Origin of the sequence: uncultured Solobacterium sp. (assembly GCF_963550625.1) — a bacterium.
GTDB lineage: Bacteria > Bacillota_I > Bacilli_A > Erysipelotrichales > Erysipelotrichaceae > Bulleidia.
Window position 1 is genome coordinate 1 of the sequence record NZ_CAUVCV010000002.1, and the last position, 115,343, is coordinate 115,343.

Annotated in this window: 105 protein-coding genes, 1 tRNA gene, 1 riboswitch and 3 other annotated features (1 of these 110 running past the window's edge); of the genes, 33 read left to right on the top strand and 73 right to left on the bottom strand. The window is 35.7% G+C overall.

The genetic code is table 11. From position 1 onward, the window contains the following. The first annotated feature begins 186 nt into the window (after nt 1-186). Nucleotides 187-383: a binding site (T-box leader), on the top strand. Nucleotides 384-419: 36 nt separating this feature from the next. The 25 genes from alaS to RYK16_RS01695 all read left to right on the top strand — a co-directional run bounded on the left by alaS (nt 420) and on the right by RYK16_RS01695 (nt 25,120). Beyond that, complete coding sequence (alaS, locus tag RYK16_RS01575; protein WP_314850320.1) at nt 420-3,059, top strand: alanine--tRNA ligase; 2,640 nt, start codon at nt 420-422, stop codon at nt 3,057-3,059. Between the two features lie 140 nt (nt 3,060-3,199). Next, entirely contained in the window at nt 3,200-3,463 is a 264-nt protein-coding gene (locus RYK16_RS01580) for an IreB family regulatory phosphoprotein (protein ID WP_028077304.1), read from the top strand. Then, nucleotides 3,464-3,883 carry a Holliday junction resolvase RuvX gene (gene ruvX, locus RYK16_RS01585; protein ID WP_298665912.1) on the top strand — a complete coding sequence of 140 codons (420 nt, stop codon included), beginning with the start codon at nt 3,464-3,466 and terminating at the stop codon, nt 3,881-3,883. 36 nt (nt 3,884-3,919) lie between these two features. Further along, nucleotides 3,920-4,174, top strand: coding sequence for a DUF1292 domain-containing protein (locus RYK16_RS01590; protein ID WP_314850323.1), 255 nt, complete (start codon nt 3,920-3,922; stop codon nt 4,172-4,174). A gap of 2 nt (nt 4,175-4,176) precedes the next feature. Further along, the gene (gene mltG / locus RYK16_RS01595; RefSeq protein WP_314850325.1) at nt 4,177-5,253 is read left to right on the top strand and encodes an endolytic transglycosylase MltG; all 1,077 of its coding nucleotides are present in this window, start codon (nt 4,177-4,179) and stop codon (nt 5,251-5,253) included. Beyond that, nucleotides 5,246-5,719 carry an 8-oxo-dGTP diphosphatase gene (locus RYK16_RS01600; RefSeq protein ID WP_314850326.1) on the top strand — a complete coding sequence of 158 codons (474 nt, stop codon included), beginning with the start codon at nt 5,246-5,248 and terminating at the stop codon, nt 5,717-5,719. The genes mltG and RYK16_RS01600 overlap by 8 nt, the downstream gene beginning before the upstream one ends. After that, the gene (gene udk / locus RYK16_RS01605) at nt 5,712-6,344 is read left to right on the top strand and encodes a uridine kinase (protein ID WP_314850327.1); all 633 of its coding nucleotides are present in this window, start codon (nt 5,712-5,714) and stop codon (nt 6,342-6,344) included. The genes RYK16_RS01600 and udk overlap by 8 nt, the downstream gene beginning before the upstream one ends. Nucleotides 6,345-6,368: 24 nt before the next feature. Next, nucleotides 6,369-6,845 (top strand): transcription elongation factor GreA, encoded by a 477-nt coding sequence (greA, locus tag RYK16_RS01610; RefSeq protein ID WP_314850329.1) that lies wholly within the window; start codon nt 6,369-6,371, stop codon nt 6,843-6,845. Nucleotides 6,846-7,229: 384 nt separating this feature from the next. Then, entirely contained in the window at nt 7,230-7,883 is a 654-nt protein-coding gene (locus RYK16_RS01615; RefSeq protein ID WP_314850331.1) for a hypothetical protein, read from the top strand. Nucleotides 7,884-7,886: 3 nt separating this feature from the next. After that, nucleotides 7,887-9,461: an AAA family ATPase gene (locus RYK16_RS01620; protein ID WP_314850332.1), complete on the top strand. Its 1,575-nt coding sequence runs from the start codon at nt 7,887-7,889 to the stop codon at nt 9,459-9,461. A gap of 2 nt (nt 9,462-9,463) precedes the next feature. Next, nucleotides 9,464-10,408, top strand: a complete 945-nt coding sequence (locus RYK16_RS01625) for a hypothetical protein (protein WP_314850333.1) — start codon at nt 9,464-9,466, stop codon at nt 10,406-10,408. A gap of 136 nt (nt 10,409-10,544) precedes the next feature. Continuing rightward, nucleotides 10,545-10,691 (top strand): GreA/GreB family elongation factor, encoded by a 147-nt coding sequence (locus RYK16_RS01630; RefSeq protein ID WP_314850607.1) that lies wholly within the window; start codon nt 10,545-10,547, stop codon nt 10,689-10,691. Between the two features lie 42 nt (nt 10,692-10,733). Then, nucleotides 10,734-11,210, top strand: coding sequence for a ComEA family DNA-binding protein (locus RYK16_RS01635; RefSeq protein WP_314850335.1), 477 nt, complete (start codon nt 10,734-10,736; stop codon nt 11,208-11,210). A gap of 182 nt (nt 11,211-11,392) precedes the next feature. Further along, nucleotides 11,393-13,042, top strand: coding sequence for a hypothetical protein (locus RYK16_RS01640; RefSeq protein ID WP_314850336.1), 1,650 nt, complete (start codon nt 11,393-11,395; stop codon nt 13,040-13,042). Nucleotides 13,043-13,045: 3 nt separating this feature from the next. Next, the gene (gene holA / locus RYK16_RS01645) at nt 13,046-14,050 is read left to right on the top strand and encodes a DNA polymerase III subunit delta (protein ID WP_314850337.1); all 1,005 of its coding nucleotides are present in this window, start codon (nt 13,046-13,048) and stop codon (nt 14,048-14,050) included. 1 nt (nt 14,051) lies between these two features. Continuing rightward, on the top strand, nt 14,052-15,263 hold the full coding sequence (locus RYK16_RS01650) for an L-serine ammonia-lyase, iron-sulfur-dependent, subunit alpha (protein ID WP_314850339.1): 1,212 nt from the start codon (nt 14,052-14,054) through the stop codon (nt 15,261-15,263). Then, the gene (locus RYK16_RS01655) at nt 15,247-15,735 is read left to right on the top strand and encodes a DNA-deoxyinosine glycosylase (protein WP_314850609.1); all 489 of its coding nucleotides are present in this window, start codon (nt 15,247-15,249) and stop codon (nt 15,733-15,735) included. Before RYK16_RS01650 ends, RYK16_RS01655 begins: the two co-directional genes overlap by 17 nt. After that, entirely contained in the window at nt 15,732-17,879 is a 2,148-nt protein-coding gene (locus RYK16_RS01660) for a U32 family peptidase (protein ID WP_314850340.1), read from the top strand. Before RYK16_RS01655 ends, RYK16_RS01660 begins: the two co-directional genes overlap by 4 nt. Before the next feature lies 1 nt (nt 17,880). Then, nucleotides 17,881-18,258: a large conductance mechanosensitive channel protein MscL gene (gene mscL, locus RYK16_RS01665; RefSeq protein ID WP_314850341.1), complete on the top strand. Its 378-nt coding sequence runs from the start codon at nt 17,881-17,883 to the stop codon at nt 18,256-18,258. A gap of 122 nt (nt 18,259-18,380) precedes the next feature. Continuing rightward, a complete protein-coding gene (locus RYK16_RS01670; RefSeq protein ID WP_314850342.1) occupies nt 18,381-21,326 on the top strand; it encodes an AAA family ATPase in 2,946 nt (981 codons plus the stop codon). Further along, nucleotides 21,323-22,294 carry a signal recognition particle-docking protein FtsY gene (ftsY, locus tag RYK16_RS01675; protein ID WP_314850344.1) on the top strand — a complete coding sequence of 324 codons (972 nt, stop codon included), beginning with the start codon at nt 21,323-21,325 and terminating at the stop codon, nt 22,292-22,294. The genes RYK16_RS01670 and ftsY overlap by 4 nt, the downstream gene beginning before the upstream one ends. Beyond that, on the top strand, nt 22,284-22,601 hold the full coding sequence (gene ylxM, locus RYK16_RS01680; protein WP_314850346.1) for a YlxM family DNA-binding protein: 318 nt from the start codon (nt 22,284-22,286) through the stop codon (nt 22,599-22,601). The genes ftsY and ylxM overlap by 11 nt, the downstream gene beginning before the upstream one ends. A 10-nt stretch (nt 22,602-22,611) precedes the next feature. Continuing rightward, entirely contained in the window at nt 22,612-23,808 is a 1,197-nt protein-coding gene (locus tag RYK16_RS01685) for an acetate kinase (protein ID WP_314850348.1), read from the top strand. Beyond that, the gene (locus RYK16_RS01690) at nt 23,808-24,755 is read left to right on the top strand and encodes a bifunctional oligoribonuclease/PAP phosphatase NrnA (RefSeq protein ID WP_314850350.1); all 948 of its coding nucleotides are present in this window, start codon (nt 23,808-23,810) and stop codon (nt 24,753-24,755) included. The genes RYK16_RS01685 and RYK16_RS01690 overlap by 1 nt, the downstream gene beginning before the upstream one ends. Before the next feature lie 80 nt (nt 24,756-24,835). Next, nucleotides 24,836-25,120 carry an HU family DNA-binding protein gene (locus RYK16_RS01695; protein WP_314850351.1) on the top strand — a complete coding sequence of 95 codons (285 nt, stop codon included), beginning with the start codon at nt 24,836-24,838 and terminating at the stop codon, nt 25,118-25,120. A 110-nt stretch (nt 25,121-25,230) separates the two neighbouring features. On the opposite strand, the gene RYK16_RS01700 is transcribed toward RYK16_RS01695, so the two are convergent. The 8 genes from RYK16_RS01700 to RYK16_RS01735 are packed head-to-tail and all read right to left on the bottom strand — an operon-like array spanning nt 25,231 to nt 33,664. Then, complete coding sequence (locus RYK16_RS01700; protein ID WP_314850353.1) at nt 25,231-26,151, bottom strand: tyrosine-type recombinase/integrase; 921 nt, start codon at nt 26,149-26,151, stop codon at nt 25,231-25,233. Next, nucleotides 26,138-27,328: a DNA polymerase IV gene (locus RYK16_RS01705; protein ID WP_314850354.1), complete on the bottom strand. Its 1,191-nt coding sequence runs from the start codon at nt 27,326-27,328 to the stop codon at nt 26,138-26,140. Before RYK16_RS01705 ends, RYK16_RS01700 begins: the two co-directional genes overlap by 14 nt. Beyond that, nucleotides 27,328-28,971: a DNA repair protein RecN gene (gene recN, locus RYK16_RS01710; protein ID WP_314850355.1), complete on the bottom strand. Its 1,644-nt coding sequence runs from the start codon at nt 28,969-28,971 to the stop codon at nt 27,328-27,330. The genes RYK16_RS01705 and recN overlap by 1 nt, the downstream gene beginning before the upstream one ends. A gap of 9 nt (nt 28,972-28,980) precedes the next feature. Beyond that, nucleotides 28,981-30,840 (bottom strand): 1-deoxy-D-xylulose-5-phosphate synthase, encoded by a 1,860-nt coding sequence (gene dxs / locus RYK16_RS01715; RefSeq protein WP_314850356.1) that lies wholly within the window; start codon nt 30,838-30,840, stop codon nt 28,981-28,983. 12 nt (nt 30,841-30,852) lie between these two features. Further along, the gene (locus tag RYK16_RS01720; protein ID WP_314850357.1) at nt 30,853-31,689 is read right to left on the bottom strand and encodes a farnesyl diphosphate synthase; all 837 of its coding nucleotides are present in this window, start codon (nt 31,687-31,689) and stop codon (nt 30,853-30,855) included. Next, nucleotides 31,679-31,894: an exodeoxyribonuclease VII small subunit gene (gene xseB, locus RYK16_RS01725; protein WP_294207471.1), complete on the bottom strand. Its 216-nt coding sequence runs from the start codon at nt 31,892-31,894 to the stop codon at nt 31,679-31,681. The genes RYK16_RS01720 and xseB overlap by 11 nt, the downstream gene beginning before the upstream one ends. Next, on the bottom strand, nt 31,878-33,287 hold the full coding sequence (xseA, locus tag RYK16_RS01730) for an exodeoxyribonuclease VII large subunit (protein ID WP_314850359.1): 1,410 nt from the start codon (nt 33,285-33,287) through the stop codon (nt 31,878-31,880). The genes xseB and xseA overlap by 17 nt, the downstream gene beginning before the upstream one ends. Continuing rightward, nucleotides 33,284-33,664, bottom strand: a complete 381-nt coding sequence (locus RYK16_RS01735; protein WP_314850361.1) for a transcription antitermination protein NusB — start codon at nt 33,662-33,664, stop codon at nt 33,284-33,286. Before RYK16_RS01735 ends, xseA begins: the two co-directional genes overlap by 4 nt. A 93-nt stretch (nt 33,665-33,757) precedes the next feature. On the opposite strand from RYK16_RS01735, the gene RYK16_RS01740 reads away from it, so the two are divergent. Beyond that, complete coding sequence (locus tag RYK16_RS01740; RefSeq protein ID WP_314850362.1) at nt 33,758-34,333, top strand: DUF5662 family protein; 576 nt, start codon at nt 33,758-33,760, stop codon at nt 34,331-34,333. 58 nt (nt 34,334-34,391) lie between these two features. Here the strand turns inward: RYK16_RS01740 and RYK16_RS01745 are convergent, their stop codons facing one another. Then, nucleotides 34,392-35,900 carry an IMP dehydrogenase gene (locus tag RYK16_RS01745; protein ID WP_314850363.1) on the bottom strand — a complete coding sequence of 503 codons (1,509 nt, stop codon included), beginning with the start codon at nt 35,898-35,900 and terminating at the stop codon, nt 34,392-34,394. 264 nt (nt 35,901-36,164) lie between these two features. On the opposite strand from RYK16_RS01745, the gene RYK16_RS01750 reads away from it, so the two are divergent. Further along, nucleotides 36,165-37,850 carry a proline--tRNA ligase gene (locus RYK16_RS01750; RefSeq protein ID WP_314850364.1) on the top strand — a complete coding sequence of 562 codons (1,686 nt, stop codon included), beginning with the start codon at nt 36,165-36,167 and terminating at the stop codon, nt 37,848-37,850. A gap of 41 nt (nt 37,851-37,891) precedes the next feature. Here RYK16_RS01750 and RYK16_RS01755 read toward each other — a convergent pair whose 3' ends face one another. The 22 genes from RYK16_RS01755 to RYK16_RS01860 all read right to left on the bottom strand — a co-directional run bounded on the left by RYK16_RS01755 (nt 37,892) and on the right by RYK16_RS01860 (nt 66,080). After that, nucleotides 37,892-38,392: a glucose PTS transporter subunit IIA gene (locus tag RYK16_RS01755; protein WP_314850365.1), complete on the bottom strand. Its 501-nt coding sequence runs from the start codon at nt 38,390-38,392 to the stop codon at nt 37,892-37,894. A 71-nt stretch (nt 38,393-38,463) separates the two neighbouring features. Beyond that, nucleotides 38,464-39,318: a hypothetical protein gene (locus RYK16_RS01760; protein ID WP_314850366.1), complete on the bottom strand. Its 855-nt coding sequence runs from the start codon at nt 39,316-39,318 to the stop codon at nt 38,464-38,466. Next, a complete protein-coding gene (locus tag RYK16_RS01765; protein ID WP_314850368.1) occupies nt 39,318-40,805 on the bottom strand; it encodes a PTS transporter subunit EIIC in 1,488 nt (495 codons plus the stop codon). Before RYK16_RS01765 ends, RYK16_RS01760 begins: the two co-directional genes overlap by 1 nt. 184 nt (nt 40,806-40,989) lie before the next feature. Continuing rightward, a complete protein-coding gene (gene thrS, locus RYK16_RS01770; RefSeq protein ID WP_314850369.1) occupies nt 40,990-42,765 on the bottom strand; it encodes a threonine--tRNA ligase in 1,776 nt (591 codons plus the stop codon). Between the two features lie 42 nt (nt 42,766-42,807). Continuing rightward, nucleotides 42,808-43,006, bottom strand: a binding site (T-box leader). 38 nt (nt 43,007-43,044) lie between these two features. Further along, nucleotides 43,045-47,394 (bottom strand): PolC-type DNA polymerase III, encoded by a 4,350-nt coding sequence (locus RYK16_RS01775; RefSeq protein ID WP_314850370.1) that lies wholly within the window; start codon nt 47,392-47,394, stop codon nt 43,045-43,047. Between the two features lie 118 nt (nt 47,395-47,512). Beyond that, nucleotides 47,513-48,997 carry a helicase HerA-like domain-containing protein gene (locus RYK16_RS01780; protein ID WP_314850371.1) on the bottom strand — a complete coding sequence of 495 codons (1,485 nt, stop codon included), beginning with the start codon at nt 48,995-48,997 and terminating at the stop codon, nt 47,513-47,515. Between the two features lie 10 nt (nt 48,998-49,007). Then, nucleotides 49,008-50,282: a galactokinase family protein gene (locus tag RYK16_RS01785; RefSeq protein WP_314850372.1), complete on the bottom strand. Its 1,275-nt coding sequence runs from the start codon at nt 50,280-50,282 to the stop codon at nt 49,008-49,010. 13 nt (nt 50,283-50,295) lie between these two features. Then, nucleotides 50,296-50,973: a ribonuclease III gene (rnc, locus tag RYK16_RS01790; protein ID WP_314850611.1), complete on the bottom strand. Its 678-nt coding sequence runs from the start codon at nt 50,971-50,973 to the stop codon at nt 50,296-50,298. An 8-nt stretch (nt 50,974-50,981) separates the two neighbouring features. Continuing rightward, on the bottom strand, nt 50,982-52,994 hold the full coding sequence (recG, locus tag RYK16_RS01795) for an ATP-dependent DNA helicase RecG (RefSeq protein WP_314850373.1): 2,013 nt from the start codon (nt 52,992-52,994) through the stop codon (nt 50,982-50,984). Between the two features lie 38 nt (nt 52,995-53,032). After that, nucleotides 53,033-53,743, bottom strand: coding sequence for an MBL fold metallo-hydrolase (locus tag RYK16_RS01800; protein WP_314850374.1), 711 nt, complete (start codon nt 53,741-53,743; stop codon nt 53,033-53,035). 2 nt (nt 53,744-53,745) lie between these two features. Next, nucleotides 53,746-54,930 (bottom strand): MFS transporter, encoded by a 1,185-nt coding sequence (locus RYK16_RS01805; RefSeq protein WP_314850376.1) that lies wholly within the window; start codon nt 54,928-54,930, stop codon nt 53,746-53,748. A gap of 81 nt (nt 54,931-55,011) precedes the next feature. Beyond that, a complete protein-coding gene (locus RYK16_RS01810; RefSeq protein WP_314850378.1) occupies nt 55,012-56,619 on the bottom strand; it encodes a DAK2 domain-containing protein in 1,608 nt (535 codons plus the stop codon). An 18-nt stretch (nt 56,620-56,637) separates the two neighbouring features. Next, a complete protein-coding gene (locus RYK16_RS01815) occupies nt 56,638-56,997 on the bottom strand; it encodes an Asp23/Gls24 family envelope stress response protein (RefSeq protein ID WP_298666447.1) in 360 nt (119 codons plus the stop codon). A gap of 96 nt (nt 56,998-57,093) precedes the next feature. Next, nucleotides 57,094-58,164, bottom strand: a complete 1,071-nt coding sequence (locus tag RYK16_RS01820; protein ID WP_314850379.1) for an FtsQ-type POTRA domain-containing protein — start codon at nt 58,162-58,164, stop codon at nt 57,094-57,096. After that, the gene (gene murB / locus RYK16_RS01825) at nt 58,155-59,054 is read right to left on the bottom strand and encodes a UDP-N-acetylmuramate dehydrogenase (RefSeq protein ID WP_314850381.1); all 900 of its coding nucleotides are present in this window, start codon (nt 59,052-59,054) and stop codon (nt 58,155-58,157) included. The genes RYK16_RS01820 and murB overlap by 10 nt, the downstream gene beginning before the upstream one ends. Then, nucleotides 59,047-60,120, bottom strand: coding sequence for an undecaprenyldiphospho-muramoylpentapeptide beta-N-acetylglucosaminyltransferase (gene murG / locus RYK16_RS01830; RefSeq protein ID WP_314850382.1), 1,074 nt, complete (start codon nt 60,118-60,120; stop codon nt 59,047-59,049). Before murG ends, murB begins: the two co-directional genes overlap by 8 nt. Nucleotides 60,121-60,210: 90 nt before the next feature. Then, nucleotides 60,211-60,795, bottom strand: coding sequence for a ribosome biogenesis GTP-binding protein YihA/YsxC (yihA, locus tag RYK16_RS01835; RefSeq protein ID WP_314850384.1), 585 nt, complete (start codon nt 60,793-60,795; stop codon nt 60,211-60,213). Further along, nucleotides 60,795-63,113, bottom strand: a complete 2,319-nt coding sequence (gene lon / locus RYK16_RS01840) for an endopeptidase La (RefSeq protein WP_399554516.1) — start codon at nt 63,111-63,113, stop codon at nt 60,795-60,797. Before lon ends, yihA begins: the two co-directional genes overlap by 1 nt. 74 nt (nt 63,114-63,187) lie before the next feature. Next, on the bottom strand, nt 63,188-64,588 hold the full coding sequence (gene tig / locus RYK16_RS01845) for a trigger factor (protein WP_314850387.1): 1,401 nt from the start codon (nt 64,586-64,588) through the stop codon (nt 63,188-63,190). Nucleotides 64,589-64,731: 143 nt separating this feature from the next. Then, nucleotides 64,732-65,430, bottom strand: a complete 699-nt coding sequence (locus RYK16_RS01850) for a DUF3196 family protein (protein WP_314850388.1) — start codon at nt 65,428-65,430, stop codon at nt 64,732-64,734. 56 nt (nt 65,431-65,486) lie between these two features. Next, nucleotides 65,487-65,563 (bottom strand) — tRNA-Arg (locus RYK16_RS01855). A 46-nt stretch (nt 65,564-65,609) separates the two neighbouring features. Continuing rightward, the gene (locus tag RYK16_RS01860; protein WP_314850389.1) at nt 65,610-66,080 is read right to left on the bottom strand and encodes a metallophosphoesterase; all 471 of its coding nucleotides are present in this window, start codon (nt 66,078-66,080) and stop codon (nt 65,610-65,612) included. 88 nt (nt 66,081-66,168) lie between these two features. On the opposite strand from RYK16_RS01860, the gene RYK16_RS01865 reads away from it, so the two are divergent. After that, complete coding sequence (locus RYK16_RS01865) at nt 66,169-66,543, top strand: hypothetical protein (protein ID WP_314850391.1); 375 nt, start codon at nt 66,169-66,171, stop codon at nt 66,541-66,543. A 15-nt stretch (nt 66,544-66,558) separates the two neighbouring features. Here the strand turns inward: RYK16_RS01865 and uvrC are convergent, their stop codons facing one another. Genes uvrC through RYK16_RS01880 form a run of 3 tightly spaced genes read right to left on the bottom strand, consistent with a single transcriptional unit; the run spans nt 66,559 to nt 71,333 of the window. Beyond that, complete coding sequence (uvrC, locus tag RYK16_RS01870) at nt 66,559-68,343, bottom strand: excinuclease ABC subunit UvrC (RefSeq protein ID WP_314850392.1); 1,785 nt, start codon at nt 68,341-68,343, stop codon at nt 66,559-66,561. Between the two features lie 9 nt (nt 68,344-68,352). Further along, a complete protein-coding gene (locus tag RYK16_RS01875; RefSeq protein ID WP_314850394.1) occupies nt 68,353-70,665 on the bottom strand; it encodes an endonuclease MutS2 in 2,313 nt (770 codons plus the stop codon). Nucleotides 70,666-70,673: 8 nt separating this feature from the next. Then, a complete protein-coding gene (locus tag RYK16_RS01880) occupies nt 70,674-71,333 on the bottom strand; it encodes a CvpA family protein (protein ID WP_314850396.1) in 660 nt (219 codons plus the stop codon). Nucleotides 71,334-71,406: 73 nt separating this feature from the next. Here RYK16_RS01880 and rnhC point away from each other — a divergent pair, with 73 nt between their 5' ends. Further along, a complete protein-coding gene (gene rnhC, locus RYK16_RS01885; protein ID WP_314850398.1) occupies nt 71,407-72,279 on the top strand; it encodes a ribonuclease HIII in 873 nt (290 codons plus the stop codon). 26 nt (nt 72,280-72,305) lie between these two features. Here the strand turns inward: rnhC and RYK16_RS01890 are convergent, their stop codons facing one another. The 16 genes from RYK16_RS01890 to RYK16_RS01965 form a co-directional block, all read right to left on the bottom strand. Further along, nucleotides 72,306-72,968, bottom strand: a complete 663-nt coding sequence (locus RYK16_RS01890) for an LURP-one-related family protein (protein ID WP_314850399.1) — start codon at nt 72,966-72,968, stop codon at nt 72,306-72,308. 72 nt (nt 72,969-73,040) lie between these two features. After that, nucleotides 73,041-73,493 (bottom strand): 8-oxo-dGTP diphosphatase, encoded by a 453-nt coding sequence (locus tag RYK16_RS01895; RefSeq protein ID WP_314850400.1) that lies wholly within the window; start codon nt 73,491-73,493, stop codon nt 73,041-73,043. Between the two features lie 39 nt (nt 73,494-73,532). Continuing rightward, the gene (gene pyrE / locus RYK16_RS01900) at nt 73,533-74,165 is read right to left on the bottom strand and encodes an orotate phosphoribosyltransferase (RefSeq protein WP_314850402.1); all 633 of its coding nucleotides are present in this window, start codon (nt 74,163-74,165) and stop codon (nt 73,533-73,535) included. A 1-nt stretch (nt 74,166) separates the two neighbouring features. After that, the gene (gene pyrF, locus RYK16_RS01905) at nt 74,167-74,871 is read right to left on the bottom strand and encodes an orotidine-5'-phosphate decarboxylase (protein ID WP_314850404.1); all 705 of its coding nucleotides are present in this window, start codon (nt 74,869-74,871) and stop codon (nt 74,167-74,169) included. 41 nt (nt 74,872-74,912) lie between these two features. Continuing rightward, nucleotides 74,913-75,344 (bottom strand): cation:dicarboxylate symporter family transporter, encoded by a 432-nt coding sequence (locus RYK16_RS08355; RefSeq protein ID WP_399554517.1) that lies wholly within the window; start codon nt 75,342-75,344, stop codon nt 74,913-74,915. Between the two features lie 287 nt (nt 75,345-75,631). After that, complete coding sequence (locus tag RYK16_RS01915; RefSeq protein ID WP_314850406.1) at nt 75,632-76,702, bottom strand: alpha/beta hydrolase-fold protein; 1,071 nt, start codon at nt 76,700-76,702, stop codon at nt 75,632-75,634. 42 nt (nt 76,703-76,744) lie between these two features. Beyond that, on the bottom strand, nt 76,745-77,239 hold the full coding sequence (locus RYK16_RS01920; protein ID WP_294207559.1) for a dCMP deaminase family protein: 495 nt from the start codon (nt 77,237-77,239) through the stop codon (nt 76,745-76,747). Between the two features lie 3 nt (nt 77,240-77,242). Next, the gene (locus RYK16_RS01925) at nt 77,243-78,043 is read right to left on the bottom strand and encodes a rhomboid family intramembrane serine protease (protein ID WP_314850409.1); all 801 of its coding nucleotides are present in this window, start codon (nt 78,041-78,043) and stop codon (nt 77,243-77,245) included. Next, entirely contained in the window at nt 78,043-78,957 is a 915-nt protein-coding gene (locus tag RYK16_RS01930; protein WP_314850411.1) for an RluA family pseudouridine synthase, read from the bottom strand. The genes RYK16_RS01925 and RYK16_RS01930 overlap by 1 nt, the downstream gene beginning before the upstream one ends. Continuing rightward, the gene (gene lspA / locus RYK16_RS01935) at nt 78,929-79,396 is read right to left on the bottom strand and encodes a signal peptidase II (RefSeq protein WP_314850413.1); all 468 of its coding nucleotides are present in this window, start codon (nt 79,394-79,396) and stop codon (nt 78,929-78,931) included. Before lspA ends, RYK16_RS01930 begins: the two co-directional genes overlap by 29 nt. 7 nt (nt 79,397-79,403) lie before the next feature. Further along, on the bottom strand, nt 79,404-79,949 hold the full coding sequence (locus RYK16_RS01940) for a hypothetical protein (RefSeq protein ID WP_314850414.1): 546 nt from the start codon (nt 79,947-79,949) through the stop codon (nt 79,404-79,406). 24 nt (nt 79,950-79,973) lie between these two features. Next, on the bottom strand, nt 79,974-80,291 hold the full coding sequence (locus tag RYK16_RS01945) for a DUF4298 domain-containing protein (RefSeq protein ID WP_314850415.1): 318 nt from the start codon (nt 80,289-80,291) through the stop codon (nt 79,974-79,976). Nucleotides 80,292-80,347: 56 nt separating this feature from the next. Beyond that, nucleotides 80,348-82,042, bottom strand: coding sequence for a phospho-sugar mutase (locus RYK16_RS01950; protein ID WP_314850416.1), 1,695 nt, complete (start codon nt 82,040-82,042; stop codon nt 80,348-80,350). Nucleotides 82,043-82,180: 138 nt separating this feature from the next. Beyond that, nucleotides 82,181-83,650 (bottom strand): HAMP domain-containing sensor histidine kinase, encoded by a 1,470-nt coding sequence (locus RYK16_RS01955; RefSeq protein WP_314850417.1) that lies wholly within the window; start codon nt 83,648-83,650, stop codon nt 82,181-82,183. Further along, nucleotides 83,631-84,314: a response regulator transcription factor gene (locus tag RYK16_RS01960; protein ID WP_314850418.1), complete on the bottom strand. Its 684-nt coding sequence runs from the start codon at nt 84,312-84,314 to the stop codon at nt 83,631-83,633. Before RYK16_RS01960 ends, RYK16_RS01955 begins: the two co-directional genes overlap by 20 nt. A 56-nt stretch (nt 84,315-84,370) precedes the next feature. After that, complete coding sequence (locus RYK16_RS01965) at nt 84,371-85,198, bottom strand: Mrp/NBP35 family ATP-binding protein (RefSeq protein WP_314850419.1); 828 nt, start codon at nt 85,196-85,198, stop codon at nt 84,371-84,373. A gap of 107 nt (nt 85,199-85,305) precedes the next feature. On the opposite strand from RYK16_RS01965, the gene RYK16_RS01970 reads away from it, so the two are divergent. Then, nucleotides 85,306-86,592 carry an adenylosuccinate synthase gene (locus RYK16_RS01970; RefSeq protein ID WP_314850420.1) on the top strand — a complete coding sequence of 429 codons (1,287 nt, stop codon included), beginning with the start codon at nt 85,306-85,308 and terminating at the stop codon, nt 86,590-86,592. A gap of 80 nt (nt 86,593-86,672) precedes the next feature. Here the strand turns inward: RYK16_RS01970 and RYK16_RS01975 are convergent, their stop codons facing one another. From RYK16_RS01975 to RYK16_RS02010, 8 genes are all read right to left on the bottom strand, one after another. Next, complete coding sequence (locus RYK16_RS01975; protein WP_314850421.1) at nt 86,673-88,229, bottom strand: hypothetical protein; 1,557 nt, start codon at nt 88,227-88,229, stop codon at nt 86,673-86,675. A gap of 198 nt (nt 88,230-88,427) precedes the next feature. Then, complete coding sequence (gene purB / locus RYK16_RS01980) at nt 88,428-89,723, bottom strand: adenylosuccinate lyase (RefSeq protein WP_314850422.1); 1,296 nt, start codon at nt 89,721-89,723, stop codon at nt 88,428-88,430. A 37-nt stretch (nt 89,724-89,760) separates the two neighbouring features. Continuing rightward, nucleotides 89,761-90,246: a DUF4358 domain-containing protein gene (locus tag RYK16_RS01985; RefSeq protein WP_314850423.1), complete on the bottom strand. Its 486-nt coding sequence runs from the start codon at nt 90,244-90,246 to the stop codon at nt 89,761-89,763. A gap of 20 nt (nt 90,247-90,266) precedes the next feature. Next, nucleotides 90,267-90,920: an SMC-Scp complex subunit ScpB gene (gene scpB / locus RYK16_RS01990; protein ID WP_314850424.1), complete on the bottom strand. Its 654-nt coding sequence runs from the start codon at nt 90,918-90,920 to the stop codon at nt 90,267-90,269. After that, a complete protein-coding gene (locus RYK16_RS01995) occupies nt 90,913-91,656 on the bottom strand; it encodes a segregation/condensation protein A (RefSeq protein WP_314850426.1) in 744 nt (247 codons plus the stop codon). Before RYK16_RS01995 ends, scpB begins: the two co-directional genes overlap by 8 nt. Before the next feature lie 102 nt (nt 91,657-91,758). After that, entirely contained in the window at nt 91,759-94,158 is a 2,400-nt protein-coding gene (leuS, locus tag RYK16_RS02000) for a leucine--tRNA ligase (protein ID WP_314850428.1), read from the bottom strand. Nucleotides 94,159-94,194: 36 nt separating this feature from the next. Next, nucleotides 94,195-94,386 (bottom strand) — a binding site (T-box leader). A gap of 35 nt (nt 94,387-94,421) precedes the next feature. After that, nucleotides 94,422-94,769: a NifB/NifX family molybdenum-iron cluster-binding protein gene (locus RYK16_RS02005; RefSeq protein ID WP_314850429.1), complete on the bottom strand. Its 348-nt coding sequence runs from the start codon at nt 94,767-94,769 to the stop codon at nt 94,422-94,424. 21 nt (nt 94,770-94,790) lie between these two features. Beyond that, complete coding sequence (locus RYK16_RS02010; protein ID WP_314850431.1) at nt 94,791-95,558, bottom strand: HAD hydrolase-like protein; 768 nt, start codon at nt 95,556-95,558, stop codon at nt 94,791-94,793. A gap of 65 nt (nt 95,559-95,623) precedes the next feature. Between RYK16_RS02010 and RYK16_RS02015 the strand changes: the two genes are divergently transcribed. After that, complete coding sequence (locus RYK16_RS02015) at nt 95,624-96,673, top strand: hypothetical protein (protein ID WP_314850433.1); 1,050 nt, start codon at nt 95,624-95,626, stop codon at nt 96,671-96,673. Between the two features lie 46 nt (nt 96,674-96,719). Here RYK16_RS02015 and RYK16_RS02020 read toward each other — a convergent pair whose 3' ends face one another. Genes RYK16_RS02020 through RYK16_RS02035 form a run of 4 tightly spaced genes read right to left on the bottom strand, consistent with a single transcriptional unit; the run spans nt 96,720 to nt 102,551 of the window. Next, the gene (locus tag RYK16_RS02020; RefSeq protein ID WP_314850434.1) at nt 96,720-97,394 is read right to left on the bottom strand and encodes a methyltransferase; all 675 of its coding nucleotides are present in this window, start codon (nt 97,392-97,394) and stop codon (nt 96,720-96,722) included. Continuing rightward, on the bottom strand, nt 97,384-98,826 hold the full coding sequence (locus tag RYK16_RS02025) for an ATP-binding protein (protein ID WP_314850435.1): 1,443 nt from the start codon (nt 98,824-98,826) through the stop codon (nt 97,384-97,386). Before RYK16_RS02025 ends, RYK16_RS02020 begins: the two co-directional genes overlap by 11 nt. Then, nucleotides 98,816-99,484, bottom strand: coding sequence for a response regulator transcription factor (locus tag RYK16_RS02030; RefSeq protein ID WP_294209189.1), 669 nt, complete (start codon nt 99,482-99,484; stop codon nt 98,816-98,818). The genes RYK16_RS02025 and RYK16_RS02030 overlap by 11 nt, the downstream gene beginning before the upstream one ends. A gap of 1 nt (nt 99,485) precedes the next feature. After that, nucleotides 99,486-102,551 (bottom strand): DNA polymerase III subunit alpha, encoded by a 3,066-nt coding sequence (locus RYK16_RS02035; RefSeq protein WP_314850437.1) that lies wholly within the window; start codon nt 102,549-102,551, stop codon nt 99,486-99,488. 132 nt (nt 102,552-102,683) lie between these two features. Here RYK16_RS02035 and RYK16_RS02040 point away from each other — a divergent pair, with 132 nt between their 5' ends. Next, nucleotides 102,684-103,532 (top strand): DegV family protein, encoded by an 849-nt coding sequence (locus RYK16_RS02040; protein ID WP_314850439.1) that lies wholly within the window; start codon nt 102,684-102,686, stop codon nt 103,530-103,532. Between the two features lie 14 nt (nt 103,533-103,546). Next, nucleotides 103,547-106,141: a transglycosylase domain-containing protein gene (locus tag RYK16_RS02045; RefSeq protein ID WP_314850440.1), complete on the top strand. Its 2,595-nt coding sequence runs from the start codon at nt 103,547-103,549 to the stop codon at nt 106,139-106,141. Nucleotides 106,142-106,227: 86 nt separating this feature from the next. Here RYK16_RS02045 and RYK16_RS02050 read toward each other — a convergent pair whose 3' ends face one another. The 11 genes from RYK16_RS02050 to RYK16_RS02100 form a co-directional block, all read right to left on the bottom strand. After that, on the bottom strand, nt 106,228-107,166 hold the full coding sequence (locus RYK16_RS02050) for a hypothetical protein (protein WP_294209182.1): 939 nt from the start codon (nt 107,164-107,166) through the stop codon (nt 106,228-106,230). Further along, nucleotides 107,163-107,966 (bottom strand): DUF6612 family protein, encoded by an 804-nt coding sequence (locus tag RYK16_RS02055; protein WP_314850442.1) that lies wholly within the window; start codon nt 107,964-107,966, stop codon nt 107,163-107,165. Before RYK16_RS02055 ends, RYK16_RS02050 begins: the two co-directional genes overlap by 4 nt. A gap of 197 nt (nt 107,967-108,163) precedes the next feature. After that, a complete protein-coding gene (locus RYK16_RS02060) occupies nt 108,164-109,153 on the bottom strand; it encodes an NAD(P)H-dependent glycerol-3-phosphate dehydrogenase (RefSeq protein ID WP_314850443.1) in 990 nt (329 codons plus the stop codon). Further along, nucleotides 109,150-110,463 (bottom strand): ribosome biogenesis GTPase Der, encoded by a 1,314-nt coding sequence (der, locus tag RYK16_RS02065; RefSeq protein ID WP_314850444.1) that lies wholly within the window; start codon nt 110,461-110,463, stop codon nt 109,150-109,152. The genes RYK16_RS02060 and der overlap by 4 nt, the downstream gene beginning before the upstream one ends. Further along, entirely contained in the window at nt 110,463-111,137 is a 675-nt protein-coding gene (gene cmk, locus RYK16_RS02070; protein WP_314850446.1) for a (d)CMP kinase, read from the bottom strand. Before cmk ends, der begins: the two co-directional genes overlap by 1 nt. A gap of 1 nt (nt 111,138) precedes the next feature. Then, nucleotides 111,139-112,302 carry a hypothetical protein gene (locus RYK16_RS02075; protein WP_314850447.1) on the bottom strand — a complete coding sequence of 388 codons (1,164 nt, stop codon included), beginning with the start codon at nt 112,300-112,302 and terminating at the stop codon, nt 111,139-111,141. Between the two features lie 128 nt (nt 112,303-112,430). Then, nucleotides 112,431-113,033 (bottom strand): ECF transporter S component, encoded by a 603-nt coding sequence (locus RYK16_RS02080; protein WP_294209168.1) that lies wholly within the window; start codon nt 113,031-113,033, stop codon nt 112,431-112,433. A gap of 74 nt (nt 113,034-113,107) precedes the next feature. Continuing rightward, a riboswitch (FMN riboswitch) is annotated at nt 113,108-113,221 on the bottom strand. A gap of 63 nt (nt 113,222-113,284) precedes the next feature. Further along, complete coding sequence (locus RYK16_RS02085; RefSeq protein ID WP_314850450.1) at nt 113,285-114,406, bottom strand: hypothetical protein; 1,122 nt, start codon at nt 114,404-114,406, stop codon at nt 113,285-113,287. 85 nt (nt 114,407-114,491) lie between these two features. Beyond that, the gene (locus tag RYK16_RS02090) at nt 114,492-114,842 is read right to left on the bottom strand and encodes a hypothetical protein (protein ID WP_314850452.1); all 351 of its coding nucleotides are present in this window, start codon (nt 114,840-114,842) and stop codon (nt 114,492-114,494) included. After that, complete coding sequence (locus RYK16_RS02095) at nt 114,796-115,188, bottom strand: hypothetical protein (RefSeq protein WP_314850454.1); 393 nt, start codon at nt 115,186-115,188, stop codon at nt 114,796-114,798. The genes RYK16_RS02090 and RYK16_RS02095 overlap by 47 nt, the downstream gene beginning before the upstream one ends. Continuing rightward, nucleotides 115,158-115,343 carry the 3' portion of a hypothetical protein gene (locus tag RYK16_RS02100; protein WP_314850455.1) on the bottom strand. The gene runs 39 nt beyond the window's last position, so the window shows 186 of its 225 coding nt (coding positions 40-225); the start codon falls outside the window, past its right edge; it ends in the stop codon at nt 115,158-115,160. Before RYK16_RS02100 ends, RYK16_RS02095 begins: the two co-directional genes overlap by 31 nt.

The window sequence follows — 115,343 nt, forward strand, 5'->3', positions numbered from 1 at the left end:
TTAAATCTCAAAATTTTTTTAATTTTACTTGATTTTCTTATAGTTAAATACCTCGTAATAAGAGTACCATATCATCTTTCTATCGTCATTGATTTGATTTTCATACAATTTCGTTTGTATTCGTCTATTTGTGATGATATCGATGAAAATCGCTTTATTTTAAAGTATTTTAATGTTAGAATTGCATAGAAATCAATGACAAAGGGTTAGTAGATATCGGCTGTGTTGTAGAGAGAAGATGTTTGGTGAAAATCTTCCATAAGTGATATTGAAGCTTCCTTTAGCAGAGTGCTTAATCAGCAACGTATCTCTACGTTACAGAGCAATTAAGGTGCGCACATTTTGTGCGAATCAGGATGGTACCGCGTGTTAACGTTCCTGGATGTAGGAACGTTTTTTATTTGTTCAGGAGGAAAACAATGGAAAAGCAATATCGACTCAGTGGAAATGAAGTCAGACAAAAATTCTTAGATTTCTTTGCGTCTAAGGGTTGTATGATCGAACCTGGCGCAAGTCTTATTCCACACAATGATCCAACACTTCTATGGATCAATGCTGGTGTATCAGCGTTAAAGAAGTACTTTGATGGTTCAGAAAAGCCAGCATCAAATCGTATCTGTAATGCCCAAAAATCAATTCGTACCAATGATATTGAAAATGTAGGTCGCACAGCTCGTCACCATACATTCTTTGAAATGCTAGGTAACTTTTCAATCGGTGATTATTTCAAGAAAGAAGCGATTACTTGGGCGTGGGAGTTCTTGACATCTCCAGAGTGGATTGGTTTTGATCCTCAACGTTTGTATGTCACTGTTTATCCAGACGATGACGATGCATATAACCAATGGGTTAAGGTAGGTATGATTCCGAGTCATATTCGTCGTACAGCAGATAACTTCTGGGAAATTGGACGTGGACCTGGTGGACCTGATACAGAGTTATATTATGACCGTGGGGAAAAGTATGATCCAGAGGGTATTGGTGAAAAGTTATTCTTTGAAGATTTAGAGAATGACCGTTACATCGAAGTATGGAATATTGTATTCTCTCAGTATGATTGTCGTCCTGGTGAAGTTGACCGTCATGAGTATAAGGAATTACCACAAAAGAATATTGATACAGGTATGGGTTTAGAACGTCTTGTATGTTTGATTCAAGATGGTGAAACGAACTTTGATACAGACTTATTCTTGCCAATTATTCATGCGACTGAACAGTACGCAAAGCATCCATACAGCGAAAAAGAATATAAGATGGCATATCGTGTTATCGCTGACCATATCCGTACGGTAACATTTGCGATAGCGGACGGTGCGATGTTCTCGAATGAAGGTCGTGGATATGTACTACGTCGTGTATTACGTCGTGCAGTACGTTATGGTATTAAGCTAGGTATTGATGGTGCATTTATGTACAAACTTGTAAAGGTAGTTGCAGACAACATGATCGCATACTATCCATATGTACAGGAAAAAGTTGCCTTAATTGAAAAACTAGTGAAGCAAGAAGAAGAATCCTTCCATAAGACACTTGCTAATGGTGAAGCACTTTTACAGGATGCATTATCCCAGCATGCGGATACTAAGGTCTTACCTGGCGAAGTAATGTTCAAGTTATATGATACTTATGGCTATCCAAAGGAACTTACAACAGAGATTGCTGAAGAAGAAGGCTATCGTGTAGACTCTGAAGGTTTTGATAAAGAAATGCAGGCGCAGAAGACACGCGCAAGAGAAGCACGTGGAAACATTCAGTCCATGCATGGTCAATCCGCTGATTTAATGGACTTCACACAAGAAAGTAAATTTACTGGTTACACAGACACACATTCTAAAGGTAAGGTAATTGGCTTATTTAAGGATGGCGTACGTGTAGAGACTTTAACAGATGAGGGTGATATTATCCTTGATGAAACTTGTTTCTATGCAGAAAGTGGTGGTCAGTGTGCAGATACTGGTGTTATTTGGAATGATCATTTTAAAGCTAATGTAACCAACGTTCAAAAAGCTCCACATAAACAACCATTGCACCACATCACAATTATTGAAGGAACACTATCTGAAGGCGATGTAGTAGAAGGTGAATACGACTATGAAAAGCGTCAACGCACACGTGCTAACCATAGTTCATTACACTTATTGCAAGCAGCACTAAAGAAGGTATTAGGCGATCATATTGCCCAGGCTGGTTCTTATAACTGTCCAGAATATGGAAGATTTGACTTTACGCACTTTGAAAAACCAACGGAAGAACAACTTAATGAAGTAGAGCGTCTTGTAAATGAACAAATCGCATTAGCACAACCTGTTGTGACTGAAGTGATGGATGTTGAGTCTGCGAAGAATTCTGGTGCGATTGCGCTCTTTGATGAAAAGTACGGTGATACAGTACGTGTTGTATCTATGGGGGATTTCTCAAAGGAATTCTGTGGTGGTACACATGCAAGTAACACAGCTGACTTATGCGTATTCAAGATTACTTCTGAAGAATCTATTGGTTCTGGTATTCGACGTATTACATCTGAGACAAAGTTTGATGCATACCAAAACTTCAAGAGTGAAGAACAGTATCTACTTGAATGTGCGAAATTAATGAAACTACAATCATGGCAAGGATTTAGAGAGAAGTTAATCGCATTACAAGAAGAAAATGCACTACTTCGCAAAGAAAATGATGCTCATAAGGAAGCAGCTCTATTATCCTCAGCAGATACAGCAGTACAGAAAGCTGAAACAATCAATGGCTTATCTTGTGTATTATTAAGCTTAGATGGCTTTGATACAAATAGTCTAAAGGCATTTGCAGAAAATGTACGTAATAAGCTTGTGGATGGATTTGTATTTGTATCCAATACAACAGATGGTAAGGTTACATTTGTATGCGCTAGCTCTAAGGCTGCGATTGCCAAAGGTAAGAAAGCTGGTGATATTGTAAAGGCTGCTGCACAGTTAACAGGTGGTAACGGTGGTGGTAGACCTGACATGGCACAAGCTGGTGGTAAGGATACTTCTAAAGTACAAGAAGCACATGCATTAGTAAGAGATATTCTTGCACAATAATCATGTTTTGAAATAGGTATCGTTTTGGTACCTATTTTTTTATAGTTTTCATGTTACAAACACAATGAAATGATGCGGTTGTATATACTTTTTGTAAAATATGACATAAAATAACTACATAGATGGAGGTAGTCAAAATGATGAAACAAAATAATTTGACTGAAACGATGAGCTTTAATTCTGAAGAGATTCGTCGTGAAACAATCCACGAAGTTTTAAAACAGGTAGAAGCTTCATTAAGTGAGAGGGGTTATAACGCTATCAATCAATTAGCAGGTTATTTAATCTCTGATGATCCTGCATATATTTCTTCACATAACAATTCTAGAAGTTTAATCCAATCCGTTGAACGTCATGAAATTATTGAAGAATTAGTTCGTTTCTATTTAGAGGCACATCACTAAATGACACGCTATCTAGGTTTAGATCTTGGTAGCGTAACTTGTGGTGTTAGTTTTAGTGATACCGGATTAATTGCAAGAACAATTGAAACGATTCGTTTTAAACCAGATGATTACAATATGGCTCTAGATAAAGTGCTAGATATTGTCGATCGCGAAAAGCCAGATATTATCGTGTTAGGGTTACCGTTATTATTGAATGATGATGTTGGTCCACGTGCACAGATATGTTTAGAGTTTGGTGAAGTTCTTGAACAAGAATCAGGTATACCGGTTAAGATGCAAGATGAACGATTTACGACAGCAGTTGCTGAAAGTATCTTGTTAGAAGCAGACGTATCAAGAAAGAAACGTAAAAAGAAGATTGATCAGTTAGCTGCAGTACAAATACTGCAAACTTGGCTAGATCGCAATGTAAAGTAAGGCGGCAAAACGCCTTTTTTAAGGAGAGATGATAGTATGATTGAAAACAACATAATGATGATTACTGATGATGCAGGCAATGAACGTGAAGTTGAAATTCTTTTAACGTTTGAAAACGACGATAAGACAAAGAAGTATGTATTATTCACTGACCCAACAGATGAAGAAGGCAATGTTTATGCATATAGTTACAATGAAGATGGCTCTATGGATGAAGTTGTTGATGAAGAAGAATGGGAAATGTGCCAAGAAGTGTTAGGTGCATTTATCAGTGAAGATGATGGTGAATAGGCATGGCTAAAAGAAGAAAGAAAAGAAGTTTAATTCCATTATTACTTATTTTGATCTTGGCGGTTGGTTGTGTAAGTTCTTATATTTATTATTCACAATCCATTAAGGCTGTATCAGAAACTTCTGAAGAAGTTGAATTTAAAGTAAATAGTGGTGATACATCGGCAGATATCTTACAACATTTAAAAAATGAAAATCTCATTAAGGATGTTAACGTTGCAAAGTTATATATTAGACTCTACGAGCTAAATAATTTCAAATCTGGGACATTCACATTAAATCGTAATATGGATTTACATGCGATTTTAGAGAAATTAAATAGTTCCACAGCAGCGGCAAGTGATACTGTTTCTGTAACCGTTACAGAAGGGGACTGGGCAAAGCATATCGCTGAAAAGATTGCGGCAGTAACCAATGTAAAAGAAGATGAATTACTAAAGTTATGGAATGATAAAGAGTGGATTTCTTCACTTAAATCTACATATCCATTTATAACAGATGAGATGTTTCAAGAGAATGTACGTATTTATCTCGAAGGATATATCGCTCCAAATACTTATGAGTTCTATAAAGAAACAACCGCAAAAGATGTGACACTAAAGATGTTAGACCAAACAAAGGTTGTCTATGAAGCAAATAAAGATGCGATTGCCAAGAGTAAGCTTTCTATTCATGAATTATATACTTTAGCTAGTATTGTTCAGTATGAAGGTGGTGGCGATGAGACAACACTGCGTACAATTGCAGGCGTATTCTACAATCGTTTAAACCAAGGCATGTTGTTGCAGTCAAGTGTAACAGTATGTTATGCGATTGACTTTGATCGTCAAACAGATAAATGGCAAGCTTGTGAAGTGAACGCTGAGTTTGATTCACCATATAACACATATCTTCATAAAGGATTACCACCAGGACCTATTGAAAACCCTGGCGAGAAAGTATTTAAAGCTGTCTTAAATCCAATTGAAACAGAATACCTATACTTTGTGGCTGATACAAAGACGGGTGAAGTATTCTTTGCGAAGACACTGAGTGAGCACAATCAAAATGTGAAAGACCACGTTAACTTAAATGATTAAAAGTACTGTTTGTTATCTAATTCGTGATGATAAATGGTTAATGTTGTTGCGAAATAAGAAACAACACGATCTAAATCACGGAAAATGGATTGGTGTAGGTGGTAAGCTCAAGGAAAAAGAGACACCATACGAATGCATGGTGCGTGAAGTATTCGAAGAAACAGGCTATCAAGTACATTCTGCACAATATTGTGGTGTTATCCATTTTCATTACAATCACCATGAAGATGAAGTAATCTATGTATATCAAACAAATGATTATACAGGTACACTTCAGGAATGTAATGAAGGTACGCTTGCATACATTCCGAAAAATGAAATTCTACAATTAGAACTTTGGGAAGGTGATCGAATCTTCCTAGATAAAATGTTTCGTAATGAAATCCCATTTTCAATTAGTTTATACTACGATGAAAATGAGATTTTAGTAAAAACAGAAGTGAAAGAGGCAAATACGAATGAGTAAACCGATTATTATTGGCATTGCTGGTGGTAGTGCATCTGGAAAGACATCAATCTCTGAAACGATTAAAAAGACGTTTGCGGATAAGAAGTCTGTATTAATTATTCGTCAAGATGACTATTATAAAGACCAAGCACATAAACCAATGGAAGAACGTATTAAGACAAATTATGATCATCCATTTGCGTTTGATAACGACTTATTGATTGAAAATATTCAAGATTTAATTTCGAATAAAGTTATTCGTAAGCCAATCTATGACTTTGTGAATCATACGCGTAGTAGTGAAACAGAAGATTGTTATCCTTGTGATGTATTGATTTTAGAAGGTTTATTTGTTTTAGAAGAAGAAAAGATTCGCAATTTACTTGATATTAAAATCTTTGTTGAGACAGATGCAGATATTCGTTTCATTCGTCGTTTAGTACGCGATGTAAAAGAACGTGGAAGAACTTTAGAGTCTGTAGTTAATCAATATGTAGGAACTGTAAAGCAAATGCATGAAGCGTTTGTGGAACCATCTAAGAAATATGCGGATGTAATCATCCCTGAAGGTGGAAAGAATACAGTTGCGATTGATTTACTCACAACAAAAATCAGTAGCGTCATTACGCACACAATGCTATAATAACCAAGCGTAAGGAGTAATAAAATGGCTGAAGAAAATAAAACATATCTTACTGAAGAAGGTCTAAAAAAGTTACAAGATGAATACTACAATCTTGTCCACGTTGTTCGTGAAGAAGTTAAGCAAGAATTAGCAGAAGCGCGTGCACAGGGTGACCTTTCAGAAAATGCGGACTACGATGCGGCTCGTGATGAGCAGGCGAAGGTAGAAGCACGTATTGCAACTTTAGAATACATGCTACGTAACTATGAACTTATTGATACGAAGAAAGCTGGTAAGAAGTCAGCTGTTCATATCGGTTCTAGCGTTACATTATTATTTAACGATACGAAGGAAGAAATTACTTATGATATCGTCGGTTCAACAGAATCTGATCCTTTAAATGGACGTCTATCTAATGAAACACCATTAGCACAAGCTATCTTAGACCATAAAGTTGGGGATGTTTGTGAAGTACGTGTTGCAAATCCTTATTCTGTTGAAATCTTAAAGATTAAGTAAGGAATTAGAAACAGTATTACAAATACAATAAGTGGAGGTCATATGAAATTATGATTTTCAATATTTTATAAGGGCTCTTAGTATATTTGAAGAGTTCTTTTAATATTGTTCTTTTATAATTTCTATATTTCAAGTATATTGAATTTTAGTAAGCTATGTAGTAGCCTATTAATAGCTATTAAAGCTAATACAAATAACTTTTTTTAATTTAAACCCTTATTCTTTATCTGTTGTTTTACCTTATGTATCAATTTATTATCTTAATGTTACTAGTAAATAATAAAATTATTATATATGTATATCGATTAATTACTAATAAAATTTGTATTAACGTAACTTTTTGTTTTGTCAATTTATTTGATGAAAATTGTTAAAGGAGAACTTATGAAGAAAAAAGTTTTAGTTATGGCTGGTGGCGATGGAATTGCTAATCCATACATAAATACAATTGAAAATAAAGTCTCGAAACATGTAATTATATCAGCATTAGAAGAAGAACATTCCGATAATAAAAAGATTATTGAAAGAATAAATAACAATCCCGATAACTTCTTCTCTGTATGGGGATATAGTGAAAAAGATTCACATTTAAAAAAACAACCTCCTAAAAAGGGTGATTATATTTTTATTACATACAAGAACGCTGCAATTTATATAGCAAGAATATTTGAAAACGTTGTATCAACTAAATTAGATTCTATTTGGGCTGGTAGAAATGGCTGGAAATATAAATTACTACTCCAAGATGTAATAAGAATATTCATTCCTGACCCCCAGAATGGATCTATAAATAGTTTAAATAAAAAATTCGATTATTTATGCCTAAATAATATTTTTGCACCTAATTTGGACTCTATAAAATCAATTGAGAAGTATTATGATTCCAATATAGGTTTCAGAAATATTATTGATAAAATAGATAAGTATGGAAATTTTCAGGCTGCAATGTACTTATCAATTGATAATAGTGAAATGCTTAAACGATTAGATCAATATATTAAACTTACACATTACGAGTGTATAATAAAGGTAATTTAAAATATGAAAGTAATAGAAATCATTGATAATAAAGATAAGCATAATTTTCTTCTAGTTAAAAACGAGTCGAACTTTAGTTTAAGATATTCTAGTAATATTACTTCATTAACTTGCATAGTTGGAAAAAACGGTTCTGGGAAGACAAGATTTCTTGATTCATTATTATGTAAAGATAAGGACCTTGAAATAAAAACCGATGACAAAAATGATGAGAATTTATCAATAATAAAATATTCAGGTGCTATTGAATTACACAAAAACATCAATATTCCAGATGGTTCATTTGATATATCTACATCTTACCTTCTGAGTACTAAAAGTTTGAATGAAGTAAATAGAAATGATTCAATATATCAGGTTAGCGTTATGATTGATCTTTTTGATTCATTAACTACTATGATTAAACAAGACTACAAGTCTGTCAAAATAAAGTTAACTGATGCAGGAGAAGCAATAAAGAAATATGGTGATCGATATTTGAGTAATATTCTAGATAATTCTGATTTTAAAAATATTAATAAACAACTTAATCTTAAACCTAAACATATAATGCCCATCTTATTAAAAAAGTTTATTTCTATCCTATTTGATATTTTAAAACTTAACGATTATAACAATGATAATTCTGCTAAAACAAAATCAATTTTAGATAGTATTAACTTCAATGATTTAAAACCTAAGCACCAATTTAATAAATTAGTTAAAGAATTTTTACAAGCTGTAAATAATACAAATGATACTAGTTGTGATATTGAATTAGAGCTTAGTAAATTAAAGCAATTCTTTACTGATATTAAATTTTTTTTCAATAGCTATAAAAATGAATGGGATTTATCAAATAAAAATGATAGAAATACACTAAAACAATATGTCAAAATGATGATAAACAATAACCCAGAATCATCTATTTCAAGTGAAGTTTTTTCTGTTATAGAATTTGAATGGAATGGTTTAAGCTCAGGTGAATTAGCTCTACTAAATCTTTTTGGAAGGTTACATGAGATTAAAGATAAGGTTAAGGACAATATTTTATTGTTAATTGATGAGGTTGATCTAGGTCTACATCCAGAATGGCAAAGAAGATGGGTGAAAGATGTATTACCAATTATTGGTAATATATTAACTGTAAGAAAAAAAATTCTGCAAATAATAATATCTACACACTCACCAATTATTCTTTCTGATATTTATACTGGAGATATCATTTTCCTTTCTGAGAAAACTGATAATCAAACTTTTGGCCAGAATATTTATGAATTATTTAATTCATCATTTTTCTTAGATCGTGTTCAAGGAGAATTTTCTACTAAATACATATCTGATATTTCAAAAATCTTAGAATCCAAAACCATTAATAAAGATACGAAAGAAAAGATTAAAGATTTTCTATCAGAATATTTTGAAATAACTACCGAAGAGGAATGCATTAAAGAATTCGAAAGTGCAATCAATATTATAGGAGAACCTATAATTAGGAATCATTTTTTATATAAATTAAGGGAATTAAAAAATGAAGATATAGAAGAATTAATTTATTACCACGAACAAGCAATATTAAGATTAAAAGGAAAAAAATAATTATGACAGTATATTTAAAAAAATATAGTGCTGATTTCGAAGAGAAATTTTATGATAGTATAGCTGCTAGGATAAATGAAGATTATAAAAAACAAATAATTAATGAATTGAATATGTTAACAAATGGTAATAATTTTACAGACTTTAAAGATTTAATTTTAGCAGACCATGAGTGTCTCCAACGATTTGTAAACGATGTAAATGCTTGTAATTCAAAAAAGTTTAATTCTTGGAAAAGATTACAAGCTAAAAAAAAGTCTTTTAATAATGAAGAAGAGAAACTTTTGCAACAAGAAGTACAAATTTTTTATACGATCTATAATTGGTATGATTCGAAAATCAAAAAAATGAAAAATGATATTAAATTGAACTTGGAGATTTTAGGAAAAGTACATGTTTGTCCCTATTGTAACAGAGATTATATTAATGAAAGAGACGAGAAGTATCCAGGAGGGCATTTAGATCATTTTTTTCCGAGAATCAAATACCCATTTTTATCTATATGTCTTTACAATTTGATACCATGTTGTTCAATTTGTAATACAAAAAAAGGGGAGAAAGATTTAAATATTTCACCTTTTATGAAAGCAGATGAAGATTCAAACCTTAAATTTGAATTTGATTTTATTAATGATACTTGGAGGCCTACGATTAATCCAGTAGATCCTAAATTTCAAAATGATTTGAATATTCTAGGTCTTCAAAAGGCATATATAATACATCAAGACGAATTAACAATGATTGCAAAAAATAGAGAGCGATATTCAAAATTTTATGAAGAATATCTATCAGGAATAATAGGTGTTGATAAAGACTATATTAAAACTCTGGTTGAAGATTTAATTTTTGGTGATATTCAAGCATATGATTATGAACGTTTTAAAAATACACCTCTTAGTTATTTAAAACATCAATTTTATATTTATTTAAATGATTTAAATAAATAATTAATATGTATCTAGATTATATGAATTTTTTTAAAGTATTTAAATAATTGTTAGTTATATAAGATAAAGTATTCATTTTAATTTTATTTTTAAATTATTCTTCAATACTACTATACTATAAAGTATTTTTAATTTAATTGGTTCAACAGAATCTGATCCTTTAAATGGACGTCTATCTAATGAAACACCATTAGCACAAGCTATCTTAGACCATAAAGTTGGGGATGTTTGTGAAGTACGTGTTGCAAATCCTTATTCTGTTGAAATCTTAAAGATTAAGTAAGGAATTAGAAACAGTATTACAAATACAGTAAGTGGAGGTCATATGAGACTAATACTTACTATTTTTTTATCTCTATTAATTCTATTTTCAGGTCAATTTCAAATTATCGATATTCAACAACATACAAAGTCTATGATTCATGTAACTGTACATGGAGAGGTATTACGAGAAGGAGTTATTTCATTAAAACCATACGCAACGCTTGAGGAACTTATCACTTTCGTAGGTTTAACGAATGACGCTGATATTTCAAGTTTGAATCTTGCGACTGTACTACATGATAAAGATGTTTTAACGATACCTGCAAAGACAAGTGAGAAACAAATCAATCTTATATCGATTAATACTGCTGACTTTAATGCTTTACTACAGATTCCCAAAATCGGTGAGAAAACTGCACAAGCAATTATCGATTATCGTAACCAATATGGACTATTTCATTCCTTGGAGGATTTAATGAAAGTGAAAGGTATTGGCCAAGCAAAGTTTGATTTCATAAAAGATAAAATCTGCTTATGAAGGGAATCATAAATAATCCATTACTTGTTTTACTGATGTATCTACTATGTCTATCTATGCAAGGACCATATAAACTTTATGTAATACTTCTATGTATTTTATATTGGTTTAGACATCATAATGTAAGAAGTTGTCTGTGGCTTAGTTTTATTTTATGTATTACATATCTTCCTAGGTTTGATTTGCTGAAATCAGATGTTTATCGAATTATTGATGTAAAAAGTAACTATGCAATTATCGAAAATAGAGAAAATAGAATAGTTGTATATACGACTTCAACATTACCATTTGACGCTGAAGTAGAAGTGGGTAAGCATATTCACTCATTTGAGTATGATTCTAAATTTTATGGATTTTCGTTATATCAGTGGGCAAAAGAAAACGAGTTTAGTGGCTATACTTATCAGTCAGAAATAAAGGTAATTCAACAACATTTTACTTTACAATCTTGGATTCAAAAACAAATAGACAAAGTTAGTGATAATTTACGGAAAGAAATGCTTTATCAGATTATCTTTCGCATTAAAAGTAAGGGAATTGATATCACGGATATTTATGAACAAAGTGGTTTTTCGTATGTTGCAGGTATATGGTCATTGTTATATGTCATCAAATTTTTTACTACACAGCAACAACGTAAAATCATTAAAGTTCTATGCTTAATTGTTTTAAATATCTTTTACCATTATCCGATTGTGTTAGTATATTCGTTATCGTATGCATTATTACAGTTTTTTGATATACCAACAAGAGTAAAAATACTTCTTTCGAGTATTGTTTTATTAGTCATCTATCCGAATGCCATTTATTCTTTATCATTCCAAATACCACTCATATATCGCTTACAAAATTTATTTACATCACAACGTAAGATATTGATAGCTATTATAGTTGCAGGGATATGTAGTATCAAGTTTAATTTCATTCAAATTTTATCGTTATTGTTTTATCCAGTCTTGCGTTATTTTATGGGTTTAACATGGGTAATGGGATTTGTTCAATTGTGGACTGGATTTGATATGGTTCATCTAGTAGCGATTGTATCTAAAATAGTTGTAAAAATTCAATCAATTAAGCTTTATGGAAATATCTTTGGTATTGGTATAGTATTTCCACTACTTATGTATAGAAGTTTAAAACATAAGACGTTTAGACTGTATTGTCTTAGTATTATGTTGGTATTGATGTTAGGGCTATCCGCAATACATCCACTATCAGAAGTTACAGTATTAAACAATCCTAAAAATACTAACATTATTTTAAAACCTTCACTATCAAATAAAGCTACAGTATTATCTCTTACAGATATAGTAATAGACAAAGATTTACAAAGTTATTTATATGCAAAAGGGATAACATATATACATTCATTTAATGATTCAGGAAATGAAATAGAAGGAATTAAAGTAATATCTAGTCCAGATAGTGCAGTTGTAAAACAATTAAACCAAATGAATACAGATCATTCCATCTGGTATTTCAATTATGATGGACTTATGTTTCTCGTGTTTACATATCTTGATCAAAATGATATTACTTATTTTTTAAATCATTATGATAACTTAAATATTGATGTGATGATTCTTGCAAATCATGGTTCGAGCAGTGCAAATCCTCCGGAATTATTTGATCATATACAACCAAAGCTGTGTATCTCCATAAATAAACCTTATCTAAATAGCCATTTACCTTCTCGTACAGTGATTAAAGATTTGAAGAAAAGGGGAATTGTGTTGTTAGATACTGGTAGTTATGGTGATATTTCGTTTTTTAGTATCTTTCATAAGCATTTCGCTCTAACATCAAGCGGGAAAATTGTTATAATTAACTAGCATATGACAGTATATTTATTGAGTGGAAAAGATATGTTTAGACAAGAGGAGCGTTTAGCTACTCTTTTAAAAGAGTTCTCTATTGATAAAGACTATGTCACAACCTTTGATGCATCAAATGCGAAGACATTCCGATTTGATGAGGCTTTAATGGCTTGCGATACTTTTTCGTTATTTGATGATACAGCTAAAAAAGCAGTTATTATCAAAGAACCACATTTCTTACGTGCTAGTACAAAAACTGGTAAGAAAGAAACTGATAAACAAGAACAAGAAAAAGAACAACGTTTAAAATCTTTAGAAACTTATTTAAAGAATCCAAATCCAAATACTTTACTCGTATTTTATTGTCATACATTCTCTGCCGATACGAGAAAAAAGGAGTATAAACTTCTTACTACTTATGATACTAGGGTTATTAAATTTGAACTGATGAAACCTTGGGAGTTTGAGAAGTATGTTGATGATAAGTTAAAAGAACATCAATATAAACTGACGCGTGAATCTCGTACAGAGTTATTAGAACGGGTGAGTAATGATACGTTAAAGTTCCATAACGCACTTGTTAAGATTGATCTTTATGGAAAAAAAGAACTTAATTTTGAAGACATTATGCATATTGTACCGATGAATGCGGATTTAAATATCTTTAGAATGAGTAATGCATTTGTAGCGCATGACTTATCGTCTACATTGCTTGCAGTAGATGAAATGTTACTAACACGTTATGACTATGTTGCAATGATTGCTATGCTTGCAAGTAAACTACGTAGTTTATACAATATCAAGAAACTCTATGAACGTGGTTTATCGGATAGTATGATTGCGACAAGATTACATGCGGATGATTGGGCAATCAAAAAAGGCTTAGAAAGTTGTTACCATCTGCAGTCAAAGACATTATTGCGATATTTAGAAGAACTTGCGACATTAGAGCAAGGTATCAAAGCTGGACGTATTGAACCTAAGAATGGTTTTGAGCAGTTCTTGTTAAAGAATGGGAGTTAACATGCAATCAATTAAAGAATTATATAAAATCGGACGTGGACCAAGTAGTTCACATACATTAGCACCAGAAAGAGCATGCAAGCTCTTCAACGAAACATTTGGTGCGTTTCCTTACTATGAAGCTGAGTTATTTGGCTCTTTATCCTTAACCGGAAAAGGACATCATACAGATGCGATTATCGAACAGACACTACTAGGTGAAGTTAAAGTAATCTTCTCTCTAGAATGGGAAGAAGAATTCCCGAATGGTTTCTATATTCGTGCATATAATGAAAAACATGAATTACAACAGCGTTGGACAGTATTCTCCATCGGTGGTGGAAGTATCCGTATCGTTGAAAAAGATCTTGATTGGAACGATGAAGTATATCAAGAAAATTCACTAAAAGATATTAAACAAGTATTACAGGATAGAAATGAGACATTGCTTTCATACATCTATTCTTATGAACCAAATTTACGTGAACATCTTTCAGAGATTGTAGATGCAGAAGTTAATTGTGTTCATTCTGGTATTACAGCTGAAGGTGGAACATTACCAGGTAAGTTAAAAATGCAACGTGTTGCACGTAAGTTATATACAGAAAGTTTAGAGAGTACGAGTTCGTACGCAAATGATTTAAAATTAATGAGTTATGCTTACGCTGCTGGTGAAGAAAATGCGGATACACATAAAGTAGTTACAGCACCTACATTAGGTGCGTGTGGTGTTATCGCAGCGTTAACATATCATTGTATTCATGATTTAAAGATTGAAAAAGATAAGATGATTGATGCGCTTGCAATTGGTGGTATCTTTGGTAACTTAATCAAACATAATGCAACAATTTCTGGTGCAGTAGGTGGTTGCCAGGCTGAAGTTGGATCTGCAGTGGCGATGGCTAGTGCTGCGTTTGCGTATATCTTAGGTGGAAATCTAAATGATATTGAATATGCGGCTGAGATTGGTATTGAACATCACTTGGGTTTGACATGTGATCCAGTCATGGGATACGTCATGATTCCGTGTATTGAACGTAATTCACAAGGTATCTTACGTGCTATTGATGCAGCAAACCTAGCAATTCATATGAATAAAGTTCGTGCTACACACAAGGTGAGTTTTGATACAATCGTCGAAACAATGAAGGAAACAGGAAATTGTATTCCGATGAGTTTAAAAGAAACATCCATTGGTGGATTGGCTAAATATTTTGATGAAAGCCAGTGTTAAAAATAAAAAAGTTGTTCATCCATTGGAGCCAATTTATGATGAACAATCTAAAGTACTAATATTAGGTTCTTTTCCATCTGTAATTAGTAGAAAAGATATGATGTACTATGCAAATAAAACAAATCGATTTTGGTCTGTGATGGAGGCTTTATTCAATGAAGAAATTACAGACCATGTATCATTTTGTCATAAACATCATCTAGCAATATGGGATGTAATTCATTCTTGTACGATAGAAGGTTCATCAGATTCTTCTATCAAGAATGTAATACCAAATGATATTGCTGGACTAGTTCGAAAAACACATATTGAATTGATTGTTACTACTGGTAAGAAAGCTGCTGCTTTGTATGAACAATATATTCATTTGGATTTACCACATATTAGTTTGCCAAGTACTTCTGCTGCAAATGCAAAGATGAGACTTGAGGAACTTGTATACGAGTATCAAAAGATTAAGGAGGTATTATGAAAAAAGCTGAATTACTTGCACCAGCAGGAAATATGGAAGCGTTGATTGCGGCTGTACAAGCTGGATGTGATGCAGTTTATTTAGGACTTAATTCTTTTTCAGCTCGTGCTTTTGCAGGTAACTTTTCAAGAGAAGAACTGGTTGAAGCAGTACGATATTGTCATATTCGTGGGGTGAAAGTATATGTCACGATGAATACCATCCTTTACGAACCTGAGATTGAAGCTGCAAAAGACCAAATTCAATTCTTATATGATCATGACGTAGATGCACTATTAATTCAAGATTTTGGTCTATTTCATTATGTTCGAACATGTTTTCCTGATTTTGAAGTACATTGTTCAACCCAAATGCATATCCATAATATGTCCGGTATTGAGTATATGAAAACTCAAGGTGTTAAGCGTGTTGTATTAGCGCGTGAGACACCGATCGAATTAGTTGAAAAGGCATGTAAGAGTGGTATGGATATCGAAGTTTTCGCATATGGAGCTATCTGTATTAGCTATAGTGGACAATGTCAGTTTAGCGTTGTCACTAAACAACGTAGTGCTAATCGTGGAATGTGTGCACAATGTTGCCGTATGAAATACTATAAGGAAGATGGTACCGAGTTTGAAGAAGGCGAATATATCCTTAGTCCAAAGGATTTAAATGTAATTGATCAATTGCCAAAGCTATTAGCAGCAGGAGTTAGTAGCCTAAAAATTGAAGGTCGTATGAAACGACCTGAATATGTTTGGCTAATTACGAAAACTTTCCGTGAAGCTATCGATGCATATTATAGAAATGAACCATATCGTGTTACTAAGAAACGTCAGGAAGAGTTAAAACTGATGTTTAATCGTGGTTTTTCTGAAGGACATTTATTCCATGATGATGTAACTAAACGCATGAGCCAGTATCGTCCAAATCACCAAGGTATTGTAATTGGTGAAGTTCTTGACTTCTATAAGGGTAAAGTAAAGGTAAAACTATCCAAACCACTTTATCAACATGATGGTTTGCGTATTCTCAGTGAACCGGAAGATATTGGCTTAACTGCAGTTAAAATCTATGACCAAAAAAATCTATTGGTAAATAGTTCTAATCCAGGGCAAATAGTGACTTTAGAATGTAAGGAAGGTAGACCTAAAAAAGGTCAAAAGTTACATAAGACAACTGATACTAGACTACTAGATGAAGTACAACATAACATTGAAGAATATAGAAGACTTGTTAATATTACTGTTTCCTACGAGGCTAAAATAGGACATCCATTAAAGCTAATTATTTCTGATGGGGAACATACTGTTGTACAAGAAAGTTCAATCAATCTAGAACAAGCTAAGAATGCACCATTATCAAAGGAGAAGATAGAAGCTGGTTTAGCCAAAACGGGTGCCTTTGCATATCGAATTACGAAATTTACGGGTGAAATCGAGAATATCTTCCTACCGGTAAGTGTTATCAATGAAACACGTAGACTTGCTTTAGAAAAATTAGATGATTTACGTGCTATACAACATGTACGAGAAGGTAAACAAGAATATCACTATCAGACAGAGAATATTTTTGATCGAAATTACAAATATATTATCCAAACTAAGAAACCTAGAGAATTTGATTGTGAGAACTACTTAAACGTAGTTGAAAACGATACCGTTACACCTGTGATTCATGAGTCACAAGAGGGTACAACTACTCTAGTTAATACTGTACTTTCACAAGCTGGAGACTTTAATAATAAACTAATTGATTGTATTGGTGGTATGACTCTCAATGTTGTAAATTCTTATGCAATTGCATATTTATTATCGATTCCGGGTATAAAGGGAGTGATTCTTTCTGAAGAAATGAACGACTTTCAGATAGAAAAAACACTTGATGCTTTTGAAGAGCGATATGGCTTTCAAGCCCCAGTTTATAAGCTTATTTACGGTAAACGTACCTTAATGCATATTAAAGATCGTTTCACTAAAGAACAAAATTTAAAATTTATGAGCGATTTACATGGCAATCGTTACGAAATATCGTATAATGCTAGCGAGGTTTCAATCTTAGAGTCATCAGCCTTTAAAACGGATAACCCATTCTGCATGGGAAGTTACTTGATTCTAGATGATGAGACCATCAGTATAAAATCTATATTGGAGGATAAATAACATGAAGAATTTTATTGAAGAGTTTAAGGCGTTTGCGTTACGTGGAAACGTAATGGACATGGCAATTGGTGTCATCATCGGTGGTGCATTCCAGGCTATTATCAAGTCATTCATCGATAACATCGTTAACCCATTAGTAGGTGTTGTATTCCAGGTTGACTTCTCAAGTGTTGTAATTAGTTTAGGTGCTGTTAACTTAATGATTGGTGCATTCATTTCATCCGTAATTAACTTCATCCTATTAGCACTTGTATTATTCATTATGGTTAAGGGTATCAACAAGCTCAAGAAGCCAGAAGTGAAGGAAGAAGCTGCTCCTGTAAAGAGCGACGAAACAGTTCTATTAGAAAAGATTTTAGAACAATTAAAGAACAAATAAGTTTTTTGAAACAGCCTTTAAATGTAGGCTGTTTTTTTCAATTAAAATTTGTTAAATTTCCCGTTTTAGTGGTTGGAAGAGGGCTATTTTGTTATAATATCTAAGAGATTTAAGGAGATTTTATGTTTCTAAAACGAATCGAGATGCAAGGATTTAAGTCCTTTGCGGATCGTACAATTATTCAGTTTGATCATCCGATTACTGGTATTGTAGGTCCTAATGGTTGTGGTAAATCAAATATCGCTGACTCAGTACGTTGGGTACTTGGTGAACAAAGTGCTAAGAGTATGCGTGGCGATAAAATGAATGATGTTATTTTTGCAGGTAGTGCTGATCGCCGTAGAGTCAATATGGCAGAAGTCACTTTAGTGTTTGACAATACAAATCATATTTTAAATGATAACAAAGACGAGATTGAAGTAACACGTCGTCTTTTTCGTGATTCTGGCGAAGCAGAGTATTTGATTAATCGTAAAAATGTACGTTTAAAGGATGTTGTTGATCTTTTCTTAGACACAGGTCTTGGTAAAGATAGTTTGAGTATTATCTCTCAGGGTAACGTCTTATCTTTTGCGGAAGCAAAGCCTTTAGAACGTCGTGGGATCTTTGAGGAAGCTGCAGGTGTAGCAAAGTATAAAAAGAGAAAGCTAGAGTCTTTATCAAAACTAGAAAGAACAAAGGCAAATTTAGATCGTTCTAACGATATTTTAATTGAACTTGAAAAGCAGGTTTCTCCATTAAAGAGACAAGCCAGAAAAGCAGAGATATATCGTGAAAAGAAGAAACGCCTAGAAGAAATTGAAATCTCCGTATTAGTACAAGATATTGAAAGTATCCACGCAGATATCGAGACTGCAAAGAAAGCACTCTTTGATATTGAAACAAAGACAACAATGTTTTCAACTGATATACAAATCAACGAAACAAAACTCTCTGAAAGTAGAAGACAGATTTCAACATTAGACCGTGAGATTAATGACTTACAAGATGAACTGATGAAGAAGTTCAATGAAATTGCAGGTTTAGAAGCACGTCGTACAGAACTTGATGAAAAGCGTAAGTATATCGTAGAAACTGGTACTAATGAACAGAAGGCTAAACAACTAGCTGGATTAATCGAAGAAGCTAGAGTTGAGTATGAAGACCGTCAAAAACGTTTAGATGATTTGAATACTGAAATTCGTTTATACTCACAACAATTAAGTGCTGCTGCTGCAAATATCGTTGATAAACGTAGTGAATATGACCAAGCAGCCAATCGTTTACGTTCACTTGAAAATAGAAAAAACGTTATCGATCAGTTAATGCGTAATCCATTCAATAACCAACAAGGTATTCGTTCTATTATGGAAAACCAGAATGCTTTATCCGGTATTTTGGGTGTTATCGGTCAGGTATTACAAGTTGAAAATGGTTATGAAGAAGCTGTGTCAACTGCTCTAGGAGCAGCGATGAATCATATTGTTACTGTTGATGAACAAGCTGCTCGTGATGCAATTCGTTTCTTAAATCGTAACCAATCTGGTCGTGCAACTTTCTTACCTTTAACAGTATGTACACCACGTTATGTATCTCAAGATAATCAAATTATCTGTCAAAATACAAAGGGATATTTAGGTGTTGCGGCTGATTTTGTAAAAAATAATAATCAGTTTGAACCAGTAATTACAAGCTTACTAAATAATGTTCTTGTTGTAGAGGACATGGAAGCTGGTAATGAATTATCTACATTAACTAAGCGCTTATACAAGATTGTAACTCTTAGTGGAGAAGTAATTCACCGTGGTGGTTCTATGACTGGTGGTAAGACACGTCACGATACAAATATCATGACTATGCGCAAGGAAGCAGAAGAAATTAATGCGTTAATTGATGCAGAATCTGCACGTTTAGAACTTGCGACAAAGGCATTAAATCAAGCAAATGAAGCACGTGATAAAGCAGCGCAAGCAATGAGTGAAAAGCGTTATGCCGTTGCGGCACTTGAACCTGTTGTCGATGCTAAGAAAGCTAAACTTGAAAAGTTAAAGAACGACTTAGCATTATTAGATCCTAAGGGATTAAGTCATGATAGTGATGAATCTCATACAGAAGAATTAATTGTACGCTTAAACCAAGCATATCTAGAGCGCGATACGATTACCAATGATATGAAGGCAAAGCGCGAACAAAGATATCAGATAAACCAAGAAGCAGAACGCAGAGAACAACAAACTCGTCAAATGCGTAAGGAGTTAAGCACTGCAGAAGCTAGTGCGAATGCCATTAAGGTCGATCAAGGAAAACTTGAAACACGTATGGAAGCTTGCTTGCAAAGACTTGCAAGTGAATACCAGTTAACATATGAATTTGCTAAGACGAAGGTAACTGATGAGCAGATTGAAAATGCTAAGGAAGAAGTTGCACAGTTACGTGCAGATATTGAACGCCTTGGCAATATTAATATGAATGCACCAGAGGAATATAACGAAGTTAACGAACGCTATGAAACATTAAAGAATCAGATTGCGGAATTAACAGAAAGTGTTGATAAGATTTTAGCTGCAATCGATGAGATGGATACTGTTATGAAGCGTCAGTTTATAGAAACTTTCGATCAAGTTAACGCAGAGTTTAATGACATCTTCCGTGCTCTTTATGGTGGTGGTAAAGCTGTTCTTACATTACAAGATCCTTCTGATATTTTGAATACAGGTATTGATATTGATGCACAGCCTCCAGGAAAAGCTGTTCAAAATAACATGTTATTCTCTGGTGGTGAAAAGAGTTTAATTGCGTTATGTGTACTGTTTGCGATATTAAAGATTAAACCCGTACCTATGGTAATCCTTGATGAGGTTGAGGCAGCGTTAGACCCAGGTAATGTTGAACGTTTTGCACAATACTTACATCACTATACACACCAGACACAGTTTATTGTTGTTACTCACCGTCCAGGTACAATGGAAAATACTGATGTACTTTATGGTGTAACAATGCAGAACCAAGGTGTATCACAGATGTTAAAGGTTGCCTTACATGATGCACTCAGTATGGCAGATTCTACAAATGAGGAGGTACGAGCATGAGTTTTTTAGATAAGCTAAAAGAAGCCTTCTCTAAAAAAGATGATAAAGCTACATATCTTTCTGGTTTTAAAAAATCAAAACAAACTTTTGGTGATCAATTAAACCAAATGCAATATAAATACAAAGGGGTAGATGATGACTTTCTTGAACAGTTAACGATTATCCTTTTAGAAAGTGATGTTGGAATTGAAACAGCTGATTATATCTGCGAGCAGATGAAGTTAAAGTGCTCTGAATATCCTTCGATTACATTCAAGTGGGCAATGAATTTTTTACTTGAAACCATGAAGGAAATTTATGAAGCAACGCCTGATAAGCCAATCTCATTTAATGAGAAGGGTACGACTGTATTCTTATTAGAAGGTGTCAATGGTTCTGGAAAAACAACAACATCTGCTAAACTTGCACGCATGTTTTTAGACCAAGGAAAGACAGTTGCATTTACAGCAGCGGATACTTTCCGTGCTGGTGCAATTGATCAACTTGCTAAGTGGGGTGAACGTTTAGGTGTTCCTTGTATTAAAGGAATTGAAAATGGAGATCCTAGTGCGGCAATTGTTGATGGATGTCGTTATGCAATAGAAAATAATATAGATATCTTATTATGCGATACTGCAGGGCGTCTACAGAATAAAGCGAATCTAATGAACGAGTTATCTAAGATGAATCGTGTTGCTTCGAAAGAAATTCCTGGTGCACCACATAATACATGGCTTGTATTAGATGCAACAACCGGACAAAACGGTTTATCTCAAGCACAAATTTTCGCAGAAGCGACTAATTTAAGCGGTATTATCTTAACAAAGATGGATGGTACAGCGAAGGGTGGTATTGTGATTGCGATTAAGCATAAACTACACATTCCTGTATATTATTTAGGGTTAGGTGAACAGCCTACTGACTTACGTCCATTCGACTTAGATGCATATTTATATAGCATTTCAGAAGGACTAGAAAATGCAAAGTAAGTTATATTACAACAGTTTATTAGACTTTTATGAAAAGTTATTAACACAAAAGCAGCAGGAGATATGTAACTTCTATTTCCGTGATGATCTATCATTGCAGGAAATCAGTGAACTAGTAAACACATCACGTGCAGCGATTCATGATACTATCAAGCGCTGTCGTATTGAACTAGATTCTTATGAAGAAAAGTTAAGTATGCATGCATCTTATATAAAACGATGCAAGCTATATGAAAAGATTCGAAAGGTTGGTTCAGCAGAGGTTGTTAAATTAATCGACCAATGCTTAGATACAGAAATTGATTAAGGAGGAAGATATGAGTAAGGTCATTTCAGTAAATTCAGGATCATCATCACTAAAGTTTCAATTATTTGATATGCCAAGTGAAACAGTTTTAACAAGTGGACAGGCAGAACGTATTGGTCAACAGATGGGTGCGTTCACTATCAAGTACAATGGTAAAAAGGAAACAGTAGAGCTTCCAATTCCAAACCATAAAGTAGCTGTTGATATACTTTTAAATAAATTAACAGAACTTGGTATTGTGGAAAATCTTGATGAAATCAAGGGTGCAGGTCACCGTATCGTACAAGGTGGTTCATCATTTGATCAGTCGGTAGTTGTAGATGAACAAGTTGAAAAAATTGTTGAAGAATATGGTGAACTAGCTCCATTACATAACCCAGCACACTTAGTATGTTATAGAGCATTCAAGGAATCTTTACCAAATATTGGTCACGTATTCGTATTTGATACAGCATTCCATCAGACAATGCCAGAAGAATCATATATGTTCCCAGTACCATATGAATGGTATACAGATTATAAGATTCGTCGTTATGGTGCCCATGGCACAAGCCATCAGTATGTAAACCGTCGTACTGCTGAATTAATGGGCAAGGATGTTAATACATTAAATATGATTACATGCCACTTAGGTAATGGTGCCTCAATCACTGCTATCAAGAATGGTAAAGTGTTAAATACATCAATGGGATTAACACCATTAGGTGGAATTATGATGGGTACTCGTTGTGGTGACATTGATCCTACTGTTGTATTCTACATGATGAAGAAATTAGGATGCACACCAGATGACATGGATACATATTTAAATAAGAAGTCTGGTATGTTAGGTATTTCAGGTATTAGTTCAGATGCGCGCGATGTACAAGCAGCTATTGATGCTGGTGATCCACGTGGTATCTTAACTGGAAAACTCTATACAAATCGTGTTATTAATGTTGTAGGTGGTTATTACTTCCAATTAGGACACGTAGATGCAATTGCATTTACAGCAGGTCTTGGCGAAAATGATGACGCATGCAGAGAGCGTATCTTAAAGGCTATGGAAGAAGCTTTAGGCTTAAATATCGACTACGAATTAAATGCTACAATTCATGGAAAAGAATGCCTCATTTCTAAGCCTGATTCAAAAGTACAAGTATGGATCGTTCCTACAAACGAAGAAGTTGTAATTGCACGCGATACAGTTAGATTGTTAGGACTATAATGAATCTCGATTTTAAAGCAATATTAAAGACAATTGAGGATGCAGATGTCATTACATTATTTAGACATACGCATCCCGATTGTGATGCATTAAGCTCTCAAAATGGATTATGCAGTTGGATTAAAACAAACTTTCCAGAGAAGAGGGTATATAGATTAGGGGTGGAGACAACCGATCAAACTGTTTATCCTCCATCTGATACTGTTGATGAAGATACAATCCGTACGAGTATTGCAATTGTTTTAGATACTGGAAATAAAGAACGTATTGATGATCAACGTTATGCATTTGCAAAACAAGTAATTAAAATTGATCATCATCCAAATCTTGATCCATATGGAACTCAGAATTATGTCTGTGAAGAAGCAGCTGCTACTTGTGAAATTCTCACAAGTTTCTTTGCAAGCTGTGATAATCAGATTATGAATCATGAGATTGCAACATACCTATATAAGGGGCTATTAACAGATACCTTATGCTTTAGAACAAGTAATACAACACAACACACACTAGAAATGGCAGCAAAATTAGCATCATATAATCTAGAAATTCCAGAACTTAATCGTGAACTATTTGATGTTAGTTACAAAACTTTCCATTTTAGTAATTGGATTCGTTCCAATACACAGTTGCTTGGTCAACATTTAGCGTATGTAATTATTCCAGAAACTATTCAGCATGAATACAATATTAGTGATTCATCAGCACGTAATCGTATTGATGAGATTGGTCATGTGAAAGAATTTTCAATTTGGGCTATCTTTACAGAGAAAACTGTAGATGGACATAAACTTTATGATGGCTCATTACGTTCTAAAACAGCAATCATAAATACAATTGCAAATCAATACCATGGTGGCGGTCATAAGAACGCTTCCGGTGTTAAAGATCTCACTGAAAATGATTTACAAAATTTACTACAAGATTTATATAAAGTTAGTAAGTAGCACATATAAACGAAAAATGTCAATATTGAATGTGCTATAAAAACTATAGTAAAATACAAACATATTAGGAGGAAATTAAAATGGCAGAAACATTAAATAAGAAGAGCATTGCTGAATTAGTAGCTGAAAAGCATAACCTAACTAAGAAAGAAGCAGCAGAGATTATCGATTTAGTATTTGATACAGTATCAGGTATTTTAAAAGATGGTGGTCGTGTAGATATTTCCGGTTTTGGTAAGTTTGAAGTTAAGACACGTGCAGCTCGCACAGGTATCAACCCACAAACAAAAGAAACAATCAAGATTCCAGCATCAAAGGTTCCTGGATTCAAAGCAGCTAAGAACTTAAAGGAATTAGTTAAGTAAGCTCAAAGGCACTCATATGAGTGTCTTTTCTTTTATTATAAGTAACTTCGCATAATGTATGTTATGCGATTTAAATAAATATAAAAAAAGATGAGTATCATCAGTAGCGTTTACTCATCCTTCTTCTTTGGAATATCTAAGTCTTGTGATGCTAATGGATTAAATTTAATATACGCATCAAACAATTGTTTATTTTGTACGTGCGTATAGATTTCCGTAGTCTGTATATTACTGTGGCCTAGAATCTCTTGAATACTTCGTAAATCAGCGCCGCCTTGTAACATATGTGTTGCGTAACTGTGTCTTAGTTTATGTGGTGTAATATGCTTCTTAAAACCAAGTTCGACACATTTACGTTGTAATAGTAATTCCACATATTTACTAGTAATCTTTCGTCCAAATCGATTGATAAAGAACATATTAGTCTTTTTTTGAACTAGATTAACACGTGTAATAGAAACGTATTGCTTTAGAAGTGGAATACTACCTTTTGGTATTGGAACAATGCGTTCCTTATCCCCCTTTCCAAGTACACGTATTTTTCCTGTATCGAGGTCTACACGATTAATTGTTAGATTACATACCTCTGATACTCGTAAACCACAACTATAGATAGTCTCTAGAAGTGTATGGTCCAGATTATCCTGGATATTTGTATCGTCAAATGACTGCATTAACAGTTTAATTTCATCAACAGTACAATATACCGGTAATGTTTTAGGACCTTTATGTACCTGCAAGTTTAAGCTTGGATCTACTTCATCATGCATCATCGTCACAAACTGGTGAAATGAGCGTATCGCAGCAGTCATTCTTGCTAATGATGTTGATGCTTTATATTCGCTTTGGTTTGCAATAAATTCTTCAATTAGCTCTGGTTGTATCTTCTTAGTATTTGTAATACCTTGTATATCTAAAAACTGACTATATTGTTTTAAATCATTTTCATAAGAAGATACTGTACGCTTGCTCTTGCCTTCGTTGATTTTTATATTTGTGAAATATTCAGCAAATGCATCATGAATCTTCATCAGTATTCTCCTTTAAAAGATTGCTAGCTCTAACAAAGGCTTTCTTAAGTCCAAGCATACCATTTAAATCATTGATAATATCTTTTGTTTCAGCTTTAAATGCTGCTTCCTCATCAAATAAATTGAGTTGTGAAGAAACATAGCCTTCATCGGCGAAATCACCAACTGTGATTCCAAGTAGGCGTACTGCTTCCCCCTCTTCCCAGTTATCCTCAAACAAGGCTATAGCTGCATTATAAATTTCATCAGCACGCCAGATTGGCGAAGATAACTTTGTAGCGCGTGTAATATTTCTAAAATCATAATAACAAATACGAATATGAATAGAACAGCCAACTTTACTTGCGTTTTTAAGGCGTTTAGAGAGCGTTCTAGCTAGTGTTCTAATTAAACCAGCTAATTCCTCATATTCATTAATATCTTCTAATAACGTCTCAGAAATGCCCATAGATTTAGCATCCCATTCTGTCTCTAACTCCCTATGATCAATACCATTTGCTCGTTCAATATAATCATCAGTATTTTTGCCTAATATTTCTCTAAGTTTTGCGATATCCTTATAGTTTGCTAGATCACCAATCGTTTTGATACCAAGTTCTTGCATATAAGGAACTGTTTTATTTCCTATGCCTCTCATATCTTTAATCGGTAAAGGCCACATCTTTTCTTGTACATCTCGAATCCGTAAGACAGTAATACCATTCGGCTTTTTCATATCACTAGCCATTTTGGCTAAAAACATATTTGGTGCTACACCAATAGAACATGTTAAACCAAGTTCAGTATAAATTTGTTTTTGCAAGGACCAAGCAAGATCTAAGGGTCTTTCAAATCTCTTGATAGCTTCAGTCATATCTGCGTAGCATTCATCTACAGACGCCTGTTCGACTAGGGTTGTATAGGAGCGTACAATCTCCATAAAACGCTCTGAAAGATTACGGTACCAAGTATAGTGTCCTTCAACGATAATTAAGTCTTTACAAAGTTTTTGTGCTTCACTGACAGGCATTGCACTATGAATACCATATGCGCGTGCTTCATAACTTGCAGTTGAAACAACACTACGTCTAGTAGCACCAGATATCACAATTGGCTTTCCTTTTAATTCTGGATTTAATAGCACTTCAGCGTTAGCAAAAAAGGCATTTAAATCAATATGAAAATATACGTGATACATTAGCTATGATTTCTCCGATAAAGTTCTTGTGCTGCTTTCTTAGAGATATCGGTAATACTACCACTGGAAATGAGGGCAAGCTGATCAATACGCCCCTTTTCATCTAATTCAGTCACATGTGTAATCGTTTTATTATCTTTATCTTCTTTTGAAACAAAATAATGTGTGTCTGCACAAGCTGCTACTTGTGCTAAATGTGTTACTGCAAAGACTTGACATGAATTTGATAGTGCCTTCATCTTTTGTCCAATCGCAGTCGCAACTGGACCACTGACACCTGTATCAATTTCATCAAAGATAACAGTTTGAATTCCTTGTAGTTTTGTAAAGATCACCTTTAAGCCAAGCATTAAGCGGCTTAATTCACCACCAGAGGCTGTTTTAACAAGTGATTTAGGCTCTTCCCCTTTATTCATGGATATCATAAACTCAACATTCTCATTTCCATGTTCACTATGATTACATTCTGTAAAAACCGTTTTAAAGCATGCGTTTGGTAACATAAGTTCGTTTAGATTGATGAGAATTGCATCATCAAGTTCTTTTGCCCGTGATTGTCGAATATTAGATAACTTAGAAGCATGCTTTTGATATGTACTATGTGCAGCTTCAATCTTTTTGTCCATTTGTTCAATAAACTCTTTACGATGTGTAAACATCTGGACTTGTTGTTTGAGTTGCTCTTGTTGAGAGAGAATTTGTTCTATAGAGTTTCCATATTTTCTCTTTAACTTTTGAATTGTATAGAGACGCTCTTCCATCTCATTGATTTCTTCTTCATCCATATCATATTCACCAACTAGTTTATGGAGTTCATCAATACTGTCTGAGATAGAATAATAAGCATCAGAAATAGATATTTGAATGGCCGTTGTTTTCTCATCATTTCCTAAACTTGAACATAGTTTTTGTAAATCATATAAAGAATCAGCCAATCCTTCTTCATATAGTGAAAAGACTTGATTATATTTATCAAGTGAGTTTTTTATTTGTTTGTACTGTCTTTCTTTATCGGCTAATTCTTCATCTTCACCAATCTTTAGAATGGCTTGTTCAATTTCTTGAATTTGATATTGGAAGTATTCTAAATCATTCTCATTAAATTCGTTTTGTAAAGCCTTCTCTTTTTCTTTAATAAGTCTTGCATATTCTTGGTAAGATTCTTTAACTTGTTTAAGTTCTTCATCAACTTGTAAGAAAGTATCGAGTAATCGAATATGATTTGCTGTATTTAACAAATATGCTGTATCTCTTTGACCATGGATATCGATCTCATCTCTAAGAATATCTTTCGCAAGTGATAACGTAACAATGCGATGATCAATACGAATTACTGATTTACCTGAAGATAATAGTTCTCTTGTAAACGTAACATCTTCAGATGTTTCTAAACCAGCCTCTGCTAATACCTCTAATGCATGTTTATTATGGGATAAATCAAAAGTTCCCTCAATGATTGCTTTCTCTTTTCCTTTTGAAATATACGAAGCACCTGCACGCTCTGCACATAAGATGGAAATAGCATCTAGCATAATTGATTTACCAGCACCAGTTTCACCAGTAAACGCACTAAACCCAGACTTAAAATCTAGGTTTAGTTCATCAATCAGTATGAAGTTTTTGATATACAGGTGTTTCAACATAACTTTCTCCTACAAATATTGTTGTACATCAGCCAAGAAGGTATTCATATCAATATGATATTCCTTACGTAACTGTGCACTTGTACCTTGTGGTATGAACTTGTCAGGCAATCCATAAATCTTGATTGAAAGACAGATCTCTGACTCATTTAAATACTGTAATATCAATGAGCCTAATCCATTTGTCTTATAGTCTTGTTCATATACAAATAGTTTTAATTTACGATTGACAAGAGACTGAATCATATCGTAGTCGAGTGGTTTGATATAACGCGCGTTTACAACTGTTACTGGTAAGTTATTAGAAATTATTTTATCGAATAACTTATTTACCATATCACCATAAGTGATAATGGCAACTTTATTATCAACAGAATCATTTAATAATTCCCAAGATCCTACTGGTATTAAATTTGCTTTGCATACATCAGCTGTCTTCACTTCTCCTTTAGGGAAACGCACAGCGAATGGGTGTTTTTGATTAAAAGCTGTATACAATAGGTCTTTAGCTTCTTGGGCATCTTTCGGATGAGAGATGATCATATTTGGAAGTCCAGATAGAATACCAATATCAAATGTACCTTGGTGTGTTTCACCATCTCCACCAACAAGACCTGCATGATCTACACCAATAACAACCGGTAAATCCATACGACAGATATCATGGTTAATTTCATCATATGCACGTTGCAAGAAGGAACTATAGATACACATGTATGGTTTCTTACCTGAAATCGCTAAACCAGCCGCAAAAGTCGCTGTATGTTCTTCCGCAATCCCTGTATCAAAACTACGATCTGGATACTTTGCAAATAAGACACCCATACCACTACCATTAATCATCGCTGGAGTTAATGAAATAATATCTTTATCCTTTTGTGCAAACTCAGCGACACATTGGCTCATAAATGGTCCCCATGCTGTATAACCGCATGGAACTTCATGTAATGGTTTTCCTGTTTCAATATTGAAAGGACCTACACCATGCCAATGTCCTTCACTATCTTCTTCACAAGGAGAATAGCCTTTCCCCTTTTTTGTCATAACATGAATAATCGTTGGGCCACCATGATGTTTTGCTGTTTCTAATACTTGAATTAAATCATGAATATTATGGCCATCAACTGGGCCCATGTAATCTAAACCGAACTCTTCAAAAATACCACCATCAATTACAGCTTCACGCATGGAATCTTTGACAACTTTTAAACCTTTATACAAGGCATCACCAATCGGATTACCCGATAAAGAACGCTTTAATGATGATTTAAAAGTGTTATATCCTTTTAAAGTACGTAGTTTTGAAAAGCCTGCATTCATCGCACCTACATTTTTAGAAATCGACATATTATTGTCATTAAAAATAATGATAATATTACGTTTCTCAACACCGATTTCGTTCAATGCTTCTAAAGATAAACCATTACTGATAGCACCATCGCCAATAACTGGGATAATACTATAATGTTCTTTGTTTAAATCCCGTGCAACAGCCATACCTAAGGCAGCAGATAGTGAAGTAGAACTATGTCCTGCTTCCCATACATCGTGTTCACTCTCGCTACGCTTCTGGAAACCTGATAGCCCCTTATATTGACGTAACGTTGAAAAGCGATCAGCACGACCGGTTAAAATTTTATGAACGTATGATTGATGACCTACATCAAATAATATCTTGTCTTTTGGTGAATCAAAGACATAATGTAAGGCAATTGTTAACTCAACAATCCCAAGATTACTAGCTAAATGACCACCTGTCTTTGATAATGAATAAATCAAAAAAGTACGGATTTGCTCAGCTAAGTCCTTTAGTTGATTGTTATTTAATGACTTAAGAAATGCGGGGTCACGAATTTCATTTAATTCCATAGAAAATATCTCCTACTTACGACGTCTTTGAATTTGATTAACATATTCCAATAATTCTGCAGAATCAAATCTTTTTAAAGATTTGATTTCATCAATTGCAGATTGGTATAACTTGTTCATCATTTCTTTAGCGCGTTCAATTCCTAAAATCGAAACACTAGTCCCCTTATGATTCTTCTGATCAGAATTTGACTTACCAAATTCCTTCGCAGTTAATTCAATATCTAAAATATCATCTTGAACTTGAAAAGCTAGACCAAGTGAAAATCCTATCTTCTTCCATGCAGGAATGTCTTCTTCATGGTTTGCAAGTGTAGAAGCCATTAATAAAGGTGCTGTTAATAAACATCCTGTCTTGTGTTCATGAATTCTTTGAAGCATATCCCAATCAATCTCTTGATTCTCAGCTTCTAAATCAAGCTGTTGTCCATACACCATACCACTTGCCCCAGCCATCTTAGATAGAATTGAAATACATTTCACAACAGTATCACTAGATTCTGTTGAACTTGCAGCAACCTCAAAAGCGTATGTTAATAAGCCATCCCCTGCTAGGATTGCAGTAGCTTCATTAAATTGCCTATGACAAGTTGGTAAGCCTCTACGTAAATCATCATTATCCATCGCTGGTAAATCATCATGAATAAGTGAATATGTATGAATCATCTCTAATGCACAAGCAAAAGGATTACCAATCGCCGGATCTATACCATATCCCTTTAATACGATATAAAGAAGTAATGGACGGATTCTCTTTCCTCCAGCAGTCAAAGAATAAAGCATAGCAGATTTCGTAGTACTATCCGGAAGCGTATTAATATAGTTTTCCAGAAGTAACTCAATTTGCATCTTCATTATCTCCATTTTTACGAATGACATCATTGATTTGTGATTCAAACTTCTTTAACTTTGTATCACATGCTTTTACTAATTGAAGCCCTTCTTCAAATAGCGTAATTGTTTCATCTAAAGGTTTTTCATTCTCTTCAAGATCGTTAATAATCTCTTCTAAACGATTCATAGATTCTTCAAATGATTTATCCTTTGTTGGCATGACTGTCCTCCTTTGTTTGAACGATAGCACCGACTGTACCATCTAGCAAACGTACATTGATTTCATCACCAATTTCTAAAACATCAGTAGAATTGATGACTTTGTTATTTTTATAAGTAACACTATAGCCACGATTTAATACTAATAGTGGTGAATATGCATTTAATAATGACATATTCTTTTCTAATCTTGTTCTTCTTTCATCCACAGTAACACTTAATGCATGTTCCATTTGTGATTGATATTGAACAAGTTGATTCTTATTTGCTTGTACAGATTGTTTTGCGTACATCAACAATCTCTGTTTACCTTCTTGAATCGTTTCATGTAATGTTGCTGAACGCTCACGTATTAATTGGGAGAAGCGATGAAACTTTTCGTTTAGTTCATATCGTTTATCAGCCGGTAATTCTTCAAATCGCATGAGCTTTTCAGCTAGATAATCTAGACGCGTAATATAATCTCGATATAAACGTTCTGGTTTAGTAAGTACTGGTTGGCTTGCATTATATACAAATCGCTTCTTTGCATGCATGAATGTGTTACGCATTGCATTCATTAAACGACTTCTACTATTCTGTAACGTTGCCAGTACCTCTTGCATATCAGGAACAGCAGCTTCAACCGCTCCTGTTGGTGTATTTGCACGATAATCCGAAACAAAGTCTACTAATGTAAAGTCTATCTCATGACCAATACCAGTCACGATTGGTGTCTTCATTTGAAAGATATATCTAGCAAGCATTTCATCATTAAAGCACCATAAATCTTCAATCGATCCTCCACCACGAACCAACATGATAACTTGATGATTTCCTGCATCAGCAGCTTGTAAAGCAGCAATAATTTTTGGTGCAGCATCCATCCCCTGTACAGGTGCAGGATATTCAGTAAGTTTCGCAATTGGCCAGCGCTTTTTTAATGTGATGAGCGCATCTTCTCTAGCTGCAGTATTATTACCGGTCACAAGAGCGATATCCATTGGATATGCAGGTAACGGTTTTTTATAACTTGCATCAAATAGACCTTCGTCACTTAATTTCTTCTTTAACAATTCAAATTGTTGATATAGTTGGCCAATACCACTACGTTCCATGTTGGTAGCAATCATCTGCACACTACCGTCAACTACATAGACACTAACATCGCCTTTCAGTACAACTTTATCTCCATTTTCAGGTTTAAATCCCAATTTTTGATTTGCAGAAGAAAACATGACACACTTTAAAGTCGCATGATCATCTTTTAATGAAAAATACCAGTGTCCACTGTATGGCATACGTATATTAGAAATCTCACCTTCAATCATTACACCATGTAATACTGGATTTTCATCCATCACTTTCTTCAAATAATTTACAAGTGTACTGACAGGTACAACACGTCTACTCATATTACATCTAATACGCTGTTTACTAACTTATATGTGTCAGAATCACAATAACGTTTTGCTAACTGAACAGATTGGTCAATAATAACAGCAGACTCCGTTTTCTTTAAATCAAATTCAGCACATCCGTTTAATAAGATTGCTTTCTCAATTAAACCCAAACGCTCATAAGACCAGCCTTTCTTTAAGACTGAGTCAATATACTTTGCATAACGTTCTTTGTTGGCAATAGATGTCTTAATTACATCAATAAAATATGGATCGATTTCACTTTCATCAACTTTAAAAACATCGTTAATCAATGCGTGAATATCTCGTTGAACAATGAGGTATTGATATACCGTAATCATTGCATTTTCTCTTTGGTCATGACGATTCATTTTTCTATAATCTCCTATCAAATATTTTACCATGTTAAACTCTATTTTGGGCATAATCTTGCCTGTTTTCATTGCATGGAATAAAATATTCACATGAGTAAAAATAACAATAATCCATCATTCCTTCAAAAAACATTTCAACATCTAAAAACAATCCATGAACATCGTAGTCTTGTACGTAAGTTTTGTTTTCAATGTGGTTTATACAAGCAAGGTTTAACACATGATTTATCAAAGTATTCCTTCGCGGAACTATTACCTAGCATTCATTATTACCAAGGATATCGTTCTCCTTATACAAAGGAAAAAGAATTACATGGCTATTCTCTAGGATGGTTACATCATAAAGGTTGTAACAAGCATCATTGGGAATATTGGTGGGATAAGATTGATGGTAAATGGCAAGCAATCAAAATGCCACAGAACTATGTTGTAGAAAGTGTTTGTGATCGTATCGCAGCTTGTAAAGTGTACCAAAAAGAACAGTATACACAATCCTCCGCTTTAAATTATTATTTGAATAGTCATGATGAACAAAATCTTCATCCCCAAACTGCTAATTTATTTGAACGTATTCTACGCTATATGGAGAAGTATGGAGAAGATTCTACATTTAAACGAATCAAAGATTTTCTACAACAAAAGAAAGATTTATATGAAGTATTCTAACCTATAGATTTCTATAGGTTTTTTATAAACAAAAAGGCTCATAAGAGCCTTTTGCATACTACTTGTTATATGTATTATCGTTATGCTTAACTTGAACGTCGTGTGCTCCACCTTCTACGATAGAAGTAGCAGATACAAGCGTTAGCTTAGCCTTATCTTGCAATTCAGGAATTGATAATGCACCACAGTTACACATTGTAGACTTAATCTTTAATACTGTTAATGCAACGTTATCCTTTAAGGAACCTGCATATGGTACATAAGAATCTACTCCTTCTTCAAAGGATAATTTCTTACCTTGACCTAAGTCATAGCGAGCCCAGTTACGAGCACGTGCAGAGCCTTCACCCCAGTATTCCTTCACAGTATTACCATTCACAACTAACTTTTCGCCTGGAGCTTCTTCAAATCTGGAGAAGTAACGTCCTAACATAACAAAGTCAGCACCCATTGCTAAAGCTAATGTAATGTGATAGTCATATACGATACCACCATCAGAACAGATAGGTACATATACACCTGTTTCTGCAAAGTATTCATCACGAGCGTTCGCTACATCAATTACTGCAGTAGCCTGACCACGACCAATACCCTTTGTTTCACGAGTGATACAGATAGAACCACCACCGATACCAATCTTAATGAAATCAGCACCAGCATCTGCTAAGTAACGGAAACCTTCCGCATCAACAACGTTACCAGCACCAACCTTAAGCTTATCGCCATAATTTTGACGAATCCACTTGATTGTTTCTGCTTGCCAGATAGAGTAACCTTCAGAGGAGTCAATAACGACACAGTCTACGCCAGCAGCTACTAATGCAGGAATACGTTCAGCGTAATCACGGGAGTTAATACCAGCACCTACTAATAAACGTTTTTCATTATCTAATAGTTCATATGGATGTTCCTTATGTGAATCATAATCCTTACGGAATACGAGATATTGTAAATGATCATTTTCATCCACAACAGGAAGTGTATTTAACTTGTTATCCCAAATAAGATCATTTGCAGATGATAATGTTGTATTAGGTCCACCAACAATTAAATGTTCACGTGGAGTCATATAATCCTTAACAAGCTCATTACCAGTCATGCGGGAAATACGATAGTCACGGGAAGTTAGAAGACCCATTAACTTACCATTTGGTGTTCCATCTTCTGTAACTGCAATTGTAGAATGTCCTGTCTCTTCAATTAAAGCGTATACTTCTGTAAACGTAGCATCTGGTTTAACATTTGAATCACTGACAACAAAACCAGCTTTATGATTCTTAACACGTGCAACCATCGCTGCTTGACTTTCGATTGGCTGTGAACCGAATATAAATGCCATTCCACCTTCCTTCGCAAGAGCGATACCTAAGCGATCTCCAGATACAGACTGCATGACAGCACTGATCATAGGAATATTTAAAGAAATCGCTGGTTCTTCACCCTTTTTATAGCGAACAAGTGGTGTTTTTAATGAAACATTGGCAGGAATATTTTCAGGTCCTGTAAATCCTGGAACGAGTAAATATTCACTAAAAGTATGTGAAGGTTCATCATAGTAGTATGCCATTAACGTAATTCCTCCTTTTTTATAATTTTACTAATTATATCAATTAATAAAGTTATGTAAATAATTCCGAACAAATATTCTAAAAAATCTTACAAATATGCATGAAATATGACGATGCAAGCATTTTGTATGTATTTTATTTCACAAAAATAGTTATCTAAAATGGATATATGTTATTACAGAATTTATTGTGATGTCCATTTTAGATAATATTCTATTTAAAACCAATTATGATATAATCTTAAAGGTTATAAGAGGTATATTATGCGATTAAAAAATAGTTATTTCTTTACAATTCGCGAAAATGCGAAAGATGAAGATTCAGTAAGTTCAAATTTACTTGTACGGGCCGGCATGATTAAGAAGAGTTCAGCTGGTGTGTATATGATGTTACCAATGGGTAATCGTGTATTATCAAAGATTTACGCAATTATCCGTGATGAGATGGAAAAGATTGATTGCCAAGAGTTATCCATGCCATCATTAATCCCTGAGGAGGTTTATGTATCCTCTGGAAGACGTGCGGGTTTTGGTAAAGGTATGTTCTCACTAAAAGATCGTAAAGGTGTTCCTTATGTATTAGGTCCAACACACGAGGAGTTATTTGCGATGGCTGCTAAGATGCAAATACGCTCTTACAAGGATATGCCATTTTCACTCTACCAGATTCAGACAAAATTCCGTGATGAACCACGCCCTCGTTATGGTTTGATTCGTGTACGTGAATTTACAATGAAGGATTCCTACACATTCGATAAAGATGAAGCTGGATTAGATGAATCCTATGCTAAACAATTCAATGCATATAAGAACATCATGAATCGCCTTCACTTAGACTATCGTATTGTTCGTGCTGATACAGGTGTCATGGGTGGTTTATTGTCAGAAGAATTCCAGGCAATTACCCCACTTGGTGAAGATATTCTTGTATTAAGTGATGATGATAGTTTTGCTAGTAATATTGAAGTTGCCCCATGCGTACCTGAGATTGCTGAAAAAGAAGATACACTAGACGAACTTACTTTAGTAGAAACTCCTCATTCACGCACAATTGAAGAAGTAACTGAATTCTTAAAGAAAGACGTAAAGAAGTTTGTTAAAACTTTAATCTATAACGTTGATGGTAAAGCAGTAGCAGTTATGGTACGTGGTGACCGTGACGTGAATGAAACAAAGCTACGTAAGTTACTAGAAGCCAACTCAGTAGAACTTGCTGACCCTGCAATGGTTATGGCAGCGACAAACGCTGAAATTGGGTTTGCTGGCCCTGTAAATATTCAATGCCCTCTTTACGCTGATGAAGAAGTGTTATACATGTATAACTTTGTAGTTGGCGCAAATAAAACAGGTTACCACTATACAGGTGTAAACCAAAAGGATTTCACTCTTACAGGACATGGTGATTTAAGAAATATCCAAGAAGGAGACAAGAATCCTAATGGTGAAGGTGTTGTACATTTCGCACATGGTATTGAAGTTGGTAACACATTCAAACTTGGTACAAAGTACTCTAAGGCATTAGACCTACAGTATCTTGATCAAAATAATCAGTTACAGTATGTATGGATGGGTTCTTATGGTATTGGCCCTGCTCGTGCTATGGCTGCCCTTGCAGAACAAAATGCGGATGAAAATGGTATTAACTGGCCAAAGGATTTAGCACCATTCCAAGTAGCTGTAGTAATTATCTCTATGAAGGATGAAGAACAAGTACGTATCGGTAATGAACTACATGACGTATTACAAGCACAAGGTATTGAAGTAGTACTTGATAACCGTGATGAACGTCCTGGTGTTAAGTTTAAGGATATGGAATTAATCGGTGTTCCATTTAGAATTACTGTTGGTCGTGGTGTAACTGAAGGTAAAGTGGAATTAAAATCTCGCACAGGTGACTCTATCGAAGTTACTGTTACAGAAGTTATCGATAAACTTAAAGAGTTACTATAAATATAAAAAGTTCTATACGTATGAATGTATAGAACTTTTCTTTACTTAATAATAGATTGACCTAGCTTCACAGATGTAGGTTCGATAAATTCAATGCTTTGTGTATTAGCGTTTGTTACTACAAGCATCGTACTCATATTATATTTTGCACGTAACTTCTTCAAATCTACCTCTACGATAGGATCTCCAGCCTTTACACTATCACCCTGCTTTTTTGATAATACAGTAAAGCCATCACCATTCGCTTCTACTGTATTGACACCACAGTGAACAAGTAACTCAACACCATGCTTAGTTGTAATACCAAATGCATGTCCTGTAGGGAATAAAACAGATAATTCACCATTTGCTGGAGAGCATAACACAACTTTATCTCCTTCATATGTGAAAGCAACACTATCACCCATCATCTTTTCTGCAAAGACTGGGTCTGGAACAGTTGTTACATCAATTAACTGACCATCCGCAATTGCGACAATCGCATCATCATTTACAACGATATGATTCTGTAAGTCTTCTTTTTTCTTGAAAAAATTAAACATAATTTTCTACTCCTATCATTGACTTCATTATAGTAGTATAGTTTTCTTCCTAGTGTCAATGACATTCAAAACTACAATAATTTACGTAAATGTTCTGGTATCCAATCAAAGCTAGAACTCAACAAGAATGAACGATCAAGATGAACGCCGAATGGTATGTGTCTTTCTGGTTTATGGAAATCACTACCTCCACTTACGTATAAATGGTTTTCTTCACAATACTTAAATAATTTAACGGATTCACGCATTGGAATACTTGGGTGAAAACACTCAATACCATCTAATTTATCCTTCACTTCTTCGATGTAGCCGTTTTTTCTAAAGGTATCATATTCAAAGATATGGGCCAAAAATACTTTTCCACCAGCATGGTGAATCAAATTGATTGTTTCATCAAAGGAAAGATATGTATCAGCTTCGTGAATAAAGAATGGACTTTCTGGATTAGATAAGCCTTTTCTAAAAAATATCTTATATGTTGGATAACTCTTAACAAACTCCAAATTATTCTTAGATAATTCTTGATACATAATTTTCTTTGAACTACCCTTTTCAAAACATTCTAATGGAAGCGATTCATCGAAGATATAATTTTGTTTCTTAGCACATGCTTTGATTCTCTTAAATAGTGTTTCCTCGATACGTTGTAAATTTTCTTTGCTATAAAAGTCTCTATACCATGCATTAATCGCAGTTGGATCGATACCAAAACCTAATAGTTCGATAATCTCGCCTTTATAGCTAGTAGCAATCTCTGTACCAGGAATACATGGATACTTATGGTAATCAAAACACTCATACGCTAGTGCATGATTATGATCTGTAATACTAAAGGGTTGGATGGAAGATAAATGAAGGGTATCAAGCATCTCTTCAACGCTTAATACCCCGTCTGACTTTGTTGTATGAAGATGAAAGTCAAACATTAACCGAATAATTCAGTCACTTTCTCTTCGTTCCATCCAAAGAAGTATGTAATGATGAATGCAGCTACGATAGCAGTTACATAACCAACTAAGTAACCTAAAGCGCCACCTTCATTAACAATCAAGAATCCTAAGATACCAGATACACCCTGTGCAACTGAACCTACGTGGAATAAGGAAATCATAATACCACCGAAACCAGCACCTAATGAGGCTGTTAAGAATGGCTTACCTAAAGGTAATGTAACACCATACATCAATGGTTCACCAATACCTAAGATACCTGCAGGTACAGAAGCGAGGATAGCCTCAGATAGCTTCTTGTGATTCTTCTTCGCTCTTACAAATAATGCGATAACAGCACCAACCTGTCCTGCACCAGCAACCTGTAAGATTGGTAATAAGTAGTTAACACCATGAGTAGCACCATTTGGATCATTCATAATTGTATGAATTGGAGTGAATGCACGGTGTAAACCAACAGATACTAATGGTAACTGTAACGCAGATAATGCATACGCACCGATGAAGCCTAACTTATTTAATAATACATCAGCTAAAGCAAAGATAGCCTTTGTTAATACAGCACCAACTGGCTGTAAGATGAAGATTGCTAAGAATGCTGTAATTAATAATGAGCATAGTGGAGTCAAGATCATGTCTAATGTATCTGGAACCCAACTTCTTAACCAACGTTCAACGTGAGCAATTACGATACCAGCAAATACAGCAGCTAAGATACCACCAGCAGCCGCATCAAATGGAGCACCTGTAATTGGTAAGTTAATACCTGCAGCAGGATCGCCAACCTTCATTAATAAAGGCATAGCAGCGTTACCTACGAACATTGCGCCCATCATACCACCAAGGATTGGGGAACCCTTGTATTCCTTAGCAGCGTTCATACCAATATAGATTGGTAAGTAAGCAAATAATGTCCAACCAGCTGTATTAAGTGTTAAATACCACCAAGACTGAGCGATAGCTGGATCAAGTTGTACAGCAGCGATACCTGGAACTCTGAAGAATAACTTCAATACGTTTAAGATACCATAGATTAAACCAGCACCAGCAATACCTGGTAATGCAGGTAAGAAAATATTTGCGAAATGCTTTAAGAATACTTGTACTGGTCCATTGTGCTTAGCCTGCTGAGCAGCTTTGTTTTCCTTAGCACGTTCCTTTAAATTGATATCACCTAAATCTTCATTGTGAACTTCCTTACGTTCATCAGCGGAGATACCTGTAATTGCAGAAACTTCTGCACCAATCTTTGTAACCTTACCAGGTCCAAAAACTATTTGAAGTTCTTCGCCATCAACAGTTCCCATGACGCCATCAATCTTCTTAACGCGTTCCAAGTCGACTTTAGACTTGTCAGCTAAAGTTAAGTGAAGTCTTGTCATGCATGTAGAGTTTTCCTGAATATTGGACTTACCGCCGACAGCTTCAACAACTTCTTCAGCTATTTTCTTGTAGTTTTCCATGTCTATTCCCTTTCTGAGTTACCTGAAGTAATTCAGGTGGATTTCATCTCTGAAATCGCTTTCGTTATTACATGCATTTTAACACAATTTCACAAAATTTTACGTAATTATGGAATTGATGAAATTTTTTTTCATGTTTTGGCAAAGATAAAAGGAATAGATAGACTCTATCCCTTTTATAACATTAAGCTTTTTGAACTTCAGGTGCTAAGCGCTTTTCATCAATTTCGGCTTTGATTGCTGTTAAGAAATCCGCAAGAGACATCTTAGTTTCTTGACGAGAACCATAACGACGCAAAGTAATACCGTTATTTTCGATTTCGCCATCACCTACTACAACTTCAAGAGGAAGTTTATTTGTTTGTGCTTCACGAATTCGGTAACCTAACTTCTCATTACGATCATCTAATTCTGTACGTACACCAATCTTACGTAATTCTTCAACTACTTTCTTCGCATATTCACCATGCGCTTCAGGAGATACTGGAATTACAACTGCCTGACGAGGTGCCAACCATAATGGTAAGATACCCTTTGTTTCCTCTAGTAAGAATGCGATAAAACGATCAATTGATCCAAGAATCGCACGGTGAATAACAACTGGTCTCTTCTTTTCACCACCATTTGCAACATACTCTAATTCAAAGCGCTCTGGTAACTGATAGTCTAACTGAATTGTAGATAATGTTACATCATGACCTAAAGCAGAGCGTACCTGTACGTCAATCTTAGGACCATAGAAGGCAGCTTCACCTTCTGCTTCATAATATGGAACATTCATTTCCTTTAAAACTTCACGTAATTCAGATTCACTTCTTTCCCAAAGTTCATCATTACCGAAGTACTTCTCTGTATTTTCCTTATCACGTAAAGAAAGACGGAATTCAAACTGATTTAAGTTGAAGTCCTTATATACATCCAAGATTAACTCCGTTACTGCTTTAATTTCAGAAGCAATCTGTTCTTCTGTGCAGAAGATATGAGAGTCGTTCTGTGTAAACGCACGGGAACGTTCAATACCAGTTAATGCTCCTGATGCTTCAAAACGGAAGTCATTTGCAATTTCAGCAATACGAATTGGTAAATCACGGTAGGAATGTAATTGTGACTTATAGATAATCATATGTTCAGGACAGTTCATTGGACGTAATACAAATTCATCGTCATCACGTTCCATAATTGGGAACATATCATCCTTGTAGTGTGCTAAATGTCCTGAAATCTTGTATAGCTTTGTACTAGCAACGGATGGTGTTAACACATGCTGGTAACCTCTAGCAATTTCCTTATCCATGATGTAATCAGATAATAAACGTCTGACTGTCATACCATTTGGTAACCAAAGTGGTAAGCCACCACCAACGATTTCTGAGAACATGAAGATCTGCATATCCTTACCAAGCTTACGGTGATCTCTTTGTTTTGCATCTTCAAGATCTGCTAAGTGAGAATCTAAATCCTCTTGTGTAGGTAAACAAACACCATAGATACGCTGTAATACCTTGTTGTTCTTATCACCCTTCCAATATGCTCCAGAATGCTTGATCAACTTGAAATAACGACAGTTCTTTGTTGTATCTGTATGAGGACCACGACATAAGTCAGTAAAGTCACCCTGTGTATACATAGAGATGTTTGTGCCTTCAGGCATACGACTAATTAAATCAATCTTATATTCGTCATTCTTGAACTGCTCCAAGGCTTCTTCACGTGTAATTTCTTGACGAACAATACGCTTGTCTGCCTTTGCACACTTCTTCATCTCTTTTTCAATCTTTGCAAGATCTTCATCACGAATAACATCATCACCTAAATCAATGTCATAGTAGAATCCCTCTTCAACAACTGGACCTACCCAGAACTTTGCCTGTGGATATAGATGTTTTACAGCCTGGGCCATTAAATGCGCACAACTATGATTTAGCGTATTTAATGCAGCATCTTCTTTAAAATTTCTCATAATCTCCTCCTCGTATGGGGCAAACAAAAAGCGCCCCTTCTATGAAAGGACGCTATTAGCGCGGTACCACCTTAATTCCAACGATAAACGTTGACACTTTATATCTGTAACGTAGAACTACGGTAACTCTTTCGAGCACTGCTCCAAGGTAGTAATACATATATGCCTCATATTCCTTCCAGCAACCGGAATACTCTCTGTATCAGCACTATATATATCGTGTCCTTTTCAATGCATTTGATATTCAAATTTTAGACCTGCTTGTGATAAACGTCAAGTTTAGAATAAACTCATTTGATTACTTTCTTGTAATCCTACTAAACAACCCATATGCGAAAGTTTCACTAACATGGAAGAAGAAACCTGTGTACGTTTTAGAATATCCTCTTTTGATAAGAATTCACCCTTTTCACGTGCCTCTTCAATTGACTTAGCAACGTTAACACCTAAACCATCAATTACTGTAAATGGTGGGATAATCGTCTTTGGATTATCTGGTGAAACTCTAAACTCTGTGGCAAGTGATTTATATAAATCAACATTAGCGATGTTATATCCACGTGCATACAACTCTTCGCATACTTCTAATACATCAAATAAAGACTTCTCTTTATTTGAAACAGGATTTTCAGGATTACGTTCCGCAATACGTGTACTTATATCATTCATGCGCGTACGAATCACATCGATACCCTTAGCCATCGTTTCAATTTCATAAGTATCACAACGTAATGTTAAATACTGAATATAGAAATTGATAGGTTCGTGTACCTTGTACCATGCAATACGCATGGCCATCATAACATACGCAACTGCGTGAGCTTTCGGGAACATATACTTAATCTTCTTGCAAGATTCAATGTACCAATCTGGAACTTGGTGTTCAATCATTGATTTTTCCCAAGCTTCTGTTAAACCTTTACCCTTACGCACAGATTCCATAATCTTAAAGGCATCTAGTGACTCTAGATTATGATCTAAAAGATACGTCATAATATCATCACGACATCCAATAACTTCGTCAATCGTATGGCCTTGACGAATGAGTTCCTGTGCATTGCCAGCCCATACGTCTGTACCATGTGATAAACCAGAAATAATAACCAAATCCGAGAACTTCTTCGGACGAGTTTCTTCGAGTACACCACGCGTTGTACGTGTACCAAACTCAGGTAAACCTAACGCACCTGTTTCTTTCTTATAGATTCTCGTATCTGCTTTTAAGGCATCATCACACGAGAACAAAGATAAGGTTTCAACATCATTCATTGGAATATCCAATGGCTTCACCTTAGCAATCTTCTGCAATAATCGCATTGCAGTTGGATCAACATGTCCTAAAATATCAAACTTCAAGACATTATCATGAATATCGTGGAAGTCATAGTGTGTTGTTTTCCAAGCAGATGTTGGATCGTTTGCAGGATACTGAACAGGTGTAAAATCTTCGGCAATATATTCATGCGGAATGATAATAATACCACCAGGATGCTGCCCTGTTGTACGTTTTACGTTTTCACAACCATGCGCAAGATAATCTTTCATTGGTCTACGCATATTGTTGATCTTCATCTTCTCGCAATACCCTTGTACATATCCAAAGGCAGTCTTTTCAGCCACAGTACCAATTGTACCGGCACGGAATGCATGGTCTTCCCCAAATACATCTTTTATAAATGCATGTGCACGCCATTGATATTCATTAGAGAAATTTAAATCAATATCTGGCGTCTTATCCGCATTAAATCCTAAGAATGTTTGGAATGGAATATTATGTCCATTTCCTCGCATTGTTTCACCACAATGTGGACATACCTTATCTGGTAAGTCAAAACCAGACGCAACTGATGGGTCATCGTAGAACTCACTATAATGACACTTCGGACATAGATAATGAGGACGAAGTGGATTTACTTCCGTAATACCCGACATCGTTGCGGTAAAGGAAGAACCAACTGAACCACGAGAGCCAACGACATAACCATCATCATTCGATTTCTTCACCAGTAAGTGCGCGATATAGTAATGCACACCAAATCCATTACGAATAATATTGTCCAATTCACTATTTAAGCGATCAATAACAATCTCAGGAACCTTACCCTCAAATCCATACATATTCATCGCAGTATCATGACAAATCTGACGTAGTTTATCATCAGACCCTTCAATGATTGGCGGATATGTACCTGCAGGAACCGGACGAACTTCTTCTATCAAATCAAAGATACTATTTGGATTTCGTACTACGATCTCCTCAATTAAATCTGGATCATCTAGCCAAGCAAATTCCTTCTTCATTTCATCTGTTAGACGAATATGCTGATCAGGATTCTTCGTACGTAAACGTAAGGCTTCATCACGAATATAGAGTGGATGGATGGTACCACCTACACCTTGTGACATAATATACACATCACGGAAAACCTTTTGTTCAGGTATACAGTAATGCGCATCACTTGTTGCACAAACTGGAATGTTAAGTTTATGTGCCATACGAATGATACGTTTTTGTACTTCCTTTAAACGATCCACACTTGGAATACTACCTAATACAATTGAAGTAGAATAGTTCCCTAATGGTTGAAGCTCAATATAGTCATACAGCTTCATCGCTTCTTCTAAGCGAGTATCATCTCCATTACATGCAAGTTCAAACACTTCACCATTTAAACATGCAGATCCTAGTAATAAATTCTCTCGATACTTTTCTAATGTAGAACGTACTACACGAGGTTCAGCAGCTACATCAGTACCCTCTTTACCAGTCGCTTTTCCATTAACTGCAAGAGTATTTGTATTGGATTCTGTTACAAGTTTATATAACGCAACTAAACCTTCATGATTCTTTGCGATAGCACAAACATGACTACGTCTTACCTTCATAAAAGATTTAGAAGACTGTAATTTTGTTTGTAAGTCTAAGATTGATTTTGCGGCAAACTTATCTTTTGCATCCTTTAGTAAGCACAAGAATACATCCGCTAATGCGCCAGCATCGAAGTCAGCACGGTGTGCTTCTTCTTCGTTGTAATTTACATGATAATAACGTGATAAGTTGCCTAAACGATATGCTCTACGATCTGGCAATATAGCACGTGACATATCTAAGGTATCGATTACAACATTGGTTAGTGGTTTTCTACCAATCCGACGTAACTCCTCATTCAAGAAGAAATAGTCAAAGGTCGCATTGTGAGCAACTAAAACATCATCTTTGATATAGTCTAAAATCTCATCAATCGCTTCAGCAAATGGCTTAGCATTTTTAACCATGTCATTTGTGATATTTGTTTTTGAAGTAATAAAACCAGGAATAGAAACTGGGGGCTTAATAAACATCTGCTTACGATCAATAATTGTTGAATTCTTAATACGAACAGCACCAAATTCAATGATATGGTCATAGTAACAAGATAAACCAGTCGTCTCTAAGTCAAATGATATGTATGTTATATCATCAAGATTTTCATCTGTTGGATTACGAACAATTATTAATTCATCATTTGCTAGATTAAATTCACAACCAAGTCCAACTTTAAAGTCTCTCTCTGGATCTTTCTTCTTTAGACCTTGTGCAGTATTATACGCCTTTACAAGAGACTGTACATCCGCATGGTCAGTAATGGCAATACCACGATGTCCTAGATTATATACATAGGTAACGATATCTTTAATATCGCAAACACCATCCATTTCAGATAAATTTGAATGCATGTGTAATTCAACACGCTTAGATTCTGCCAAATCAATTGTCTTCGCTTTCTCAATCTTTACAACATTAGAAGCAATACAGGTTAAATCCTTTGCAAAATTATCATAAGAAATTGTTCCATAGATACGGACATAATCACCATCACGAATTGAAGAAAGATCTTCTTTTGTTACACCCCTACCTTCAAAACGCTTAACCGAAATTGCATCTGTACCATCAAAAATACTAAATGTTTGAATTGTTTTCCCTGTCTTACGAATCTCAATGAAGTCAGTTCCAAATACTTCACCTTCAAATTGAATGTCTGCAATTGGATCATGAACGTCAACTAAACTAATTTTCTCATAATCATCCAGCTTTGTACGTTGGTATTTATATGCCGGTTTTTCCTGTGGCTTTTCAACCTCATCACTGACAACCTTTACATTGACCTCTTTAATTTCCTTTTGCATAACAGGAATCAACGTTTCTGTCAGTACACTCACACCATGTAGACCAATGGTTGCTAAAAAGGACTCTACATGTTCAATATAACTACTAGCACGATCACAATCAGTTGCACTAGCGAATGCATATTTAATAATGCACTTTTGTGCATCATATTGGAAAGTGCCACTTTCAAGAATACGTATCTCGGGATTTGTATGAAAGAATACTTCTAAGTATTTTCTGATTTCTACTTGATTACAACGATTTTGTTCAGGCTGAATGAATAGTTGAATATTTGAGCCAGTTAAATCATTTAATTTATGACGGATTTCTTGATAAATATCAAACGATAATACATTTGGAGTATGTAAATGTATTTCTAAAAGATTTTGTGCACGAAATAAACGAACTCGTTCAATTTCGATTTCATCATATAGTTCATCTTGATTATCTAGTTTCACTAAATCCTTTAAATATTGCGTCATACCTTACTCCTTTTCGTCCCCTTATTTTAACATAAAAACACTTTTACTTCCCCTCATTCTTGTATAAGCATCTTATAGAATTCAACAAAAAAGTGACCAGTACTAGTCACTTTATAACTTACTTAAAGAAACCGGATAAGAATTTCTTTGCGGAACGAATTCCAACATTGATTAATTCTGTTTCTGTACGATTACGAATCTTCTTTGCAATACGTCCAGACCAGTCATTTTCTTTGCTGCGTTTCGCATCTTCTTTTGCCTGAGCAGCCGCAAGTTTTTCTTGAGCAAGCTTTTCTTTGGCAAGACGTGCTTCTTCTTCCTCTTGTTCCTTGATTACTGTCATTTTTTCAAATGCACTCTCAGGGTCAATATCTTTTTCATACTTACCATAGATAGAGTCATGTTGAATCGTCTGCATCACCAAAGATTCATCCGCAATCTGCATTGATGACATTGGAGGTAAAATCATTGTCTCTTCTACCATAGTAGGAGCACCATCTTCATCTAACACAGATACAAGTGCAGTACCAGTCTTCATATTGGTAATACGCTCTGCTGTATCTAAATTAGGATTTGTGCGGAAGGAATCAGCAGCTAACTTAACAGCCTTAATTTCTGTTGGTGTATATGCACGTAATGCATGTTGAATACGATTGGATAATTGCGCAAGGACTGAATTAGGAATATCATTTGGTGATTGTGTAATAAAGAATACACCAACACCTTTCGAACGAACTAACTTAACAATCTGTTCAATCTTATCTAGCAATGCCTTAGGCGCATCCTTGAATAATAAGTGTGCTTCATCAAAGAAGAATACAATCTTTGGCTTCTCTACATCACCAACTTCTGGTAAATCTTGATAGATACGATTTAATAACCATAACAAAAATGTAGCGTAAAGAAGTGGATGTTGGAATAACTCTTGGCATTCCAACATATTCATCATACCCAAGCCACCTTCTGTAGAAATCAAATCATGAATTGAAAGTGCAGGCATACCAAACAAGTTTGTTCCACCCTGTTGTTCTAACTGTAATAACTTTCTTTGAATACCACCGATACTCTGTTTTGTAACATTACCATATTTCAAAGAAAGCTCACTAGCATGTTCACCAACATAATTCGCCATCGCTTGAAGATCTTTCAAGTCGATAATATCTAGGTTCATATCCTGAGCAACTTTCAAGATGATTTGAAGGTTACCTTCTTGGGCATCTGTAAGTTCTAAAATACGCGCAAGTAATAAAGAATCAAATTCTTCCATGATGGCACGAATTGGATGACCCTTCTTACGATATACATCAAAAAAGTGTACAGGGAACTTACGTACTTCAAAATCAGTGATTCCAAGCTTTTCAAGTCTAGCTGAAATAGCAGATAAATCACCTTCTTGGATCATTCCTGATAAATCACCCTTAACGTCCGCAATAAATGTAGATACACCCAATTGACTTAATGATTCTGCCACAACTTTTAATGTAACAGTCTTACCAGTACCTGAAGCTCCAGCAATTAAGCCATGACGGTTTAACATGTTTGGCAATAAGCGAATTTCTTTATCGCCAGCCTTTCCCAATAAAATATAGTTTTCCTTTAACATTTTTTCCTCACTAAATAACGCAAATACCACCACAGTCACGGATACGTAACTTATAGCAGCAATCCTTACCAAATGTAGCTTCCATTAAAGCAATATATTCAGCAGTCTTTGCGTGTGGAACATATGCTTGAATTGTTCCTGCAAAACCACCACCATGGACACGATACGCACCATCATCACCAAGTACTGTTTCACTCAGTGCTAATGCAATCGCAAGTGCTTGATTTTGGCTATCACCTGGAATTAATACATTCTGTAGATACATATAAGATGAATGACCACTCTCTTTGACTAAGCGTAAGAAAGTCTTAATATCATTCTCTTTTAATGCCTCTGCCTGTAGTTTTGCACGATTGGTTTCATTTAGGAAGTGATATGCACGCAAGAATGCACGGTCACTTACTTCCTGACGAATCTTCGCTGCATTTGCTACTAATTCATTTAATGTAATTTGGCTTAGTACTTCTTTTCCAAATAGTTTTGCAACCGCCTTCATTTCAAAAGGTACTGCACTATATTCATCACTCAAATCCGCATGGCTTGCCTTAACATCAGTCAAAATTAAGTCATATCCATAATCTGCAGGATTAAATGGAATTGAAGTCACTTGTGGGTTTTCTTTATTGGCAAAATCCATTGCCGCAAAGCTACCAACTGAACATGCCATCTGATCAAGTAAACCACTTGCCTTCATGAAGTATACATTCTCTGAGAACTGACCAATCTTTGCGATTTCTTCTGATGAAATCGCTGCGTCATTATATAAGTGACTGAAGATCGTTCCAATTAATACTTCAAATGCAGCAGAACTGGACATACCACCACCAGAAAGTACATTACTTTCAGAATAAGCTTTAAAACCGCCAACTTTATAACCCTTCTTTGTAAAGCCGGCTGCGATACCACGAATTAAAGATTCTGTTGTGTTCTTTTCAGCTTCATTAATTTCTAAGTTGTGTAAATCAACTGGACTAACACTAAATCCCTTTGCATGATAAGTAACGATAGAATCATCAGTAGGAACAACGACCGCAATGACATCTAAATCGATACTAGCCGCAACAACACGACCTAATTGATGGTCTGTATGATTACCACCTACTTCTGTTCTTCCTGGTGCACTAAAGATATGTGCTTCTTCATCCCCTAATAAATCTTTCGCTTTTGAAAGAACTTCTTCATAGCGTACTTTCTGTGAAGCAAGTGCTTCAGCACCATAGAGTGCTGTTAGTTTCTCATCTAATTGACCTGCCTTTACTGCGTTTATGATTTCTGTAATGACCATAGTATCCCCCTTATCATTTAGCCATTTTTTCAAATGCATTTCGAGCTGCATTTTGCTCTGCTTGTTTTTTGGATTGTCCACTACCCGTACCAAGTACTAGTCCATCAACCAAAACATTCATTACAAATTCTGGTGCATTGCTTGGACCTGTTTCACTGACTAACTCATATTTGACTGTCTGTCTTGAATCAGATTGAACATATTCCTGTAGTTTTGTTTTATAGTCATGGATAACACCCACATCCTCAGGATGTGCAAGTCTTGGTGTAATAACTTCTGAAAGAATATTATTAACCGCATCCATTCCTTGATCTAAAAATAATGCACCTAGGAATGCTTCAAACATGTCTGCGATAATCGCATCTTTGTTTCTGCCACCTGTCTTTTCTTCGCCAGAACCCAATAATAAATAATCATTGAGATGCAGCTGGCGACCATAAATTGCTAGAGCTTTTTCACATACAAGCTGTGCACGTAAACGTGTCATATGACCTTCGCTTAGGTTTAATGGATAAATTGCATTACTAGACCAGAGTTGTAGTACTGCATCTCCCATAAACTCTAATCGCTCATTATCATTCTTACTCTTGTGTTCATGTGCATAACTAGAATGTACAAACGCTTGTTGTATCATTTTTACATTATTTACTTTGATATGACGATTTTCTAGCCATTCAACAATATTCAAAATAGTACCTCCTAATCTGCGTATTCCGCATTCTTTTCATTCCGTTTACGAACAGATTCTAATAGAATTTGATAATCTGGATTATCCGCAGATTCCATCACTTTTAATGCATCTTTGCGGGCTTGGTTAATCATAGCAGTATCCTCAACAATGTTTCCTAAAATAAAGTCTGGAACACCACTTTGCCTTGTACCAAGTATATCACCAGGCCCACGTAAACGTAAGTCTTCATAGGATATTTCAAAGCCATTGTTGGATTTTACAAGTACTTCTAAGCGTTGTAATACGCGCTCTTCTTGACTGCCTGTTAATAACCAACAATATCCCTGTTCACTACCACGTTGGATACGACCACGCAGCTGATGTAATTGGGATAAACCAAAGCGGTCTGCATCATAGATAATCATACCCGTCGCATTTACAACATTGACACCAACTTCAACAACAGTTGTAGATACTAGTATCTGAATATCGTTATCATGAAATGCTTGCATGATTTCTTGTTTTTCGTCAGTTGTCATACGCCCGTGTAAACTAGCGACTTTGTATTGTGGAAATAACTTTTGTATCGATTCAGTTGTATCATACACATTTCTTGCGTGATACTCCTCATTTTCATCGACAGCAGCACAAATCACATATAACTGTCTTCCACTTTCGAGAAGACGCTTTACATCATTTAAAACTGTACGGAAACTATTCTCTTTGACAAGAGTTGTAATAGGTGTAATTCTTCCAGCTGGCATCGTTTCAATCGTACTAACGTCCATGTCTCCAAATAAAGATGCCGCAAGTGTTCTAGGAATTGGCGTTGCACTCATTAAAAGGAAATCTACTTGTTCACCCTTTTGTTTTAAAGCTTTACGCTGTGCTACACCAAAACGTTGTTGTTCATCCGCGATTGTTAAACCTAATTTATGGAATACAACAGTATCCTGAATCATGCTATGTGTACCGATTAAGATATCTATTTTTCCAAAAGATACATCCTCCAAAATTTCTTTCTTTTTGGCAGTTGATAATGCTGAATATAAAACCTCTGTTTTCACACCAAAAGGCGCAAGAACTTCATTGACTGAACGAAAATGTTGACGTGCAAGAATTTCAGTTGGTGCTAGCATTGCACCTTGATATCCACTTAAATAAGCCGCATACAAGGCAAGTGTTGCTACAACTGTCTTACCACAACCAACATCCCCTTGTACTAATCGATACATCGTATGTGTACTACCCATATCATTTAGAATCTTCTCTAATGTATCTCTTTGATCGGCTGTCATCTCAAAGCTAAGACTTTGAATAGCTTGTTGTATTTTCTTAGAAGAAAAGATTTTTGGTTTCTTTTCAATACGTATCCCCTCTGTATTACGCATGAGTTGAATCGCAGTAAAGAATCGTAAAAACTCTGCATATTTTAGCGTACGTACAGCAGCTTGAACTTCATTCATACTCGTTGGAATATGAATACAACGATACGCCACCTTTAGTGGTAACAATCGATATGCTTGCCGAAATTCATCAGGAATGTCATCTAGAATTTCATCCTGTAAATGATTTAGAACTGAATGAATAATCGATTGTAATGTCTTTTGTCGAATGCCTTCTTTAATACTATAGATAGGTGTAATTGCCGCATGTTCTGCTAAAGGCTTTGTATCATAACTGATAGCAGTTACTTTACTGTTACCTTGATATACACCTTGAATTGTTAATATCTGATTTAAGTTTAAGCTCTTTGCCCATGGACGATTAAAAATTGTGATGGTCAAGATTTGTTCCTGAGTGCGTACTTGAAACGTAGTTGTTACAAGTCTACCTTTACGCCAACTTCTTGGTAACTGAACAACTTCTCCTTCAAACCAAACTTTATCTTTGACTTTCCAATTCTCAAAAGCTGTAGTCGTGATTATCTCATAACGATACGGATAATACATTAAAAGATCATCCGTTGTATGCAGACCAAGTTGATGCAATACTTCCAGTCGTTTTGGAGTTAATTTTAGTTTCTTATCACTTAAATCCATGTGTTTATTATACCATTGAACCTATGAAATGATTGCGTTTACATTGCGGCTTTAAGCTTATTTAAGATTTCTTCTTTTGTTAGTTTAAAGTCATCATGTCCACGTAAATAATATTCAAAATCTAATCCCTCTAAAAACTGTATAAAAGATGCCAACCGAACAGGGTCATACTGACTATTATTATCATAATAATCTTCATATTCAGCATCAGCCGCAATCACAACCTTCTCTTCCTGAACATAATATAATACTGCATCACGTGTATGTGGAGTATCTATATGAATACCTTTGACATGTATATCTCCTAAATCAATTACAACTTCAGAGTCAAATGTGATATCTGCTTCACAAACCTGTATCATACCAATATCGGTATACTGCTTATGCATGCAGTCATAACAAAACTGAATATCTTCACCTGTCTTTAAACGCTCTTGCATCGCCTCTTCTGTCCATTTCCAATTCTTTACTCTCTTTAAGTATTCATTGGTCTTCACAGAAGCAATCATCGGCACATTACAAGCAACCATACCAAATGTATGGTCCCAGTGCCAGTGTGTAATCACTAAAAGCTTAGGTTCATCTAAACCTAAGTCATTGATTTCTGATAAAAATTTATAATAGTTTTCAGGACTATTTCCAGCATCAATCTGTAAGTTAAACTTTGAACCATGTATTAAATAAACATATGGTTGATCTGTTTCTGGACTATTATCCATGTAATAAATATGGTCTGTAAATTTCTTCATCATTACCTCTTTGTATTCTGTATTGCTGTAAAGGCAATTATTGTACCGATACAAGATAAAATAGCTCCAACAAGTAATGCATGTGAGATACCACTAAAGTCAATTAGCCATCCACCAATGATCGATGAAAATACAGCTCCACCAGTCTGCATTAAATTGAACATCATCTGTGCTTTTACAGTATCCTTTTCATCAATCATAATATTTGCATATTGCACAGATGCAGGAATATATAGTGCAAAAGAAACAACCTGTAAAGCAAACCCAAATGTCAAAGTCATTAATGATGGTGAAAGCCAAACAATAATAGCTTTTACACTAAACATCATCATTGAAAATAACAGTAATGAAGATACTTTAAAACGTTGACTAATCTTTTTAAACCCTATCATTCCTGGAAGTTCCATGAGTGCCATAAAGGCAATCAAATATCCCATTTCACGATGATCTCCACCCACATTACGTACGATAGAAATTGTAAAGTTTGTGATAAAGGCATGTGCATAATAGATAAATAACATCCCAATGGATAAAACCATAAACTTCGGATTTTCTTTGAAGAAAACAAGTAACGAACTAGATTCCTTATGCGTCAAAGCATTCGTAGACCTATACGTAGTATGGATACGATGACGTGTAATATACATGCATAAAATAATAATTAAAAACGAAATAATAAACAGTGCAGTTGGAATAGATTTCATACCGATTCTTTCAATAAGTATTCCCATCACAGCAGAAAGAATCGCAAAACACAATGAACCACCTGCCCGACATAAACCAAAGTTGATTTTAGACTTTGAAGTATCCATTAAAAACTGTACAGAAGTTAAAAACGCAATGACAGCATTCGCCAGTGTAATCATCACAACATAGATAAGTGTTAATATAACCGAACGAGCACTAATAAAGAACAGTCCAATTGAACATACAAAGATAATTACAATCGATACCAAAAATATTGTCATTGCGTTAATTCTCTTTGAACGATCCGCTAAATCCGCAAAAAATGGTTGTAAAACTAACGCACATATATTAGCGGAAGCCAAGATATAACCTGCTTCGCTATTTGAATATCCACATGATAAAAGATAGGTTACTGAAAAACCAACAACCATGCAGTATGTCATCCAAAATAATGACTGTAATGAAAAGTATTCAATATTTAATTGCTTTGTATTATCCATATATTCCTAACGTTAATATCATACATTAAGAAGATTAAAAAAGGAACATTCCACATAATTTAGAACGTTCCCTTTTGAAATTTATTCAACACCGATGATGAAACTGTATACAGGCTGTTGACCATCTTCAACGTCAATATCGACATCGTAGTTCTGTTCGATGAATTGACGAATTTCTTCGCACTCTTCATCAGTAGCTTCAGAACCCTTGATGAGAGTTACAACTTCTGTATCTTCATCACACATGTTCTTAATTAATTCCTTAGTAACTGTTAACTTATCCTTCTCATTGAAGATAATATCCTTCTCTAAGATAGCCATATAGTCACCAGAATTAATCTGCTTACCATCTACTGTTGTATCCTTAACAGCATAAGTAATAGAACCTGTCTTTACTAGTGTGATTGCTTCATTCATTGCCTCTGTATTTGCTTCTACTTCTTCCTCAGGGTTGAAACTAATGCAAGCACTTAAGCCCTGTGGTACAGACTTTGTTTCAATAACGATAATCTTCTTATCTTCTGTAACTTCAGCAGCTTGTTTTGCAGCCATAATAATATTTGAGTTATTTGGCAAGATATAGATTGTATCCGCATGAACCTTAGAGATTGCAGTTACGAAATCTTCTGTAGATGGGTTCATTGTTTGACCACCGCTTACAACATAGTTTACACGGTAATCTGTAAATAACTTCTTCAAGCCTTCACCTGCAGCTACTGCAATAATACCATAAGCCGCATTTTCAATTGCTGCTTCTTCAGCTTCCATTAAGGATGGTTGTAAGTCTGATTGAATATCTTCAACCTGAACCTTGACAAACTTACCATACTTCTGACCAAGCATTAACACTTCACCAGGTGTCATAGAATGAACACTTAATGTGAATGCATCTTCTTTTACAACTAATTGAATATCATTCGCAATTTGTTCTAATTGCTTGCGAACTCTTTCTTCCTTGAAAGTCTTCTTACCGTTATCGCTAAGAGAAACGATATATTCAACACGATATCCAGAAGCCTTTTCATGTACTTCTGTATCTGCTGAATCACCTGCTAGGTTCTCTGTAATTGGCTTGCCTTGCAAGTAAGACTTGAAACCTTCAAGAATTGTTACATAACCCATTGCACCTGAGTCTACGCAATGTGCTTCCTTTAGTACATCTAATAATTCAGGTGTACGTTGTAGAGATGCATTTGCCTCATCCACAATATAATTTACAAATTCTTCAATAGAAGTTTCAGGATGGTTATTAATATAGATTTCACCATACTCAGCACTTTCTCTAACAACTGTTAGGATTGTACCTTCTGTAGGACGCATAACAGCCTTGTAAGCCATCTTAGAACCGTTCATTAACGCTTCAGAGAATTCTTTCACTGTAAGTTCTTCTTTGTCCTTTGCATATTGCGCAAAGCCACGGAAAATCTGAGATAAAATAACACCTGAATTACCACGTGCACCCATTAATAAACCACGACTGAAAATCTTAGCAACTGTTGAAAGTGACTCTGATCCACTCTTTGTAACTTCTGAGATACCGTTCAAAATAGTCAAAGACATATTTGTACCTGTATCTCCATCTGGTACTGGGAATACATTCATCGCATCAACTGCTTTACGCTGATTGCTTAGATTGTGTGCTCCACTTTCCAGTAAGTTCTTTAAAATTAAACCATTAATCTTTTCCATTACTTTAACCCCATATCCTTATGCTACGACGCGAACGCCCTGAACAAAGACATTCACCTGGGCAACTTCCTGGGAGAGTGACTTTTCAAGCATATACTTAACTTTCTTCTGTGCTTCGGTTACAACTTCTGAAATCTTAACACCGAAACTAACAACGATATATAAATCAATTTCTAAACCAGCTTTACCATTACGAACAACTACACCCTTTGTATAGTTTTCCTTCTTTAATAGTTCAGCCCATCCATCTTTTAAAATTTGTTTGCTGGCCATACCAACAACACCATAAGATTCTGTAATTACCCCACCAGCTAATGAAGCTACTGCTTCTTCTGAAACGGAGATACTACCATAGTTTGTTTTCTTTTCAACTGCCATAAGTTACTCCTTACTAACGTTATGTATTATATCAAAATGGTTATTATTATACAAAATATGTAACCTGTATATCGTCTATTTCACAGGATTTTCATGTTACTGCGCAGGTGTAGGTGTATTTAATACACCAGTTTTATAGTATCCTGCAGCATAATTTTCTTGGAATTTATCATCAATGATTTCAATTCCATTATCATCGATAGGAATTGCAATAGGACTGCCATTTGCATCGACTGCAACATTTCCTTCTGCGCCAGTATAGAAATGTTTTTCAACCGGTAAGCCATTCGCATCCACACGTACATTTCCTTCTGAATCATACCAATATACCGCATTAGATACTGCTGTCGCTGTTTCAGTTGGTTTTTTTTGCTCCCATGGACATGCAGCGGTATACGCAACTTGATCCTTACTCGTACCCCATAAGCACTTTGTTTTATCAGTCGCTTGACTATAGATGGTAAAGTAATCATTTAAAATCTTGAGATTACTATAGGATGCCACAAAGTAACTACCAATACGCATATGTACAAGTAATGCATGTGCATCATAGCGCAGTGGATATACAGAGATTGTAGAAATCTGCTGCAAGATTGAATCATCAATCTCATTTAATGCATTCGATACTTTCTTCAATAGTTCTGTATCTGTAAACCCAATGAACTTTGGAATTGAAGCGATTACCTGACGATTGTTATCATCCAACATAGTACTTTCACCATTTCCAAACCAAATAGTTCCGTTACCTTCAGATTGATAACCTACTAACTTTTTCTCTTTTACAGTAATCGTAACTGTATTACCGTTATTTAAACTCACTTTCGCATCTTCAATTAGTGGATTTACCTCTAATTTTCTCTCTACTAAAACCGGTACAGTGAAATATAACTTTGAAGATGTATCAACTCCAGCAATTGTTTTAATATAATCATCACTTAGATAACTACTACCTTGAATGGATACCGCTCTAACCGAAGACATCGGTGATAATAAGTACATTACCACAATAACAATGATTGCCATTACAATAGCGATATTAAATAATGCTGGTTGTCGAGAACGAAATAATTTTAGATTTGCGGCTAAACGCTTATTCTTAAAGATCCTTTCAACCGCTTCAGGAATCTTATCAAAGTCTGCGTTTAATCGATTCTTCTTTACTTCCAATTGAACTTCTCCACTTCCATCTTGAGATCAATATCGTATTTCTTCTTTACTTCTCTTTGAATTTCTTCAATCAAAGTTAGATACTCAAGTGCGGTTGCCTTATGAACATTCAAGATGAAATTACAATGCTTATCGCTAACCATTGCCCCACCAATCTGTTTACCACGATAGCCAATACCATCGATTAACTGCCATGCATTGTGACCTTCTGGATTCTTAAAAACAGAACCACAGCTTGGGAAGTTTAGTGGTTGCGAATCTACCCTTCTCTTACGACGTGAATCCATAAGTTCTTCGATTTCTTCTTGTGGCTTTGGTGTTAAACCATATCGTACACCTAAAATCAACCAAGTAGGATTCGATTGGAAGATACTATGGCGATAAGAGAAATCACATTTAGATACAGGTAACCAAGTTAATTGGTGGTCTCTATATACAAGTACTTCTTTTACAACATCTTTCATACTGATGTTATATGCACCTGCATTCATGAAAAGACAACCACCAACTGTACCAGGAATACCACTTGCAAACTCTAAACCGGAAAGTCCACGTTTCATCGCAGCTGTTGATAAAGCGATGATAGAACATCCTGCTTCAGCCACAAGGTCATTTCCATCAAAGTATTGATGATTAAAGAAGCGATCTAAACATATAACAACCCCTTCAAATTCATCGTCAGAGCATAGTAAATCACTACCTTTTCCAATCACCTTAAATGCAAGTTGATTTTCTTCAATAACACGGAAGATACCATCAATCGCAACATATGTTTCTGGATATACAACATATTTTGCATTACCACCAATTCTTAGAGTGGTCATTGTGCGTAAAGGCTTATCTGCTTCTGTAACAGCATAAAGGCTTAAACGCTCTAAAATTTTATCCATGTATTACCTCCTCAATCCAATCAATCATTTGATTAGCAGCATCCACTTTCGCAAGTTTATGTGCATTTTCTTTTAACTTATTACATCTATTTTCATCATGAACAAGCATATTTACAGTCGAGGCCAAAAGTTTCGGACTCAACTCTTTCTCTTCAATCATAATAGCCGCATCTTTGTCGACTAGTTCTTTTGCGTTATAAACCTGATGGTTATTAGCAACAAATGGACTAGGAATTAATACTGCAGCAGTAGGTAAAGCACAAATCTCTGAAATGGTAGTAGCTCCTGCTCGTGTTACCGCAAGAACACAGCCTTTTAAGGCTTGTTTACCATCAATATAAGGTACAAACTTCACAGTCTTGGACTCTTTATTTTGAAACTGATACGCATTCGCTTTTCCACTTACAATCATAACCTGAAAATCTTGATCAAAGAGTGGAATTGCTTCATCAATAACTTTTGATACTGATGATGAACCTAAGGATCCCATCATAAATACAACATACGGAATCTCTGTAGATATTCCAACACTCTCGATAACTTCTGGATTAAATATCGTATCTTTTACAACCGAAGCAGAAGGATTACCCAAGATACGAACATCTGCTTTTGGCATCTGCTCTCGATTACTTTCATAACAACCAACTACTGCATCCACATAACGACTCAAGAATTTATTTGCTTTTCCAGCAAAACTATTCTGTTCATGCAACATCGTTTTGATGCCAAGATGATGTGCCGCAAGTATTAACGGTACACTAATATAATTACCAAATCCAATACAAATATCTGGTTGTTCTTGTTTTAGTATTTTTTTTGATTTAAAGTAAGCCTTCAGTAAAGATGTTGCATATGTCACTTTTGAGAAGATTGAACCTGCTGTTGTTGTAATATGCAAACCATAGAATTTATAGCCAGCATCTGGAATCACTGTAGCTTCCATACGGTTATCCGACCCAACAAAAATCACTTCATTTTTGGGATTACGTTGTTTTAATATATTTGCTAAATCTAGTGCAGGGTTAATGTGACCACCAGTCCCCCCTGTCGCTATCATAATCTTCATAGGATACCTCTAATATCTCTATCCTATTTTAGCATATTACGCTTTTACATGGGCAAAATAAAAGATGGTATCTACCGAAGTAGAAACCATCTATTGTGCTATAAGTTGATCTATCTTTTCCCAAACAACATCTAAGCCTTGTTTTTTCTCGGAATTAACTGGAATTAGTGCATTCTCTTGAATACCAAGAGTTGCAGAAATCTTCTTTAAATTCTGGAGCATTTGACTTCTAGATAGTTTATCAATTTTTGTGCATACCGCAAAGATAGCTAAATGCGATTCTTTGCCATATTCAACCATCTGAATATCATCAGCACTTGGAACTCTTCTAGCATCCAATACAATAATCATTGCTTTTAACTGATCTCTTTTTGCAAAGTATGGATCAATTAATTTAGCGAAAGCTAAAGCACTTTGACGATCACTTGTCGCATAGCCATAACCAGGTGCATCCGTAAATACAACCTTGTTATCGACAGAGAAGAAATTTAAAAGTCTTGTCTTACCTGGTGTTTTACCAGAGTATGCTAAGTTTTTACGATTTACTAAACCATTGATAAGTGTACTTTTCCCTGCATTTGATCTTCCAACGAAGATAATTTCAGGTAAATCACTCACAGGCCACTGTGTCTCTAACGCTGCTGTTTTTAGCAGGAATGCATCATGGTACTGCATTAGTGCACCAACGCTTCCTTGAGTACTTGTGAAACAGTCTCAACAGGAATAAATGTAATAGCCTTCTTCACTGTTTCTGGTACATCATCTAAATCACGTACGTTATTCTTAGGAATCAAGACTTTCTTAATACCAACACGGTGTGCTGCTAAAGATTTCTCTCTTAAACCACCAATTGGTAATACATTACCACGAAGTGTTACTTCACCTGTCATCGCAATATCACGATATACAGCTGTATTCGTTAATGCAGAAACAATCGCAGTTGTTAATGTAACACCAGCAGAAGGTCCATCCTTTGGAACAGCACCCTCTGGTACGTGGATGTGAATATCATTTGTATCAAAGAACTTAGAATCAATATTCAATTCTTTTGCATGAGCCTTCACATAGTCAAGCGCAATCGATGCACTTTCCTTCATGACATCACCCAATTGACCAGTGATTACAAGTCTACCTTTACCTTCAAAGTGGTTCACTTCAATCTGAAGCACATCTCCACCAAATTGTGTATAGGCAAGTCCAGTTACACAACCAATTTGATTCTTCTTTTCTTTATTTCCGTATTCAAACTTAATCTTGCCTAACCATTTGCCAATGAGTTTCTTGGTAACGGTGATAGATTTCTTTTGATCACGTAGAATCGCAAGAACAGTCTTACGGCATAATGACGCAATAATTCTCTCTAATTGACGAACGCCAGCTTCACGTGTGTAATGACGAATCAGATATAGAATTTCTGCATCCTTTAGCTTAAACTGTGCAGGTTTTAAACCGTTATTCGTTAATTGCTTAGGCACTAAATAATCCTTGGCAATACTTACCTTTTCCAGTTCAGTATATGATGATAAATCAATAATTTCTAAACGATCACGTAAAGGACCAGGAATATTTTCTAGATAGTTTGCAGTTGCGATAAACATAACTTTAGATAAATCATAAGGTTCTTCTAAGTAGTGATCAGAGAATACTGCATTTTGTTCTGGATCGAGAACTTCAAGCATTGCATCACTAGGATCACCCTTGTAATCAGCACCCATCTTATCTAATTCATCAATTAAGAATACTGGGTTTAATACCTCAGCACGCTTCATTCCTTGAATGATACGACCTGGCATAGAACCAAGATATGTACGACGATGACCACGAATTTCAGCTTCATCACGGACACCACCAACAGACATCTTTACAAACTTACGATCTAACGCACGTGCAATCGACTTCGCTAAAGAAGTCTTACCTACACCTGGAGGACCTACTAAGCAAAGAATTGGGCTGCTAAGAGATTGTGTCATCTGCTTTACAGCTAAATATTCCATAATACGATCCTTGATTTTCTCTAGACCATAATGATCTTCATCAAGAACGTTACGAACTGCCTTTAAGTCTTCAATATCTTCTGTTGTTTGCCACCATGGAACTGTTAACAACCAATCTAAGTAGTTACGAGAAACACTTGCTTCTCCACTACCTGGTGGAAGCATCTCATACTTACGTAATTCTTCACGTGCTTTTTGCTTAACATGTTCTGGGTAAGGATTCTTTTCAATCTTCTCACGTAACTCAGCGACATCATCTGTCATATTAGAAACATCACCAAGTTCTTCTTTGATTGCTTTTAATTTTTCACGAAGATAGTATTCCTTTTGACCATCATCGATACGCTCTTTCACACGATCATTAATCACTGTTTCAAGTTCAGAATAACGTTGTTGTTTTTCAAGTTCTTCTACAATTAACAACAAACGATCATTGACGTTTGTTGTTTCTAATAAACGTTGACGCGTTGCTTGGTCAAATAAACTAAAGTACTGACCAAATTGATCACCTAGTGATTCTGCATTTACACCAAGAGAAAGTTGTTGCACAACTTCTGGTGGGAAAACTGCAGCTACCTGCGTCATTCCTTCTAGTTTATCTACAACCTTCTTCACCAATGCATATTCTTCGCTCTTATCACCATAAGAATCAGTTAATGGAATGACATCCGCATACATTAACTCTTTACTATCGTAAAGTTTTGCAAGTTTTGCACGACGCATACCAGTAAAAGTCACACGCATGAAGCCTTCCTTCTTACGCACAACTTTGATCTTAGCAATTGTACCGACTGTATATAAATCCTTCTCTGTTGGATTGTCTACCATAATATCATTCTGACAAACAAGCCAAACCATACTGTCGTATGAGGCACCCGCCTCGTTCACGGCATTGATTGATTTTGGTCTTCCTACTTCAATCATTACATCATGTCCAGGGAATACGACAATTCCTCTAGTACATACGACAGGCACACGAACATTCACTAATTCGCTCATATTCATACCTCCTGAATCACTTTTGAAAATAAGACGCGAGCAGCGTCTTATTAACAATCTATATTGTAAACGAATTACTCAGCAGATTCCTCTACTTCGCTCTTCTTTTTACGTGTTGTCTTCTTTACTGGCTTTTCTTCAGTAGCTTCAGCCTTTTCTGCCTTCTTTGTTGTCTTCTTAGCAGCCTTCTTTGCAGGCTTCTTACCACCAGCAGCGTTTTCCTTAACAAATGCATAAGCCTTTTCGTTACGCACATCACGCTTCAACATATCAACACTGATATATGCCTTTACTTGATCAACAGGCATATTGTACTGTGCAGCGATGTTGTTATATTCATTTTCAAGATCTTCTTCAGTTGGCTCTAAGCCTTCAACCTTAGCGATCTCTTCAAGAATTAATCTTAATTTCGCAGTCTTAGTTGCATTTTCTGTGTATTCAGCACGAACATCCTCAATCTTCTTACCCATCATGGATAAGTACTGGTTGAAGTTCATACCATACTGAGAAATCTGTTGTGCTAACTGTTGAATCTGATTGTTAACTTCTTCTTCAACAAGCACTTCTGGTAAGTCAATTTCAGCATTTTCAACTAACTTATCCATTAATGCTGTATCAGCCTTGTTTTCAGCCTGAGACTTCTTACCATCTTCGATGCGTGTACGAATCATGTTCTTTAAGTCCGCAACTGTTTCAACACCAGCAGCGTTTACATCCTTCGCAAAGTCATCATTAACTTCTGGTAATACCTTTGTCTTAACTTCGTTAACCTTAACCTTAAATACAACTGCCGCACCCTTTAAGTCTTCAGCGTGGTAGTTCTCTGGGAATGTTAGATCAAGATCCTTTTCTTCGCCAGCCTTAACACCAACTAACTGTTCTTCAAAGCCAGGGATGAAGGAATGGGAACCTAATACTAAGTCATAGTTAGTGCCCTTACCACCATCAAATGCTACGCCATCCTTAAAACCTTCGTAGTCAATATTTACTGTATCGCCTTCAGATGCAGCGCCATCCTTAGTCTGAACTTCTGCATACTGTTCACGCATACGATTTAATTCAGCATCAACTTCTTCATCGCTAACAGCAACTTCTTCAAGATTGTATTCTAATCCCTTATAATCGCCTAACTTCACTTCAGGCATAACTGCGAATGTAAATACTAATTCAACACCATTTGCGTCGATTGACTTGATATCCAACTGTGGTTGGCTAATTGGTGTTAAGTTCTCAGCTGCTAAAGCTGCACGCATCCATTCATTAGCGTTATCATCTACAGCTGTGATGAATCTTTCGTTATCAGAAACACGCTTTTCGATTAAAGCCTTAGGTGCCTGTCCCTTACGGAAACCATTGATAGATACATTCTTAGCAATCTTATTGAATGCCTTCTTTACTGCATCTGCCCATTCTTTACCTTCAATTTTAACTGTTAAATCTCCAACTGATTTTTCTTTGAGTGTCCAATTTGACATCTTATTAACTCCTTTTCGCTTTTTTATTGCTTGCATATTATACCAAATATACAATATTTCGGCTATGTTTTTACTATATTACGGTCGATTTTAGCACTCGACCACTATGCCTGCTAATATCCTACAAAGTTTAGGCTCGAAAGTCAATGCAATGTTTTCGCATATGCAAGTTGTTTAGAGACTTTTCGATAGATTTCTCCTTCATCCATCATATCGGATACTTGTTTCAACATTGCAAGTGCTAAATCTTCCGCTTCATCTTCATCATATGATAACGGCAAGAATACATATACCTCATGAATCAATAATGTTTTAGCCATTTCATAAAAATCTGGATGATCATTTTCTAACCATTTTTTTAGATAGGATTGTGCCTTCAAGAAACCTTCAGACTTATGTACAGGAATAATATCATCTGACCAGAATGTGTATTCTACCCCATTCTTAATGAGTGTAAACTCATCAGATATTTCTTGTTCAGCTAAACCTTCAATCAAAAGTGCAGCCGCTTCTGGACAAGGATCTTTCGATAAATAATCTTTAATCTCAACTAAGCAATCTCGCAAGTTACGTGTAACCAATACACTGGCAGCTGCTAGTTGTGACTTTGGCTTTCCTTTCAGTTTTCTTAATAGTGAATCCAAACTATCTTCTCGTATTTCTTTTTCATCACTGAGATGATAATTCAATTCTCTTTTAAAACTCTTTAACTTTTGTTCAACATCAATCGGAATATATGGCATGTTAAGTTCTTTTTGAACCAAGAAATTTGCATCACCATATTTACCCTCTTTGATTAAATTTTCTATTTCCGTAAGGATTTCATCGTAGTAATTTGTCATATAGCCTCCTAAACGAAAGATACCGTCGACTGATTGCCGACGGTATCTTTTCTATATGGCGTCCTCGAAGAGATTCGAACTCTTGACCACACGCTTAGAAGGCGTGAGCTCTATCCAGCTGAGCTACGAGGACAGCACAAATAATATATCAAAATATCTATCAGTTTTCAAGATTAAATTTACATTTTATATCGTTTTAACTCTGCAGATACTTGCTGTCCATCAAAATGTAAAATCATATACGATGGCTTAGAACCGTCACGGTTATAACTAAGTGAACCAGGATTAAATAAATGAACATCTTCAAACTGCTCATCAAACGGAACATGTGTGTGTCCAAAGCATACAATATCACAACCCCGCTCTCTTGCATGTCGTACTAAACCAAATAACGAACCATAGCCAATATCATGATGACCATGCACTAATAAGATGCGATGATCTTCTACTTCACAAACAAGTTCAGGCTCATAATCCCCATAGTAATCGCAATTACCTTGCACACATGCATAGCCTTCTGTTAACTGCTTAGGTAGCTCACTATCACCCGCATGTAAGTATGCATACGCATTTGGATACATCTCACGAATTTCTTTTAAACATTCCGTTTGTCTATGAGAGTCACTCACCAATATAATATCTTTTGACATTTCGTTCACCGTTGTACCTATTATAATGAATCTTTGTCATACGTAAAAGAGATAAACATGTTAAAATACCATTAAGGAGCGTATTTATATGAATATCTATCCCTACAACATGTATTTCTTATATGCCGCATGCGCATTTCTCATATGCTATCTTTTCATATTCCTATTAAAAACAATGAACTTCTTAAAGACAATGAAGACTACAAATGTCAGTATTCAGGTCATCAAAGACAAGGTTGATCATCTTCAGTATGTATCAAATGCAATTAAGGAACAGAATCAGGCAAAGAAGACAATACAGAATAAGTTAATTAAAATTCTTCTTCCAATTGCAGTTTCTATCATTGTCACCTATCGCCAAAATGATGAGCTAAAGGGATTCAAGGGCTACGCAGCTGCTGGTAAACGTGAATTTGCTAAACGTGCTAATAGCGAAATCATTAAACGCATCTTTACCAATTAACAAAAATACCGGTGCTTATGCATCGGTATTTTCATATGTTTGATGTAAAGCATCATATACTGCTTGAGCCACTTCAGCTGGTATAACCTTTGCTATGTCTTCAACTGTTGCGACTTTTAAATTTGTGAAGTTGCCAAACTCTTTTAATAATAGTTTCTTACGTTTAGGACCTACACCAGCAATCTCGTCCAACACAGATTTCGTTTGTGCCTTTGCACGTAATTTTCTATGATACGTAATCGCTACACGGTGTACTTCATCTTGCATACGTGTTAATAAGAAGAATAAACCTGAATCTTTATCGATTTCAAAAGTATCCCCATTGGTATCCATTAAGGCATTTGTGCTGTGTTTATCATCCTTTACCAAACCCATTAACTTGATTGTATCTGATAAATCCAGTGAATCTAGAATTTCCTTTGCCGCATCAATCTGTGTTTTACCACCATCGACGATTATACCATCTGGCATTCTCGCCCCTTCTTTTAACATACGGAAATAACGGCGATAGATAACTTCCTTCATTGAATCTACATCAGAGTTTCCTGTATGTAATTTATATAATCGATAACTCTTACGATCTGGATAACCATCTTCATATACCACACATGAAGCAACTGTAAACGCACCACTAATATGAGAGTTATCAAATAACTCAACACGATTCATTGGGTGTTTTGCAATGTCAGAAAGCTGTGTTACAGCTTGCTCTGTTAATGTATCTTGTCTTGCGACCGCATTAAACTTAAGATCTAATTGTTTTTTAGCATTTTCAACACACATATCTAAGAGTTTTACTTTATATCCCTTTTGTGGTTGGAAGATAGGCATATCCAATACTTCTTGCAATGCTGTAACATCTAACTCCATCGGTAATACAAGTTCACGAGCAGATGGATGATCTTGATAATACTGTACTAAAAACGAAGTGAATTCTTCTTCTGCATCTCCATACAAAGGTCTTAAACGGAATTCTTTGTTTAGAATTGTTCCTTCACGAACTAAGAAACCTGTAATCGCAAGATATCCCTTCTTCGTATACCAGGCAAAGACATCACGTGATCCACGATTGTCTTTTTCAATATTCTGTTTATCATTAACCACGTGTCGAATTGACTCTAGCATCTCTTTATATTCTTGTGCTTTTTCGAATTCAAGTGCTTGGCTAGCTTCTAGCATCTTTGTCTGAAGTTGAGTTTCAACATCCTTTGTATCACCATTCATGAAGCGAACTACTTTATCACTCATTTCATCATAGACTTTCGGATCAATATCAAACTCGCAAGGTCCGATACATTGATGCATGTGGTAATACAGACATACTTTCGGCTCCAAATGTGTACATCTTCTAAATGGATAGAGTGACTGTAATAGTTTCAAAGTTGTTCTAGCAGCTGTCGCATCAGGAAATGGTCCAAAGTACTTTGCCTTCTTATCTTTCTTAGTATCACGAGCAATGAGTAGACGTGGATACTTTTCTTTAGTCAGTTTGATGTAAGGATAGGATGAATCATCAATAAACTGAATATTATACTTTGGACGATATTTTTTAATTAAGTTTATTTCTAGCACCAAAGCTTCTTTTTCACTTCTTGTAACGATAAAATCAAAGTCTTCAATGTGACTCACCATTTTAGTCGTCTTAAAATCGTGCGCACCAACAAAATACTGGTTCACACGATTATGTAGATTCTTTGCCTTACCAACGTAGATGATTTCTCCATTTTTATCTTTCATCTGATAACTACCAGGTTCATTTGGTAAGTTCTTTAATTTCGCTTTGATATATTCTTTATCCATTGTTTTCCTTTAGTTTAATGTTACTACAGTTGCACCAGTTCCACCTTCTTGAGGCATTCCCAGTCTAAATTCTTTGACAGATTTATCATTACGCAATCGCTCATGAACAGCTTTACGTAGTTTCCCTGTACCATCCCCGTGAATAATACGGAAAGTCTTTAGACCATGAATCTTTGCTTGGTCCATATAGTCTTTCATCTTCTCAATACCTTCATCGACACGCATGCCAATTAGATTGCATTCTAAAGACATGCTTGCATAGATATTATGAGAGCGAATATGTACAGACGTATTCGTCTTTGTCTTAGGAATCACATGTGAACTTGGTCGAATCTGATTCTTCTTTACATGAATCATTCTTCCATTTAAACTCACAGTAATTTCTTTTCTTCCAACCTTGATTACTTCACATACCTGATTGGAAGAACGTAATTCCACCGCATCTCCAACATGATATGTAATATCATCATAATTTGTATCATCCACTTCTTCGAGTGGTTGAATCTTCTTCAATTGATTACGTACATTGAGCACTTCATGATACTTTGCTTGCTCACTACGCATTTGTGCAAGAATTTCATCCGCCTTATGTTGAGCTTCTTCAATATATTGATTGGCTTCTGCTTGCGCATTCTTATGCCATTCATCTTTTTCTTTTAAAAGTTGATTTCGCTCTTTGACAAGAGATTCTTGTAATGCTTTTACTTCTGCAATCTTTTGATTCAGTTCATCATTCTTTAACGTTGTTTCATTTAATTGTGTTTCTAAGCGTTCAATCAAAATATCTTCTTGTGATTTGGCTTGTTCTTTTAAGAAAGATGCATATTTGATAATTGATTTTGGTAAGCCATATCTTTCTGCAATTTCAAATGCGTTGGATTGTCCTGTTAAGCCTTCGATGAAACGATATGTAGGTTCAAGTTTTTCTTGGTCAAACTGTACACTAGCCACTAGAATATCATCATGACGTTTGCCATATGCCTTTAAACGACCATAGTGTGTTGTGGCAACGCAAGTAGCCTTTACATCACGTAAATAATTCAAGATAGAGATTGCTAAACTTTCACCCTCTTTAGGGTCTGTACCAGAGCCAACTTCATCCATCAATATCAAACTGTTTTCTGTTGCATTTCGAACAATTTCTGCTTGTTTCTTGATATGTGCACTAAAACTGGATAAGGATTCTACAACAGATTGATCATCACCAATATCTACAAAGACATTATCAAAGAAAGGAATAATAGCACTTTCTGCAGTAACAGGAATACCTACATACGTCATAAGCACAAATAGACCAATGACCTTCATCGATACCGTCTTACCACCAGTATTAGGACCTGTGATTAATAGAATACGCTTTGGATCACGTAAATGATAGTTATTTGCCACTACCTTCTTTGGATCAATAAGTGGATGCTTAGCACGAATGATTTCTATTTCCTTTTGGTCCGTTAATTCAGCCGCAACACCATCATGAAGTTTACCCCATTGTGCCTTCGCGAAGATTGCATCTAAAATACCACATGTTTCAATGTTTGAGATTTCTTCATCCGCTATAGCAGAGACACTTCTAGATAACATCGTTAAGATGCGATGAATCTCTTCCTTTTCTTTTTCAACAAGTTCCATCTTACGATTATTTAAACCAACAAGTGATGCAGGTTCAATATAGGATGCTTGTTTTGAAGCACTATCACCATGCAGTAAACCACCATACATATTTTTATCAGATGCTTTTACTAAGATGACAGCACGACCATTTCGCATCGTTACAATAGAGTCAACCACACTATCAGAATGACTAGCCACAAAGCGATTTGCGGCTGCAGCGATTTCTCCATCTATTCGAGATAAACTTGTACGAATCGATTTTAACTCTGGTGAAGCTTTATCCATTACTTCACCATATTGGTTTAAACAATTCCCAATTTCTTTCGCAATTTTCTCATGGACAATTAGGGTATCGTATAAATCACTGAGATGTTCATGTTCTAATGCATTCATAGATTTAAAGTAATTCAACATTCCTTGAATGCCTTGAATCAAAAACATTTCATCAATTAACTCTTGTGCTGTTAGTGTTCTACCTTTTTTCGCATTCAAAAGAATTTCTCTTAAATCTTTAATTTGAGACATTGGCAGACGATCTTCATGAATACACATTGCTAGTGCCTCTTTCATGTATGCATGTTCACGACGTATCACAAGAGGATCAAAAGATGGTTTGATGGTATCTACGTATTCAATGCCAAGTGAAAAAGAACATTGTTTTTTCACCTGTTCTAATATCACATTCAATTCTAGACTACCAATTACACTCATATTTACTCCTACTTAATTTGTTTACTTTCTTCCACAAAGCCATTCTCTTTCAACCAGTTTTCAACAGCATTTCTCTGTAAATCAGTTAATGACTTTGTATCTTCTCCTATCTTGGAAAAACCTTCACTACTAAATAGCGGTCCCAAGTAATCCTTAGCAACCATTTCCGTTACTTGATTTACTTGTTTGATTAAAGAATTTTCTACAATATAACTTCCATTTTTAAATAATGGTGTATGTAATAATACTGTTATCACAACCATCCACACAAACGCTTCTAGCACACCAAAAGCAGCGCCTAGTAGTGCACTGACAGCATGTAAACCTGGAACTTTATGTACACCCTTTGCAATTCGATCAACCATAAAGAACAAAATACGTAAAACTAAGAATAATAAGATAAACCATGCAATCTGGTTTACATATGTTTTGGCAACTGCCTCAAATGGAGTCCCAGATAAGCCTAAAGACTTTACAGATATGATATTGATATATTTCGCAAATACACCGCATAATATCCACGCAATCCAATAAGAAATAATGGAACCAACAAGTCCAATCAATCTACGTAGAATCCCTGTATTATAACCTTGGGCCGCTTTTAAAACAAAGAATATTACAACAAAGGCACTGAAATAGATTGCCCAATTTTCATGTAATGTAAACATAAATAAAACCTCCTATATAAAGATGATAAAACAAAACGTTTCAAACTTCCAACTGCATGATAAAATATACTACATGAATAGTACAATAACTTTAAAATTAACACCAACTCAAGAGGAACAATTATTCGCTACTTTTAACGAATTTTTATCTACCCCTCCACAATACGCAAAATGGCAATTAAAACCAGAAAATTGTGTTATTACTTGTTATACATCTGGTAAGACTGTATTCCAAGGGAAAGACGCAAATATTTACGCTGCAGCCTTTATAAATGAACCAGAAGTACTTACAACTACTCCTTTCACGAGTCAATATCCACAAGCTGGTAGCGATGAAGTTGGTACCGGTGATTACTTTGGTCCTGTTTGTGTATGTGCTAGCTACGTCACAAAGGACGATGTTGATTTCTTAGTGAAACTAGGTGTACGTGACTCTAAGAAATTAACCGATGCAGATATGCTAAAGATCGGTCCATTACTGATGGAGAGAATTCCACATAGTCTATTGATTGTAACACCACAAAAATACAATCAAGTTCATGAAGAAAATAATCTTAATGCAATTAAGGCTAAATTACATAACCAAGCCTATATCAACCTTGCAAAGAAGATAGAACTTCCAAGTTTTAAGATTGTTGATCAATTTACACCAGAAACATCCTACTATCGTTATCTTAAAAATGATACACGGATTATACGAGGTATCCACTTTGAAACAAAGGCAGAAGATAAATACTTATCTGTCGCTGTTGGCTCAATTATCTCACGCTATGGTTTTTTAAAGACTTGGGAAGAAATGGAACAAAAATACAGTATGACATTCCCAAAAGGTTCTGGCGATAAAGTCGACATCGTTGCCCAAGAGTTTGTTGAACGTTATGGATTTGATCGACTTGGTGAAGTCGCAAAATTACATTTTCAAAATACAGAAAAAATACGTGTATAAATAATCTATACACGTATTTTCATTACCTATCCATTACTAGAATGCGATGGAGAAGTACTGCTTGAAGATCTTCTAGCCATCAGCATATTCTCTAATGTAATAACAATTGCAACAACTGTCGCCTCTTCATTGACATCATACAAATCAATGCAGTATTTGTCTCGCATAGAGAATAATTTTTGTCCTACAACTGCAATGACACGTTCTTGGTTGTTATATAAAACAAAGTTCAGATTTGCAAAATCTCCCTGTAAGGTCCAACCAAGTTCATCAATTGTAAATTTCATATCCAAAATACGGAACAACTCTTTTGACAGTTCGAATGACTTTCCACCAACGACATCAATATAGTGAATAGAGTGAAGAGAGAATAGTTTCTTTTCTATCCTTGCAACTACTCGATCCTCAACATCAGTAATTGTTGTTTCATTTGTAAAAGAGAATAGTTTAGAAGATGAATGATATACCACATTATCATTTTCATCCGTCACATCAATATCTTTATGAAAGCTAAATAAGTATCTACTTGTATAGAGTGATTTGGCTGGTTCACCATATTCCTTATAATTACGAATATCTGTTCCTTCTCCTGCAGAGTGGTATCTTTGAAAGATTAACGAAATAGCGAAAATTCCTACAACCATAATTACCATCAAAATTAATACTGGCTGCATTGTCCCCATATACATTATCATTCACCTCCTGGTAATATTTACAACTATATAGTAGCACTTTCTAAGATTAAAAGAAAAAATGGAATCTCACTTTAAGTGAATATTCCATTCTTCATTAACTTTTTGATAATAGAACTCTGTCAGTTCAGGATCTTCAAATACACGAAGCAAAACATCCATGTCGACTGATAGCTTCAACTTTAAGAAGTCTTCACGCTTTACCCAAGATACAGTTCCTTCACTAGAAGAGATAATCTCACCAGTAAAAGTATTACAGGTATACAGAAATACGATATAACGACTTCCATCCGAATTTACCCAATCTTTTACTCCACAAAGCTTAGGACTTTGGATATCTAAACCTGTTTCTTCTTTCACTTCTCGGATAACAGAGTCAACGATAGATTCATCGTTTTCGACATGGCCTCCCGGAAATGTAATACCTGGCCAATCTTTCTTTTGTCTATCAATGACAAGGATTTCATCACCTTTTGTTATCATGCATAAATTTGTAAGTGTTACTAATTTTTTTCTGTCCATGCATGTCATTATAAAAGAGTAATTGATAAATTGAAAGAATTATTTTGACATCCAGCTTTCATCACTTGGATTATTTCTAAAGTTTAACAGTGCCTCTACATCACTTTCCTTGATGTAGTTTTCTTCTACTGCGACAGATAACAGTGTGTCGTAATCAGAGGCAGACACGTTGCGAACATTGTGTTCAGCAAGACGTTCTGTTGCTTTACGCATACCGTAAGTAAAGATAGAAGCGATACCTAATACTTCAGCCCCTTCTTTACGTAATACTTCTACAACTTCAACAGCAGATCCTGCAGTAGAGATTAAGTCTTCAATAACAACAATCTTTGCATGATCGATTAGCTTACCTTCAATTTGGTTTTGACGTCCATGATCTTTAGAGGATGTACGTACATACCCCATTGGTAAACCAAGTATTGTTGCAACGATAGCCGCATGCGCAATACCAGCGGTACTTGTACCCATAACCATATTGCAAGTTGGGTATTCTTTACGAATAATTTCAGCTAATGCATTTTCTACATCCTCACGAACCTTTGGATAAGAAAGTGTTAAACGATTATCACAATAGATTGGCGACTTGATACCACTTGCCCATGTGAATGGCTCTTGTGGTTTTAAGAATACTGCTTGAATATCTAATAAATCTTTCGCAATTACCTTCTTCATATTATTCTTCTCCTGTCTGAAATTGTTTTGTGGCTAGACGGTATGCTTCAACTGGATTTTCTGCTCTTGTGATAGATCTTCCTACAACGATATAGTCAGAACCAAGTTGGTGAGCGATTGCAGGTGTAGTAACACGCTTTTGGTCACCCTTACTATCAGTCGCAAAGCGTATACCAGGAGTAACTGTTTGGAAATCTTCACCACATACCTTCTTTACAATTTCTACCTCTAATGGAGAACATACTACACCATCACAACCTGCATTCTTTGCATTCAATGCATATTGAGCAACAGTTTCCTGCATAGACTTTGGAATGAGTAGTTCTTCATGCATAGCTTCTTCAGTTGTACTTGTTAATTGTGTTACTGCAAGTAAGATTGCCTTACTTCCATGATCATCTAGTGCCTTACGGGCAGCCTTCATCATTTCGATTGTACCAGCAGCATGTACATTGACCATGTCAACATCCAACTCTGCAAGCATGCTCATCGCATGATAAACCGTATTTGGAATATCGTGTAATTTTAAATCAAGGAAGATTTTGTGTCCTTGCTTTTTAATCTGTCTTACGATTTCAGGACCATTTCCATAGAAGACTTCCATACCAATTTTAACGTATGGTTTTTCATCCTTGAACTGTTGTAGAAACTCTAGTGTTTTTTCCTGGCTGTTAAAGTCACATGCGATGATTACTTCTTTACTCATTTTGATTCTCCTCCTATTTTTTATCTATATTGTTAAACCAATTATAGCTTTTTATATACTTCTTCGTCCAACGCACCTTCACTCTTTGCAACAGCGATTGCACAAGCACTATCACCTACAACGTTGAGGGATGTTACTAACATCTCAATTGGACGATTGATTGCGAGAATTAATGTATATGTCATTAATGCAAGTTCATTATTGAAACCTATACCACTAAGGATTGTAAACAGGATGACAGCCCCTGCTCCAGGTGCTGCAGGTGTTCCTACAGATGCAACGATTGCTAAGAAACCAATTGTTAGGATGCTTGTTAATGTCATTGGAATGATAACTACTTGTAATGCACGTACGAATAATTGTCCAACAATGTAGAAGATACCAATTGCTTTTTCATTACCCTCCGCAGAGATATCTGCGAATAATAAATTGTTTATTGTATTCCATAATTCTGCTTGATTACCTTTGATCAATATCTCTCTTAGGAAAATTATTATTAAACCAACGATAAGTCCACACCCAAGTGCACTCATCATCTCTGACGGTTAGATTTTTTGTAGTCTTCTTCATATCTCTATCACTTATTCATAAAAAACAACCTTTGCACAAAATACACAAAGGTTGTAAGTAATCTATTACAAGTTCCTCTAAAAAAACTACTAGAGTGTAATCTATCATCGCCTTCATAGTATCTCGTACTATATTAAAGCCTGCTTTTTCCGTAGATTAGGATACAATAGGAAACCCTCTACGTCAATAACTATTTCTTGAAAGTGTATAAATCTCTCTGAACAATCATCTGACTAATGATTGGTAGAGAATTAAAGATATACAGTCTTTTCGCATGATAGTCATGTTCTTCATTCTCACCTAACAATAACGTAAAATTTCCATGCACTTCATTACTATCATAGTGGAACATTTCAGGATGTTGTTTCATGTCTTCTATCTGCATATTGACTGTACGATAGGCAAAATCTTTCGTTCCTGTTAATGCTAATACATAGAAGTCTTCTGCTGTATATCCTTGTGCAATGATTGCATTTTCTAAAAGTTGTGCTGTCCAATTTGGATTATCACGTCCATACTCATTCACCATCGTACGATTACCCCAATATAACGATCCACTAAAAGGCACATAGTATCTAAAGTATCTCATACTATCCATCATGCGATACCAGGTAGTTACTGCACCCATAGAAAAACCTAAAAAGATACGATGGTCTCTCGATGCAATCAAGTCTTCTTCACTTGTAGAGCTAGCATATGTACGATATGCATGTTCAAATTGCGGTATCAAATCATTCTGTAACTCTTTACCAAAAGTTTCCGTAAGACTTGCATCATAATCATCTGTATCCATATCAACATTATCGTGATAATAAGATGCAAATACCATTAACATTGGCTTCATCTCTTTATTATCAATCAGATGATCAATGACATTTTTAATATCTGTCAAATCATCTAATTCACCCGGAAAGGAAGTTACATCTCCCGTATGACCATGCATGGTATACACGACATCATATCGTTTTGTACTTGTTTCATATCCATACGGTATATATACATACGCATATTTCTTCATAACTCTATCTTGATAGTCATAGGTATTTGTTATGTAATCAAAGCGTACAACTTTACCCTGTTGTTTTGCAGGGTTCATATAACCTGTAGGGACGTTTTGTATTCCTAACGAAATAGATGAGTCTTTTTGGATTTCCTGGTACGGTTGAAATACCAGCTCTACTGAATCATCTGAGTTTTTCTTTGACGTACATCCTACTAGTAACGAAGTCATTAATAGGAATACGACGATTAATTTCTTCATCTTTACCTTCTTTCATTAGAAAGTGAGAAGATTCCAAATCTTCTATAATTCTGGATTTGGAATCTTTTCAACATTTAAATGAATTGTATCTTTGAGTTGTACTAACTCTACACCAGCAGCCTTTAACATACGCTTGCTGGCAATATTTGTATCTACACCATTATACTTATCAGATTCATAGACAATGCGATGAATTCCAGATTGTATAATTGCTTTTGCACATTCATTGCATGGAAATAAGGATACATAAATCGTACATCCTGCAACTGGCCATTTTGAATTTAAGATAGCATTTAACTCTGCATGTACAACAAAGGCATACTTTGAATCTAATGTATCGCCATCACGTCCCCAAGGGAAAACTTCATCAGAACATCCCTTTGGAAAACCATTGTATCCAACAGATACAACACGGTGGTTGTCATCAACAATCGCAGCACCAACCTTTGTGTTTGGGTCTTTAGAACGTAACGCCGATAAGTGAGCAAGCCCCATAAAATACTCGTCCCAGCTTAAGATGTTTTTTTGTGTTGTCATAACTTATTCCTTTCCTAGTACATTTACCAGTCCATCATCTAATCCATATACTGTATCTAATCTTTCTGCTAAGAAATATGAATACTCACGTAATGGACCGTTGTGTAAAATCTGTAATACTTTATAATCCGTTCCTAAATAGCGTGAGCGAGTTGGAATAGAGCGATTTTGCCATGAAATAAAACATAGAACAATGACCAAACCAACTAGAGCGACGATATGATTAATGCGTTTATAAACCTCTTCTTTCTCAGTAGTAATAAAGCCATATATAATTAGCCCTGTTACAAACCCACCTAAATGTGCATGTACAGAGATATTTGGTAAGAAGTTTAATAAGAGATTGATAAATAACATGTTCATTAACGCTGCACGTACTGGCGGCATTCTCCAACCACCTGTACGTAGAATTAGCGTTATATACGCCGCAAGCAATCCATAGATTCCACCAGAAAGTCCTACCACAAAACTATTCTCTGGTGAAGCTAATACGAATAACGAACCAACAATAATGGATGGAATTAAAATTAATAAATATTTTCTTACTCCTAAGAGTGGCTCAAAGATTTTACCAAGTGATAACAATGCCATCATGTTCATAGCTAAATGCCACAAATCAACATGAACAAATCCAGCTGTTAGTAAACGCCAGTACTCACCTGCTAAAACAAAAGGCTTATAGAAAGCACCAATCAAAATTGAATTGGTAATTGTACTATCGCTTGGAAATAGCTGAATAAACAGCCATACCGCAAAACATATTGCGATAATAACATTTGTCGCAACAGTCTTTCTTTGTTTCATTACGCTACCCTCTTACGCAAAATCGCAAGTAATTTTTCAAAGTATTCTGGTAGTGGTGCGTGGAATGTCATTGTTTCTCCGGTCGTAGGATGAACAAGTGTTAATTCACTTGCGTGTAGTACTTGTCCCTCTGTATCCATGTATGGACATGGTTGACCATACTTATCATCACCCATGACTGGATGATTAATATATTTCATATGTGCTCTAATTTGGTGCGTTCTACCTGTCTCTAAACGACATTCTAGATACGTTGCGACATTAAAACGTTCTAGTACATGGAAATGTGTTCTTGCGTCACGACTATTTTCTTCAGTAACCTTCATACGTTGACGATCACGTTGATCACGTCCAATTGGCGCATCGATTAAACCATCATCATGTGTGATATTTCCAACAACAATTGTTTTATAGACACGATGACAAGTCTTATTCTCTAATTGCTTGGCAATCGCCTCATGCGCTTTATCATTCTTGCATGCCACAATACAGCCTGTCGTATCTTTATCGATACGATGAACAATTCCTGGACGAATCACACCATTAATACCTGATAGATCTTTACAGTGATATAACAATGCGTTTACCATCGTATTGGAATAATTTCCAGGAGCTGGATGAACTACCATACCCTTTGGTTTATTGATAACGATAATATCAGAATCTTCATACAAAATATCTAATGGAATATTCTCAGGAAGAATATCGACAGGACGATCTTCAGGCACATCGCAGCTAATTTCATCACCACTTACAACCTTTAATGAACTCTTTGCAACTTTTCCATTAACAAAAATCATGCCCTCATCTGCGAGTTGTTGCACGCGTGTTCTAGATAGTTCTGTATTAGAACTTAAATATTTATCTAATCTTTCTTTTGTATCTTCACTTACGATCCACGTTTGTTTTGCCATTATTTTCTTCCTTCCATGTTGCGATTAACAATAAAAATACACCAATACATAAAGCCATGTCCGCAACATTAAACACTGGGAAATCATAGCCAAAAATATAGAAATTCAAGAAGTCTCTTACGTAATTCAAGAATAAGCGATCAATCAGATTACCTGCTGCACCACCAATCATTAGCGCAAGTGCGATTCCGGTTAAAAAATCAGTTTTCTTAATAAATAAATACCAAGCCATTAGACCAATCGCTACTGCCGCAACGAGTGCTAGTAATCCCTGCTGTCCAGATAGTAAGGACCAAGCCATACCGGTATTTTGTACATATGTAATATGAAAGAAACCTTCTATTACAGGGATATCATGTAACAAGCCTAAACTAGCTGCCCACATCTTTGTGCATAAATCAATTAATACTGTAACGATAATAATACCGATATAAATCATAACTACCTCAATTCTTTCGTAAACTATAGTTCTTTGTAAATACTGCAAACTCTAAGAGTTCAAAAGGTTCATAGCGTGAAACTAGCTTTTCATATGCGGCTTCAAACATAGATCCTTCTGTTTCTTCGAACAATCTTTTTTGAAGTCTTTCATGTAATGTGGCTGATTCTTCCTTATCGAATACTTCATGACGAACAGCCACAACTTCATCATTACCACTTACAAAGACAATTTCAAACGCAAACAAATTTTCAGATTTGATTGCCTCAATAAAGTCATGGTCTCCATCCTTTGCATAGAATGGTAAGTCACTAGCTTCCAAGCAATCAAATATCTCTAATATAAACGCATCGATAATCCCTTTTTGTATAAAGGATATGGTCACATCAGATGTCTTTAATCTATTTAATTCCTCTGTTGTCCATATATCATCCTTTACTACAAATAAGAATGTATTATCTTTAAAATCAATCCAAATTCCATTTTCACAAGAAGGATATTTCTGACCAACTTGAAAAATTGTATGTGTAGTATTTTTATTCATGTTACTCATTTTAACATCCTCCTATCAAATACTTTAGTGTTTCTTTAAGAAGTTTGTTACAAATTCCAATTGTGATAATGCATAGTAATACATATCACCAATCATGTTATACGCAAGATCTTCCGATAGTACTCCACAATTTAAATCTTCAGGAAGTTTTCCATCGTTATGTGCTTGTGCATCATCAAACCAATCCTGACTACTATAATACTTACTAACCGCATCATACTTCTTCATTACACGCTTTAGTTTTTTTGTTGCCTTGATTGTTTCTGCAAGCACGGCATTTACTTCATTCATATTTGCTTCCATTGTTTCAATACGTTCTACTTGTTTTGTTTTCTTTTTCATATTTATCACCTTTTAATATTTTAGCATAACTTAGAAAAAGATACCCTAGGGTATCTTTATTCAATTGCATTTACGATGTCTAATACTGCTTCTTTAATCTTCGCATTTACTGCAAGAGCTTCTTTGCGAGAGGCTTGCTTTGTATAGAAGTAGAACTTAATCTTTGGCTCTGTTCCAGATGGACGTACCGCAAACCAACTATCGTTATCTAAGTAGAAACGTAATACGTTAGATGCAGGAATATCTTCATATCCGTGTAAGTAATCAATTACCTTCTCTACTTTGTATCCAGCAACTTCTGTTGGTAGATTGTTTCTAATAGAAACCATCATACGCTTGATACGTTCTGCACCTGCAATACCTTCTAATACAAGATTTGGTTCATCTTCTGCATAGAAGCCATACTTCTCATATAACTCCTGTAATACATTCCATAATGTCTTACCTTGCTTGCGATAGTACGCTGCAGCTTCTGCTACTAACATACCAGCAGAGATTCCATCCTTATCACGGATATCAACACTAGCTGCGTAACCTACGGATTCTTCATAACCGAATAGATAAGTATATCCCTGTTCAAGTAATGCAGGAATACGTCCGCAAATATTCTTGAAGCCTGTTAATGCTTCATACATTTCAACACCATACGCATTTGCCATGACAGTACTCATTGTAGAAGTAACAATAGACTTAATCATGACACCCTTTTCAGGTAATGTTCCAGCGCTCTTGTGACCTTCTAAGATGTAATTAACCAATAAGTATCCTGTCTGGTTACCATTTAATGGGATATAGTTACCATCATCATCACGTAATTCAATTGCGAAACGGTCACTATCTGGGTCAGTAGCCATTAATAATTCTGCACCAACCTTCTTACCAAGTTCTTCACTCATCTTGAAGGCTGCAGGGCTTTCAGGGTTAGGATAACCAACTGTTGTAAAGTCTGGATCTGGATCTTTCTGTTCTGGAACGATATGCCAATTCGTAAATCCACGGTCCTTCATCATTGTTGCAAATGGAATAGAACCAGCACCATTGAGCGGTGTATAAACAAGTGGAATATTTAAGTCAATTTCATCGCCACTATGGATTGCTAGACTTTCTACAAGATCTAAATATGCACGGTCATATTCTTCAGATAATACAACAATCTTTCCTGAAGCTACACCTTCATTGAAGTCTGACTTTTTTATACCATTCCAAATATCAACTGCATTGATTCTTTCTTCCATACCATCTGCTACAGTACTACTAACCTGACAACCATCATTCCAATACGCTTTATAACCATTGTATTCCTTTGGATTATGAGAAGCTGTAATATTAATACCAGATGTTGTACCTAATTTACGAATCATAAACGCAAGTTCAGGGGTTGGACGTAAGTCTGGGAAGACATAAGTCTTAATTCCATTCGCTGCGAAAATACCAGCAGATAACTGTGAGAATTCTTTGGAGAAGTGACGTGGATCATGTGCAATGACAATACCCTTATCCATCGCTTCTTGTCCCTGTGCACAGATATACTCTGCTACACCTTGACTTGCTTTGCCAACTGTATAGAAGTTCATGCGGTTAGTACCAGCACCTACAATGCCACGTAAACCAGCAGTACCAAATGCTAAATTTTGATAAAAACGCTCTTTAATTTCATTATCGTTATCCTTGATAGCCAACAATTCATCTTTCAGGGGGTCACCCTCAGGTAACATTTGAACCCATTCTTCATATCTTTGTTTATAATCCATTATTTTTAACCCTCCGATTATGTATCTTCATTTTAAACTAAAACAAGAAATGTTGAAACAATGGGAAGATAAATTCATAAAGCACAACAATCTGTTCCTATCAATTAAAAAGCAGACCGCAAAAGCCTGCTTTACTTTTTACTTAACGATTGGAAATTCAAACCAGAATGTACTGCCTTCTCCAGGATTACTAATAACACCATATTTAGCATCATGTAGTTCGAGTATCTCTTTGACAATTGCTAAACCGATACCAGAACCATTTGATACACGTACATGTTCCTTGTCAATCTTATAATAACGATCCCAAATCTTAGCGATATCTTCTTTGGCAATCCCTTCTCCAAAGTCTTGAATTTCGACACGAACCACATCATCCACTTTTTTCTCACGGACAATAATATGCTTTTTATCACCACTGTAGTTGATTGCATTTGTCATGAAGTTATTAAACACTTGTTCAATACGTTTCATATCTGCGTTGATAATCGCTTCATCGGCTAATTCAGTATCAATCGTGAAACCTTCTTGCATGTGATAAACATCATATTTTTGTAACTGTGTTTGAAGGACTTTCGTTAAATCAAAATTTTCTTTTTCTAGGCGGATCTTTTCTTCCTGTAATTTTGATAAATCTAACAAGTCATTCACCAGTGCATTTAAACGTTTTGATTCATCAATAATGACTTGAATATTTTCATCTGTCTTCTCTTCTGGAAGATCTTTCATCATCTCACCATAACCTGAAATCATCGTTAATGGTGTACGTAAATCATGTGATACATTCGCAATTAAATCACGTTTCGCTTTATCAGCTTTCTGTATATCCTGAGCAGCTGTTAATAATGTATCATTTAATTCTTCTGCTTCTCGATAGTTTTGTACTGTAACACGTTCATATTTACCCTCTGGCAATGACTTTGCAGATTGATTGATTAAAATTAATGGACGTGCAATTGTACGGTACATAATATATGTCAGTACTAATACTGCAAGCAAGATAATTGCAGAGATATACCACATTTGCATCGATAATGTTTTCTTTGTCGTAGAAATTGGTGTGATATTACTGTAAACCATAACGATTGATTTATTACCATCGTGGTCTTTAATAATACGAGTATACGTAATATTACGGAAACGTTCACCATTGGTTGGTGTAATCAAGTTTGTATCTTGTACAACCATTGATTCACCCTTACCACTATTTTCAGCATTTGCTATCTGCGTTAGGATCTCATTGGAAGACATCTTGTATAAACGACAACCTAGATTTCCACTATCAGATTCAAAGTACGTATCCTCATACGTACCTGGAAAGATATTAGATTCTCGTAATACGCGAATGCATGTTTCATTGGTCTCTTGAACAATATTGATATATTGTTCAATATCATCCGCATCATCTTCTTCTTTTACGACATTTACTACTGCATTTGATACATTCTCTACCGTACGCTTTTTACTTGCCTCATACATCGGCTCTAGTAGAACAGCTTGAAATATAAATACAATAGCCACAAGTACAAATGAGAACACAGAAAGATATAAACCAATCTTCCAGCGTAGACTAATATTCTTTTTTGATTTAGGCGTCAACTTTTTCAAAACGATAGCCAACTCCTCTCAATGTAATAATATACTTTGCATAATCACCTAAGTTCTTACGCAATAGTTTAATATGCGTATCAAGAGTACGATCATCACCAAAGAAGTCATAACCCCAAACATTTTGTAAGAGTTGTTCACGTGTTAACGCAATACCCTTGTTTTTTACGAGATAGACAAGCAATTCATATTCCTTTGGGGATAACTGAATACGTTGTCCTTCGATTGTAACGGTACGTGCAGAATAATCAATTACCATTTCATCCACCTTGAACTGTTCATTTGATACAGTCTCAACTGGATGAACTCTTTTTAAGATTGCATGAATTCGCATCATTAACTCTTTGGAAGAGAATGGTTTTACAACATAATCGTCAACACCAACATCAAAACCATGAATACGATCATATTCTTCACCTAAGGCGGATAATAGGATAAATGGTAAATGTGGCTTTGTCTTTTTAATTTCTTTTACTGCAGAAAAGCCATCCAAATGAGGCATCATAATATCCATGACAACAAGATCATAGTGATTCTTTTCGCATAGTTCTACTGCTTCCATGCCATCCGCAGCTTCAGCTGTTTCAAAACCTTCATGTTTTGCATATTTGATAATCAGTTCGCGAATCTTCGCTTCATCATCTACGATCAAAATCTTTGTCATGGAACATCCTCCTTATGAGTATCTTAGTAAAACTATGTGAACGAAACGTGAATACTTTAAATACTTTCGATGAATTCTGCTACAACATCTAATTCTGGAACAACTACTTCATCGATACTACCCTTATCTGCAGCAGCCGGAATCTCTGGATTCATTGGAATCTGTGCAAGTAGCGGTAAGTGATACTTCTCTGCCACTTCGTGAGCATGTGACTTACCAAAGACATAAATCTTTTCATCACAGTTCGGACATTGAACATAAGACATATTTTCAACAAGACCTAGTACCTTGATGTTCATCATAGATGCCATGTTAATTGCTTTTTCAACTACCATGGATACTAAATCCTGTGGACTTGTTACTACAATAATTCCATCAAGTGGTACAGATTGGAATAATGTTAATGGAACATCACTTGTTCCTGGAGGCATATCTACAAACATGTAGTCTACTGCTTCCCATAATACTTCTGAATAGAACTGTTGCAGAATAGAAGCCACCATCGGACCACGCCATATAACTGGTGTCTCATCCTTATCAAGCAACATATTCGATGAAATTAACTGCATTCCATTCTTTGTGATTGCTGGATAAATAGTACCCTTAAAGCCTTCTGCCTTAGATGTAACTCCAAAAGACTTACCTTGAGAAGGTCCTGTAATATCACCATCTAATACAGCTACTCTATGATTTCTCTTTTGCATCATAGATGCCAACATCGATGTCACAAATGACTTACCTACTCCACCTTTACCTGATACAATACCAATTACTTTTTTGACGCTAGCGCCCTCATGTAATTCAAATTTCTGAATACCTTTTTTATTAGGCATACGGAAGCCATAATCTTCCGGTGTTTTTCCTTTTGCGTTTCTTTCACTCATTTTCATCACCTCTTTACCCATTTTACTATAAACACTGATAATTTTTCTCTATTTTGCCTATATTCAAGATATATATGATATTATTGTTGCGTTAAAGGAGATATATCATGTCAGGATATGTAGTTGTAGGTTCCCAATGGGGCGATGAAGGAAAAGGAAAAGTCGTCGATTTACTAGGAACTAACGTCAATATGGTTGTCCGTTTCCAAGGTGGTAATAATGCTGGACATACCGTTGTCGTAAATAATAAAAAGATCATTTTACATTTATTACCATCAGGTATTTTAAACGCTGATGCCACATGCATTATTGGCCCTGGTGTTGTCGTTAATCTATCTGTGTTATTCAAGGAAATTGAAACATTAGAGTCTCAAGGTTTTACATGTGATCACCTAAAGATTAGTGACCGTGCTCACCTCATCATGCCATATCATGTAAAGATTGATGAACTACAAGAGTTACGTGCTGGTGCTGGTAAGATTGGAACAACAAAGAACGGTATTGGTCCATGCTATGCGGATAAATATACACGTATTGGTATTCGTGTTTGTGACCTACGTGATTGGGACGTATTCCAAGAAAAACTAAAGATTGTTCTTGCACAAAAGAATGAAGAAATTGTTAAACTCTTTAATTCAGAACCATTTGATTACGATGAAATGGTAGCTACATTCAAAGAGTATAGAGAACGTCTATTACCAATGATCTGTGATGCGACAGATAAAATCAATAAAGCATTAGACGCAAAACAAGTTGTTTTATTTGAAGGTGCACAAGCGAATATGTTGGATATTAACTATGGTACATATCCATATGTAACTTCATCATCCCCTACAGCTGCAGGTGTATGCGAAGGCGCTGGTGTATCTCCACGTAAATTAGACCACATTATTGGTGTAACAAAAGCATACTCCACACGTGTTGGTGAAGGACCGTTTGTTACTGAGTTACAAGGTGATGAAGCACATGCTCTTCGTGAAAAAGGTTTTGAATATGGTGCTACAACAGGCAGACCACGTCGTGTTGGTTGGTTAGACTTACCAGTTGTTCGCCAAGCTGTTTTAATTAACGGTCTAACAGAGATGGCACTAACAAAACTAGATATCCTAACAGGCTATGATAAGTTACCTGTATGTGTAGGATACGAAATTGATGGTAAGGAGTACGATACAGTTCCAGCATCTCTAAAAGACTATGCTAAGGCAAGGCCAATTTATAAATATTTTGATGGCTGGCAAGAAGATATATCTAATGCTAGATCATTTGATGAGTTACCTGCTAACTGTCAAAAGTATGTACGCTTCATCGAAGAATACACAGGTACAAAGTTCTGCTTAGTATCAGTAGGACCAGATCGTAACGCAAACATCGTATTAAGAGATATTCTTAAATAGTCATTGAATCCATATCACTTTCTGATATGGATTTTTTATATAAAAAAGTCGACAGAATATTTCCATCGACATTTTTAGTTTTAGAAAATTTGATTAGACTTGTATCTATTTACGGCTGTAACACTAAATGCTACAAAAGCCGCAAGTAATGCTGCAACATATCCCGCTAGATTTGTAGTATCTGCTGTCTTAGGTGTAGAAGCAGCTGGTGTAGATGGTGTTGGAGCAGGAGTTGGTGTAGCAACTAATGCATATTCATAGACAACATGAGATACTCCCTCTGCTAAAACACCAGTAGCTGGAGCAGATGTAGCACTTGTTCCTACAAGTGTATATTCTTTGCCATCATAAGTAATAGACTGTGGTGCTTCATTTCCATCATCCGCTGTATTGTATGCAGCCAATGCACCATCAGCGTTATATAGTGGTCTTAAAATAGTATCAATATAAGTAGCTTTAATAGAAGTACCTTCGCCAGAAATTACATAGTCAACTACAACAGAGCCTAACTGTAAATGTGAAACATCTTGGTCAGCCATATCTTCTTTTTCAGAGATATAATAAGTTACTGCGCTATTTGCTCGTAAAGTAAAGATTTTAGCATACGCGAAGAATGTATTCTCATCAATGTTTATATCATTTGGAATTGTTGTCCAGTCACCATTATTTGGCGTAATGTATGTAGATGATTTCGCAACAGATTTAATTAAGTGTCCGTTAGATACATAACTATCATCTATAGAAGCTGGATCACCAAATCCACCATACTCTACATTTCCATTATTACCATCAAAAAGATTATGATTTGCATATTCTTCTAGATGTTGTGCACCTGATTCATAACCGACAATTCCGCCCTCTTGGCTTGCTTTCCAAACCATTCTTGCATCAATTGGTAGATACTTAATATTCTTAGCATCTTCTAGAGGAAGTGTTACTTCAACTTTGATTGCTTGGCTTAAATTAACATTGCTGTATACATTATAGAATTTCACTTTATCGTAAGATTCATCTTCCATGTTTTTTGTAACATAGTATGCTGTTTTACCATTTTGAACTTCTTCAGCAGTTGGAAGATTATATGCGTATACATCTGGATTATTTACAACATCTACATCATCTACATCAACACCAACCATTGGTACATTTACTGGCACAGGATTAGAGTTCGCATCTCTTGTCCCTACTAGAGTAAATTTAATATCTGTATAAGGTAAATTTGGAAGACACATACGAAGGTCACTAACAGTCTGTCCATGGTCGCTTGAATGCATTCTTTGGAACGCTACGATATAGGAATATGTAACTCCTTGACCATCTTCACTTAACTTTGCTGGTAAACCTTCAACATTAACATGTCCACCTTCTTCAACGAGGTTATCATTTAGCACTGGTGTAGATGGAGAAGATGAAGCTGGAATAGTTGATGTAGGAACAGAATCCGGCAATGAACTATTATCAGGTATTGATTCATTATCTGGATTAAATTCTGGTGTGGATTCTGGAGCATTTTCTTCATTAGATTCTGTCCATACTGTAGGATCATTCTCCTCCGCATAAGTAGCGTAATTTCCAGCAAATACTAGACTTGCTGAAATAGCCATGCATGCACCAATATTGATAAGTTGTTTTTTCATTGACTGTCCTCCATAATTGATATTTTCAACATTGAATATGTAGTTAAACCACAACATTTTACGTTGTATATATACCTTTGTCAATGCATATGACCTACATTTGACACAACGTACAATTTGCTACATTTATATATATTTAAATCAAAAAAACTGTATGGTTATTTGACCATACAGCGTATAAGAAGTTTATCTATAAATTTATAGAATTCCAACGCGTTTGTAGATTTCATCTACGTTACGTACATGATACATTGGATCAAAACAATCTTCGATTTCTTCTAATGTTAGAGTACTTGTAACTTCAGGATTTGCTAACATGAGTTCCTTGAAGTTGAGATGATTCTCCCATGCATTAATGGCTTGTGGTTGAACTGTATCATATGCTTTTTCACGAGACCAACCCTTCTCAATCAGCTTTAACATGAAGCGTTGTGAGAAGATAACTCCATTGGTTAGCCAGATATTCTTTTTCATATTCTCTGGGAATACAGTTAAATCTTTTAAGATTTTACCAAAACGCGTTAACATGTAATCCAATAATTCTGTTGCATCTGGACAGATGATACGTTCTACACCAGAATGAGAGATATCTCTTTCATGCCATAATGGAATATCTTCATACGCTGCTAGCATATATCCACGCATCACTCTTGCGGCACCACAAATATTCTCAGAACCGATTGGGTTACGCTTATGTGGCATTGCACTGGAACCCTTCTGTCCTTTATTGAAATGTTCTTCCGCTTCGCGAACTTCCGTTCTCTGTAGGTGACGGATTTCTGTTGCCATCTGTTCTAATGAAGAAGCGATTAGTCCTAAGATTGCGAAATAGTGTGCATGACGATCACGTTGTAGTACCTGTGTAGAAATAGCAGCACTTTGAATCCCTAACTTTTCACATACATAATCCTGTACGAATGGTGGAATATTTGCGAATGTTCCGACCGCTCCAGAAATCTTACCTGCCTCAACATCCTTACATGCAAGTTCAAAGCGTTCCAAATTACGCTTCATTTCTTCATACCATAATGCAAATACAAGACCAAAGGTTGTAATTTCCGCATGTACACCATGGGTTCTACCCATCATAACTGTATCTTTGTATTTGAGTGCGTTTGTTTTCAAGATATCCATAAACGTATGAATATCTTCACGCAAAATCTGATTTGCATTCTTGAAGCGAATACCATTGGCTGTATCTACAACATCTGTAGAAGTAACACCATAGTGAATCCACTTCTTTTCTTCACCAAGACTTTCGGATACACATCTTGTAAATGCGACTACATCATGTCTTGTTTCCTGTTCGATTTCTAGAATACGGTTTACATCAAACTTTGCATTTGCACGAATCTTTTCTACATCTTCTGCTGGAATTTCTCCAAGCTTAGACCAAGCTTCATCGATTAGAATTTCAACATCTAACCATGCCTGAAACTTTGCCTCTTCACTCCATACATCACGCATTACCTGTCGGGAATATCTTTCAATCATAGCCTCTCTCCTTTTTGTTCAGAAACAACTGCTTGATTTATTTTTCAAGTATGTCATTTACATACTTGCGTGCATCCTCAATGTTATCAGCCACCACAAGTACAACAACTCTACCATTATCCTCTAATACAGCATTCGATATTTTAAAAACTTCAGTTGGATAATTGTTTTCAATTGTTACTTTCTGGGTATCTAGATATTTTAGTAAGTGCTCACGTAGTACATCAACACTCGTATCTTCATCAGCCACAAAGACCGCAATTGTATTAGAGTTTCCTTTATCTATTGCAAGATAAGCAATCTTATCATCTGTTAGATCTTCGCCCTGCATAAAGACACTATCCATTACTTTATCGCTTACCTGTTCCATAGAATCGGTTAAGTTTAGTTTACGTAATAATTGTGAAGCAACTTTCCCTGCATCTAACACACGATTTGTATCATGTGTTTCGGAAGTGTTACGACGAGTTGTGCAACCTACTAGGAAACATAGTGTTAATACAACGATTAATTTCTTCAACATGAATCTAACCCTCGTTTTCCTTAGGAGTGGAATAACTCACCATTATCTGTTTCTTCTGTACCAAATTGTGGAAGCTCTGGTAATTCGTCTAAACTCAATAGTTTAAAGGAATCTAAGAATTCATCTGTAACAGAATATAGTATTGGTCTTCCAGCTGCTTCACTACGACCATCTTCTTGAATAAGACCTCTAGCTACGAGCTTACGTAACATCACATCTGCACCAACACCACGAATTTCTTCAATTTCAACACGTGTAATTGGTTGTTTATATGCAATAATCGCAAGCGTTTCTAAAGCCGCATTAGAGAGTTTAGCTTCTGTAGAAGTTTGGAACAACTTCTTTGCAGCGTCATGAATAGTTGCCTTGGATAAGAAACGATACTTTTCTCCAAAGCGCGCAATCTCTATGCCACGACTTTCCTGTAAGTAATATTTCTGTAGCTCATCAAATAATTCTGCCACATATTCTTCTGTCGCATCCATAGATGCGGCAGCCTGCTCAATGGATAAGCCATCATCCCCACAAAGGAATAATAGACCTTCTAATATTGCTAGCATACGCTCTTTTGGATCTGGTTGTTGTTGGTCTGATGATGAAGTTGTCTCATCAAATTCTTCATCCAATACAGCAGCGTTATCTTCTACGATTGTCTGATTTTCCATCTCACTCATTCACCATCTCTCCTCTTCTAAACCAAATAACTTCCTGTTCATCAACTGTAAAAAATAACTTATGTTGACGTGCAAGATCTAAAACAGCTAGGAATGTCGCAATAAACATCTGCGGTTCATGAACATCGTCTAATAATGCTTCAAAGCGGAAGGTTTCAGGTAAGCGGTCTAACTTAGCACGTACTTCAATCTGACGATCTTCCATCGAAATCTCTTTGACTGTATAACGTGCCTCAATTGGCTTAGACAACTGCATACGCATTAAGATACGCTTCATTGCCTTCATTAAATCATATGGATTGCCTTCTACCTTCATCTCTTCATCAGAATGCTTCATCCATTGATCAACTTCCGTACTAAGGGGTCTACCCATCATCATTTGACGTTCTTCGAATAAGGCATTCAAAGTTTCACTAATTTCTTTATATTGCTGGTATTCCAACAAGCGACGAACCAAGCGTTCCTTTGGATCTTCTTCATACGCATCTTCTAACTCTTCCTTATTACCAGGAATCATTTTCTTAGACTTATATTCGATTAAAGTCGCTAACTCCGCCAAATACTCACCCGCAATTTCTAAATGCAATTGTTGCATAGAGTTTAAGTACGCAATGTATTGGTCCGTTAACTCGTTCATATCTAAGTCCATCAAATCCATCTGTTTCTCTTTGATGAGATGTAACATTAAATCAAGTGGACCATCAAATTTTTCTATCGTTACCTTGAATTCTTCCATATTTTTTACCTTTTGCATTATATCAAATAATCCAGTATCTAACCATATCAATCTGATGTTACCGACAATGGCAAATAAAAAAACTACCCAAAGGTAGTTTTTTTATCCAACAACAATATTGACAATACGGTTTGGCACAACAATAAGCTTACGTACTGTCTTTCCTTCCATCTGTGCTTGTACAGATGGTAAAGCTAGTGCCATCTCTTCTACAACCTTCTTGTCTTCATCTATATTTGCCATAAATTTACCGCGAACCTTGCCGTTGACCTGTACAACCATTTCAACTTGATTCTTTACTAGTTTACTTTCATCGTAGGTTGGCCAAGCTTCAAATGTCAGAGTATTATCATGACCTAAGAATTGCCATAGTTCTTCCCCTAAGTGTGGTGCATAGCACGCAAACATTTGTACAAAGCCTTTCATATATGGCTTGTAGAGAGTTTCAGCCTTATAACATTCATTGATGAAAATCATCATCTGTGAAATTGCAGTGTTGAGATTTAAGCTTTCGATATCGCTTGTGACCTTCTTAACCGTCGCATGATAGACTTCATCTAAAGAGCCATCATTTGTATCACTAAGTTTATTAGATTCTACAATCAAGCGATGTACACGTTCTAACCACTTATGTGCACCATCTACACCCTGCTCACTCCATGGCTTGCTGGCTTCTAATGGTCCCATAAACATTTCATATAGACGTACAGTATCTGCACCATATTGTTCAATCAATACATTTGGATCAATCGCAAACTCAGGATAACGCTTACCCATCTTAATACCATTTGCACCCAAGATCATACCTTGATGAACTAATTTCTGGAATGGTTCTTTTGTAGAAACGATGCCCTTATCATAAAGATAACGATTCCACATACGAGAGTACAACAAGTGTCCTACTGCATGTTCTGGTCCACCGACATAAAGGTCGACTGGCATCCAGTGTTTGAGAAGTTCTGAATCTGCGATAGCTTTGTCATTCTTTGGATCAATATAGCGTAAGAAGTACCAACTACTACCAGCAGAACCTGGCATTGTACTTGTTTCACGCTTTCCCTTAATACCATCAATTGTTACATTTACCCATTCTTCATCTTTGGCAAGTGGGGATTGTCCACCCTTACTTGGTTTATAGTCATCTAATACCGGAAGTACGAGTGGTAACTCCTCATCACTAATTGCCACATAGCGATTATCTTCAAGATAAACGACAGGAATTGGTTCACCCCAATATCTTTGACGAGCAAAAATCCATTCACGAATCTTATAGTTAATCTTCTTTTGACCGATATGATTGGATTCCAACCATTCAATCATCTTATCAATAGCTTCTTGCTTATTTAAACCATCAAGCCATTCAGAGTTAATATGTAAACCATCTTGTGTCCAAGCTTCTTGCGTTACATCACCACCAGCTAGTACAGGAATGATCTCCATACCAAATTTTTTCGCAAATGCATAGTCACGTTCATCATGGGCAGGCACAGCCATGATTGCGCCTGTTCCATAGCTTGCTAGGACATAGTCAGAAATCCAGATTGGAATCTTCTTACCATTTACTGGGTTAATCGCATATGCACCAGTAAATACACCTGTCTTATCTTTGTTTAGTTCTGTACGTTCCAAATCAGATTTTGTTGCACATTCTTTTCGATATGCTTCTACTACTTCTTTTTGCTCGCTACTTACGATCTTTTCCACAAGTACATGTTCTGGAGCGAGCACACAGTATGTAGCGCCAAACAATGTATCACAACGAGTTGTAAAGACAACAAAGCTATCATCATGACCATCAACCTTAAAAGTTACCTGTGCACCAATGGACTTACCAATCCAGTTACGCTGAATTTCCTTTGTGGACTCTGGCCAGTCAATTGTTTCTAGTCCTTCCAATAACTTTTCAGCATACGCTGGAATATCGATTACCCATTGACGCATATTCTTACGAACGACAGGATATCCTCCACGTTCACTCTTGCCATCAATGACTTCATCATTGGAAAGTACTGTACCTAATTCTTCACACCAGTTTACTGGCATATCAACACACTTTGCCAAGCCATCTTCAAAAAGACGCTTGAAGATCCATTGTGTCCAGTGATAGAAAGAAGGATCTGCTGTAGAAATCTCACGGTCCCAATCATAACTAAAACCAAAGGCACGTAACTGTTTCTTAAATGTCTCAATATTCTTTTCTGTAAATGTAGCTGGATTATTTCCTGTCTTAATTGCATATTGTTCTGCAGGTAAGCCAAATGCATCAAATCCCATTGGGTGTAATACATTAAAGCCCTGCATACGCTTCATACGACAGATAACGTCCGTTGCTGTATATCCTTCTGGATGACCTGCATGCAAACCAGAACCAGATGGATATGGGAACATATCTAACGCATAATACTTAGGCTTTGAAAAATCATAACCATCCGTTTTAAATGTTTGATGTTCATCCCAATACTGTTGCCACTTCGTTTCAATCTTCTTGTGATCAAATGACATAATCAAATCTCCTTCTCAAAATAAAAAACGTCCTACTCTAAGGACGTTATATACGCGGTACCACCTTAGTTTATGATCGTAAATCAATCATACACCTCAAATCTTCTTTAACGCAGAAGTTACGTTTGCTCAAAAGTTGAGTTCATGTAGGTCATCATACCGTGTCACATCAACCCACGGCTTTCTGGAAATGAATCGCTCACTACTATTCTTTATCACTGCATTACCAATATATTAACAATCATCATCCATTTTTTCAATGCTTAATGATGACAACCACAATGATGCTTTGCAATGTCTGGATTATAGGTAAGAGTACCTTCAAGATAGGCAAGTACTGCATCATCTGCTCTACCGCTAACGCCACCAAATATTTGAATGCCATTGGAAGATAGAGTTTGTTGAACTGGTAACCCAAATCCCCCTGCAATCACTACATTTGCACCTAACTCTAACGTTATCTGACACATTACTACATGTCCTTGTCCATTTGGTACATAATCTTTTGTATGAAGAACTATATTACCTTCGACGTCATACAAACGAAACGCAGGTGTATGACCAAAGTGTTGATAAATCATATCATTTTCAATTGGAACCAAAATTTTCATATCGCTCTCCTCAATAGACGATTATCGTAATAATCCCGTTAAATCATCCAGAATATAATCTGGATGTAATTCATCATTTATACCTTGTTTCATCATTTCTTCGCTTCCTGCAACATAGAATGTTAACATTCCTAACTGTAGTGCTGGCACAATATCTTTTTTAAAGCGATTACCAATCATGATTGTTTCACTTAAGGAATACGGTAGATGACTGCTTGCGGACTTCAGTAATATCTTTGTGCCACAACCAAAGTTCATCGCTTTCACACCAGCCGCATACTCAAGCATGCGTACAATTGTACCGTTACCAATCTTTTCTACTTGATCAACAAGTTGAATACGGCGATGGTCGACAGATACAAGTTGACTTCCTTGTCTTAGTTGGATAAAGACATCTTGGTATTCATCGTAAGATAAACTACTATCCATTCCAACAAAGAAATATTGTGGACGATGGTGTGTAATATGAAACCCTGTATCAGTTAGTACCTGACGTATCCCTTTACCACCGATGTAATCTACATCGATCGCCTTCTTATCATGTGCAACAATATACTCCACTGCAGCCATTGTCGAAGTATAGATATTCTCTTTTCTAATACCATGAATGCCACAATGTTCTAACTGATTTATAATTTCATCAACCGTTACAGATGAACGCTCTGTTAAAATCAGATAACTAATATTCTCCATTTGGAAAGACTGAATTAGTTCTTTGGCACCTGGCATTGCTTGTTTTTGTTGCATCAATGTTTCTAATTGAATGATATACCCTTTATTCCTTAACATTTTCTTCCCTCGTGTGCTTATTGTATCACATAGATGTGATATGATTATACACGCGAGGAAAACACATGAAACAAATTCAAAAGATATTACTGATTTTGGGTATTATATTCGGTTTAGTTTTATATCTATTAGTAGATGCCTTCTTGCTTGCTCCAAGAAAGTATACGGTACGCTATCAGACACTGACATCGGATAAGATTCCACAAGATCTTAATAACACCAAAATCTTATATGTCTCTGATATCTACTATGGTAATCACATGAATCAAAATCGTTTACAAAAGCTAGTAGATACAATCAATCGCATTGCTCCTGATGCAGTGGTATTTGGTGGTGATATCTATGCACCTAATGCAACGATTACTACCGAAACGGATGGTGAAGTCACCACTGCCCTATCTTCCATTAAAGCCCCACTCGGAAAATTTGCAGTATTAGGTGATCAAGATTGTGCTACTGCTGATATAAAGTCTCATGTCTTATCAATTTTACAGACTGCAAACTTTGAAGTCATCTCAAATAGTTCTGTATCTATTCATAATGGTTCATCCGGATTTATTTCTTTAGTAGGACTAGAGAATGAATTGAATAGTACACCTGATGTTAACGCTGCTTACGCTAACGTCAGCAATGAAAACTATGTCATTTCAGTATGTCATACACCAGATACAGCATCTCTTGTCCCACTCGATACAACAGACTACTTCCTAGCAGGTCATTCTTTGGGTGGACAAGCATATTACTTCTTAGGAGCCTATTATGCACCTGATAAGGCAGTAAACTACTTGCGTGGGAAACATTTGATTCAAAATACATTCGTACTTGATATTTCAAATGGTGTTGGTACGATTGGTGTCGATATGCGTTTCTTAAGCCCAGCTGAAGTTGTATGTTATACATTAAAGTCAACAGCTCCAGTAGCAGAAACCAATACAGCACCAGGAGTATTCAATGATAATCCACAAGCAACACCTACACCAGAACCTACTCCAGAAACAACTCCAGAGCCTACGGTTGAACCAACTCCTACACCAGAGGCAGTTCCAACACCAACTCCAACGCCTGAAGTTGATCCTAACGCTACACCAACACCGGTTCCAACTGTAGCGCCATAACAATGCATAAATAACAAATCCACCTAAGGGTGGATTTTATCATATTCTATTCAATTGTAGGAAATGTACTACGATCATCCAGATAAACTGGGGAATCAATCAAACATTCATGTAAACTAGCAAACTGAAATTCAATTAACACTGTTTTCGCTACGCCATTCGGATGGTCATAGGCAAATATCATCCTAACTGGCAATAATCCCACGCTACTTGCACATTGATACAACTCATTTAAACGACTCGCACGATGTACCAAAAAGAAAGAACCATTTGATTTCAACAATCGTTTCACGGATGAAAAGAGTTCACTCAATGGTAGATTTTCTTCGTGTCTTCCTGCCCTTTTATACTGATTTTCATTCATCAAATCTTGATTTGTAGTTGAAAAGTATGGTGGATTACATGCAATAACATCAAAGAGTTCATCATGATAATCTTGAATCTTGCATGCATGTAAATACGCATGTACTTTATAGCGCTCTAGATTTTGTTTTGTTAATGCTAATACTTCAGGAAATAGATCTACCCCAACCAGTTCTTTTGGTTTACGCAGTGATGCGTATAGTAATACAGCACCTGTATTACAACCAATCTCAAGAAAGCGATGATGGTGTTTCATACGTATAAAACGACCTAATAATTCCGTATCTGAATTCATACGATAAAACTCGTCTCCTTGATCAATGAGAAAGTCTGTTCCACCTAAATAATCAAGCTTCATGTGTTTCCCTTAATTCAAACCAGAAGGTTGAACCCTTTCCAACAACACTCTCTACACCAAACTGTGCATCATGTGCATCTAGGATAGCCTTAACAATCGCTAAACCTAAACCTGTATTTAGTTGATTACGTGAGAATGAACGAGATGTCTTATGATAACGGTCCCAAACATACGGCAATTCGCTTTCAGGAATTCCTTCACCATCATCTCGTATCTCAAAGTGCATCGTTTCCTCATCAGGCTTGCGATATGCTTGAATTGTAATATGTTGTCCTGTCGCTGTATGTTTTAAGGCATTGGTTAAGAAGTTTGTAATCACTTGCCCAATCTTAACTTCATCCGCATAGATATAGAGTGTTCCTGGCAAGCGTAAATCTACAATCTGTCCACCTTGTGCGATAGACTTTTGATTTAATTCAATAATTTCACGAATCTTATCCGCTAAATCCATATTCGTACGATTGAGTACATAGTTACCTGATTGCATCTTGGCAAGTTCACTCATATCATTGATGAGTCGCGTCATATAGTCTGTCTCTTTGATAATAACCCCTAAGTGTTTATCACGTTTAACTGGGTCATTTCCAGAAATATCTCGAATCATTTCTGCGTATGCACGAATGTCCGTCATTGGAGTACGAATATCATGTGAAACATTCGCCAAAAGGTCTCTTCGTAATTCATCAATTTTAGATAGTTGTCGATTTGCAGTATTCAAACTATTTGCGAGTTGCTGGAATTCTGTTAATGAACCACCATCAAAGTGTGCACTATAATCGGCTTGTGATAGTTTCACAGCTTCTTGTTTCATGCGAATGATAGGATCAGTTACCAAACCAGAAATCATCAAAGATACAATCGAAGCTACGACAATCACAATAATTGTATAGAGTGCGTATTGTCGCGTAAAGAATGTTACGACACTATCAATTGGCTCTAATGCTGTATTTACAAACAGATAGTAATTTCCTAGATTTTCACGAATATGACGCGCATAGATAATCATCTCTTGTCCCGTACGCTGGTTGGTCATATTAATACTCAGTTCACCATTTTGAAGTTTGCTATCAATCGATGAAAGGTCTAAAAGACCCTGAATCTCATCAGACTTAGGATCTTGTAAGGCACAACCTGCACCTAGACTATCTGCACTGTAAATTTGTGTTCCACTGTCATTATAAATAGCGATACATACGTTATTATTTACAGCTTCGCGAATCGCAGACTCAACACCATTGCCACTTGCATTATTTGTAATCAGTGTTTGTTGGATATGGTCTGCGACAGTACGTACTGCCGCAATCTTAGAATTACGATAATACGGACGAATCAAGCCTGTTTGTAATAAAGCGATGAATAACGTAATACCAACGGCCATCGTAAAGAACGCTAGCCACAAACGAAAGCGGATACCATGTGTATCAAGCTTCAAACTTATACCCCATTCCACGAACAGTAGTAATGAAATCACGGTATGGGCCTAAGTTATGTCTTAGCATCTTGATATGTGTATCAACCGTGCGATCATCACCAAAATAATCATAATTCCATACTTCTACGAGTAAAGTTTCTCGTGATAGCGCAACATTTGGATGTGTTGCAAGATATAGAAGCAAATCAATTTCCTTAGGTGTTAATGGAGCCTTTTCCCCATCAACAGTTACGACTCTACCAAGCACATCAATCTGTAATCCCTTGAAAATCATGATATCGGAATTTGTTTGTGTCTTCTTACCACGTTCTAAAACAACTTTTATACGTGCCATAAGTTCCTTGGGTGAGAATGGTTTTGTGACATAGTCATCTACACCTAATTCAAAACCAAATAACTTATCATACTCTTCTTGACGAGCACTTAACATAATCACTGGTACTTGATCGATACCCTTAATTTGTTTACAAGTAGAAAAACCATCTAATACTGGCATCATGACATCTAAGATTACACAATCAAAATGTGTATTCTTTACTTTCTCAATTGCCACCAAACCATTTTCTGCTTCTTCTGTTTCAAAACCATTGATTTCACAATATTCACGTACAACTTCACGGATGTTTGCTTCATCATCTACAATTAAAATTTTTGCCATACTATTTCTGCCTTACTATTTCTATTTGATTTGCTAAAAAGGAAGCTTCATCCTGAATTTTAGCATAAAACTGTATATATACACCTTTTACAAGATACTGACTATATTGGGAATATAGATTTGGCATAACAGCCATATCACTTTCACCTGTTTCATCTGTCAGTTTTAAAAAACACATTAGGTCCCCTTTACGAGTACGAATCTGTCTTACACTTTGAATATATGCAAATCCACGGTATAACCCACGATTACTATTTAATTCCGCAAGTGGTGGATATGTGATACCTAATTTTTGTCTTAGGTGAACAATTGGTTGTTCCCCTAGATTAAAGCCAAGTGCAGCCTTCTCATTTTCACTGAGTTCTTCTTGGCTATCCTTCATGCGTACAACGATTGGCTTTGATACAAGTTGTGGATCAATAGATAACTGTGCACCAAATGGAACCTGAACTAGCTTTGCATACTTGATTGCATCATCCAAAGTATTTAACATTGTAGTTCTACCTAGATCAAATTCATCAAGTGCGCCAGCAGATATCAATCGTTCTAATTGTGTGCGATTAATCTTGCGTAGTACAACTCTAGCAACAAAATCAAAGTAATCACCAAATCGGCCATTCTTATCACGTTCATCCAGTATTGTTCTAGCAGCCAGTGTACCTACATCCTTAATGATGGAAAGTGGTAAAATAATTGATTTTCCATTGTGATAATAGATATCCATCGAGCGATTAACATCTGGTGCTTCGATAGAAATGTGCTTTCGTCTACATTCAGTTATATAGATTGCACTCTTTGTGCTATCTCCAATGACACTATTTAAAATTGATGTATAGAACTCTAATGGATAGTTAGCCTTTAGATAGGCCAATTGATACGCTACAAGTCCATACGCAACTGCGTGAGATTTATTAAAGCCATACCCTGCAAACTTCTCTGCTAAATCAAAGAGTAAACTAGCAGTTTCATCACTATAGCCATTTTCTTTACAGCCACGCACATACTCTTGTCTTAGTCCTGCTAATTCTTCTTCATTCTTTTTTGAGATTGCTTTACGTAGTATATCTGCTTTTACAAGCGAGAACTTCGCCGCAATCTGTGCCATCAACATAACTTGTTCCTGATAGATTGTAACACCATAAGTTTCCTTAAGAATCGGCTCTAATTCCTTGGATGGATATACAACCGATGCAGGATTCTTTCTACCCTCTAGGTAAGTGTTAATCTGATCTTTAGGACCTGGTCTAAAGAGTGCTAAAGCAGCAATAATATCCTCAAAACAATTTGGCTTCATCTTGCGCAATAAATTACGCATACCATCCGATTCAAACTGGAAGACACCAATCGTATCTGCTTGCGCAAATAAACGATATGTTTTTGCGTCGTTTAACGGAATTGATAAAATATTGAAATCTGGATTATGCTTATGAATCATCTGTACAATTTCATCAATTGTCGTTAGATTCTTAAGTCCAAGGAAGTCCATCTTAATAAGACCCCTTTCTTCTAAGTAATTACCAACAAACTGTGTTGTCTTTATTCCTTCCGCCATTTGTATGGTAGGAATCACATCCTCAATTGGCTTACCGGACATGACAATACCAGCCGCATGAATACTCTTATTTTTTGGAAGACCTTCAATCCGTTTTGACATGTTAAAATATTCCATCAATTGTGGACTTGCATTGAGTAGGACACGTAATTTCTCTTTTTGTTCATACGCTTTCTCTAACGTAATCTTTGGCGTTTGTGGAATTAGACCAACAATCATATCTATCTCACGTTTGGAGATATCCATAGCTTTACCAACATCACGTAAAACAGCGCGTGCTGCTAAGGTATCAAATGTAATGATATTGGCAATGTGTTGTTCACCATATTTCTGATAGACATAGTCAATAATTTCTTGACGATGAATATCTGGAATATCAGTATCAATATCTGGCATGGATACACGCTCAGCATTTAAGAAACGTTCAAATAACAGATTATATTGTAATGGATCGACCATTGTAATACCCAAACAATACGCAACTAAAGAACCAGCAGCGCTACCTCTACCTGGTCCAATGTAGATACCCTTTTGTCGACCATAACGGATAAAGTCATAGACGATTAAGAAATAATCTTCAAAGCCCATTTGGTGAATCACTTGTAATTCATGTTTTAACCGTTCTACATAGGCAGGCTTTAAATCACCATTTAAACGTTTCTTAAGTCCTGCAAGACAAAGTTGCGGTAAATATTGTTCTGCCGTAATTCCTTCTTTCAATGGATAAACAGGTATCCCGGTCTTTTCCAAATCCCCATCGCAATGACATTCACTCGCGATTTCATCTGTTCTACGTAAATCATCCGCATCATAAATTTGTTCCATCTCAGAAATCGATAAAAAGTATCTACCTGTAATTGGTGTTACATTTTTATCCCGCAAGGTTGTCCCCTGTTTGATTGCGGATAATACCTTCAAAGTTTCATAGTCTTTTTGCGCTAGATAATAAATCTTATTTAATGCGACCGTCTGAATTCCCTGTGCTTTCGCTAACGCTTTTAATACTGCATTCTTCGAGCGCCATAAAGATGTTTCTTCATAAGAAATCGCAATATCAAAAGTAGGTAATTCCGATTTCATCAAAGCTAATTTCTGAATAATTCCAGTACGATCTTCGCTGATGAGTTCCGCATCAAAATACCCACCTTCACCATACACAATAATGAAATTATGTTCACTATATGTTAAGAATTCTTCTAGCGTTGCATACTCTCTTCCATCACATAACAATGAAGAAAGCTTCATTAGATTTGCATATCCTCTATTATTCTTTGCAAGTAGTAAAAAAGGAACTTTCTGTTCATGGTAGAAAACATCAACTTCTAATCCAACAATAGGATGAATACCCTCTTTCTTACATTCATGTAGAAAACGCGCTAAGCCGTGCATCACATGATGATCGGTCAAAGCGACACTTTGATATCCATATGTTTTCGCTGTTGAAACAAGCTCAGGAATGCGAATTGTGCTATCCAGTAACGTGTAACAACTACGTACGAATAGATGTGTAGTCATGTAACTATTATACCTTAGGGCATAATATTAAGAAATAACTTAAAAGAAAAGTTAATGTTGTCGTTTAAAATATAAAAAGACAGGAATGTGCGATATAATATGTAATGATACATTTTTAAAAGTGAGGTTATTATGAAAGTTGCATTTGTTACAGATAGTGGTACTGGAAAATCAATTCACGAATACGCAGAACAGGGAATTATCAGTCTTCCTTTGCAAATCAGCGTAGATGATAAAACATATCAAGATATGGAAACATTAAATCGTAATGACTGTATTCGTTTAATGAAGGAAGAAAAAGTTCTAACAACTTCACAACCTTCCGCAGGCATTATCGAAGAATGTTTTGAAAGTTTAAAGGATCAGGGTGTTGAGCTAATCATTGCTGTCCCTATTTGTAATGGTCTTTCAGGAACGATGAGTACAATGACCGCAATTGCAAATAGTTTAGATATTAAGATTATTTGTATTGATACCTATGTAACTGCGGTAGTGCAAGATTACTTAATTACAAATATTAAGAAGTGGTATGACGAAGGTAAATCCCACCTAGAGATTCAAATCTTAGTCGAAAAGATTATCAACTCAACAAATACTTTACTTATTCCAGAAACACTGGACCAGCTTATTCGTGGCGGTCGTATGACACCTCTTGCCGCAAAACTAGGACAACTTTTAAAAATTATTCCTGTTTTACAAATCAATAAAAAAACTGCAGGTAAAGTTGATACCTTAACAAAAGTACGCACTTTCCGCAAAGCACTTAGCACTGCAGTAGATGAAATTGCCAAAGATAACCCAGGTGAAAACACACTCATTACAATCGCGCATGTCGCAAATATCTCTGAAGCAATGAATCTATATCACACTATGACAGAACGCTTCCCTGAAGCTACTATTCAAGTCATTGAATTACCTAATGCCATTGCAGTACACACAGGTGTTGGTTGTATTGCAATTCAGTATTTTCAAACCTGCTAAGAAACGGAGGTTCCATGACAAAAAAGAAAAAGTCATTTTTGCCTGACTTTGACCATCCGGAAGTTGTTGAACAGCCAGATGAGAAGCAGCGCGAAAAATTACGAAAGAAATATATACGTAAATTACGTTGGCAAAAGATCTTAACAGTATTCATGGTTTTGATTGTTGCAATATATCTTGTAGGTGGTGCTTACGCCTTGCGTTATGCTAGTAAATTACTAAAAGGTATGCCAACACTAAATGTTGATGATTTAATCAGTACAGAATCCTCAAAAATTTATGACGGTAATGGTACACTTCTTACAGAAATCGGTACCTATTTCCGTGAGAATATTGCCTATGAACAGATGCCTGAATCCTTAATTGATGCATTCTTATCCGTAGAAGATTCACGTTTCTTTGAACATAACGGATTCGATATTCCTCGTTTTACAAAATCTATTTTAGAAACAGTACTAAGACACAATACGCAAGGTGGTTCCACATTTACGATGCAGTTGGTTAAAAATACCTACTTCTCCATCGAAGATGGTGATAACAGTACCGAACGTTCAGCTACCCTTTCTTATAAGGCACAGCAAATTGTGTTAAGTATGCAGCTAGAAAAACAACTTAATAAGCGAGAAATCTTTGAGTTATATGTCAATAAACTAAACTTTGGTGATCGTATACGTGGTGTACAAAAGGCCGCCCTTTACTACTATGGTAAAAATGCGAACCAACTCACTTTAGCTGAGTCAGCATTACTTGCAGGTATTATTAACCTACCAAATACCTATAACCCATATAACTACTTAGACTATGCCACACAACGTCGAAATAACGTTCTAGACCTGATGCAATATCATGGCTACATCACAAGTGAAGAATGCGCTCTAGCGAAATCCATTAAAGTTGAAGATACACTTGTGGGTAAATCCAACTTCAATACTGGGAATACACGCTACGCATCTTACTTGGATGTTGTATTAGATGAAGTGCAACGCATGACAGGACTTGACCCATTATCTACTGGTATGTCTATCTATACTGCTTTAGATCCAACAATCCAAACTGAAATTGAAGCGATTCAAAATGGTGAAGTTGTCGACTTTGAAAGTGACCTAGTGCAGCTAGCAATGATTACCCTCAACAACAAGAATGGTGAAATCGTTGGCGTTGGTGGTGGTAGAAACTATGGTGGCGATGGTGGATCACGATTGTTAAATCGTGCCCTACAACAATACAAACAGCCAGGTTCTAGTATTAAACCAGTATTGGAGTATGCTCTTGCATTTGAATATTTGGGATACTCCTTGGATGAAGTCTTGATTGATAAACCAATTACCTACCCAGCCGAACAACGCGTATTAGTAAACTATAACGGTAAGTATGAGGGTGATGTTACGATTAAGGACGCAATGGCCAACTCCTTAAATACTCCTGCCATTCAAACATTGGAGAAAGTTACAGCAAAAATTGGTTCAGACGCAATTGTTGATTACTTAAAGAAGATTGGCTTCTCACAGATCAAATACAGCAACTATCACTTATCCTTTGCAATTGGCGGTAATGACTTTACAGCTTCCGTTGCTGAGATGGCTGCTGCACACGCAATGCTAGTCAATCTAGGTGTTTATAACGAACCACATACAATCCGTCGTATTCAAACAGATGATGGCAATGTATATGAACCACAAAACCAGAATATTCGTGCACTTTCATCTGGTAGTGCATATCTTGTAGACCAGTTAATGGAAAATAACGTAAATCAAAACAAGTATTACAACCACATGCAGATATTACAAAGTGGTTATCCAGTTTACGCAAAAACAGGTACAACTGACTGGGGTAATGATGGTTTACAATATGGTATCCCAAGTGGTGCAGCGAAAGATAAGTGGATGGTCGCTAGTACATCTCAATACACCAATGCTGTATGGTATGGATTCGACCAAGCAATCGATGGTGAAATGACATACTTCCCTACTTGGAGAGACTGGAATACACCAGGACAAATTAATCGTCACATGTTAGATATAGAATCCTATATCTCTCCAGATACAATTTGGGGTGTGTCACAACCAAGTGATGTACAGGATATAACTTACCTTTATGGTACATATCCACATGTCGCAAATGATGGAGCTAATTATGGTGGTAAGACAATCACTTCCCAAGTATCTTCTACTGGTTTAAATTACACACCTACACAATACACAAGTTCTTATCGTAACAACAACAGTTACTTAGCAGGACTCAATGCATCTATTTCCAATGGTATTGTTTATATCAACTGGTTAACACAAGATAGTTGTTCAGGTAGTCGTAATATATCCTTAAAGGATAACTACAATAACATCTCTAAATATGGAGCTTGCTTAGCATACAATAGTTTTTTACAGACATCCGCAAACGGAAAGTTCTATGCAGACTTATATCAAAACGATGTCTATATTACATCTGTAACAAGTAAGACAAACATGTATGCAGGTTTGCCTGAGTACTTTAAAGGCAATATCAAAGCCTGTGGATACTTTGTGACAAGTGGTGGTAAGAAGTCCGAAACAATCTGTACGGATGCTGGTTATTACGATCCAGACGCTACTGCCGCAAAGGATGCAAAATAAACAATAAGAATCTATAGCGATATAGGTTCTTTTTTTATAAACAAAAAGCGAATAATAGAATTACATCTATCATTCGCCACTGTATACTATTTTCCCTCTGTCATAAGCTGTTTTACAGGGTCTGGTGCAACAATCTCGTTGACTTGGTTAATACCACTGATATATAGCTGGAAATTATCCACAGTAGACATCTTTGTCTTTGTTTCCTTGTTATCATATTGTGTGTCAATTGAAATATTTACTTCATTAGGAACGAGTTTAAACTCTCCATTTTCCATCTTTTCAAGTACAAGATGAATTTGTAAATCGATAGATGTTATACTATCTTTTTCAGATTCAAAAAGTCCACTATCTAAGAACGTCGATCTAAATGCAGAGACAACATCATAGTTATCTGTTGCGTTGCCTTTAAAGTCTAGAAATACAAATTGTTCATCTTCTGTCCTTGTAAACTGATCCGCAAATATTTCACATAACTTATAGAATGCATCACTATGTCCTACCTCCGGATCTTTCTCTTCATAAATACCTTCTAAAGACTTACTCCATTCAGCTGTAGTTTTCCATCCTAATTCACGCCTATCATCTTTATATCTAACGTAAATAGTTCCTTTACTAGGAGAGTATTGTAGTAGCCTAAACCAAAAATAATATGGTTCCGTAACCCTAAGAAGTTTTTCGTCAATTTTATCCTTGTCACCTTTACTTTCATCATAATCAGACCACTCGCGATAAAATTTTTCTAGATATGTTTGTGGTTCAAATAGAATACTTCCTTGTCTACCAAACATTGCAAAACTGTATTTTCTTGTTTGTCTGAATTTTTGCAGGTTCTTAGTATAATAATAACTCTCATAATTTAAACTTTTTGCATCATGAAGGATTGTTGCAAAATTCATAACATCTTCAGCCGCATGTTCTGTAGATGTTTCTGCTGCAGAGTCCTCTGATTTTCGACAAGCAGAAACAGTAACTGCTAAAACAACCGTAAGGAATGTCAAAAAGATAGTTCTTATATGTTTCATTTTAGTTCCCCCTCATCCGAAATTGCATTTTCAACTCCACTAGGAGCTTCTACATGAATTCCAGAGTTAATATTAGAATACGTCACTTGACTAACCATTTTCTCCTTTGAAGATGAATACGAACGTCTAGAACATGTAAACGTAACTGATAATGGTGTATAGTCTTTTTTCGATACTGTTAAGTCAATATTTAATTCAGCACTTTTATCATCAGGGAAAAAATGAAAGAGATTATTTGCTGATGTAGCAAATAAATCTGAATTTTGACTCAAGAAATCTATATCAGAATTTTGATAATGTATTGTGATAGTTTCTTTATCTTCTGTAATTGTAAATTGATCTTCTATTGTTCTGAAATATGAAATCGTATCACGCTGGATTCCAACTGGTCTTTCATGTTTATCTGTATCGTATTTCTTGCGTTTCCATTGCGATTGAGTTTCTAATTTATAGTATAACTCACCATCTTCATAATAATAATCATAAACAACACCGGCTTCGTTCTTAAATTTACCTAAAATAAGATCTTGTCTTAGGTAAAATATACCCGTAAATTCCTTTTCATTGTGATACGTAGCTGGTTGTCCTGGCAATGGAGTAGAATGTTTACCATCTTCTGTATTAACGATGTGTATTTCACCTGTCTTCATTCTTTCAAAACTTTGAAGAACTTTATCAATCTTTTCTTCATCTGCTGCTTGCTTATTTGCATTCTTACTATCAAAAGGATTACATCCAACTAAAGTAGTAATCATCAACAAGCCCAAAGTACTCATAAGTATCTTTTTAAAGTTAAGCATTAAACATGACCTCCTAATCATATACCCCCACAAGGTTCATCATAATTATAAATATAAATCAGAAATATCACAATTTTACTTCTTATATTAATCACTCTCAAATAAGAAAAGCTACATATTAAAGCGTTGTATTATTTCCATTATGTATGATTTTTTGATAATAAATAAGGACACCTATATAGATGTCCAATATACTACTATTCTGCCTTTAAATCTCTTGCCATTAGACCTCTCATTGCATCTAATGGAGCTTTTCCTTCATATAGTACTGCATATACTTCATTTGTGATTGGCATTGAAATGTTACGTTTCTTCGCCTCTTCATAAACAACTTTACATGCAAATACACCTTCTACAGTCTTCTTATTTTCTTCCCAGAACTTCTTTGCACCTTTATCTAGACCAATCTGATAACCAGCCATAAAATTACGAGAATGACGTGATGTACAAGTAACAATCAAATCACCAACACCATCAAGACCTAAGTAAGTTTCTTGTTTACCACCTAAAGCAACACCATAACGAGTCATCTCCGCAAGGCCACGTGTCATAAGACCTGCTCTTGCGTTATCACCCTGTCCACTACCTTCTAAGATACCACTAGCAATTGCCATAACATTTTTGATGGCAACTCCAATTTCTGCACCGATTACATCAGAGTTACGATATACACGGAAGTATTGGTTAGAGAATAAGTGCTGTACTGTCTTAGCAGCATCCTCATTATCACTTACCGCATTTACAGAAGTCATCAAGCGCTGAATGACCTCCTCAGCGTGAGATGGACCAATCAAGGATACGATAGCTGCACACTTTTCAGCTGGTACAATCTTAGAAATCACAACACTTAAACGCTCATGTGTAACTGGATGGAAGCCCTTTGCAACATTGATAATGATTGCTGGTTTTGTTAGATGTTGACTAGCTTTAGTAAGTACTTCCTCAAGTGCCATTGTTGGAACAGCAGCCAATACGACATCTGCATCTGCTACTACAGATAAATCTGTACTTGCATGAATGTCATGGTTAATTTCTGTTTCAAAAAACTTAGTGTTGTGATGATTTACTTCAATATCTTCAACTTCACGTAGATCAATACCCCACATAATTACTTCTTGTTTGTTATCAGCTAAAACCTGAGCTAGAGCTGTACCCCAGCTACCTGTTCCTAGAACACATATTTTCATTCGGATACCTTCTTTCTAACAACAATACGAATTGGTGTACCACTAAAATCAAATGCTTGACGTAAGGAGTTCTCTAAGAAACGTTCATACGTAAAGTGCATCAGTCGTGGGTCATTACAGGAAAGTACAAATGTTGGTGGTTGGATAGATACCTGTGTACCGTAGTATACACGGAAACGCTTACCATTACGCGCTGGTGCAGGTGTTGTAATCTGTGTATCTGTAATTACCTCATTCAGGATATTTGTTGCGATACGGCGACATGAATTTTCATATACCTGATCAACCACAGGAATAATTGTATCTACTCTTTGATGTGTTAGAGCACTTACAAATACGATAGGCGCATAGCTTAGATATGCAAATTCAATACGAATACGTTCAATAAACGCATTCATTGTCTTATCGTCCTTCTCAACTGCATCCCACTTATTGACAACGATAACGATTGGCTTACCAGCTTCACATGCATATCCTGCAACATGCTTATCTTGTTCACGTATACCTGCTTCTCCATCAATGACAAACAATGCCACATCACAACGTTCAATCGCAGTCATCGCTCTTAATACTGAGTATTTTTCAACTGATTCATATACTTTACCACGCTTACGAATACCAGCAGTATCGACGATGACATATGGCTTGCCTTCATATACAAATGGTGTATCAACCGCATCACGCGTCGTACCTTGAACATTTGAAACAATAGAACGCTTTTCTTTTAGAATTGCATTTACAAGTGATGACTTACCAACATTTGGTTCGCCAATAACAGCGATATGAATACCTGTATGCTTATCTTCTTTATCTTCTTCAGGCATTAAACGTAAACATTCATCTAGCACATTACCAATACCAATACCATGTACACCAGACACGGCAATTGGATCACCTAAACCAAGATTATAGAACTCATAGATATTCATCATACGAGTTGAATCATCAATCATATTAACTGCTAGTACAACTGGTTTTGTCTGTTTCTGTAAGATACCTGCAATATACGAATCATCATCAGTCAAACCCATCTTACCGTTAACTACAAATAGAATGACATCTGCTTCATTCATCGCAATTTGTACTTGTGCACGAATCTCTTCCTGATATGGTTGATCAGCTAACTGAATACCACCAGTATCAATTAATTGGAATTTCTTACCAGTCCATTCACCGGTTGTGTAAATACGGTCACGTGTAACACCTGGAAAATCTTCTACGATGGATACACGAGACCCTGCAATACGATTAAAAATTGTTGATTTTCCAACATTAGGACGACCAACAATTGCAATTACTCCACTATGCATTACAAAACCTCCTTTTCAATAAAAGGCTTAGCAAGATCATAGATACGTTCTGTCACTTCTTCAATTGACATATCACTTGTGTCAATTTCAACCGCATCATCCGCCTTCTTAAGTGGCGAATTTTCACGTGTCATATCTTGTAAATCACGTTCAGCAATTTCCCTAGCGATTTCTTCAATACTACCAGTCGGAATATTCTTAGCAATATTCTGTTCATATCTACGCTTTGCACGGGCCATTGGAGTAGCTGTCATATAGATTTTTACTTCCGCATCTTTTAAAACAACAGTTCCAATATCACGGCCATCCATGATAAAGCCCTTTTCCTTTGCCATTTCTTGTTGGCGCTCTACAAGCATACGGCGTACTTTTGCTAATTTAGATACAAGACTAGCAGCTAAACTCATCTCATTTGTTCGAATCTTATCGGATACATCCTCTCCATCTAAGAAAATAGAACCATCCGTCGCTAACTGAATCTTTGTATTTTCTAGCATCTTACATACAGCTTCTTCATCTTCTAAACTGATATGATTTTGTAAAGCTTTATATGCTGTGCTACGATACATCGCACCTGTATCTAAATGTACATAATTTAATTTTTTTGCTAGACACTTGGCAATGGTACTTTTACCCGCTGCTCCAGGTCCATCAATCGCAATATTTATCTTCATCTTATGCCCTACCACTATTCATTACGATGCCATAAATTGCTAGCAATAATAAGATTAACAGCAATAAAATAAGTACAACTACCACGATATTTAATACATGGTTTGTATACTGCATCTTCTCATTCACATCTGTTAGATTGGCTTCATAGTTATCTAACTGGATACGCATTTGTGTTGTTTCATTCAAAAGACGTTGATTTGTACTTTCGTAGTTCTCTGTCTTCTTTGGAAACATCGCAAACGCATCATCACTATCACTTTGTTGGTTTACAGATGCCTCATTACGTGGCTCTTGTGGATTCATCAAATCCGCAAATGCGTCACCAAACTGTGCAGTATTATCTAACGGTGGGAAACTTGTTGTATTTTGACTCATGTAGTCTCTTGAATCCATATGACTCACACGTGGTGTAAAGGCTGGAATTTCAGGAAGAGAATTTTGCGGATTTGATCTCTTCTCATTCATTAAATTCTTAACTTCAGCCATGATGTCTTCTTTTGTAAGACTCATTGGATCATTCAAATGATTATTATCACCTGTATAAGGTACATCAAATAGATTATCCTGTTGTGATGGAACTGCAGGTCTAGCTGGTTGGGTTGTACGTTGTTTGTTTGATGACATAAATGGGATATCAGTTGTACCTGTACTATTTGAATATGGCTTTTTCACGGGAGTTTTACGTGCTTCTTGGATCTTTTTGCTTGCAGCTGTATCACCCTTAATCTTACGTAAGATATCCATGGATGTGTTTTCTAAAGAAGAATTACCCTGTTCGATATTATATTGCTTTACTTCACGAATATACTGATCCAGATAATCATTGTCATAGCCAGCTAAGTCATTTACAGTTGTAAAAGCACCAGCCTCAAAATCAGCTAATGTTGGTGCTGGTTCTTCATTCTCAAAAGCAGTGACTGGTTCAGAAATCACTGGTTTAACAGGTTCTTCTTTTGTAATTGGTGCACTGACACGACGATGAACGCCTTCACTAGCACTCTCTGTATAATCTCCACTTCTGTGGAAATTATTTGCATCAATCTGATTTAGTCGCTTTTGGAAACGAGATAACTCTTTGGTTGTTGTTACGTCGTTACTATCTAAATCCTGCGCAATACTTTCGCGCAAATCTTTATATTTCTTAATACGTGATAATTCAGCCATATGTACATCTCCCAATAAACAGAAATATTATACCATATCCACATTTATTTCACTTACCCGCTTAGAGATTTTTATCATTTACACACGAAAAAAGGCGTATTCCTACGCCTTTTCACTGAATTTTCAGATTAATGTAAAAAACTTGAGATACGCTTGTACAATAATCTAGTGATGACACTTACAACAAATCCCTTAATTAGGTTAAATGGTAATACACAAACAAAGAGTAAGCCCCATACACTCTTGATAAATGGGAAGATTGCGGCACCCATCTTTACAAATGTATCAATAGGCATACCATATAGATTTGAATAGAATGGTAATAATACAAAGTAATTTGCGAGGATTCCCACAACTGCCATTACAAGTGTACCCACAATCATACCGAGTAATGCATTCTTCTTTGACTTTTCCTTACGATAGATAATCGCTGCTGGTACTGTAAAGGCAATACCAATGATGAAGTTTGCAAGTTCACCTACAAACATTGTTTCTGTAGGTTTGAATAATAACTTCAAGATAATTTTAACTGCTTCAATGAGAACTGCTGCCCAAGGGCCAAATGCAAATCCTCCAATTAATACACTGACTTCACTAAAGTCTAGCTTGTAAAAGCTAGGTGCGATAAATAGTAGCGGGAAATCAAACATCATCAGCACAAACGCTACTGCACTGAGGATCGCTACATTCGCGATAAATTTGGTGGTTAAAACTTTCTTACTTCCTGACATGGTTTCATCTCCTTGCCTCAAAATAAAAGAGGCTATCTAAGATAACACCTCGGGTAGAAATTGATGATGAAAAAACTTTTACTCTTCCATCCAGACTTTACTGTCGCCATCGGAATTGCACCGATTCAACCTTTCGGTTCGCGGGGTATACCGCCGGTCGGGAATTGCACCCTGCCCTGAGTTTTATCGTTTATAGTATACACCAGTTTATCTACACTTACCAGTAAAAAGAAAAGAAGGATTTCTCCTTCTTAGATATTTAGTAATGTCTTTAACATTTCTACTGTGTTTTGCATTGTAAGTGGAATGTAGAAGTATGCAGTACAGATAAATCCTGCAACCACAATCATGAGTACAATCATCTGGGCACTAGTCGCAAATGGTGCTGATTTAATGTATGCCTGAATACGTAGATATACGCTAGCAACCATACCAAGAACACCCAACAAAATTCCTACTAGCATCGACTTTGATAACAAGATAATCGCAAGAATATACAATACTGTTGGAAGTAAACTTGCGATTGAAGTTAATGACGCAAGTTGATGACGATAGTTATAAGACACTTTAATATTTGCAATCAAACCATTAATTACCAAATAGATTACTTCAAATAGAATAAATAAGAATGCTAATTTTAATGACATGATGAATGTAGCGCTAAAATTCATTCTCGTAAATCCAAATGGTGAAAGATTAATGTAACTTGCAAAGATTGCAGATAAGAAGTATGTAAACGCAATCCAATGGATTGTATTACGAATTACTACTCCAATAAACATCATAAAATCATCTTGATTCTTTGCTAGACGATCAATCGCATACGCTGGGAATAATAGTCTTGTTAATGCATCTGTCTTTGCAGTACTAATATCCCTATCTGCCTCCGCAATCAATCGTTCTTTGCGCGTCATTTTAACTGGCTTTGCCTTTTCTTCTGCTGCAGTTTCTTTTCTCTTCGCCTCTACTTCAACTTTGGCTGCCTGTAATGCTTTCTGCTTTTCTAAACGTTCTTCTTTACGTTTTTGAAAGTCATCTTTTATAGATGCATATTTGGCTTGTATGAATTGCCATGCATGCCGGGAAGATTCCTTAGCCTTATGGCCTGTATCGGATAAGAAGGTCTTTAGTTTTCCACCTGCTTTAGTCAGTGCAACTTTTGCCTTATCTAGATTTTCATCTAATTTGATATTTTCAACAAACTTCTGAGGAATCAATTGATTGATTACAGTTTCTACTTTTGTTACCTGCTTTTGTGTTTTATATATTGCATGTTGTTTCAATGGTCTATGACGATACTGTACAACACGCTGACGGTAGCTAATAGGAGTATTTGTTCTTCTTTTACTGCCAATAAATCTTACTTTCTCCATGAAACTCGCCTCCAGTAGTTTCATTATAAACAAAAAGAGTATCTTATTACACTCTTAATTATGAAGAATCTCTAAAAACGTTCATCTATCGTATTACTTCATAATCTAATATGACTTTTTTCTCTGGATCATATTCTACAATTAAAATCTCACTAGCTAACTGCATATGAATGAATCGATCTTTAACTTGATACTTCTCATTTAAATCTATGTCCGTACATAGTTCTTTTTTCAATCTAGCAATGGCAGTTAACTCTTCTTGTTCAAAGGTATAGATTGCTTGTAAGTTCTCTACTGTCTTTGCTTGATAATTCAAATTGGTAGAAAGTACCGTAATCATTGTAATTACATATAAAAAGATAACAAGAAAGTAAGCACTGATAAATCCCTTATTGTTTACACAAGAAAACTTCATATTCTTGATTATCTCTAACATATCGTAACATCACACTATCTCCTTTTAAGTAAAATAAGGCGGCTTCAATATCCATCAAAAACATCTGTGTACCTGGTTGTACAATGAGGTTCTGATTTACAACACTTAATCTCATTTCTTCATGTTGTCTTTGAAATGTTAAAGAAGATGGTAGTAGTTCAATATCATACGCAACAGCTAAATATCGACGTAGTTGTACTAAGGCAATCTGATCTTGTAATGATGTTCTATCTTTTAAGGATGTACGCATCAAAGATATAACACTTACCATAATTGGGATACAAATACAGACTGTTAATACAGCTACTAGGACTTCTACGAGGGCGAATCCTTTTCTATTTGACATTCTTTTAAACATCCTTCTACATCATTCATCGTTTCAATTAACGACTCCTCCATCTTACGTATCGTTCTATCAAATACTGCATGTTGCGCATATTTGGCCTGAAAAATACTAGTCATCATAGCCACCAATAATAAAGTCATACTCAAACATACAAA

Excerpts from the sequence above, each read along its gene's own strand:
- RYK16_RS01995 (WP_314850426.1), bottom strand. The coding sequence starts at position 91,656 with ATGGAAGAATTCAAGGTAACGATAGAAAAATTTGATGGTCCACTTGAT.
- RYK16_RS01740 (WP_314850362.1), top strand. The coding sequence starts at position 33,758 with ATGAGTAAAAATAACAATAATCCATCATTCCTTCAAAAAACATTTCAA.
- dxs (WP_314850356.1), bottom strand. The coding sequence starts at position 30,840 with ATGGAATTAAATGAAATTCGTGACCCCGCATTTCTTAAGTCATTAAAT.
- uvrC (WP_314850392.1), bottom strand. The coding sequence starts at position 68,343 with ATGGATAAAGAATATATCAAAGCGAAATTAAAGAACTTACCAAATGAA.
- RYK16_RS01760 (WP_314850366.1), bottom strand. The coding sequence starts at position 39,318 with ATGTTTGACTTTCATCTTCATACAACAAAGTCAGACGGGGTATTAAGC.
- RYK16_RS01755 (WP_314850365.1), bottom strand. The coding sequence starts at position 38,392 with ATGTTTAATTTTTTCAAGAAAAAAGAAGACTTACAGAATCATATCGTT.
- RYK16_RS01945 (WP_314850415.1), bottom strand. The coding sequence starts at position 80,291 with ATGAAAAAGAAAACAAAACAAGTAGAACGTATTGAAACAATGGAAGCA.
- RYK16_RS01860 (WP_314850389.1), bottom strand. The coding sequence starts at position 66,080 with ATGTCAAAAGATATTATATTGGTGAGTGACTCTCATAGACAAACGGAA.
- RYK16_RS01670 (WP_314850342.1), top strand. The coding sequence starts at position 18,381 with ATGTTTCTAAAACGAATCGAGATGCAAGGATTTAAGTCCTTTGCGGAT.
- recG (WP_314850373.1), bottom strand. The coding sequence starts at position 52,994 with ATGGATTTAAGTGATAAGAAACTAAAATTAACTCCAAAACGACTGGAA.
- lon (WP_399554516.1), bottom strand. The coding sequence starts at position 63,113 with ATGAGCGAATTAGTGAATGTTCGTGTGCCTGTCGTATGTACTAGAGGA.
- RYK16_RS02075 (WP_314850447.1), bottom strand. The coding sequence starts at position 112,302 with ATGGCTGAATTATCACGTATTAAGAAATATAAAGATTTGCGCGAAAGT.
- RYK16_RS01950 (WP_314850416.1), bottom strand. The coding sequence starts at position 82,042 with ATGGATTATAAACAAAGATATGAAGAATGGGTTCAAATGTTACCTGAG.
- murB (WP_314850381.1), bottom strand. The coding sequence starts at position 59,054 with ATGGATAAAATTTTAGAGCGTTTAAGCCTTTATGCTGTTACAGAAGCA.
- lspA (WP_314850413.1), bottom strand. The coding sequence starts at position 79,396 with ATGATTTATATCGGTATTATTATCGTTACAGTATTAATTGATTTATGC.
- RYK16_RS01960 (WP_314850418.1), bottom strand. The coding sequence starts at position 84,314 with ATGACAAAGATTTTGATCGTAGATGATGAAGCGAAGATTCGCGAACTG.
- RYK16_RS01695 (WP_314850351.1), top strand. The coding sequence starts at position 24,836 with ATGGCAGAAACATTAAATAAGAAGAGCATTGCTGAATTAGTAGCTGAA.
- RYK16_RS01815 (WP_298666447.1), bottom strand. The coding sequence starts at position 56,997 with ATGGCAGTTGAAAAGAAAACAAACTATGGTAGTATCTCCGTTTCAGAA.
- ruvX (WP_298665912.1), top strand. The coding sequence starts at position 3,464 with ATGACACGCTATCTAGGTTTAGATCTTGGTAGCGTAACTTGTGGTGTT.
- rnhC (WP_314850398.1), top strand. The coding sequence starts at position 71,407 with ATGAATAGTACAATAACTTTAAAATTAACACCAACTCAAGAGGAACAA.
- RYK16_RS02080 (WP_294209168.1), bottom strand. The coding sequence starts at position 113,033 with ATGTCAGGAAGTAAGAAAGTTTTAACCACCAAATTTATCGCGAATGTA.
- mscL (WP_314850341.1), top strand. The coding sequence starts at position 17,881 with ATGAAGAATTTTATTGAAGAGTTTAAGGCGTTTGCGTTACGTGGAAAC.
- RYK16_RS01890 (WP_314850399.1), bottom strand. The coding sequence starts at position 72,968 with ATGTATATGGGGACAATGCAGCCAGTATTAATTTTGATGGTAATTATG.
- RYK16_RS01745 (WP_314850363.1), bottom strand. The coding sequence starts at position 35,900 with ATGGCATACTACTATGATGAACCTTCACATACTTTTAGTGAATATTTA.
- RYK16_RS01915 (WP_314850406.1), bottom strand. The coding sequence starts at position 76,702 with ATGAAGAAATTAATCGTCGTATTCCTATTAATGACTTCGTTACTAGTA.
- RYK16_RS02045 (WP_314850440.1), top strand. The coding sequence starts at position 103,547 with ATGACAAAAAAGAAAAAGTCATTTTTGCCTGACTTTGACCATCCGGAA.
- RYK16_RS01620 (WP_314850332.1), top strand. The coding sequence starts at position 7,887 with ATGAAAGTAATAGAAATCATTGATAATAAAGATAAGCATAATTTTCTT.
- RYK16_RS02055 (WP_314850442.1), bottom strand. The coding sequence starts at position 107,966 with ATGCTTAACTTTAAAAAGATACTTATGAGTACTTTGGGCTTGTTGATG.
- RYK16_RS01930 (WP_314850411.1), bottom strand. The coding sequence starts at position 78,957 with ATGGCAAAACAAACGTGGATCGTAAGTGAAGATACAAAAGAAAGATTA.
- RYK16_RS01925 (WP_314850409.1), bottom strand. The coding sequence starts at position 78,043 with ATGAAACAAAGAAAGACTGTTGCGACAAATGTTATTATCGCAATATGT.
- RYK16_RS02085 (WP_314850450.1), bottom strand. The coding sequence starts at position 114,406 with ATGGAGAAAGTAAGATTTATTGGCAGTAAAAGAAGAACAAATACTCCT.
- udk (WP_314850327.1), top strand. The coding sequence starts at position 5,712 with ATGAGTAAACCGATTATTATTGGCATTGCTGGTGGTAGTGCATCTGGA.
- RYK16_RS02060 (WP_314850443.1), bottom strand. The coding sequence starts at position 109,153 with ATGAAAATATGTGTTCTAGGAACAGGTAGCTGGGGTACAGCTCTAGCT.
- RYK16_RS02005 (WP_314850429.1), bottom strand. The coding sequence starts at position 94,769 with ATGAAAATTTTGGTTCCAATTGAAAATGATATGATTTATCAACACTTT.
- RYK16_RS01940 (WP_314850414.1), bottom strand. The coding sequence starts at position 79,949 with ATGAGTAACATGAATAAAAATACTACACATACAATTTTTCAAGTTGGT.
- RYK16_RS01880 (WP_314850396.1), bottom strand. The coding sequence starts at position 71,333 with ATGTTTACATTACATGAAAATTGGGCAATCTATTTCAGTGCCTTTGTT.
- der (WP_314850444.1), bottom strand. The coding sequence starts at position 110,463 with ATGCATAGTGGAGTAATTGCAATTGTTGGTCGTCCTAATGTTGGAAAA.
- RYK16_RS01660 (WP_314850340.1), top strand. The coding sequence starts at position 15,732 with ATGAAAAAAGCTGAATTACTTGCACCAGCAGGAAATATGGAAGCGTTG.
- recN (WP_314850355.1), bottom strand. The coding sequence starts at position 28,971 with ATGTTGAAACACCTGTATATCAAAAACTTCATACTGATTGATGAACTA.
- holA (WP_314850337.1), top strand. The coding sequence starts at position 13,046 with ATGACAGTATATTTATTGAGTGGAAAAGATATGTTTAGACAAGAGGAG.
- RYK16_RS01970 (WP_314850420.1), top strand. The coding sequence starts at position 85,306 with ATGTCAGGATATGTAGTTGTAGGTTCCCAATGGGGCGATGAAGGAAAA.
- RYK16_RS01850 (WP_314850388.1), bottom strand. The coding sequence starts at position 65,430 with ATGACAAATTACTACGATGAAATCCTTACGGAAATAGAAAATTTAATC.
- RYK16_RS01580 (WP_028077304.1), top strand. The coding sequence starts at position 3,200 with ATGAAACAAAATAATTTGACTGAAACGATGAGCTTTAATTCTGAAGAG.
- murG (WP_314850382.1), bottom strand. The coding sequence starts at position 60,120 with ATGAAGATTATGATAGCGACAGGGGGGACTGGTGGTCACATTAACCCT.
- RYK16_RS01780 (WP_314850371.1), bottom strand. The coding sequence starts at position 48,997 with ATGTTAAAGGAAAACTATATTTTATTGGGAAAGGCTGGCGATAAAGAA.
- RYK16_RS01750 (WP_314850364.1), top strand. The coding sequence starts at position 36,165 with ATGCGATTAAAAAATAGTTATTTCTTTACAATTCGCGAAAATGCGAAA.
- RYK16_RS02035 (WP_314850437.1), bottom strand. The coding sequence starts at position 102,551 with ATGACTACACATCTATTCGTACGTAGTTGTTACACGTTACTGGATAGC.
- greA (WP_314850329.1), top strand. The coding sequence starts at position 6,369 with ATGGCTGAAGAAAATAAAACATATCTTACTGAAGAAGGTCTAAAAAAG.
- RYK16_RS02090 (WP_314850452.1), bottom strand. The coding sequence starts at position 114,842 with ATGTTAGAGATAATCAAGAATATGAAGTTTTCTTGTGTAAACAATAAG.
- RYK16_RS01735 (WP_314850361.1), bottom strand. The coding sequence starts at position 33,664 with ATGAATCGTCATGACCAAAGAGAAAATGCAATGATTACGGTATATCAA.
- RYK16_RS01765 (WP_314850368.1), bottom strand. The coding sequence starts at position 40,805 with ATGGAAAACTACAAGAAAATAGCTGAAGAAGTTGTTGAAGCTGTCGGC.
- ftsY (WP_314850344.1), top strand. The coding sequence starts at position 21,323 with ATGAGTTTTTTAGATAAGCTAAAAGAAGCCTTCTCTAAAAAAGATGAT.
- RYK16_RS01635 (WP_314850335.1), top strand. The coding sequence starts at position 10,734 with ATGAGACTAATACTTACTATTTTTTTATCTCTATTAATTCTATTTTCA.
- cmk (WP_314850446.1), bottom strand. The coding sequence starts at position 111,137 with ATGAAGATAAATATTGCGATTGATGGACCTGGAGCAGCGGGTAAAAGT.
- RYK16_RS01800 (WP_314850374.1), bottom strand. The coding sequence starts at position 53,743 with ATGAAGAAATTTACAGACCATATTTATTACATGGATAATAGTCCAGAA.
- tig (WP_314850387.1), bottom strand. The coding sequence starts at position 64,588 with ATGTCAAATTGGACACTCAAAGAAAAATCAGTTGGAGATTTAACAGTT.
- RYK16_RS01895 (WP_314850400.1), bottom strand. The coding sequence starts at position 73,493 with ATGGACAGAAAAAAATTAGTAACACTTACAAATTTATGCATGATAACA.
- RYK16_RS01685 (WP_314850348.1), top strand. The coding sequence starts at position 22,612 with ATGAGTAAGGTCATTTCAGTAAATTCAGGATCATCATCACTAAAGTTT.
- alaS (WP_314850320.1), top strand. The coding sequence starts at position 420 with ATGGAAAAGCAATATCGACTCAGTGGAAATGAAGTCAGACAAAAATTC.
- RYK16_RS01625 (WP_314850333.1), top strand. The coding sequence starts at position 9,464 with ATGACAGTATATTTAAAAAAATATAGTGCTGATTTCGAAGAGAAATTT.
- RYK16_RS01650 (WP_314850339.1), top strand. The coding sequence starts at position 14,052 with ATGCAATCAATTAAAGAATTATATAAAATCGGACGTGGACCAAGTAGT.
- RYK16_RS01690 (WP_314850350.1), top strand. The coding sequence starts at position 23,808 with ATGAATCTCGATTTTAAAGCAATATTAAAGACAATTGAGGATGCAGAT.
- RYK16_RS01965 (WP_314850419.1), bottom strand. The coding sequence starts at position 85,198 with ATGAGTGAAAGAAACGCAAAAGGAAAAACACCGGAAGATTATGGCTTC.
- RYK16_RS02020 (WP_314850434.1), bottom strand. The coding sequence starts at position 97,394 with ATGAAGCTTGATTATTTAGGTGGAACAGACTTTCTCATTGATCAAGGA.
- leuS (WP_314850428.1), bottom strand. The coding sequence starts at position 94,158 with ATGTCATTTGATCACAAGAAGATTGAAACGAAGTGGCAACAGTATTGG.
- ylxM (WP_314850346.1), top strand. The coding sequence starts at position 22,284 with ATGCAAAGTAAGTTATATTACAACAGTTTATTAGACTTTTATGAAAAG.
- RYK16_RS01720 (WP_314850357.1), bottom strand. The coding sequence starts at position 31,689 with ATGCAAATTGAGTTACTTCTGGAAAACTATATTAATACGCTTCCGGAT.
- RYK16_RS01805 (WP_314850376.1), bottom strand. The coding sequence starts at position 54,930 with ATGGATAATACAAAGCAATTAAATATTGAATACTTTTCATTACAGTCA.
- xseA (WP_314850359.1), bottom strand. The coding sequence starts at position 33,287 with ATGAGTAGACGTGTTGTACCTGTCAGTACACTTGTAAATTATTTGAAG.
- RYK16_RS01785 (WP_314850372.1), bottom strand. The coding sequence starts at position 50,282 with ATGGTCATTACAGAAATCATAAACGCAGTAAAGGCAGGTCAATTAGAT.
- scpB (WP_314850424.1), bottom strand. The coding sequence starts at position 90,920 with ATGAGTGAGATGGAAAATCAGACAATCGTAGAAGATAACGCTGCTGTA.
- RYK16_RS02040 (WP_314850439.1), top strand. The coding sequence starts at position 102,684 with ATGAAAGTTGCATTTGTTACAGATAGTGGTACTGGAAAATCAATTCAC.
- RYK16_RS01705 (WP_314850354.1), bottom strand. The coding sequence starts at position 27,328 with ATGTATCACGTATATTTTCATATTGATTTAAATGCCTTTTTTGCTAAC.
- xseB (WP_294207471.1), bottom strand. The coding sequence starts at position 31,894 with ATGCCAACAAAGGATAAATCATTTGAAGAATCTATGAATCGTTTAGAA.
- thrS (WP_314850369.1), bottom strand. The coding sequence starts at position 42,765 with ATGAGAAATTTTAAAGAAGATGCTGCATTAAATACGCTAAATCATAGT.
- RYK16_RS01920 (WP_294207559.1), bottom strand. The coding sequence starts at position 77,239 with ATGACAACACAAAAAAACATCTTAAGCTGGGACGAGTATTTTATGGGG.
- RYK16_RS01975 (WP_314850421.1), bottom strand. The coding sequence starts at position 88,229 with ATGAAAAAACAACTTATCAATATTGGTGCATGCATGGCTATTTCAGCA.
- RYK16_RS01875 (WP_314850394.1), bottom strand. The coding sequence starts at position 70,665 with ATGAGTGTAATTGGTAGTCTAGAATTGAATGTGATATTAGAACAGGTG.
- RYK16_RS02010 (WP_314850431.1), bottom strand. The coding sequence starts at position 95,558 with ATGTTAAGGAATAAAGGGTATATCATTCAATTAGAAACATTGATGCAA.
- RYK16_RS01775 (WP_314850370.1), bottom strand. The coding sequence starts at position 47,394 with ATGACGCAATATTTAAAGGATTTAGTGAAACTAGATAATCAAGATGAA.
- yihA (WP_314850384.1), bottom strand. The coding sequence starts at position 60,795 with ATGCAGTACCATGATGCATTCCTGCTAAAAACAGCAGCGTTAGAGACA.
- RYK16_RS01655 (WP_314850609.1), top strand. The coding sequence starts at position 15,247 with ATGAAAGCCAGTGTTAAAAATAAAAAAGTTGTTCATCCATTGGAGCCA.
- RYK16_RS02050 (WP_294209182.1), bottom strand. The coding sequence starts at position 107,166 with ATGAAACATATAAGAACTATCTTTTTGACATTCCTTACGGTTGTTTTA.
- mltG (WP_314850325.1), top strand. The coding sequence starts at position 4,177 with ATGGCTAAAAGAAGAAAGAAAAGAAGTTTAATTCCATTATTACTTATT.
- RYK16_RS01615 (WP_314850331.1), top strand. The coding sequence starts at position 7,230 with ATGAAGAAAAAAGTTTTAGTTATGGCTGGTGGCGATGGAATTGCTAAT.
- RYK16_RS01700 (WP_314850353.1), bottom strand. The coding sequence starts at position 26,151 with ATGAAGATTCATGATGCATTTGCTGAATATTTCACAAATATAAAAATC.
- RYK16_RS01600 (WP_314850326.1), top strand. The coding sequence starts at position 5,246 with ATGATTAAAAGTACTGTTTGTTATCTAATTCGTGATGATAAATGGTTA.
- RYK16_RS02015 (WP_314850433.1), top strand. The coding sequence starts at position 95,624 with ATGAAACAAATTCAAAAGATATTACTGATTTTGGGTATTATATTCGGT.
- RYK16_RS01985 (WP_314850423.1), bottom strand. The coding sequence starts at position 90,246 with ATGTTGAAGAAATTAATCGTTGTATTAACACTATGTTTCCTAGTAGGT.
- RYK16_RS01810 (WP_314850378.1), bottom strand. The coding sequence starts at position 56,619 with ATGGAAAAGATTAATGGTTTAATTTTAAAGAACTTACTGGAAAGTGGA.
- RYK16_RS02095 (WP_314850454.1), bottom strand. The coding sequence starts at position 115,188 with ATGTCAAATAGAAAAGGATTCGCCCTCGTAGAAGTCCTAGTAGCTGTA.
- pyrE (WP_314850402.1), bottom strand. The coding sequence starts at position 74,165 with ATGAAGAAGGTAATTGCGAAAGATTTATTAGATATTCAAGCAGTATTC.
- purB (WP_314850422.1), bottom strand. The coding sequence starts at position 89,723 with ATGATTGAAAGATATTCCCGACAGGTAATGCGTGATGTATGGAGTGAA.
- RYK16_RS01590 (WP_314850323.1), top strand. The coding sequence starts at position 3,920 with ATGATTGAAAACAACATAATGATGATTACTGATGATGCAGGCAATGAA.
- RYK16_RS01865 (WP_314850391.1), top strand. The coding sequence starts at position 66,169 with ATGAATATCTATCCCTACAACATGTATTTCTTATATGCCGCATGCGCA.
- pyrF (WP_314850404.1), bottom strand. The coding sequence starts at position 74,871 with ATGAGTAAAGAAGTAATCATCGCATGTGACTTTAACAGCCAGGAAAAA.
- RYK16_RS02030 (WP_294209189.1), bottom strand. The coding sequence starts at position 99,484 with ATGGCAAAAATTTTAATTGTAGATGATGAAGCAAACATCCGTGAAGTT.